At 39.0% G+C, this 81,070-nt stretch carries 71 protein-coding genes; 42 read left to right on the forward strand and 29 right to left on the reverse strand.

Annotated elements, in window-relative coordinates:
• The 4 genes from BVC88_RS21400 to BVC88_RS19305 all read left to right on the forward strand — a co-directional run.
• A partial coding sequence (locus tag BVC88_RS21400; protein ID WP_175574453.1) for a hypothetical protein occupies nt 1–437 on the forward strand: 437 nt, incomplete at its 5' end.
• A 175-nt stretch (nt 438–612) separates the two neighbouring features.
• The gene (locus BVC88_RS19295) at nt 613–1,326 is read left to right on the forward strand and encodes a hypothetical protein (RefSeq protein WP_075352436.1); all 714 of its coding nucleotides are present in this window, start codon (nt 613–615) and stop codon (nt 1,324–1,326) included.
• A 31-nt stretch (nt 1,327–1,357) separates the two neighbouring features.
• Complete coding sequence (locus tag BVC88_RS19300; protein WP_075352374.1) at nt 1,358–1,972, forward strand: uracil-DNA glycosylase family protein; 615 nt, start codon at nt 1,358–1,360, stop codon at nt 1,970–1,972.
• Between the two features lie 137 nt (nt 1,973–2,109).
• Nucleotides 2,110–3,000, forward strand: coding sequence for a M23 family metallopeptidase (locus BVC88_RS19305; RefSeq protein ID WP_139316613.1), 891 nt, complete (start codon nt 2,110–2,112; stop codon nt 2,998–3,000).
• Between the two features lie 490 nt (nt 3,001–3,490).
• Here the strand turns inward: BVC88_RS19305 and BVC88_RS19310 are convergent, their stop codons facing one another.
• Entirely contained in the window at nt 3,491–8,758 is a 5,268-nt protein-coding gene (locus BVC88_RS19310; protein ID WP_175574454.1) for an HYR domain-containing protein, read from the reverse strand.
• Nucleotides 8,759–9,809: 1,051 nt separating this feature from the next.
• Between BVC88_RS19310 and BVC88_RS19315 the strand changes: the two genes are divergently transcribed.
• Entirely contained in the window at nt 9,810–18,509 is an 8,700-nt protein-coding gene (locus BVC88_RS19315; RefSeq protein ID WP_075352377.1) for a GH36-type glycosyl hydrolase domain-containing protein, read from the forward strand.
• 60 nt (nt 18,510–18,569) lie between these two features.
• On the opposite strand, the gene pfkA is transcribed toward BVC88_RS19315, so the two are convergent.
• The 3 genes from pfkA to BVC88_RS19330 form a co-directional block, all read right to left on the reverse strand.
• Nucleotides 18,570–19,541 carry a 6-phosphofructokinase gene (gene pfkA, locus BVC88_RS19320; protein ID WP_217694775.1) on the reverse strand — a complete coding sequence of 324 codons (972 nt, stop codon included), beginning with the start codon at nt 19,539–19,541 and terminating at the stop codon, nt 18,570–18,572.
• A gap of 160 nt (nt 19,542–19,701) precedes the next feature.
• A complete protein-coding gene (locus BVC88_RS19325; RefSeq protein ID WP_075352379.1) occupies nt 19,702–20,142 on the reverse strand; it encodes a hypothetical protein in 441 nt (146 codons plus the stop codon).
• Between the two features lie 413 nt (nt 20,143–20,555).
• Nucleotides 20,556–21,464: a helix-turn-helix domain-containing protein gene (locus BVC88_RS19330; protein WP_075352380.1), complete on the reverse strand. Its 909-nt coding sequence runs from the start codon at nt 21,462–21,464 to the stop codon at nt 20,556–20,558.
• 155 nt (nt 21,465–21,619) lie between these two features.
• Between BVC88_RS19330 and BVC88_RS19335 the strand changes: the two genes are divergently transcribed.
• The 8 genes from BVC88_RS19335 (at nt 21,620) to BVC88_RS19365 (ending at nt 28,333) form a co-directional block, all read left to right on the forward strand.
• Nucleotides 21,620–22,072, forward strand: a complete 453-nt coding sequence (locus tag BVC88_RS19335) for a nuclear transport factor 2 family protein (protein WP_075352381.1) — start codon at nt 21,620–21,622, stop codon at nt 22,070–22,072.
• A complete protein-coding gene (locus BVC88_RS21405) occupies nt 22,056–22,211 on the forward strand; it encodes a hypothetical protein (RefSeq protein ID WP_175574455.1) in 156 nt (51 codons plus the stop codon). The genes BVC88_RS19335 and BVC88_RS21405 overlap by 17 nt, the downstream gene beginning before the upstream one ends.
• Nucleotides 22,212–22,251: 40 nt before the next feature.
• Nucleotides 22,252–22,698: a nuclear transport factor 2 family protein gene (locus tag BVC88_RS19340; RefSeq protein WP_075352382.1), complete on the forward strand. Its 447-nt coding sequence runs from the start codon at nt 22,252–22,254 to the stop codon at nt 22,696–22,698.
• Between the two features lie 72 nt (nt 22,699–22,770).
• Complete coding sequence (locus BVC88_RS19345; protein ID WP_175574456.1) at nt 22,771–23,379, forward strand: flavodoxin family protein; 609 nt, start codon at nt 22,771–22,773, stop codon at nt 23,377–23,379.
• A gap of 63 nt (nt 23,380–23,442) precedes the next feature.
• Nucleotides 23,443–23,817, forward strand: coding sequence for a helix-turn-helix domain-containing protein (locus BVC88_RS19350; protein WP_075352384.1), 375 nt, complete (start codon nt 23,443–23,445; stop codon nt 23,815–23,817).
• Between the two features lie 167 nt (nt 23,818–23,984).
• Entirely contained in the window at nt 23,985–25,091 is a 1,107-nt protein-coding gene (locus BVC88_RS19355) for an aldo/keto reductase (protein WP_083639187.1), read from the forward strand.
• Nucleotides 25,092–25,093: 2 nt separating this feature from the next.
• On the forward strand, nt 25,094–25,984 hold the full coding sequence (locus BVC88_RS19360; RefSeq protein ID WP_075352385.1) for an alpha/beta hydrolase: 891 nt from the start codon (nt 25,094–25,096) through the stop codon (nt 25,982–25,984).
• 108 nt (nt 25,985–26,092) lie between these two features.
• The gene (locus BVC88_RS19365) at nt 26,093–28,333 is read left to right on the forward strand and encodes a xanthine dehydrogenase family protein molybdopterin-binding subunit (protein WP_075352386.1); all 2,241 of its coding nucleotides are present in this window, start codon (nt 26,093–26,095) and stop codon (nt 28,331–28,333) included.
• Nucleotides 28,334–28,411: 78 nt separating this feature from the next.
• Here BVC88_RS19365 and BVC88_RS19370 read toward each other — a convergent pair whose 3' ends face one another.
• On the reverse strand, nt 28,412–30,400 hold the full coding sequence (locus BVC88_RS19370; protein WP_075352387.1) for a M1 family metallopeptidase: 1,989 nt from the start codon (nt 30,398–30,400) through the stop codon (nt 28,412–28,414).
• A gap of 390 nt (nt 30,401–30,790) precedes the next feature.
• Here BVC88_RS19370 and BVC88_RS19375 point away from each other — a divergent pair, with 390 nt between their 5' ends.
• The 5 genes from BVC88_RS19375 (at nt 30,791) to BVC88_RS19395 (ending at nt 36,877) form a co-directional block, all read left to right on the forward strand.
• On the forward strand, nt 30,791–31,450 hold the full coding sequence (locus BVC88_RS19375; RefSeq protein WP_075352388.1) for an ROK family protein: 660 nt from the start codon (nt 30,791–30,793) through the stop codon (nt 31,448–31,450).
• 35 nt (nt 31,451–31,485) lie between these two features.
• Nucleotides 31,486–33,144, forward strand: a complete 1,659-nt coding sequence (locus BVC88_RS19380) for a M1 family metallopeptidase (RefSeq protein ID WP_075352389.1) — start codon at nt 31,486–31,488, stop codon at nt 33,142–33,144.
• A 122-nt stretch (nt 33,145–33,266) separates the two neighbouring features.
• Nucleotides 33,267–34,478, forward strand: coding sequence for a tRNA 2-thiouridine(34) synthase MnmA (gene mnmA / locus BVC88_RS19385; RefSeq protein WP_075352390.1), 1,212 nt, complete (start codon nt 33,267–33,269; stop codon nt 34,476–34,478).
• A 50-nt stretch (nt 34,479–34,528) separates the two neighbouring features.
• A complete protein-coding gene (locus BVC88_RS19390; protein ID WP_075352391.1) occupies nt 34,529–35,215 on the forward strand; it encodes a pseudouridine synthase in 687 nt (228 codons plus the stop codon).
• 189 nt (nt 35,216–35,404) lie between these two features.
• Nucleotides 35,405–36,877: a M28 family peptidase gene (locus BVC88_RS19395; RefSeq protein ID WP_075352392.1), complete on the forward strand. Its 1,473-nt coding sequence runs from the start codon at nt 35,405–35,407 to the stop codon at nt 36,875–36,877.
• A gap of 75 nt (nt 36,878–36,952) precedes the next feature.
• Here the strand turns inward: BVC88_RS19395 and BVC88_RS19400 are convergent, their stop codons facing one another.
• The 4 genes from BVC88_RS19400 to BVC88_RS19415 all read right to left on the reverse strand — a co-directional run bounded on the left by BVC88_RS19400 (nt 36,953) and on the right by BVC88_RS19415 (nt 40,669).
• Nucleotides 36,953–38,239, reverse strand: coding sequence for a NupC/NupG family nucleoside CNT transporter (locus BVC88_RS19400; RefSeq protein ID WP_075352393.1), 1,287 nt, complete (start codon nt 38,237–38,239; stop codon nt 36,953–36,955).
• 85 nt (nt 38,240–38,324) lie between these two features.
• A complete protein-coding gene (locus BVC88_RS19405) occupies nt 38,325–38,921 on the reverse strand; it encodes a bifunctional nuclease family protein (RefSeq protein ID WP_075352394.1) in 597 nt (198 codons plus the stop codon).
• Nucleotides 38,922–38,927: 6 nt separating this feature from the next.
• Nucleotides 38,928–39,896 (reverse strand): electron transfer flavoprotein subunit alpha/FixB family protein, encoded by a 969-nt coding sequence (locus BVC88_RS19410; RefSeq protein WP_075352395.1) that lies wholly within the window; start codon nt 39,894–39,896, stop codon nt 38,928–38,930.
• A 35-nt stretch (nt 39,897–39,931) separates the two neighbouring features.
• Nucleotides 39,932–40,669: an electron transfer flavoprotein subunit beta/FixA family protein gene (locus BVC88_RS19415; RefSeq protein ID WP_075352396.1), complete on the reverse strand. Its 738-nt coding sequence runs from the start codon at nt 40,667–40,669 to the stop codon at nt 39,932–39,934.
• A 74-nt stretch (nt 40,670–40,743) separates the two neighbouring features.
• Here BVC88_RS19415 and BVC88_RS19420 point away from each other — a divergent pair, with 74 nt between their 5' ends.
• Both BVC88_RS19420 and BVC88_RS19425 read left to right on the forward strand, forming a co-directional pair.
• Nucleotides 40,744–41,079 (forward strand): tetratricopeptide repeat protein, encoded by a 336-nt coding sequence (locus BVC88_RS19420; RefSeq protein WP_075352397.1) that lies wholly within the window; start codon nt 40,744–40,746, stop codon nt 41,077–41,079.
• 85 nt (nt 41,080–41,164) lie between these two features.
• Nucleotides 41,165–41,650: a hypothetical protein gene (locus BVC88_RS19425; RefSeq protein WP_075352398.1), complete on the forward strand. Its 486-nt coding sequence runs from the start codon at nt 41,165–41,167 to the stop codon at nt 41,648–41,650.
• On the opposite strand, the gene BVC88_RS19430 is transcribed toward BVC88_RS19425, so the two are convergent.
• From BVC88_RS19430 to BVC88_RS19440, 3 genes are all read right to left on the reverse strand, one after another.
• Nucleotides 41,638–42,645, reverse strand: a complete 1,008-nt coding sequence (locus tag BVC88_RS19430) for a quinone oxidoreductase family protein (RefSeq protein ID WP_075352399.1) — start codon at nt 42,643–42,645, stop codon at nt 41,638–41,640. The genes BVC88_RS19425 and BVC88_RS19430 overlap by 13 nt on opposite strands.
• Nucleotides 42,646–42,651: 6 nt before the next feature.
• Nucleotides 42,652–44,229 (reverse strand): replicative DNA helicase, encoded by a 1,578-nt coding sequence (gene dnaB, locus BVC88_RS19435; RefSeq protein WP_075352400.1) that lies wholly within the window; start codon nt 44,227–44,229, stop codon nt 42,652–42,654.
• A gap of 96 nt (nt 44,230–44,325) precedes the next feature.
• Nucleotides 44,326–45,009, reverse strand: a complete 684-nt coding sequence (locus tag BVC88_RS19440; protein ID WP_075352401.1) for a lycopene cyclase domain-containing protein — start codon at nt 45,007–45,009, stop codon at nt 44,326–44,328.
• Between the two features lie 136 nt (nt 45,010–45,145).
• Between BVC88_RS19440 and BVC88_RS19445 the strand changes: the two genes are divergently transcribed.
• On the forward strand, nt 45,146–46,501 hold the full coding sequence (locus tag BVC88_RS19445; protein WP_075352402.1) for a UDP-N-acetylmuramate--L-alanine ligase: 1,356 nt from the start codon (nt 45,146–45,148) through the stop codon (nt 46,499–46,501).
• A 2-nt stretch (nt 46,502–46,503) separates the two neighbouring features.
• The gene (locus BVC88_RS19450; RefSeq protein ID WP_075352403.1) at nt 46,504–47,307 is read left to right on the forward strand and encodes a 3'-5' exonuclease; all 804 of its coding nucleotides are present in this window, start codon (nt 46,504–46,506) and stop codon (nt 47,305–47,307) included.
• Nucleotides 47,308–47,471: 164 nt separating this feature from the next.
• On the opposite strand, the gene BVC88_RS19455 is transcribed toward BVC88_RS19450, so the two are convergent.
• Nucleotides 47,472–48,266, reverse strand: a complete 795-nt coding sequence (locus BVC88_RS19455) for a M48 family metallopeptidase (protein ID WP_075352404.1) — start codon at nt 48,264–48,266, stop codon at nt 47,472–47,474.
• A gap of 79 nt (nt 48,267–48,345) precedes the next feature.
• Here BVC88_RS19455 and BVC88_RS19460 point away from each other — a divergent pair, with 79 nt between their 5' ends.
• A complete protein-coding gene (locus BVC88_RS19460; protein WP_075352405.1) occupies nt 48,346–48,852 on the forward strand; it encodes a PaaI family thioesterase in 507 nt (168 codons plus the stop codon).
• Here the strand turns inward: BVC88_RS19460 and BVC88_RS19465 are convergent.
• Both BVC88_RS19465 and BVC88_RS19470 read right to left on the reverse strand, forming a co-directional pair.
• Nucleotides 48,849–49,580 carry a carboxypeptidase-like regulatory domain-containing protein gene (locus tag BVC88_RS19465; RefSeq protein WP_075352406.1) on the reverse strand — a complete coding sequence of 244 codons (732 nt, stop codon included), beginning with the start codon at nt 49,578–49,580 and terminating at the stop codon, nt 48,849–48,851. The genes BVC88_RS19460 and BVC88_RS19465 overlap by 4 nt on opposite strands.
• Nucleotides 49,581–49,659: 79 nt before the next feature.
• A complete protein-coding gene (locus BVC88_RS19470) occupies nt 49,660–50,319 on the reverse strand; it encodes a DUF6503 family protein (protein ID WP_075352407.1) in 660 nt (219 codons plus the stop codon).
• Nucleotides 50,320–50,355: 36 nt separating this feature from the next.
• On the opposite strand from BVC88_RS19470, the gene BVC88_RS19475 reads away from it, so the two are divergent.
• Nucleotides 50,356–51,243, forward strand: coding sequence for a glutamate--tRNA ligase family protein (locus tag BVC88_RS19475; RefSeq protein WP_075352408.1), 888 nt, complete (start codon nt 50,356–50,358; stop codon nt 51,241–51,243).
• A gap of 64 nt (nt 51,244–51,307) precedes the next feature.
• On the opposite strand, the gene BVC88_RS19480 is transcribed toward BVC88_RS19475, so the two are convergent.
• The 4 genes from BVC88_RS19480 to BVC88_RS19495 all read right to left on the reverse strand — a co-directional run bounded on the left by BVC88_RS19480 (nt 51,308) and on the right by BVC88_RS19495 (nt 54,900).
• Entirely contained in the window at nt 51,308–52,786 is a 1,479-nt protein-coding gene (locus BVC88_RS19480) for a S10 family peptidase (protein WP_075352409.1), read from the reverse strand.
• A gap of 75 nt (nt 52,787–52,861) precedes the next feature.
• Nucleotides 52,862–53,578, reverse strand: a complete 717-nt coding sequence (locus tag BVC88_RS19485; RefSeq protein ID WP_075352410.1) for a potassium channel family protein — start codon at nt 53,576–53,578, stop codon at nt 52,862–52,864.
• 9 nt (nt 53,579–53,587) lie between these two features.
• Nucleotides 53,588–54,382 (reverse strand): PhzF family phenazine biosynthesis protein, encoded by a 795-nt coding sequence (locus BVC88_RS19490; protein WP_075352411.1) that lies wholly within the window; start codon nt 54,380–54,382, stop codon nt 53,588–53,590.
• Nucleotides 54,383–54,384: 2 nt separating this feature from the next.
• Nucleotides 54,385–54,900, reverse strand: a complete 516-nt coding sequence (locus BVC88_RS19495; RefSeq protein WP_075352412.1) for a DinB family protein — start codon at nt 54,898–54,900, stop codon at nt 54,385–54,387.
• Between the two features lie 68 nt (nt 54,901–54,968).
• On the opposite strand from BVC88_RS19495, the gene BVC88_RS19500 reads away from it, so the two are divergent.
• The 4 genes from BVC88_RS19500 (at nt 54,969) to BVC88_RS19515 (ending at nt 59,421) form a co-directional block, all read left to right on the forward strand.
• A complete protein-coding gene (locus BVC88_RS19500) occupies nt 54,969–56,315 on the forward strand; it encodes a M20/M25/M40 family metallo-hydrolase (protein ID WP_075352413.1) in 1,347 nt (448 codons plus the stop codon).
• Nucleotides 56,316–56,508: 193 nt separating this feature from the next.
• The gene (locus BVC88_RS19505) at nt 56,509–57,048 is read left to right on the forward strand and encodes a ferritin (RefSeq protein WP_075352414.1); all 540 of its coding nucleotides are present in this window, start codon (nt 56,509–56,511) and stop codon (nt 57,046–57,048) included.
• Nucleotides 57,049–57,168: 120 nt separating this feature from the next.
• Nucleotides 57,169–58,260, forward strand: a complete 1,092-nt coding sequence (locus tag BVC88_RS19510) for a formylglycine-generating enzyme family protein (protein ID WP_083639190.1) — start codon at nt 57,169–57,171, stop codon at nt 58,258–58,260.
• Between the two features lie 63 nt (nt 58,261–58,323).
• On the forward strand, nt 58,324–59,421 hold the full coding sequence (locus BVC88_RS19515) for a lipase family protein (protein WP_075352415.1): 1,098 nt from the start codon (nt 58,324–58,326) through the stop codon (nt 59,419–59,421).
• A gap of 17 nt (nt 59,422–59,438) precedes the next feature.
• Here the strand turns inward: BVC88_RS19515 and BVC88_RS19520 are convergent, their stop codons facing one another.
• Nucleotides 59,439–60,341, reverse strand: a complete 903-nt coding sequence (locus BVC88_RS19520; RefSeq protein WP_075352416.1) for a hypothetical protein — start codon at nt 60,339–60,341, stop codon at nt 59,439–59,441.
• A 94-nt stretch (nt 60,342–60,435) separates the two neighbouring features.
• Nucleotides 60,436–61,032 (reverse strand): riboflavin synthase, encoded by a 597-nt coding sequence (locus tag BVC88_RS19525; protein WP_075352417.1) that lies wholly within the window; start codon nt 61,030–61,032, stop codon nt 60,436–60,438.
• A gap of 115 nt (nt 61,033–61,147) precedes the next feature.
• Here BVC88_RS19525 and BVC88_RS19530 point away from each other — a divergent pair, with 115 nt between their 5' ends.
• From BVC88_RS19530 to BVC88_RS19555, 6 genes are all read left to right on the forward strand, one after another.
• A complete protein-coding gene (locus BVC88_RS19530; RefSeq protein WP_075352439.1) occupies nt 61,148–61,804 on the forward strand; it encodes a protein-L-isoaspartate(D-aspartate) O-methyltransferase in 657 nt (218 codons plus the stop codon).
• 144 nt (nt 61,805–61,948) lie between these two features.
• Nucleotides 61,949–62,467 carry an acyl-CoA thioesterase gene (locus tag BVC88_RS19535; RefSeq protein ID WP_075352418.1) on the forward strand — a complete coding sequence of 173 codons (519 nt, stop codon included), beginning with the start codon at nt 61,949–61,951 and terminating at the stop codon, nt 62,465–62,467.
• An 89-nt stretch (nt 62,468–62,556) separates the two neighbouring features.
• Nucleotides 62,557–63,117, forward strand: coding sequence for a hypothetical protein (locus BVC88_RS19540; protein WP_075352419.1), 561 nt, complete (start codon nt 62,557–62,559; stop codon nt 63,115–63,117).
• A complete protein-coding gene (locus BVC88_RS19545; protein ID WP_075352420.1) occupies nt 63,117–63,434 on the forward strand; it encodes a DUF3817 domain-containing protein in 318 nt (105 codons plus the stop codon). Before BVC88_RS19540 ends, BVC88_RS19545 begins: the two co-directional genes overlap by 1 nt.
• A 2-nt stretch (nt 63,435–63,436) precedes the next feature.
• Nucleotides 63,437–64,459: a hypothetical protein gene (locus tag BVC88_RS19550; protein ID WP_075352421.1), complete on the forward strand. Its 1,023-nt coding sequence runs from the start codon at nt 63,437–63,439 to the stop codon at nt 64,457–64,459.
• A gap of 124 nt (nt 64,460–64,583) precedes the next feature.
• Nucleotides 64,584–65,339 (forward strand): hypothetical protein, encoded by a 756-nt coding sequence (locus BVC88_RS19555; protein ID WP_075352422.1) that lies wholly within the window; start codon nt 64,584–64,586, stop codon nt 65,337–65,339.
• Nucleotides 65,340–65,407: 68 nt separating this feature from the next.
• Here BVC88_RS19555 and rfbA read toward each other — a convergent pair whose 3' ends face one another.
• Entirely contained in the window at nt 65,408–66,265 is an 858-nt protein-coding gene (gene rfbA, locus BVC88_RS19560) for a glucose-1-phosphate thymidylyltransferase RfbA (RefSeq protein WP_075352423.1), read from the reverse strand.
• Between the two features lie 139 nt (nt 66,266–66,404).
• On the opposite strand from rfbA, the gene BVC88_RS19565 reads away from it, so the two are divergent.
• The 7 genes from BVC88_RS19565 to BVC88_RS19595 all read left to right on the forward strand — a co-directional run bounded on the left by BVC88_RS19565 (nt 66,405) and on the right by BVC88_RS19595 (nt 72,781).
• Nucleotides 66,405–67,889, forward strand: coding sequence for a glycoside hydrolase family 32 protein (locus BVC88_RS19565; RefSeq protein WP_075352440.1), 1,485 nt, complete (start codon nt 66,405–66,407; stop codon nt 67,887–67,889).
• 64 nt (nt 67,890–67,953) lie between these two features.
• Nucleotides 67,954–68,292 (forward strand): hypothetical protein, encoded by a 339-nt coding sequence (locus BVC88_RS19570; protein ID WP_075352424.1) that lies wholly within the window; start codon nt 67,954–67,956, stop codon nt 68,290–68,292.
• 70 nt (nt 68,293–68,362) lie between these two features.
• Complete coding sequence (locus BVC88_RS19575) at nt 68,363–68,860, forward strand: hypothetical protein (protein ID WP_075352425.1); 498 nt, start codon at nt 68,363–68,365, stop codon at nt 68,858–68,860.
• Nucleotides 68,861–69,006: 146 nt separating this feature from the next.
• Nucleotides 69,007–69,438: a (4Fe-4S)-binding protein gene (locus BVC88_RS19580; RefSeq protein ID WP_075352426.1), complete on the forward strand. Its 432-nt coding sequence runs from the start codon at nt 69,007–69,009 to the stop codon at nt 69,436–69,438.
• A 6-nt stretch (nt 69,439–69,444) separates the two neighbouring features.
• On the forward strand, nt 69,445–70,020 hold the full coding sequence (gene kefF, locus BVC88_RS19585; protein ID WP_075352427.1) for a glutathione-regulated potassium-efflux system oxidoreductase KefF: 576 nt from the start codon (nt 69,445–69,447) through the stop codon (nt 70,018–70,020).
• Nucleotides 70,021–70,022: 2 nt separating this feature from the next.
• Nucleotides 70,023–71,891, forward strand: a complete 1,869-nt coding sequence (locus tag BVC88_RS19590; protein ID WP_089153109.1) for a monovalent cation:proton antiporter-2 (CPA2) family protein — start codon at nt 70,023–70,025, stop codon at nt 71,889–71,891.
• Nucleotides 71,892–72,532: 641 nt separating this feature from the next.
• Nucleotides 72,533–72,781, forward strand: coding sequence for an acyl carrier protein (locus BVC88_RS19595; protein ID WP_075352429.1), 249 nt, complete (start codon nt 72,533–72,535; stop codon nt 72,779–72,781).
• A gap of 486 nt (nt 72,782–73,267) precedes the next feature.
• Here BVC88_RS19595 and BVC88_RS19600 read toward each other — a convergent pair whose 3' ends face one another.
• Nucleotides 73,268–74,656 (reverse strand): PIG-L family deacetylase, encoded by a 1,389-nt coding sequence (locus BVC88_RS19600; protein ID WP_075352430.1) that lies wholly within the window; start codon nt 74,654–74,656, stop codon nt 73,268–73,270.
• Nucleotides 74,657–75,057: 401 nt separating this feature from the next.
• Here BVC88_RS19600 and BVC88_RS19605 point away from each other — a divergent pair, with 401 nt between their 5' ends.
• The gene (locus tag BVC88_RS19605) at nt 75,058–75,267 is read left to right on the forward strand and encodes a YwbE family protein (RefSeq protein ID WP_075352441.1); all 210 of its coding nucleotides are present in this window, start codon (nt 75,058–75,060) and stop codon (nt 75,265–75,267) included.
• On the opposite strand, the gene BVC88_RS19610 is transcribed toward BVC88_RS19605, so the two are convergent.
• The 6 genes from BVC88_RS19610 to BVC88_RS19635 all read right to left on the reverse strand — a co-directional run bounded on the left by BVC88_RS19610 (nt 75,264) and on the right by BVC88_RS19635 (nt 80,836).
• A complete protein-coding gene (locus tag BVC88_RS19610) occupies nt 75,264–75,728 on the reverse strand; it encodes a YehS family protein (protein ID WP_075352431.1) in 465 nt (154 codons plus the stop codon). The genes BVC88_RS19605 and BVC88_RS19610 overlap by 4 nt on opposite strands.
• Nucleotides 75,729–75,836: 108 nt before the next feature.
• Nucleotides 75,837–77,255: a sugar porter family MFS transporter gene (locus tag BVC88_RS19615; protein ID WP_245803688.1), complete on the reverse strand. Its 1,419-nt coding sequence runs from the start codon at nt 77,253–77,255 to the stop codon at nt 75,837–75,839.
• A gap of 110 nt (nt 77,256–77,365) precedes the next feature.
• Nucleotides 77,366–78,745, reverse strand: coding sequence for an MATE family efflux transporter (locus tag BVC88_RS19620; protein ID WP_075352432.1), 1,380 nt, complete (start codon nt 78,743–78,745; stop codon nt 77,366–77,368).
• A 45-nt stretch (nt 78,746–78,790) separates the two neighbouring features.
• Entirely contained in the window at nt 78,791–79,504 is a 714-nt protein-coding gene (locus tag BVC88_RS19625) for a 6-phosphogluconolactonase (RefSeq protein WP_075352433.1), read from the reverse strand.
• A gap of 114 nt (nt 79,505–79,618) precedes the next feature.
• Entirely contained in the window at nt 79,619–80,182 is a 564-nt protein-coding gene (locus BVC88_RS19630) for a fasciclin domain-containing protein (RefSeq protein ID WP_075352434.1), read from the reverse strand.
• Nucleotides 80,183–80,389: 207 nt separating this feature from the next.
• Nucleotides 80,390–80,836 (reverse strand): RrF2 family transcriptional regulator, encoded by a 447-nt coding sequence (locus BVC88_RS19635; RefSeq protein ID WP_075352435.1) that lies wholly within the window; start codon nt 80,834–80,836, stop codon nt 80,390–80,392.
• Nucleotides 80,837–81,070: the final 234 nt, after the last annotated feature.

Raw genomic sequence — 81,070 nt, forward strand, 5'->3', positions numbered from 1 at the left:
CAATATACTTCGGATTATTCCTTCAAAACAAAGAAAATATTACTACCCGAAATAGAGAAATCATTATTAGTTTTATTGATCAAATAGAAGCAAAGGTATTGAATCATAAAGAAGTATCATGTTCAGATAAATTTAATTTAATTTCAATAAATTCAAATAATAAAAACATAAATTATTTGATTGCTAAAATCCCAATCTTATTAGAAAAAACTAAATCAAACAATTCATTAATTGAGATAGAAGAAATTAAAAAGCAATTGAAGGAAATCCATAAGCTTTTAACGTTTTATAAAGAAGAGGATGTCTTAGAAAATAATTATCTAATTGAAAACAATATAGTAATTTTAGGAATTGACAGAAAAAATATGGTAGAATCAATTTTTTCAGATTTGCTATTTAACATTGTATGTATTAAAATTCATTTAAGCAAATTGTAATCTGTTCAATATTCAAACATAATCTGTACTTTTTTGAAAGCCACCGAAATCCAAATAATCAATTTTCTTCAAGCTCCAAAGGTACAGTTTGTAATCCCTATTTATCAGCGGAATTACAATTGGACCATCTCTGAGTGTAGGGAATTAATAGAACCGATACTTTAAAATGACCCGCATGCTCCCAATATCTCTTATCATCCTCGGTGGAATTCTTTTAATAGCTGGAATTGCATTGCTTCTAAAAACTCCAAAACCAGAATCTTTAAATCAGATCATTCAGGCTGTAAAAGCCGACGGGATTTTGACACCTAAGGAAGAAAAATTGATCCGAGAGGTGGCACAGAGCGAAGGGAAAAATGCAGATTCGACTATAGTCCAGATCCGAAAAGAACTAGCGGAATCAGAGGAAGAAAGTGAATCGGAACTGATTGATATCAATCAAAAAGCCGGACTGGATTTTGAAAAATTCGTGGTACAGAAGTTTGAAAAGAAATTCTTTACTATTCGAAATTGGGCTGGGGATAAATATGTAGAAGGCCGATATGCCGATACCACCACCCAACCGGATATTCAGCTCTCACTAAAACTTCGAGGAAACTCCTACCCTTTTGCAGTAGAATGCAAGTGGAGATCTGAACCTAAAGATGATTTTATCCGCTTCGCCAATGATGGGCAATTGGAACGCTACAAGGCTTTCGCAGACAAAGAAAATTACCCGGTTTTTATTGCATTGGGAATTGGGGGTAAACCATCTAATCCTGATGAATTGTATATTCTTCCAATTAAAGAACTTAATAAACCTGTTCTTCATAAATCAGGTCTAGGAAAGTATCGAAAGAAAGTTGATGCCGATTTCTTTTTTGATCAGGCGCTTCAAGAATTGAATTAGTATTATCTCAAAAGCTATTACCCATTTTCATATGAATTCCAAACACCCCTTCCCTCCTTTTATTCCGTCAGCAGCTTCAAAGTTGATTATTGGTACAATACCTCCAGCCAGATTCTGTGCTGAAGGGGAAAAACAATTGTTTGACACAGATGTGGATTTCTACTATGGCAGCAAGGAGAATGCCTTTTGGGACTTGGTTACTGAAGTATTTGGAGAACCCTTAGAAAAGTTAAATACTCAAAAAGCGATTGATCAACGCAAATCATTATTGACAGCCCTTGGAATTGGAATTACTGACATCATTTCAGAATGCACCAGAGAAAATCAGTCTGCTTCCGACGATAAATTGACAGTTATTTCCAGAAAGGACCTAGGTCAACTTCTGATTGATCATCCCTCCATAACTACATTGATTTACACGAGCGAATTTGTCAAGAAAGAAATCAATCAACTTTTCGGAGGATATCATCTAATCGACAAGGAAAATAAGAAAAAACAGTTTATCAAGATCAATAAAAAAATCTATGAGGTACGAATTCTATATTCTCCCTCTCCCAGCGGTTTGAGGAATTTGGGTCCTGATGGGCGTGTCAAAAGATTAAATCAGTACAGGGATTTCCTGAGTACTTCAAGTGATGTAGTTTAATCTGAATTGCCTTTCCAATTTCCATAAAACAACTCTCACTAAATTTTCACAACCTAATTCAACTAAATTTTGGTTTAAATTTCCTTATTCTTAAGATTATAATCTTCAAGACTTTAAACTTATTCACAAATACCGCGATGAAACCCCTTTTCACTTTTATGCTTTTCCTTGTTGGGAATCTTCTCCAGGCTCAAGTCCAAATCGTAGCCGAACAGGATCAGGACAGAAACCTAACGCTTTTGGCTTTCAATAAAAGTAATATCCCTTATACCATACAGATTGAATTTCTAAAGCTGGAAAATTTGGCCTCTCCGGATGGCAGATTGATCTATGCGGTTGCCACGCCCGGAAAAAGCAATTTGGTGAAGCTCTATTCTGAATATGTAAACGTGCAAACTGGCTTCCAATACAACACCAAATTGTATAAGGGCGACTACCTGCAAATCAACCAAGACCGACCTCCGTATTTGATACCAGTTGAAGAAAACACTATTCTCAGCATGCGGCCGCTCACAGTCGAAATACCGCAAAATACTAGCATTCAAGATGGACTACCTTATACTGGAGTGGGATTTTATTTTGAAAAGCCTGCCGTCATTTGCGCTCCCCGGAAAGGGATAGTTTCAGAAATCAAGATGGATATAGAAAAAGCTTCATCTGGGCCTTCGGATTTTAACTCAGAAAATTACCTGGAGATTTACCACCAAGATGGAACCTTCAGCCGCTTGTCGGGACTAAATACAGGATCAGCCAAAGTGGCTGTCGGCGAAATGGTTTTTCCCGGGCAGGCAATTGCAGAATCTTCTGCCCTACCTGAGCAAACCGAGCACCATGTCAAAATGATCCAAAGCCGATGGGAAATGGGTGACAGGGGAATGGCTTGGATAAATTTTTCGGTGAATATTTTTGTGGATCAAAAGGAAGTCCAAAGTGATCAAGCGTTGGAGGAAGTCAAATCTTCTCATCCCAATGATCTCATCTCAAAGGAAATGGACAAAAAAGAACTCAAAAAGTATTTGGGGAAATAAGGAATTCAACTCTAGTTCAATCCAATCCATTTTCAAAATCAATTTCCAAACCATATGACTTTCTCGCCATTGATTTGATAGAGTTTGAGAATTGCGATTTGACTGAAGGGCATTTTTGAATCGTGGATTGGGTTTTAATAATATTTTAATCAATGCGCAATTGCATCAGTAAAAGGTGAAAAGTGACTTAATGTTCGGTAAACACAAGCATTACTGGCACTTCGGTCATCGGTCTTCCAGACTGATAAGCAAAGAAAAATAAGGCACCGGGGAATCATTGCGGTTAATCAAATAATATTTATTTGATTCTAAAAATATTGCAGTAGCTCTAAAATTCCTGATGGTACAAATAGCTCATCTCGCAAACATTTTGAAACCTATTTAAAACAAAAAACTTGGCTAAACCCAACCTACGATTTGTAGATCAGGTTCAACCAAGTTCTTATACCAAATAGAATTTTCAATTAACCGGTAAATACCGGGTCATCTATCATTCAAAAACCAAACGGATCATCTTTGGTGCCAGATAATTATCAGTATCCAGAACCAGGATATACATGCCAGCCTGAGTGACGTTTCCGGAGAAATCTAATCGAATAGTCTTTAATTCCCCAATTTCGGTCTCTCCTTCTCTCAGTTTCATGCCGTTAGCACTGTAAAGGACATATTTAACTGTTCCTCTTTCGAACTTGCTATCTCTGATGCTGACCTTTCCGTCTTTGATTGGATTCGGGAAGGCGATCAAAGTATCTGGACCTTGGTCTTCCATAGTATTAGGAATTTCTTTCTCCATGACCTTATTCTCAGTTGACCCAGTTGCATTGCCAGTTTCGGTGGTCTTTCTGAATGCCTCATTAGTATCAGTTATAGTGAAAGTAATTCTGTTCACTTCTCCGACTACACCTCTTCTACCTCCCAAGGAATATGGAATCGCTGTAAGAGTATAGTTGCCTGCTGGCAATGTTCTTTGGAAATAGTTACCATTCCTATCCCCGAAGAGTGCATATGGCGCAGCACTTTCCGTTCTAGTGGTAGAAACAGGTCCAGATAATGTGAAGTAAACACTTCCTACTATCTCAGGATTGGTATTGGCCCGGACATTCAGCTTTAGACCATTGATTTGGCTTTGGTTTATCACCGAACCATCAAGAAGCTCAAACAGATCCTGGTTAGTACCTGAGTTGACCAAAGTGAATGATTGTATTCCCAGAACAGGAACCGATACCACCTTGATCGTTGCAGAAGCTGTAAATCCGCCATCAACAGAAGTCGCTGTAATAATTGCCTCACCTGCAGCATTTCCTGTTACCAATCCATTTGAATTGACTGAAGCTATAGATGAATTCGAAGTACTCCAGGTCACCGCCTTGTTGCTTGCATTGGATGGCTGTATGGTAGCTGTCAACTGAACAGATTTGTCCAAAATTATTTCTGCAGAGCCGGGATTTACGCTGATACCGCTAACAGGAACCGAAGCCTCTACTATGCTGAAATTGACCGTCAACGGATCCCCTTCAACACCTCTTCGTCCGCTAAGAGAATATGGTACCGCAAACATAACATAGTTGCCTTTTACTAAATCCCCATCAAAATAGTTACCGTTGACGTCCCCGAAGATCGCATAAGGTGCAGCACTTTCTGTTCTTGAAACATTCCGTGCACCCGTCAATCTCAAGAATACACTGCCGACCGAATTTGGATCAGCTTCGGCCCTGATATTTAGTTTAAGTCCTTCTATCAAATCAGCGTCTATCTCCATTCCTTCGATGATTTCAAAAAGGTCCTGATTTGTTCGGGAATTAACCAAAACAAAGCGTGTCACCTTTTGTCCATTACTTGTTTGTGTAACTATCACTATTTGCTGAACCTCCAATGCATCATTTCCTGATGGATCCTCAGCTGACCAAGTGATCGTTGTTTCTCCGACCGGATATGGGGCACTGAGTGGCTTTCCATCACTTCTTACTCCTGTGACAATAGCTGAACAGTTATCAGAAACGGAAGGCTCCGTTATCGAAATGTTGGTTTCAGACTGGGTAGATGGGATGCTTACATTAATATCAAATACTGATCCAAGCACAGGCAATTCCACATCAGCTACAATCACTTCAAAACTACAGGTTGCCTTATTACCCGAACCGTCTGTAGCGGTATAGATTACTAAAGTTTTGCCCACAGGGAAGAAATCACCCGGCTCAAAGTTGCTTTCAAGATCTGCTGAACCGCTGTTGTCTGAAGCCGTTGGAGCAGTCCAAGTTACCGTAGCACCGCAGGTACCTGGAGCGTTGGATATCAAGATATTGTCAGGGCAATTTGCAATCTCAGGATCTTCGGCATCTGCATCTTCGGTGACGATTACGTCAAAGCTGCATTCTGTAAAGTTGCCGCTAGGATCTGTTGCCCGGTAGGTGACGATTGTTTTACCCAATGGGAAGATGGATCCGCTTTCCAAACCTGCTTCTCTTGACAATGATGCGCCGCCACAATTATCGCCAAAGGCAGGAAGGTTGTAGCTGATTACTTTTCCTGTTTCACCAAAAGCAACCGTCTCGTTGATATCCCCTAAGCAGGTGATGGTCGGTGGAATATTATCTTTCACAACGATCCTCTGACTTACAGAGCTTGAGTTCCCATCATTATCAACAAAAGTCCACGTCCTAATCTCCTCAAAATCATTAGGGGAAGCACCAAATATTATTACTCTAACTGGGCTTACTGTAATCGATCCTGAACAGTTGTCAATTGCAGTGAGAGTCTCCGGAGCAGGAACTTCACTCGCGCATTGCAGATTCAAGTCTTCAGGTGCCGCTGGTGGGACCGGAGCAGTATTATCTTTTACTATGATTTTTTGGCTTATGCTGCTTGAATTTCCTGATGCATCGACAAAGGTCCAGGTATAGATTAACTCAAAACCAGTAGAAGAACTAGTCAATAATGTAGAGGTAGGGAATACTTTTATCTCCCCATCACAATTATCTATCGCAGTTAGCTCAATGGCTGCTGGGATTTCACTTACGCATTGCAGTATCAAATCCGCAGGGGCTACAGGCGGTACCGGAGCAAGATTATCAATCACATTAATTATTTGTTCCGCAAAGACTGCATTTCCTGAAGCATCGATAAATGTCCATCTGTATTTAATGGAAACACTTGTTGGGCCTGTTGATTGCTGGGTAACTGTCGGCATTACCGTAATCTCGCCACTACAATTGTCTGTCGCTGTCAACTCATAAGGAGCAGGGACATCACCGATACACTGAAGATTAAGGGTTTCAGGTGAAGCAGGTGGTACAGGCGGGTTGGTGTCATTTACTTTTACTGAAAAACTACAAGTTGATTTATTTCCTGCCAAATCAGTAGCAGTATAGGTTACTAACGTTTCACCAACAGGAAAAACAGTTCCAGGTTCAAAGTCGCTGACCAAAGTCACAGAACCATTAGTGTCAGTAGCAGTAGGAGGAGTCCAAGAAACTACAGCTTCGCAAGTACCTGAACCGTTAGGAACTTCTATATCTGCAGGACAACCCGCAAAGACAGGCACCTCAGTATCGAGACAAAAGTTTTTTGTTTCTCCTCTACCAAAATTACCATCACTGCTGGCTAAAACTTTATCTCTTTGGGTCAGTTTGTATAGTCCATCACCTTGAGCATTAATGCCGTCTCCAAAAGAATCTACAATGACGAAGTCATAACATCCGGCCGGTAAACAAAATTGTTGATTGATTACACTATAAGGAATTGTGTATCCACCTCCAGAAGCAACTATGCCACCGGTGGCATCTTTGATTTGCCAGCTAGTATCTTCGGGATATAGATCTAAAACAAGTTCTAATTCTACGATAATGTTGTTGTCAGGACATTTTGCATTGATTTCCACCGTAGCTTCAGTCGGACGTTTCCCATCACTTACAATTAGAACTGCATCATACCATCCGGGTGTGGTATAGGTATGGCTTGTCGTCAGTCCACTCCCGATATTCCCATCACCGAAATCCCAAGTATAGGTAAGGGCATCATTATCCGCATCACTTGAACCTGAAGCATCAAAGTTCACAACTAAAGGACTATCACCGGAGGTTGGATCGGCAATAATAACCGCCACCGGAGGTGTATTTGTTGGATCAGCCGCTATCACCGACGCAAATGCATTCACCCTACCATGACCAAAAGTATTATCCCGGCCAGGCGTTCCCATATCGATCGCAGTTAAATATAAAATTTTCTTTACCTCTGCATCTGTTAGGTCAGCATTCATAGAAAGTACAAGCGCTGCTACCCCACTCACCACCGGACAAGCTGCCGATGTACCTCCAAAAGTATTAGTATAGTTTCCTGCACTATAGCCAGCAGCTCCCATTCGGTCAGTTGTGCGAACTCCTGCTGCTCCATTTGAAGGTGCTGTAATGTCAAGCGCAGTTCCTTGATTGCTGTAGGATGAAATCAAACCAGTATTTCTGAAGGCACCCACTGCAATAACATTAGGATTATTAGCTGGATAATCAACACAACCTTGAGTACCATTTCCTGAAGCGAATACCACTATTGAACCTTTACCGCCACGTCCTTCTGTGACAGCATATTGTATAGCAGCATCAATTGCATCAACAGAAAATGAACAAGAATTAAAAAATCCCCAAGAATTGTTGATGACATCTGCACCGTTGTCAGCAGCCCATGTAAATGCACTAGCATAATCAGAAAGCGTTTCCTCTCTAGTAAAAATATTTATAGGCAGAATTTTCACAGCAGGTGCTACTCCCATTACCCCAATACCATTATGTAATGCAGCAATAATTCCCGAAACGGCTTGTCCATGTTTATTATCAGGGGAACTATCAACTGGTCTACCATTTTCAAGTGGTCTTGCAGGAGTATATCCTGATAAGACATTTCCCAAATCTTCATGCTCTTCGACTCCATCATCGATTACCGCCACGATGATCTCGGAAGAACCCGTAGCAATATCCCATGCTTCCAATGCATTACAGTCAGCATCATTCAATCCGGGGAATCCATCAATGGTCTGACCTGAATTGTTCATCTGAAACTGATCTGAAAATATTGGGTCCAAAACATCAGGAAAAAGAGGATTATTAGTGACCTTATTATCATCCTTTAATGTATTTGATTTATCCGAATGAATGATTTCAGCATAAAAATCAGGATGCGCCCATTCCACAAAACCACTTTCATAGATGAGATTTGATAATTCTAGCGCATTTTGAATATTTTCAATTTTCAAAATCACCATCTCATGGTCTGTTCTGACATAAGTAGCTTGGTACTGTCTCATGAGAGACTCTAAAGCTTCTATTGAACTTCCTCTTTTAAATTTCAGCAAAACTTGATCGGTAGGCCAAACCAGCATACCTCCATCTAATAGATAAGCAAAAGAAGTGCTTGCTATCTGATCTGTACTGGTAAAGAAGTTACTGTTTAACTGCCTTGAATTTAAATTCTGTTTGCCGTCAAAGGTTAGGATTGCCCTTTTTCTAGTAGGATGCACCTTGACATCTTTCAAAGATTGAGAAGATCTCATACTAGATACTGTTCTTTGAACATTCGTGTTTTCCTTAAACTGTATAATGGAAGATGTTCTGTCCTCCTTTAAAGAGATTTTTTTGGCTCCGCTGTAAAAAAAGAGCTCCTGTGCCTGAATACTCCCAATATTGAGGAAGAAAAGGAAGAATATTCCAACAAAGAGTTGGACATATTTACCTGCCTGAATTTTCGTGAAAAAATAGTTTAAGTGTTCCATAAAGTTTAAAGTTGAGTCATAATTCATGTAGTTTACTCTTGTATTATCCCTAAAAGTAATAAAATAACAATCCCTCAGATTCTTTAAGATCATTTATTTGCATTTAATATGCAATTTTTTGCTTCTTAATACGTTTAATAAGTTTTTAAACAATATAATCTGAAAATCTCCGCCAAGATTACTAATTTCTTCTTTTTAAATTCCTAAATATTTATCAAAAATTTTTTAAGGAGTTTGCTGGATCGTCATTGCCTTCCAAGTTCCTAGGTAAAAAATATTCAGTTATTACTGACTCTCCGTATTCTAAGTTATTAGATTAATGAACTAAAAAAGGTATACGTTTGATCAAGTCCAACTAAATAAATCACTATTGCAAAAAAATTATACCAAGCACCATGTCAAAATGATCCAAAGCCGATGGGAAATGGATGACAGGGAATTGGTTTGATAAATTTTCCGGTGAATATTTTTGTGGATCAAAAGGAAGTCCAAAGTGATCAAATGTTGGAGGAAGTCAAATCTTCTCATCCCAATGATCTCATCTCAAAGGAAATGGACAAAAAAGAACTCAAAAAGTATTTGGGGAAATAAGGGATTCAACTCTAGTTCTATCTAATCCATTTTCAAAATCAATTTCCAAACCATATGACTTTCTCGCCATTGATTTGATAGAGTTTGAGAATTAGGATTTGACTGCAGAGCATTTTTGAATCGTGCAGTGGGCTTATTGATATTTCAAAAATACACACCCAAAAAATCAACCTGACTTACATTTCAGGGACTTTTAACTCTATTTTTAGCCTCCCTTTCTGCTAATCATAGATTGAATATTCGTATATTATTATTCCATAAAATATGCTAGTTAAGTCTTTTTATATCTGTATAGTTTAAATATTTCAATCAAACTATAACATATATCATCTCTGAAAAAGACTTAAATCATTTTGACTTTATCAAAGTCATGATACCATTGTTTACATATTTTATGAAAACAAATTTTTAGTGGTATTAGTAAGCAATCCTGCTTGTCGAAAAGAAATTTATTAATAAAATGAGATTAGTTTCTACAGCGAAGGAATTCATATCAGATATGAAGACTTTTTTCCGACCCAAGACTTCTTCTCCAAATTACCAGGGGGAGATTCAGCTAAATACGGAGCTATATAGCTCTGAACAGATGAAGCAGTTTGGGAAAGCTTTGGCAGAAACTCATCAATTAAGTTTAAACCCCTCAAAGGATCAATTGCTCAAACGGCTAGCGGAAAACGAATCAATTTTGCGCGAAGTCCGAAAACTGCTCACTGACTCCATAAAACATAAACATCAAATATCCCCTGCAGGAGAATGGTTGATAGATAATTTCTACCTGATTGAAGAAAATATTCGTAGTGCTAAGTTCAATTTCCCAAAAAAATACAGCGAAGAACTTCCTCAACTTTCCAATGGATATCCAAAAGGTGTAACCCGAGTCTATGATATCATCCAGCAAGTCATTTCTCATGGTGACGGAAGAATAGATATCGAAACGCTGAGCAATTTTGTAAATGCTTATCAGACAGTCACCAATCTAAAACTTGGTGAGTTATGGGCGATCCCGATCATGCTAAGACTGGCATTAATCGAGAATCTCAGACTAGTGGCATCACATGTCGCGCTAGATAGAGTGAATTCTGATCTGGCCAATCACTGGGCTCGGAAAATGATAAAAACTTCCGAAAAAGATCCAAAAAATCTGATCCTGATTATCGCAGATATGGCCCGATCCAACCCGCCGATGGTAGATGCTTTTGTGGCCGAATTGGTACGTAAACTTAGAGGAAGAGGCCCTGATTTGGCAATGCCGCTAAACTGGATCGAACAGCAATTGGCCGAAATCGGCATGACCAGTCAGGAATTAGTGAACGCAGAAGTTCAAAAGCAGGCCGCGCATCAGGTTTCGATGAGTAATAATATCAATAGCCTTCGATTTCTTGATGCGATCAACTGGAGGGATTTTGTAGAGAAGCACAGTATCGTAGAACGAATACTTCAAGAGGACATTCATGGAATCTACGGAGCAATGGATTTCGCAACAAGAGACCGGTATCGTCATGTGGTGGAGGATATTTCAAGAAAAAGCAAATTAGAAGAGCAAGAAGTAGCCCGAATTGCCATTCAGCTAGCGCATCAAAGTGCTACCGACAGCGACGAGGATCAGCGAACCTCCCATGTTGGATATTACCTTATCGGCTCAGGTTTTAAAGAGCTGGAAAAAGTGACGAAAACTCCCGTTTCACTTTTTCAAAAATTTCGCTATTTCCTACATAAAAACGGAGTCTTCTTTTACCTAGCTTCTATCCTACTCCTCACTTTAGCTATTAGTGGTGGTATTTTTATGGAAGTGAGAACTGAGATTAAAAGCATTTGGCTTTTGATTTTTATTTCAATCCTTACACTGCTATCCGTCAGTCAACTGTCAATATCGTTGGTCAATTACATCTCCACTTTATTGGCTAAGCCCCATTTACTTCCCAGAATGGATTTTTCCCGCAAAATACCGGAGGACTCCAGAACTTTGGTCGTTATCCCCGCTATGCTTTCGAGTTTGAAGGAATTAGAAAGACTGGTCGAATCCCTGGAAATTCGTTTTCTGGCAAACAGAAATGAAAACCTCCACTTTGGATTACTGACAGATTTTACTGATTCAAAGGAAGAAACACTACCCAGAGATAAAAAACTCATAGAATCAGCACTCGCGAAAATCACAGCCCTGAATAAGAAATATAAAAAGGAAAATAATGAATTGTTCTTTCTTTTTCACAGACCTCGCAAATGGAATGGTCGACAGAATACTTGGATGGGCTATGAAAGAAAGCGTGGAAAATTAGCGCAGTTAAACGCATTGCTTCGAGGCAGTTCAAAAGAATGTTTCTCTCATATTGTTGCCGATCAATCTGTTTTTGCAGAAATAAAATATGTGATCACGCTCGATGCAGATACCCAACTCCCTATGGGAACGGCTTGGAAACTAATCGGAACCATGGCACATCCACTCAACCACGCCATTTATGATGAGCAAAAAAAACGTGTCACCAAAGGATATGGCATTTTGCAACCGAGAGTTTCTGTCAGCTTACCGGATATTACAGGCTCAGTCTATGCACGTATGCACGGTAATGAGCCAGGCATAGACCCATATACACGAGCTTCTTCAGATGTGTATCAGGATTTATTTCAGGAAGGATCTTTCATCGGAAAGGGAATTTACGAGGTAGATGTTTTTAGGAATGTTTTGGATGGAAAGTTTGCGGAGAATACCATTCTGAGTCATGACCTTCTAGAGGGTTGCTACCTGCGATCAGGATTAGTAAGTGATGTCCAATTATTTGAAAAATATCCTACCCGATATGATTCCGATATGAAGAGGTACGCTCGCTGGGTTCGAGGTGACTGGCAGATCTTTTCCTGGTTTTTACCATTTGTCCCCGGACCTGATGGGAAATGGCTTAAAAATCCGATTTCTGCCTTATCCCGCTGGAAAATTTTTGATAATATCAGGCGAAGTCTCGTCCCGATTTCACTGATAGCGCTATTGCTTCTAGGCTGGCTACTGTTTCAATCCTCTCTGATTTGGACTGTAGTAGTTACTGGGATTATTATTGTTCCTATTATTTTCACGTCATTATGGAATACGATTCGAAAGCCTAAAGATGTCTTTTTAATCTACCATATCAAGAATTCCATTCAGAGCATTGCAGACAATTCGATTAAAATGCTGTTTGGCATCATATGCCTACCCTATGAAGCCTATGTCAATACAGTCGCTATCAGCAAAACACTTTGGAGAAAACTCATAAGTAAGAGAAATCTCCTTGAATGGGACCCTTCAGCAAACCATTGGACAGATAATCGGACAAGCTTAGCTGCATCATACGCTTCCATGTGGATAGCGATTGTGCTCCCAATTATAGTGCTCTCTTACTTGGCATTTTTCTCTCCTGATAAATTTGCACCTGCAGCTCCTGTTGCCTTTCTCTGGCTTATCGCTCCTTTTATTACTTGGTGGGCAAGTAAACCCCGCGTAAAAAAATCGGTAGTTCTTAAGGAACACCAAAATATATTTCTCCGAAAAATGGCACGAAAAACATGGCGCTTCTTTGAGCACTTTGTAGGGCCGGAGGATAATTGGTTGCCACCTGACAACTATCAAGAACAACCAATAGAAGCCCTAGCACATCGGACCTCCCCGACCAATATCGGGGTTTCCCTCCTTGCTAACTTAACTGCCCGTGACTTTGGCTATATCACAACATCACAGCTGATCGAACGAACATCGAATACCATCGGCACCATGAGGAAAATGGAACGGTATAGAGGCCATTTCTATAATTGGTACAATACAGAAACATTAGAACCACTATTTCCAAAATACATTTCAACAGTGGATAGTGGGAATCTAGCGGGCCACTTACTCGTGCTGCGGCAAGGGATGCTCGCCATTTCAAATCAAAACATAATCAGTTCAAAACTATTTGAAGGTCTTCAGGACACGCTCGGTGTACTTTTGGACAGCTTAGAGGAAAAAGAAAAAAAGATCCTACATCCTTTCGAAGAAGAATTAAAAACGGTTTCTGAACTTGATTTAAGTAATCCTTACGAAGTAAAATTGGGAATTGCCAAATTGACAAAAAGCTTTGCTGCTGTCTATCCCTATTTAAATAATGACCAGGAAAGTGAAACCTACTGGTGGAAGCAGGCTTTAAAAACCCAGTTGCAACAGTTTGAGAAAGCCCTTCAGATTTTCAAACCTTGGGAACTGTTGAAATCTGCACCTTCAAAATTCAAGTATCCTACAACCCTCAATCAAAACCTAACGCTCAACGAATTATTGATCAAAGCACTTAGGCTGCAAGAAGAAATAAATAATCATCAAAATTCTGATTACTCAAACGAAGAAAAGAAATGGCTTGAATTATTTCAAACAGCTTTAACAACTTCGGTTCAATTCACGCAAAGACTAATTGCATCCTCTCAAGTTCTTGCCCAAGAGTGCAAAGAGTTGGCAGATATCTATTGGGGATTCTTATACAACAAGTCAAGTAAACTACTCAGTATAGGATACAATGTAAAAGAGCGACAAGCAGACGCCAGTTATTATGACTTGTTGGCATCGGAGGTTAGGCTAGGTGTTTTCGTTGGTATCGCTCAGGGAAGTCTGCCGGAGGAGAGTTGGTTTGCGTTAGGACGATTGCTTACTAACATCATGGGTGAACCCATTCTGCTTTCGTGGAGCGGTTCCATGTTTGAATACCTGATGCCCCTATTAGTCATGCCTACTTATGAAAACACCTTGCTGGACCAAACTTCAAATGCAGCAGTAATGTGTCAGATAAATTGCCATTCAAAAGATGGAAGAGAAGGGCAGACTTGGGGTGTTTCAGAGTCAGGTTATAATATGATCAGTACCGAATCCCACTACCAATACAGTGCATTTGGTGTTCCTAGTTTAGGATTAAAGCGCGGGCTCGAAGAAGATTTTGTAATCGCTCCTTATGCATCTGCACTTGCTTTGATGGTAGCGCCAGAAAAAGCTTGCAAAAATCTTGAACTGTTGAAAAAACAAGGATTTGAAGGCCGATACGGCTTTTATGAAGCCATTGATTATACGCCATCCCGGCTGCCCAGAGGACAAAATCATGCTATTGTTTATTCGTTTATGGCGCACCACCAAGGGATGAGTTTGCTCTCTTTAGCATACTTTCTTTTGGACAAACCAATGCAACGTTTATTTGAAGCTGAGCCACAGTTTAGGGCAGCACTTTTATTACTTCAGGAGCGAATTCCTAAAGCCACTACCTACTTTGCACATACGACGGATATATTCAGCATTACGCCTGCACCTACTGCTTCAGAAACCAGAATAATCCATACGCCTGATACTCCAATACCTGAAGTTCAGCTATTATCCAATGGTAAATACCATGTAATGGTAACCAATTCCGGGGGAGGCTACAGCAAATGGAAAGATTTTGCAGTGACCCGCTGGCGTGAAGATGCTACGCGCGATAATTGGGGTACATTTTGTTATATCCGTGATTTGGAAAGCAACCTTTTCTGGTCCAACACGAAACAACCAACTTTGCGAAAGGGCAAAAAATACGAAACAGGCTTCGCACATGGTCATGTGGACTTCAGGACATCTTATAATGAGATCGAAACACATACAGAAATAGTGGTATCCCCTGAGGACGATATCGAGATGCGCCGGTTCCGTATTTCAAATCATTCCTCTAAAAGCCGGACATTGGAGGTTACCAGTTATGCCGAAGTAGTGTTAGCACATGCTCCTTCAGATATTATACAACCTGCATTTAGTAATCTTTTTGTACAAACAGAAATCCTCCCTAAGCAACATGCCATAATCTGTACCCGCAGACCAAGGTCTGCAGAAGAGCGTCCGCCATGGATGTGTCACATGATGAGCATGCATGGCAAACTTGCAGAAGAAATATCATATGAAACCGATAGAATGAAATTTATCGGTCGAGGTAATTCTATCGTAAACCCGCAAGCAATGAACGATAGAGGACCACTTTCAGGAAACCAAGGTGCAGTATTAGATCCCATTGTAGCTATACGGTATAAAATCATACTTGAGCCAGCAGAGACAGTCACTCTGGACATGATTACTGGTATGGCCGAATCCCAGGAAATTTGCCAAAGACAGATCAGTAAATACCAGGACAAATATCATAAAGACCGAATTTTTGAATTGGCATGGACTCATAGCCAGGTAGTCCTTCGTCAAATAAATGCATCCGAAGGTGATGCACAGTTGTATGCACGGCTTGCCAATTCGATTCTATTCGCAAACCCAGCATTTCGAGCAGATCCTTCTATCCTAATAAATAATCGCCGTCAACAATCTGGCTTATGGGGCTATGCAATATCAGGTGACCTACCTATTATTTTACTAAAAATTGAAAGGCAGGCCAACATGCAATTGGTGAAACAATTGATAAAAGCGCACGCTTATTGGCGTATGAAAGGCCTGATAGTTGACCTGGTGATCTGGAACGAAAACCATGGCGGCTATCGGCAAATTTTTCAGAATGAAATTATGGCCTTGGTTCCAATGGAATTGCGAGACCGCCCCGGAGGAGTTTTTGTGAGAACAATAGAACAAATATCCAATGAGGATCGAATTTTATTTCAAACCGTCGCAAGGTTAAATATTTCAGATAGTGAAGGACCTTTATCTGATCAGGTGAAGCGCAAAGCACCTACAAAATTGACTATCCCCTATCTGAATTCACCACGGAACTACCGCCCTGTTTATTCAACCGTTTCAAAACCAGAAGGCCTTCATTTCTACAACGGAACAGGTGGATTTTCTCCAGACGGACGCGAATATGTAATTATCATAGACCAAAAAAGTAAAACCCCTGCTCCTTGGGTGAATGTAATTGCAAACCCTAGTTTCGGAACCGTTGTTTCCGAAAGCGGAGGCTCTTACACTTGGACTGAAAATGCCCATGAGTTAAGACTCACCCCATGGAACAATGACCCTGTAAGTGATACTCCAGGAGAAGCCTATTACCTACGTGATGAAGAGAGCGGCCACTTTTGGTCTACTTCTTTGCTACCTGCAGGTGGAGAATCGCCATATATTGTACGCCATGGATTCGGCTACAGCACATTTGAACACGTCGAAGACGGGATCTATTCAGAAATGTTGGTTTATGTCGATTTGGAAGCCGCAGTCAAATTCACGGTTTTAAAAATTCGCAATCAATCAAGAAGAAAACGCAAACTGTCTGCGACTGGCTACATCGAGTGGGTATTAGGTGATAATAGAACAAAAACGGCAATGCATATCCGTACTGAATCGGATGTGGAAAACAGCACCTTATTTGCAAAAAACCCCTATAGCATGGAGTTTTCCAATCGGGTTGCATTTTTCGACGCAAATGGGGTAAGGAAGACTTTTACAGCTGATCGGACAGAATTTATCGGCCGCAACGGAACCTTACAAAAACCCAATGCAATGTATCGAAAGAGACTTTCGGGGAAAACCGGACTGGGTTTAGATCCTTGCGCCGCTATCCAGGTCCCATTTGAATTACAGGTTGATGAAGAAAGGGAAATTATTTTCACCCTTGGCGCTGGAAATACGATCAGCAATGTAAAGGATCTTGTACAGCAATTCCAGGGACATGAAGCAGCATTGGATTCACTTCAAAAAGTAAAAAATTATTGGAAAAATACGCTTGGAAAGCTGCAGGTGGAAACACCAGACGAAGCAATCAATGTGATTTCGAACGGATGGCTTACGTATCAAACACTTTCTTCCAGGCTTTGGGGACGCAGCGGATTTTACCAATCCGGTGGCGCTTTTGGTTTCAGGGATCAGTTACAGGATGTCATGTCCTTACTTCATGTAGCGCCACAATTGGCACGCGAACAAATCTTACTTTGCGCATCCCGTCAGTTCAAAGAAGGAGATGTTCAACATTGGTGGCACCCACCTATAGGACGTGGAGTTCGTACCCGATGCTCGGATGACTTTCTTTGGCTGCCATTTGTCACGGCTCATTATATTTCATTTACTGCTGATTCTACTATTTTAGATCAACCAATTTCTTTTTTGGAAGGAAGAAAATTAAACCAACACGAAGAATCCTATTATGATCTTCCTGTTCAATCCAACGATTCGCTTTCACTCTATGATCATTGTGTCTTGGCAATAAGGAATGGATTCAACTATGGTGAAAAAGGTTTACCCTTAATGGGTGCCGGAGATTGGAACGATGGGTTTGATAGAGTGGGAATTGAAGGAAAAGGGGAAAGTGTTTGGATGGCATTTTTTCTTTATGACATCCTACTCAAATTCGCCGAAATCGCTCGGCCGCATAATGATGCCCAATTTGCAGATGAATGCGAAAAACAAGCCAGGCAACTCAAAGAAAATATTGCGCTACATGCTTGGGATGGAGAATGGTATAAGCGCGCATGGTTTGATGATGGTACCCCACTCGGTTCATCTAAGAATACTGAATGCGTAATAGATTCGATTTCCCAAAGCTGGTCGGTATTGTCAGAAGGTGGTGAAGCCTCCAGGTCAAATGTTGCCATGGAATCAGCCTATAAAAATCTGGTACAAAAGGACCTCGGGATCATCCAGTTGCTGGAACCTCCATTTGATAAATCGGACTTGAATCCTGGTTACATCAAAGGATATGTTCCTGGCATAAGAGAGAATGGTGGGCAATACTCACATGCTTCCATATGGCTGATTATGGCTTTTGCAAAATTGGGTGATAACAAACGGGTCTGGGAATTATTGAATATGATCAACCCAGTAAACCATGGTAAAACTCCGGAGGAAATAGCCATTTATAAAGTAGAGCCCTATGTAATCGCAGCAGATGTATATGCAAATAAATCCCATGCAGGACGTGGAGGATGGACTTGGTATACTGGCTCGGCCGGCTGGATGTATCGGCTGATTGTGGAGTCATTCCTTGGCTTAAAACGGGAAGGAAATCAGCTAAAAATCACTCCTTGTGTCCCAAAAGAATGGAAGTCATTTAAAATCCATTATTCCTATAAATCTGCGAATTACCATATAACTATTATCCAAAAAGATGGTGAATCTGGGATGACTTTGACAGTTGACGGAGCTGCGCAAAAGGATAAGGTGATAATCCTTGCTGATGATGGTGCAGAACACGAAGTAGAGGTTCTTTTCTTTACAAATTCTGAAACCTGATTAAAATAATAGTTTAGTTACTGCATTGAATGAATACTTGATATCAGGCCTACCTTCCCTTTAAATAGATAAAATATCTATTAACTCTGTCATGGCAGGCGTTATTTCCAAATGTCTTTTCACAACATTCTCTAATGGCGTATATAGAATTTCTCCTTTCACTTCTCCTACCATGATATTTTTTTGCCCTGATAAAAGTGCATCAATCGCTGCCACTCCCAACTTGGTAGCCAGAACCCGATCATTACAGGTAGGAGATCCTCCTCGCTGCACATGACCCAATATGCAAACAGCCATGTCAAATTGAGGAAACTTTTCCTTTACTTTTTTCGAAATGGCAAAGGCTCCACCCGCCTCATCACCTTCAGCAACTACCACGATTAATGAGCTTTTCTTCCTACTCCATCCTCTCTCAAAAACGTCGAATAGGTGTTCTAGGTCAGTATTAGTTTCAGGTATGTAGATTGCCTCAGCCCCTACACTGATACCTGTTTTATAAGCGATAGAACCGGAATTACGACCCATTACTTCCACAAAATAGATCCTATTGTGAGATTCAGCTGTATCACGGATATTATCTATGGCTTGCATAGCCGTGTTGGTTGCAGTATCAAAACCGATTGCATAATCAGTTCCTGAAATATCATTGTCTATGGTTTTGGGAATCCCTATCCAGGGAATCGGATAAGTAGCTGCGAAATATTTGGCTCCTGCGAGGGAACCATCCCCTCCTATTACTAATACAGCTTCAATTCCTGCTTTTTTGAGTTGCTGAAAGGCGGTTTCTCTACCTTCCGGAGTTTTAAATCGCTCGCTTCTGGAAGATTTCAAAATGGTCCCCCCTTTTTGGATAATGTTACTCACGGTACCTGCGTCCATTTCAAAAAAATCCCCTTCGATCATTCCATCATAGCCTCGATGAATTCCAATAGTTTTTATTCCATGGAAAATTGCTGTTCTGACTAACGATCTGATACAGGCATTCAGACCTGGGGCATCTCCACCAGAGGTAAGTATGGCTATTTTAGAAATAGATGACATGTGTGTTTTGGCTTTATTTTTTAATTAATAATCCAGAGCTTAAAAGACTTCTCGATTTTGTTCGAATTACATGAATCAAGCCTTTTTTTGACTCTAAAAAAACCAGTATTTCCAACATCCAACTCTTCATTAACAAAGACCTATTGGACCTCTAATAATCCGATAAGCCAAGCGTCCGTAAAGGGAATAAAAAATCAATCAGGGCATTATGATGGGCCAAGGAAATATGGTCTTTAAACGAATTCATACTTTTATGAATGACCGCTATGGTCTCGGGCTCCATCTTAGAAAAAAGATTTTCTATTTTTTCTAACTGAGCGATGATAGCAGCATCCCTTTTGGATTTCTCCTTCGGAAGTGATTTGTCGAGTTTTTGCAAAGTCTCTTCAAAATTCTCATCCACTTCCTTGAAAAAATCAGAAAGCAGCGGGTCACAATTGTAAGATTTAATATGTGCTAATTCAACGGCTGATGATTTTTCACTATCATCCAATTTCCCATCTGCATTGGCAGCAAGTAAGGAAACATAGGCTGGAAATTTGAGAAGTAATTGATACTCTCGTTTACTTAGATTTTGGAAATCAACGGTCATAATAGCAATATTTTGGTCAGTGAAATATTTCCCCTCATTTTATCAGTATTTGGATAGACTGAACCATAATCATGAGTCTATAAATACTTCTTTTCTAATGCTCTTATAATATACCAAATTCATCAGGCTAAGTCAATCTCCTTATACTTTAAACACCCTGAATACCACAAAGAATGATTTTCTGCCTATGCTTTTCGAAACATCCCACAGAATTGCAAGCAACAGAGGAATGATATGGGTCAATTACTCAGTGAACAGTTAGGGGATCAACAGAAAACCCAAAGTGAAAGTAGATCAGAGTGTTTAGGCTTTCACATCCCAACGAACTCATCAAAAAAAATTGGCAAAAGAGAACTCAAAAAGTTCCTTTGAAAGTGATCAGTTTGTTTACAAGCCAAAATCTTTCGACAAGTCTAATTCATAGACTCTCTATACTCTTTTGGAGACAATCCAACTTGCTTTTTAAACAATCGGGTAAAATGTTGCGGATATTTAAAACCTAATCCATAAGCAATCTCACTGAGAGTCAATTGTGGATCATAGATCCGCTCCTTGGCTACCTCAATTAGTTTCAATTGGATAAATTCCTGAGCACTTTTTCCGGTTTCTTTCTTTACAAGATCTCCAAAATAATTCGGGGAAAGATTCTGTTCCTCAGCAAAGTAGGCCACGGAAGGAACTCCATGTTCTTTTGCCTTTTCTGAGCTTAAATACGTTTTTAGAGAAGTTTCCAATTGGGCTACAACTCGCGAATTCACATTGTCTCGAGTAATAAACTGCCGATCATAAAAGCGCTTACAATAATTCAAAAACAGCTCAATATTTGATAAAACAACTGATTTGGTATGCTTATCGATTCGTTCTGAGAGTTCAATTTGAATTTTTTCAAAACAATCCAACACGATTTGACGCTCTTTTTGCGATATATGCAAAGCTTCAAAAAGCTGATAAGAGAAAAAACTATAATCATCCATCTGCTTTCCCAAATTTGAACCGTGAAGAAAATCAGGATGAAACAAGAGCGCATATCCTGAAATTTTTTTTGTATGATCTACATTTGAAATATTCACAACCTGTCCAGGTCCTATAAAAACAAGGGTACCATCTTGGTAATCATAATTTTGGCGTCCATATCTAAGCGTACAGTTCTCTCCCTGTTTCAAGAAAACCCCATAAAAATTATAACGAATCGCCTTAGCCACATTTTCCTTCGGCCATTCCCCTTTGGATAAATCAACCACGCTCACCAGAGGGTGTAAACTCGATAAGTTAAGAGGTGCACAGTAATCATTTACAGTTACTAAATCCTTGATGTCTTCCATATCACTTAGGTTTAATCAAAAATAGAAAGAGTTTCCTTATCTCGTTTTCAGTTTATTATTAATCAGTAAAAATGGTATCAATTCCTGTAATAGAGGTAAGTAATTTATTTTGAATAGATTCTAGCTTTGGATTAGTAAACTTAAACAATAGAAAAATGAAAAAAATACTCTTTGGATTGACCCTCTTTTTTGTAACAGCAACTTGGTCTTTTGCACAATCCTCTGCTAACGAGCAGGAAATCGTCAAACTTTCAATGGACAAATGGCAATGGATGGCCGATAAAGATGTAGCTAAATTAGAGTCACTCTTTCATCCTGATGCGAAGTTTGTTCACATGAGCGGAACATGGACTACTGCCAGAGAACTCGAAATTATCGAAACGGGAAGTATTTGGTATAAAAATGCAGATGTAAAAGATACCGCAGTTGCAATCGTCGGAAATACCGCAATCGTATGGAATCGAATTACCCTCACGGCTGAGGTAAGAGGAAATGATGTAGCAACTGAGTTTACTGTGACAGAAGTCTATCAAAAAGAAAACTCAGATTGGAAAATGCTCGCACTTACATTTAGCAGCGTACGAGATACACATGAGATACAGAAGTAGAATTCTTACGCTATTCTACACTCCTGCCTTATTAGCTACTCCACTGACCGGAATAAAAACTCAAGTGAGTGGAGAAGCTCAGTTGGTTAAGGAAAACGATAAAGCCCCTTTCAGTGAATCCGCTGACATGGGCAAATAAAAATCAACTTTATACAGGTAACATATCAACTCCAAATTCAATGAAAAAGGCAATTTTAGGATTTTCCCTACTCTTATTTGCAATACAATTTTCTTACGCACAAAATGAGAGTGCCAAGCAAGAAATCATCGAGCTATCCAAAACAAAATGGCTCTGGATGGAAAATAAGGAAGCTGATAAACTCGCTGAATTATTTGATGACAAATCTGTATTCGTTCATATGGGTGGTTCTTGGGGCAAAGAGCGGGAAGTCAATATCATCAGAAGCGGAGGTATTTGGTATAAGAAAGCCGATATCCATGAGGTATCAGTAGAAATCATTGATAACACCGCCATTTTATTGAACCGAATTACTTTACTGGCAGAGGTAGGTGGTAATGAAGTAACTAATCCTTTTGAAGTCACCGAAGTTTATATCAAAAAAGCCGATGGCTGGAAACTTGGTTCACTCTCTTTTACCAAATTGATGGGACCAGGTGACCGATAAAATCAACAGCTTTCCTCTTTAATTTCCTACTCCTCTTAGAGTCTTCAATCAAAGGAAGAGATCAACAAGCGAATGAAATATTTCCTCCTTTTTATTTTCCTATTCAGCGCTCTGAGTTGCAGCAGTCAAACTCGGACTGAAAATCAAATAAAATCCAGCGAAAAGGCATCGGACAAAATTCTTATTGTTTACCTATCCCGAACCAAAAACACGAAAGCAATTGCTGAAATGATTCAAGAACAAGTAGGAGGAGATTTAGTGGAACTCGAATTAGTCAATCCTTATCCGGGAAATTACCAAGCCATTGTAGCTCAAGTTGCCAGAGAAAATGACTCGGGTTTTCTTCCCCCTTTAAAAACCAAGGTGGATATCTCCAAATATGATTTGATTTTCCTCGGCTTTCCCACTTGGGGAATGAAATTGCCTCCACCCATGAAAAGCTTTCTTAACGAAAATGATTTAAGCGGAAAAACTGTGATACCCTTCAATACCAATGCAGGTTATGGGGTTGGAAGCAGTTTTGACCAAGTGAAGAAGCTTTGTCCAAACAGTGTCATTCTGAAAGGATTTTCCATAAAAGGAGGTATTGAAAGAGATGGGATTCTATTTGTAATGGAAGGGGAAAAGGAAAAGCAGGCTAAGGAAGAAGTCAGGAAATGGTTGAATGAATTATCGTTCTAGAATTTTGAAATTAAGACAACTCAAATTCTTAACCCACCACTCTTTTAAAGTTTTTAGGCAAAAATGACTGATTCACAGGAACAAAGAAAATCAGGGAATGCTTCCGAAAGAATCAATTTTGATTTTCTAGAATTATTAAATAGCCAATTCCCCATCAATGATGTGCATAGACCCCTTATCTTAAGATCAGCATCTGATTTTGCGCAAACGTTAAATATTCATGTAAATCATCTCAACAGAGTTCTAAAAAAGATTCATAATAAATCAACCTCAATTATTATCAGTGAAAAAATTTTGCAGGAATCTAAACTTCTATTAAAAAGCGGTAATTGGAGTATTTCAGAAATTGCTTTTGCCTTAGGCTTCTCAGAAGTGTCCCATTTCAATAACTTCTTTAAGAAAAAGACCAAAATGAATCCTTCACAATTTCGTAAATAAAAAATTAGCCTTAATTGAATAAGCAGAATTGACTTAATCCATTATCAACAACCCTTTAAATGAAATCGAGCATATCGAAAGCGGCACACATTGGTATGATTACCAGCTTTGCGAAGATTCCTCCCGATAGCCATCAGGATGGCCTATAAAAATCAAATTATAATCACATGAAAAAGCAATCAGAGCTAAACCGAAGAGAGTTTTTTAAAAATGCCAGCCTTGCAGGTGCTGGTCTTATTCTTTCTTCAGGAGCTGCAATCGCCTCTACTACTAAAAAAGAGGAGGCTCTTCCCTCCTTGCCTACCCGAAAACTTGGACCGATAGAAGTGACTGGATTAGGTTTGGGTTGTATGAGCATGGTGGCCGGAACTTATAACCCTACGCCTCCCAAAGATGAAATGATCGCTCACCTTCGAAAAGCTGTTGAAATGGGTGTTACCTTTTTTGATACAGCGGAGGTTTATGGTCCTTATGGCAGTGAAGAGCTGGTTGGAGAAGCTTTGGAACCTTTTAAAGATAAAATAACCATTGCTACCAAATTTGGATTTGAGATTCAAAACGGCCGCCGCATGGGTAGAAATGCTACTCCAGAATCTATCAAGAAGGTAATAGATGGTTCTCTAAAAAGGCTTCGACTTGAAGCAATTGACTTATTCTATTTGCATCGAATGGATCCCAATGTACTAGTTGAAGATGTTGCTGGAGCAGTAAAAGATCTGATTGCCGCCGGCAAAGTAAAGCATTGGGGACTTTCAGAGGTATCGCCTGCTACGCTACGAAAGGCTCACTCGGAGCTCCCTGTTGCAGCGCTGCAATCCGAATACAACATGGCAGAGCGTGTCGTTGAAAATCAAATTTTAGCTACTTGTGAGGAACTTGGAATTGGATTCGTGCCTTGGGGACCAACGCATCGTTCTTTCCTTACTGGAAGATTCAATGAATACAGCAGGTTTGCTAGCGAGGACCGTCGTTCCCAATTACCTTTTTTCTCTGCAGAAGGATTTGAGCAAAACATGGGATTTTTGAGATTAGTTAGAAACTGGTCTCAAAAGAAAGGAATCACTATGGCGCAATTTTGCTTGGCTTGGCTTTTAGCACAAAAACCGTTTATAGTCCCGATTCCAGGAACGACAAGCCCTCAGCATCTCGCGGAAAATCTGGGAGCCTTGTCCGTGAAATTCACGGCTACAGAACTCGCTGAAATCAGAAAAGAAATGAAACAATACCAATTAATGGGTGTCCGTGCTCCAGAAACTGCCTTCATTGATCAATAACTATGAAAAAATTTCTATTGGTTTTCCTCTTCCTTGGATTTAGTGGACTTGGTTTTTCACAAACCAATCGGGTGATGAACCTTTTCCCGGAGGGCACCACCCTCCACGGAAATATACCCTATCAAAACGATACGCTCCAAAAGCATTTACTGGATATTTATCTTCCACCAAATCCACAAAGCAAAGTCCCATTAATCATTTGGGTGCATGGTGGTGGCTGGCTCAGCAATGATAAGTACGCAGATATGGGCTATATGAAAGAGACCATTTCTGCTTTAATGAATGAAGGCTATGCATTGGCTTCCATTGATTACCGATTCAGTACTCAGGCGGTTTTTCCCGCGCAAATGCTGGATTGCAATGCAGCAATCTCTTTTTTGGTTGAAAATGCAGCTAAATACGGATTGGACACAGATCGAATGGCGGTGATGGGTTTCTCTGCTGGCGGCCACTTGGCATCCATGCTTGCATTATCCAAAAATCAAAACATCGATGATTTCTTTCTACCGGAAACGAATCGAGATTTTAGTTTCAAAGCAGTGGTAGATTTCTACGGTCCTGCAGATTTGACCCTTTTCCCCGGTGCCAATGATCCAAAATCCCCGGAAGGATTACTCATCGGAGCTGCTCCTTTAGATAGACCTGATTTGGCTAAAATGGCAAGTCCAGTGAGCTTTGTGGACGAAAGTGATCCTCCTTTCTTGATCATCCATGGTGAAAACGATGATTTAGTTTCTCCTAGACAATCATATTTATTGAATTCATGGCTTCAGGTAAAAGGAATTCCATCAGAGTTGATTATTGTTCCCGGTGCTCCTCATTATGGGTCTATGTTTGATTCTGATGAAATACGGATAAAAGTCCTGAATATCTTAAAAAAGGAACTGAATTAGTACAAAGCCTAATCAGCTTCAATTCCCCATTCAGGTCTTAGATTTTGATAAGTAGCCTCTTAAATTTCTTTAGTATCTTAGAAATTTCCAATAAGAAATAATCAAGCTATGAGCACTCCTTCCTCAAAATTAAGTAGAAGATCATTTTTAAAAGCCTCTACACTAGCCGGGGGTGGATTATTGCTGAGTTTTAGTTGGCTTGCTGGCTGCAAACCCAGTCCTGAGGACTTGATGACCATGCCCAAGGAATGGTTTAAACTGAATGGCTACATCAAAATCGGAGAAAACGGGTTGGTTACCATCATGTCTCCAAATCCTGAGGGCGGCCAAAATATCAAGACCGCGATGCCCATGATCGTCGCAGAGGAGTTGGATGCGGATTGGACGAAAGTACTGGTCGAACAAGCGCCTCTAGATACAGAAAATTTCACCCGACAGTTTATCGGTGGCAGCCAAGCAATCCGAATTGGTTGGACTCCCCTCAGAACTGCAGGAGCCACTGCTCGATATTTATTAATACAAGCTGCTGCGCAAACCTGGAATGTTCCGGCCGCTGAGATCACTACCGAACCTGGTTATTTACTTCATACAGCCAGTGGGAAGAAAGTCCACTTTGGTGAAATGGCCTCATTAGCGGGCTCCATTCCTATTCCAGAAGAGGTGCAGTTGAAAGAAATAGCTGATTTTCGGATTATTGGCCATTCTCAAAAAAATGTAGATACCAAAAATATCATCACTGGAAAACCGCTTTTTGGAATAGACTACAAAAAGCCGGGAATGCTCAAAGCCATGATTATCCATCCTCCTGCCCATGGCTTACGCTTGAAATCTTTTGACGACTCAGAAGCGAAAGGTATACCTGGAATCAAAGCTATTTTCCAAATCAAATCTCATCAAGATGATTATGAACGGACTTTCTTTGACACGACAAGTTTCACGGATTTGGTGGCTATAGTTGGAGACTCTACCTGGGAAGTCATGAATGCTAAAAAAGCCCTCAAAGTTGAATGGGAACCTATTTCCACTTTTGAAGAAAAAAGGGATTGGGGTGGACGAAAGGAGCTTCGAACTATCCCGGAAGGTTTGGAAAGTCACGATTCGCAAGTTCAAAGAATGGTTGAGGCATCCAAAAATGCCCGGATAGTTCGAAAGGATGGAAATCCTGAAGCCGCATTCAGCAAAGCAGCCAAAGTGATCGAACGTACCTTCCATGGTCCTTTTTTGGCTCACAACTGCATGGAACCGATGAACTTTTTTGCACACGTTCAAGCAGATAAAATCGAATGTGCCGGCCCATTGCAAAAACCGGAATTAACCGAACAGGCACTATCTGCTCGTTTGGGAGTTCCCATCGAAAACATATACATCGACATGACCCGGCTGGGTGGTGGCTATGGCCGTCGATCTTATGCGCATTGGTTGATCGAAGCTGCAGTGATTTCCAAGGAAATGAATGCGCCGATCCACCTACAATATTCCCGGGAGGATGATATGACTGGCGGAATCTACCGTCCCATGTATCAGGCTACCTACAAAGCAGCACTTGATGAAAAAAATAACCTCATCGGATTTCATTTGAATGCTGGCGGGCTAGTGGAGCCACCACTTTACGCAGACCGATTTCCAGCAGGTGCAGTCGAAAATTACCTGGCTGAAGACTGGACGGCTTTATCCAATATTACGGTAGGCTCTTTTAGAGCTCCTCGTTCTAATTTTATAGCCGCTGCAGAACAATCCTTTTTGGACGAAGTGGCAGAAGCAGCAGGGAAAGATCCAATTGAGTTTAGATTGGAATTATTAAAAAAAGCAAAGGATAATCCCGTAGGAAAACGGAACGATTATGATCCGGAACGATATGCTGGGGTATTGGAATTGGTGAAGACCAAATCTAATTGGGGTCAAGACATGAAAGGAGTTTCAAGAGGAGTTTCAGCCTATTTCTGCCACAATAGCTATGCAGCTCAAGTAGTGGATTTAAAAATCGAGAATGGACAAGTTCAGATTGAAAAGGTGGTTCAGGCTGTAGATTGCGGCTTGGTTGTCAATCCGGATTCAGCAAGAAACCTTTGCGAAGGTGCTGTGGTTGATGGAATCGGAACAGCCCTTTTTGGTGAATTAAAGTTTGAAAATGGAGTGCCCGATAAAAACAACTTCGATAACTATCGAATGATTCGAATGAAGGAAGTTCCAAAATCCATTGAGACCTATTTTGTAGAAAATGAAATTGATCCAACGGGGCTTGGAGAACCTACGTATCCGCCTGTTTTTGGGGCTTTAGCCAATGCGCTTTATGCTGCAACAGGAGAACGGCTATCCAAACAACCCTTCTTTCCACAGCTCAAAGCCTAGAAATTTATAAAAAAGGGCCGATTGAATCAAATTCAATCGGCCCTTTTTTTTGCTAAAAACTTAATAAGATTTTGTCAGCTACTTCCATTCCCAGACATTATCACTGGTATTTTTATCAGGGAATCTGCCATGTGGATCTAGGGTGATTTTTTTGATTTTGCGATCTCCAAATTCCATTACCGCATCAAAAGTTCGATTTCCGTCAAACCAAACCGAAACAGGCCAGGTAACTTCGACTGTTGTATCATCAATCATTTTGCTATTTGCAATGGATTTGATTGCAGGGCCTTCTGCTTCAAATTCGACTTTCAAAACTACAGGCGAAGGCATCTCCCCTGCTTGCTTTACTGTTACTACAGTTTTTCCTTGATTTGAACTTACATTTTCAATAGAACCTTCAACCGACTCGGTGGTAAATAACCAGTAATACCAAAACCATTCTAGGTTTTGCCCCAATGCATTATTCATAAAAAAGATATAATCCCAAGGCGAAGGATGCTTAAATGCCCAGCTATCGGTATATTTTTTCATGGCATTAATTACCGCTTCATCTCCAACAATCCCTCCAAGCATGGAAAGCATCAATGGGGTTTTCTGATACGTCTGAAATCCATATCCAGGACCAGCATCATTGGCACTCCACATCAGCGGGGCCTCATCTTCAGATCCTGAGATCCGACCGTAACTCTGGCCCAAACCATCCAGATTATAAGCTACTTTTCGGCTAGACGCCGAAGAAAGAATATTCATGTATTGGTTGAACCCTTCGTCCATCCAGCCATAGCGGGTTTCGTTTGTTCCCAGCATCATTGGCCACCATTGATGAGCGGTCTCATGATCTGCAGCTCCTTGATTTGAATTGATCACCATTGGATATTCCATCCCAGCACTTGGTCCATCTTGAAGGGTAAGATGAGGGAAAGGATAGGGTGCCCAAAGCTCTGAATAGAATTCTAAAGCATGTCTAGTACGGGTCAACGCACTTTCAAAAAAGCGAGCTCTCTCGGGAATGAATACCTCATGAATAGGAATAGGACCTTTTCCAGGTATCATGGCTCGAGTTGCTTTCCATATAAATCGGTCTGAAGTGGCCCAAGCAAAATCATTCACTTTATCTGCCACAAAGCGCCAAGTCAATGTTTTCCCATCAAGCGTAGATTTTCCAGGTCCTTTTTCCGCTTCTGACACGATGGTGATTTCCTCATCGGAATTCAAAACCATAGCAAGTCTTTGTCTTGCTGAAGGAGTCAAAACTTCTTCTGGATTTTGCAAAACTCCTGTCCCACTTACAATCCAACCAGCTGGAACAGTAATAGAAACATCGAACTTCCCGAAGTTATTGAAAAACTCAGCTGGCCCTAAGTATAGGCTTGTTTCCCAGCCTCTTAAGTCATCGTATTTGGCTAACCTTGGAAACCATTGCGTTGGCTGAAAAAGCGTACTGTCAAAACGCTGAGTCATTCGATGCCCGCGGCCATTTTCTCCTCCTGGGAGCTTTGTATTCCATTCTATTTCCAATTCAGCGGTACTTCCTGCTTTGATTGGATCCAAAAGTGAAATCGTCGCGATGGTACTTTTCAAACCAGTTGCTTTCAAAGTAGGCGGATCATTTCTTCTCGAAGGCGCAGGATTTAAATCCACTACTTTCCCATCTATTTTAATTGAAGTCACGATCATCCCTTCGGTATTTTCAGCAGGAACAGAAGTTCCTCTTGGCACATCACCCCGAAAAACATTATGATCCAATCGAAGTACGATTTGTCCCAAATCATCTGGACTGGAATTATGAATCAGGATTTTTTCAGAACCTGTAATCGTCTGATTCGAAGGATTCAAGCTCGCCTTAATGGTAAAATCTGTTTCCAATTGCCAGTAATTTGGACCCGGCTTTCCTGAAAAATCCCGGGTACCTGCCTCAAATGCTCTTCGTATGGAGTTGGTCAGCGGAACATCCATTCGAATAGCCCTATTTTGAGTTTCTACAGTTTCCCGCTGGGGTATTGGAGCTTTTTGCTGCGCAAATGTTTGAAAAGAAAGAAAAAGCAAGAGTAAAAAGATGTTTTTCATTTGTGATGGATTTTAGATCTGAGTGAATTCTATACTATTCTAAAGAAAAGAGTTATTTGAAGAGTTACAAATTTGATTTTCGAGCTAAAAGATCAGAAATAAACTTCTATTCTCCACAAAGAGGACATCGTTTGATTTTCATTCAAACCTATTTGAAGTAATAAAGGCAAAAAATTGCTGTTTTAGAAAAATGAAAAATAAATCAGGAATACTTCCAAAAAGTCTAGAAATTAATAAGTTAATCGGATGTTAATAGGAAATCGCAGGTTTGGTTTTTAAAATGAAAGGAAAATCTAGCTAATTTTTCTGCCTTCCAATCGACAAAAATCCTAACTTCAAGTGCCGAAATGAAATCTTATTAATCAAATTATTAACTAAACTCAAACACTCTTGCAGCCATTAGTAATCGACATCGGAGGATCAAATATTAAAATATTGGCAAAAGGCCAACCAGAACGAATCAAAATACCATCAGGAAGTGATTTTTCACCTGAAACAATGATCCCTCTTATTAAAGAAGCTGCTTCAGATTGGACCTACGATCGCATCACCATTGGCTTTCCAGGAGTCGTGAAAAATAATCAGATTCATAGTGAGCCTGTCAATCTTGGAAAAGGTTGGGAAAGCTATGATTTTGCAAAAGAATTTAACTGTCCCGTTAAGATCATAAATGATGCTGCCATGCAGGCTTTGGGAAGTTATGAAGGAAAAAAACTACTTTTTTTGGGTTTCGGTACTGGATTGGGAACGGCCATGGTAATAGGTAAGACGATTCTCCCTATTGAAGGAGGACACTTACCTTATAAAAAATCCACTTTTGAAGGCTATGTTGGAAAGGAATACCTAACCACAAGTGGTTCTAAACGCTGGGAAAAGCATGTTTTAAAAACAATCGAAACTTTTGCAGATGCTTTCCAGCCTGAAGACATTGTCTTGGGGGGAGGCAACTCAAAACTAATCACCACGGTGCCTGAAGGATGCCGATTAGGAACCAACCAAAATGCCTTTATAGGAGGTTTTCGCCTTTGGGAGGACGAATATATTTTCTGATTTCAATCTAATTTTAATTAAACTCTGAGTGTCCAATGAAATTAAAAAACTGGATTATAACCACTTGCATATGGTTTTCTATATTTCAACTTCAAGCACAGAGTTTTCAACCATCCGCAGTATTTTCCAAACAAGATTCGCTCCGCGGTTCCATAGGTCCTGCTAGAGCTTGGTGGGATTTACTTCAATATCACCTTGAGGTAAAAGTCGATCCCGGGTCACAAACCGTCGCTGGGAAAAACACCATGAGTTACAAAGTAATTGCTGATCAAAATCTACTTCAAGTAGATCTGCAAGCACCAATGTCACTTGAAAAAGTAATTCAGGATGGCCAAGAATTGCAGGTGACTAATGAGGGCTCGGCCCACTTTGTACAACTTGCAAAAAATCAGGAGATCGGCAAAATCTATGATATTGAATTTCATTTCTCAGGGAAACCTGTAATCGCTATCCGACCTCCTTGGGACGGGGGATTTACATGGACCAAAGACAGCAATGGATTGCCATTCATAGCTAACTCAAATCAGGGAATTGGATCAAGTATTTGGTGGCCCAACCGAGATCATCCTGCTGATGAACCAGATCAAGGTGTTTTAATCTCCGTAGAAGTTCCGGAAAATCTGATGGATATCTCTAACGGCCGACTAATCAAAACCGAACATAACGAAAAAGATAAAACCAAAACTTATCATTGGGAGGTTAAAAACCCGATCAATAATTACGGCATCAATGTCAATATCGGTGATTACGTACATTTTGGAGAGCAGTATCCCGGTGAAAAGGGGATGCTTGACATGGACTATTATGTCCTTCGAGAGAATTTAGAAAAAGCCAAAGTTCAGTTTAAAGATGCCAAACGAATGATGGAGGCATTTGAGCATTGGTTTGGTCCCTACCCTTTCTATGAAGACGGATATAAACTGGTGGAAGCTCCCTACCTCGGAATGGAGCATCAGAGTTCTGTCACTTATGGTAATGGCTATGCAAACGGCTATCGAGGAACAGACTTAAGCGATACAGGTTGGGGATTAAAATTTGACTTTATCATTATCCATGAATCCGGGCACGAGTGGTTTGCAAATAATATCACGAATAAGGATGTCGCTGATATGTGGGTTCATGAAGGATTTACAGCTTATTCAGAAAACTTATTTTTGGATTATTTCTATGGAACCGAAGCCAGCAATGCCTATGTCTTAGGAACCCGGCAACGAATCAACAACGATAAACCTATAATTGGACCTTATGGAGTCAATGAAAATGGCTCCTCCGATATGTATTATAAGGGAGCTAATCTGTTGCATACGATCCGACAAATCATCAATAATGATGAGAAATGGAGGATGATTCTAAGAGGTTTAAATTCTGAATTTTACCACAAGACTGTCACTTCCTCCGAAATTGAAAATTACATAAGTCAGCAAGCGGAAATTGATCTCAACCCCATTTTTGACCAGTATTTAAGGGATATTCGAATTCCAATTTTGAGTGTGGTAAAGGATGGGAAAACGATCAGTTACCGTTGGGAAAATACTATTCAGAGTTTTAATATGCCAGTTCGGGTTTATTTGGATAAAAAAGAGGTTTGGCTGAACCCTACGACCAAATGGCAGGAAATGGGAATTGACAACGAAATAAAATCTATTGAAGTTGATCAAAACTTTTATGCAGGAATGATGATCGTGAATAAATAGATCGATTTGATATCCTTAGACTTATCGTAATTTTGTCTTAAGTAGAACCATTTCATCAAGAAATACTGTTCTTCTCGCAATTGTAACCTAATGGACCTTGAATCCATTACTTATTACAGCATATGAAATCAAAGAAAAGAGTTGTCGTCGGCCTATCAGGCGGCGTTGACAGTTCGGTAGCCGCTCACCTACTTCTCGAGCAAGGCTATGAAGTCATCGGGATGTTTATGAAAAACTGGCACGATGAATCTGTCACTATTTCCAACGAATGCCCCTGGATGGAAGATTCCACTGATGCCATGCTTGTCGCAGAGAAGCTTGGAATCCCATTTCAAGCCATTGACCTCAGTGAGGAATACAAGGATAGAATCGTAGACTATATGTTTGCTGAATATAAAGCCGGAAGAACTCCTAATCCGGATATTCTTTGTAATCGGGAAATCAAATTTGATATTTTCTTAAAAGCAGCCGAAAAACTCAAAGCAGATTTTGTGGCTACAGGTCATTATTGCCAAAAAGGCGAAATAGAAGTAGACGGCCAGCCGGTCTATCAATTACTCGCTGGTGCTGATCCAAATAAGGATCAAAGCTATTTTCTCTGTCAACTGAACCAAAGTCAATTGGCAAAAGCATTATTTCCAATTGGACATCTTCAGAAGCCTGAAGTTCGGGAAATTGCGAAAAAGTTGGATCTAATTACTGCAGAAAAGAAAGATAGTCAGGGACTTTGCTTCATCGGAAAAGTTCGACTACCGGAATTCCTTCAGCAACAATTGAAACCAAAAAAAGGAAAGATTATCGTCATTCCTGAGGATTTGCCAGAATTTAAAAAAACTCAGATTCCAGCCGGAATTGAGCCTAAAGACTATGATGATTCGCTTTTGGATGCTATGGCTTTACCAATTCACTATACACCCGAGCAGGGAAAGGTTCTAGGTGAGCATAATGGAGCTCATTATTTTACCGTAGGTCAGCGCAAAGGATTACAAGTTGGAGGTACCGGTAAACCACTTTTCGTAATAGCCACAGATACTCAAACAAATATTATCTATACTGGCTTGGGCGAAGATCACCCCGGCTTGCTTCGTCATGCGCTTTTTGTGAAAAATGAGGACGTCCATTGGATTCGGGAGGATTTGAAATTGACTCCGGGAGAAAGTAAGCACTATGAAGCTCGAATTCGATATCGTCAACCCTTGAGCGGAGCGACTTTGATCCAGAAAGAAAATGGGCTTTATGTTTTATTCGAAAAAGCACAAAAAGGAATCGCATCCGGTCAGTTTGTAGCTTGGTATCAGGGCGAAGAATGTATCGGTTCCGGTACTATCTTTTAATCTCTTCTCTCTGCATTCTTCATTTTACATTCTCAATTTTAAATTAAACAGTGCTCGAAATCCTCTACGAAGACGAAAACCTTATCGCAATCAATAAGCCATCAGGCTTGCTGGTACATCGTACTTCCATAGCTGCTGAAGAAACAGTTTTTGCTGTTCAAACACTTCGGGACCAGATTGGGCAACGTGTTTCACCTGTTCATAGATTGGATCGACCGACCAGCGGAGTATTGCTTTTTTCAAAGCGAGATGAAATTCTTCCCTTGCTGAAAGCACAGTTTATGGATCGAACTGTGGAGAAAACCTATTTGGCTATCGTAAGAGGAATACCTGAAGTCAAAGCAGCGATGATCGATTATCCCCTGACAACGGAGCGTTCCAATAAGAAACAGGAAGCTAGAACTTCCTATAAAGTAATTGCGGAGACAGAAATACCCTTCAATACAACCGGTAGATACCCTACTAGTCGCTATGCGCTTTTGGAATTGAAACCGGAAACTGGTAGAACACATCAGATTCGTAGACATCTAGCCCATTTACGCCACTATATTATTGGGGATAAAAAACATGGTGATAATAAACAAAACCAGTTTTTCGAAAAGCAATTTGAAATGGGAAACCTTCTTTTACATGCCAAAAGCCTAAAGCTAAAGCTTCCTTTTGGTGAAGAATCACTAATAATTGAAGCCGATATCCCAAGCCACTTCCAAAAAACTTTAATGGATTTGAACCTTTGAATAGGCCTTTTTAATGAAAATTAGTCCTTAGGATATAAAATAGTGACTTTGGCTTATCGGGATTTTATTTACTTTAGAACCGGAATATCAACATCTTATTAAATCTAGCATGACACATAACGTCTCACTGTGGAATGATTACAAGACATGCGAGATTCCTTGTGGCCATAGAAAAACAAAAATAAACATATGAAAAAAACGATTTTAACCGTAGCACTTGGTTGTGCTTTCGCTGTTGTCTCTTTTGCGCAACAAAAAGACATTGAGAAAAAATTTGATCGAGTATCTGCTGTAAAAGATCTGACTTACCTCACCTCTGACGAATTGATGGGAAGGGATCCTATTCGCCCAGAAATCTCTCTAGCGTATAACTTTATTGCAGATCAACTGAAAGGATTCGGTGCCAAACCAGTACCAGGAGCAGATGGTTACTTTCAAAATATTCCATTTATGATGTCTGCCCCTCCAAAAAAAGGTGAAATAAAATTAGGAGACTCGGTATACGTTCAGGGCAAAAACTTGCTAGTAATTAATGGCGAATCTCTTTCTGGAAAATATGAAATAGTAGAAGTTGGATTTGGATTAGAGTCTGATTTGGCAGGAAAGGATCTGAAAGGAAAAATCTTATTAACCAATGTAGGAGCACCTGATCGAATGAGTCCGGCAGAATTATTTAGCCTAGGCTCTGAGAAAGCCAAACTTGCAGAAGCTGCAGGTGCAATTGGTGTGATTGAACGATTCAATATTCCTTCCATTCCTTGGCCATTGATATCCAATTATTTGAATCGAACTCAGATGGTCATTGACAATGGTGAATCCAGCAAAATGCCTTATATCTGGATAGAAGATGTCAAAAATACGATGAAGGATCAATTAGCTGAGGGAAAAGCGATGGCAGAACTTGCGATCGAAGGAAAAATCAACAAGGCGATTGATGGAAAAAATGTCTTGGCTTGGATCGAAGGAACCGATTCCGAATTAAAAGATGAATTTGTTTTACTATCTGCACACTATGACCATGTAGGCGTAGGCAGAGCAGATGCTGAAGGTGACACTATTTACAATGGTGCCAGAGACAATGCAGTAGGAACAGTAGCTGTGATGAACGCAGCAAAATATTTTGCCAAAAATCGTCCGAAACGATCCATTTTGATTGCACTTTGGACAGCTGAGGAAAAAGGTCTTTTAGGTTCTGCATATTTCGCTGAAAACCCGCTTATTCCTTTGGATAAGATTATATATAATCTAAATATCGATGGCGCAGGGTACAATGATACTTCTGTGATTACGGTTATTGGTTTAGGAAGAACCTCTGCAGATAATTTGGTGAGTGATGCTGTTTCTGCATTTGGACTGAAAGCTATTGCAGACCCTGCTCCGGAGCAAGGTCTCTATGATCGCTCAGATAATGTAAGCTTCGCTAAAAAAGGAATCCCTGCTCCTACCTTCAGTCTTGGCTTTACAGCCTTTGACGATGAAATCAACAAATATTACCATAAAGCTGGAGACCAAGTTGAATCCTTGGACTTAGATTATGTGACCTTATATTGGAAAGCCTATATTCTGGCTGCACAAAATATTTCAAACAATCCTGAAAGACCATTTTGGACTCCAGGTGACAAATATGAAGGTGTAGGAAAAGAGCTTTACGGTATACAATAGACCTTATCTATTTTTACACAAAAAAACCTGTGGCTTCTTAAGTCACAGGTTTTTTTGTGAAATATAAAAATGGAATTACCCAAATAACATCCCTGCAATAGTCGCGGTCATCAAACACGCTAAAGAAGCTGCCAGTAAAGATCGAAGACCCAGCCTACTTAGATTCCCTTGTTGATTGGGGGCGATAATGCTTATTCCTCCTAACTGAATTGCAATCGAACTAAAGTTGGAAAATCCACAAAGTGCATAGGTAGCGATCACAATTGATTTTGGACTAAGCGTTCCCAATTCTTTCATCTCGGATAGGCTTAAGTATGCTACGAATTCATTGATAACTGTTTTTTGTCCCAATAAACTTCCAATCTGAAGAGTATCAACCCACTCTACACCAATCACCCATGCAAAGATTCGAAACACTTGTCCAAATAAATATTCTAAAGAAAAGCCTTTAAACTGACCTCCAGTACTGTTAACAACAAACTCATTTAATCCTGTCACATCTCCTAAGATTCCCATCAAAAGGTAATTGACCGCCGCTATCACAGCAATGAAAGCTAAAAGCATTGCACCTACATTAAGCGCCAATTTCAAACCTTCAGAGGCTCCTATAGACATTGCGTCGATAAGATTTACCCCCATAGCCTCCTCATTAACTTCAAGTTTTTCCTTTACTCTTTCCTTTTCCGTCTCAGGAATAAACATCTTGGACATCACGATTGCTGCAGGAGCATTCATAATACTTGCTCCAAGTAGGTACGCTGCAAATTTGCTTTGCTCCTCCAGACTATCACCACCTAAAAAGGCAACATATCCCGCAAGTACACCTCCTGCGATCGTTGCCATTCCTCCCGTCATCAAGCACATCAATTCAGATTTACTCATGTTGGGAATAAAAGGACGAACTAACAACGGAGCCTCTGTTTGCCCCAAAAATATATTTCCAGCGGCAGAAAGGCTTTCGGGACCTGATAATCGCATTGTTCTGGCCATTACCCAGGCTATTCCAAATACAACTTTTTGAAGAATTCCTAGGTAATATAGGCCCGCAGAAACAGTAGAAAAGAAGATGATTGTTGGTAATACTTGAAAAGCGAAAATAAATCCAAATCCGTCACCAGCAAGATCGCCAAAGATAAAAGCTGCTCCATCTCTACTAAAACTCAAAAACTTCACGAAAGCTTCACTTAGTAAACCAAAACCAGAAGCTACGATTGGAACCTTGGTGATCAAGAACCCGAAAATCAATTGAAGTAAGATTCCGATTCCTACCAATCTCCAATCGATCCGCTTTTTATCACTTGAAAAAATAAAAGCCACCAATACGATGACTGCCAAACCAAAAACACCTCTCAAATAATCCATTAAGTACTTTTTAAAATAGGAAGTCGTAAAAATAAGGAAGTCATGGTCAGAAAAAAAGCCTGAATTTCTTCAGGCTTTTTTTCTACTAGTTTCTTTTATTTATTTCGTCTCTAATGCGTGCCGCACGCTCATAATCTTCATTATTGATTGCTTTTTCCAGCATCTGATTTAGCTTATCTAGACTGAAGTCCTTCAATGAGGGCTCTTTTTTAGTGACAAACTTTTGAGTTGGTTTTTTTGGAGAACTTTTTTCTTCACTAGAATCAAATTCAAAATTATCTACCTCACCCTCAGACATTGCTTTTTCTGTGCAGTAAACAGGAGCTCCAAATCTAATTGCGATTGCAATCGCATCGGATGGTCTGGAATCTATCTCAGCCTCTATCTGATCACTTTTACATTTGATCTTGGCATAATAGACTCCTTCTTTCATATCTGTGATGATAATTCTGTCGATTTCATAGTTAAACCCATTAGCAAAAGACTTGAAAAGATCATGAGTCATCGGCCTATTTGGGATGATTTTTTCTATTTCAAGCGCAATTGCCTGAGCTTCAAACATTCCAATCACTATCGGCAATCTGCGAGAGCCATTTACCTCTCCTAATATCAAAGTAAATGACCCCGATTGCGAATGGTTGGACGAAAGTCCTAAAATCTCCAGTTCTATAAGTTTTTCCACAAAAATTTACAATTCAGCTTTGAGCGCTTCATTTAGTTTTGGTACTACTTCGAAAGCATCTCCAACAATCCCATAATCTGCTGCTTTGAAGAAAGGTGCCTCAGGATCTTTATTGATAACTACGATGCATTTTGAAGAGTTAACCCCGGCAAGATGTTGAATCGCGCCTGAAATTCCTATAGCAATATATAAACTTGGTGCGACTTTCACTCCTGTTTGTCCCACATGTTCATGATGTGGTCTCCATCCTATATCAGAAACAGGCTTAGAACAACCAGTTGCAGCGCCAAGGATTTTAGCCATATCTTCAATCATGCCCCAGTTTTCAGGACCTTTAAGACCTCTTCCTCCTGATACTACGATATCTGCCTCTGGAAGTAGCACTTCGCCGGTAGCTCGCTCAGTTGAAGTAATCTTTGAAGCAAAGTCTGAATCAGAGAGATTAACTGCAAACGATTCTACAGTTGCTTTGGAATCGTCCAATTTCAGGTCGATCGCATTTTTTTTGATTGCTAGAATTTTATGATCAGTAGTCACCTTTGTTTCAGCAAAGGCTTTTCCTGTGTAGATGCTTCTTTTCACAAGATATTCTCCATTCGTCTTAGGCAATTCTACTACATTAGAAACCAAACCAGCATCCAATTTAATTGCCAATCGGGCAGCTACCGCATCTCCAAGTGAAGATTTCGCTAGAACCAAAGTTTTTGATTGCTCCTTTTGAAAGGCTTGAGCTACTGCTGAGGCATGTGCCTGAATAACACCCGCGTCCAATCTGGAATCTTCAGCGTGCAGTACTTTTGTTGCACCTGCTCCTCCGACTGCCGCTAATTCATCATTTGAAACAGTACCAAGTGCCACAGCAACTACATCTCCTTCACCTGTCTGTTGGCTTAATGCTTTGGCAAAAGCAACCGCTTCTAAACTTGTCTTTTTAACTTTTCCTTCGGAATGCTCTATGTATACTAATATTGACATAATCTCTTAATTTATAATGGGTTGAAATAGGTTGATTAAAGTACTTTTGCTTCGTTTTTCAGAAGCCTTACCAGCTCCTCCACGTTATCTTTATCAACCAATTTTACTGATCCTTTCGCAGGTGGCAGTTGGTAGTTTGTGGCTTCAGCTTGAGTTTCATCAGACACCACTTCAACCACGTTCAAGGGCTTGGTTCGGGCTGACATAATCCCTCTCATATTCGGTATTTTCCATTCTGCAATTGGCTCTTGACAACCTGCGATCAATGGCAATGAAGCTTCCAATAGCTCTTTTCCGCCTTCAATTTCTCTTGCCATTTTCACCAAATTACCATCTACTTCCAGCTTCATCACAGGTGAGAATGACGGCATATTTAATAGCTCACCTACCATACCATGAACCATACCTCCATTGAAATCGATGGACTCTCTACCCATCAAGATCAAATCGTATCCACCTTCTTTAGCATAATGCGCAATTTGCTTTGCTACAAAAAAGGAATCTTTTGGATTGGAATTAACACGTATCGCTTCATCGGCACCAATAGCCAGTGCTTTACGTAAAGTTGGTTCTGTTTCGGCTTCTCCGACATTAAGTACAGTAAGCTTTCCACCAGTTTGATCTCTCAATTCCACCGCTCTTGCTAATGCATAGTCATCATATGGACCGATAATAAACTGAACTCCGGTAGTATCAAACTTGGTATTGTCGGCAGTAAACTGAATCTTAGAGGTCGTATCTGGTACGTGGGTGATACAAACAAGAATCTTCATTGGTTTAGGATTATATTATTTTAGATTTATTTCACGTGAAATTAACAGTAAGGACTTAAAGAAAAAAACTATTCATGGGCAATTTGGAACGAATCAAGCTTCTCGAACAATTCTCAGAAGAAGAACCTGAAAATCCTTTTAACTGGTATGCCTTAGCATTGGAATATCAAGATTCTGACCCTGAAAAGACAAGTAAGTTATTTAATAAACTACTTTCATATCATAATAGTTATTTGCCAACCTATTTCCCCGCGGCACATTTTTTTGCTGACCGGGACGAATTGAAAAAGGCCGAAAAAGTTTTTAGGGAAGGAATTAAGTTAGCAAGAAGTCAGGAAAATGAAAAAGCCTACCGTGAACTCCAAAATGCTTTTCAAAATTTCTGTTTCGAAAATGACATAGATGATTGATCAAAATCAGCCTCTTGAATTAGCAGAGTAGTCACTTTGTTCGTAAATTATTATTCTTTCCAATCCCATTTAATGCTCCAAAAGAATGATTACACAACAAAAAATGCTTGATTATTTTCTTCCGGTTTTTAAATCGAAAGGAAAAAACTTTCGCAAGAAAAGTCTAATAAAAGCCAAAAAAGCTACCCCCGGATTGTTAGTAATCACCAAGACAAGTGATGGAGTAGAAACCAGAAATATTGCTGAAGAAGGAGATTGGCTGGTAGAAAACCAGACTAGCTCAGAGGAAAAATACTTGGTTAAACCAGACATTTTTGAATCTAAATATGAAATGGTTGACTCTTTGGGAGATGGTTGGGCATGCTACAAACCAAAGGGAATAATGCGAGGATATGAATTTGAAGCAAGCGATTTGAGGCATTTTGATATAAAAGATCGACTTGAATTTCAAGCACCGTGGAAAGACACCATGTTTGTCAGGATTGGGGATTACTTAATTATCCCTCCTGGAGAACAAGAAATCTACAGAGTGGCTCGGAAGGAGTTTATGGAAACTTATCAGGAAGTCTGAGGAACCAGCACAATCTTTCCTAACTGCTTTCCATCCCGCATTCTGTTAAATGCCTCCACCGCATTATCAAAAGTGAAAACGGAATCTACCAATGGCTTTATTTGATGAGCATTAACCAAATTCAGCATTCCTTCAAAATCATCATCGGAACCCATGGTGGTCCCAATAATTTTAATCTGATTCCAGAAAATTTTTCGAGCTTCCAACTTGGAAGGATTTCCGAGGGTCGCTCCAAAAAAAACAATTTTCCCTCCTGGTTTCACTACTTGAACAAGGTGATTCAAAGTATCGCCAGCTGCACTGTCAATAATTAAATCAAATCCTCCAACTGCTTCCTGAGCCTGAGAAATCCAATTATGATCTCGGTAATTAAAACCTTTTATAGCTCCCAATTCCAAAGCTTTTTCAATTTTTGCAGGATTGCTGCTACTTACATAAAGTTTAGCTCCAAGCGCTAAACCAAATTGCGCTGCAAACTGAGCTACCCCTCCACCAAATCCAGTAACCAGTAAGTTCTCGCCTTCCTGAAGTTGCCCTTGGTAGGAAATAGCCCGATAAGCTGTCAAACCTGCCAAAGGCAAAGCAGCAGCTTCCTCCCAAGAAAGATGGCTTGGCTTTGAATAAACGCGATCTACAGGCACTATTATCGATTCAGCTAAAGTACCGTGATTGGGCATTCCAAGGATCTCAAAACTCGAACCTTGGACTTTTTGATTTTGACCCCAATTCAAAGCCGGGTTGATAATAACTTCTTTTTCCAAAAAATCAGGGTTTACACCCTCTCCGATCTCAGTAATAATTCCTGCACCATCAGAGCCTAAGACAACCCCATCTTTCAAATTAGGATAAAGACCTTGTCGGCACCATTCATCCCGATGATTTAAAGCAGCTGCTTTTATCAAAACCCGAACTTCCCTAGGATTTAATATCCGTGTTTGGATGTCGGTATAATTAATTCTCTCTTCAGCAGATTGGTCTAGCGTGATTGCTTTCATGGATTTTTAGAATGATGTTGGACGATCATTTCGATCTAAAAGGTCATCTGAATCATCATTAGCTCTACTTTGAAGTTTGATTGTGTTGCCACTGTCAAATTCCGATACGCCACTGGACTGACTGGAAAAAGAAGGTCTATATACCTCATTACCAGCAGCTGGATTTTGCATATTGCCGAAGTGATCCAAATCGGTGAATTTAGTGTACTTGCCAATAAATCGAAGTTTTACCGTATCCAAAGAACCATTTCTATGCTTGGCGATGATCACCTCACCCACTCCTTGGGTAGAATTGTGATCCTCATCCTCAGTGATTCCATAATATTCAGGACGGTATAGGAACATTACCATATCAGCATCTTGCTCGATAGCTCCTGATTCTCTCAAATCCGAAAGTTGTGGACGCTTATCTCCTCCTCTTGTTTCCACTGCTCTGGATAATTGGGAAAGAGCAATGACTGGGACTGCTAATTCTTTAGCGATTTTCTTTAATGCTCTGGAAATACTGGCAATTTCTTGCTCTCGATTTCCTCCACCTCCACCCTTGGAGTCTCCAGACATCAGCTGCAAATAATCAATTACGATCATTTGTATATCATGCTGAGCTTTAAGCTTTCGGCATTTTGCTCTCAATTCCAATATTGAAAGAGCGGGAGTATCATCTACGAATAGCGGAGCTTTGGAGAGCTTCGCTGTTTTATGTACCAACTGAGCCCATTCGTGCTCTGCCAATGATCCTTTTTTGATTTTTTCCGAATCTAATTCAGCTTCCGAGCTGATTAATCGATTCACCAACTGAATTGATGACATTTCCAGGGAGAAAATCGCCACTGGTTTATTGTGATCCACAGCGGCATTTCTTAACACCGAAAGAACGAAAGCAGTCTTTCCCATTGCAGGTCTTGCGGCAATGATGACCAAGTCAGATTTTTGCCAACCGGAAGTCACACGATCCAATGCTGTAAATCCTGAAGGAACTCCTGTCAACCCATCTTTTTGAAGTTTTCTGGCTTCTAATTCTATGATTGCTTCGCGCATGATTGACTTCATATCGGAATAGTTCTTTCGAATATTCTTTTCAGAAATCTCAAACAGACTCTGCTCCATTTTATCCAAGAGCTCAAAAACATCAGTAGTTTCCTCGTAAGCATCCCGCTGAATATCAGAAGAGATCCGAATCATCTCACGCTTGATGGACTGCTCTGTGATGATTCGAGCATGGTATTCTATATTGGCAGCTGAAGCTACTTTTGAAGTCAATTCGGTAACATAAAATGCTCCACCAGCCACTTCCAAAGAACCATTTTTCCGAAGCTGAGAAGTGACAGTAAGCAAATCAATTGGCTGACTTTCAGTAAACAAGTCCAAAATCGCTTGAAAAATAACTTGGTGGGAATCCTTGTAAAAGCTTTCCACCTTAAGGATATCAATCACATTGGTGAGAGCATCTTTTTCAAGCATCAAAGCACCAAGAACAGCTTCCTCCAGATCTGTGGCTTGAGGCGGCACTTTACCTAACTGAGAAGGAGGATTAGAAAAATTGGGTTTTCGTGTGATTCTAGGGTTTGGATTCTTTTCGGTCATAAAACAAATGTATTCGCTTTAAATCAAGAGTTTTGAACAACTTTTACAAAAGTTATCAACATCAATCAAAGCAAAAATCAAGCCCATGAGCCTTAACTATTTATAATAAACTCCATTTCTGTAACCCCGAAACATACTGCAAAGCATTGCCCAAGTAAAGTGCCATAGCATTTCAGAAAATGGGATATTGAAAATTTCCAAACCTAAAATGGGTTTTTTTAGCATTCCGTATGTATCCCAAAAATGCGGGAAGAATAAATTAAAATTGATGTAATAAATCAAAAATGAAATCCCTAAAGTGGCAAAAGCCGAAATAATTGATAAACCAATCAAATCTGGTCGCTGAATCCAAATGTAAACGGATAGAAGAAAAAACGTCAGAAAAGTCACATAGCCGGAATGAATACCTAAAAGCATACTAAAGACCGTTAAACTGCCGCAACCAATGAGAAACAAAAAAAAGAAATCTCTGTTTTTGGCTGGCGTTTGCTTGCTGAAATTGATCTCCTTTTTTGTAAAAGAAGAATGGATATAACCTCCTACCCCAAACAAGGCAAAGCCAATAATATAGTCCTCGAACCCAACTACTCCCTCTCCAAAAAGTGTAGGCGGGCGCCAATAATCTCTAAAATACCATACTTCTGCTATTATCCCCATCAATCCACCGACGGCTCCTACTTTGATCATACCACTTTTCCAAGGACTTTTGAAGTAAATAATACCCCAAGGAATCATATAAAGTAAGGCTAGTATTAGGTAGGCGAATTTATCAGGGAGCATGTTGAATAATTAGGACCGCGAAAGTAATCAAATTGAATTCTTCAAAAAATCTTTCGATTTAAAGAGCTTTCGGTTCGAGTAGGCCATCTTTTATTTTTAAGTTTGGAAAATTAATAAAACTATACCAACTAAAAGAATGAACAACTATCATTTCATCGCGATTGGAGGGGCTGTGATGCATAATTTGGCCTTAGCCTTGGTAGAAAAAGGATATCAAGTCACAGGTTCTGACGATGAGATCTATGAGCCATCACGAACTCGACTCGAAAAAGCTGGCATTCTTCCAAAAGAATACGGTTGGTTCCCCAATAAAATCACTCCAGACTTGGATGGCATCATACTGGGAATGCATGCACGATTGGAAAATCCAGAACTTCAAAAAGCACAGGAGTTGGGAATTCCTGTTTACTCCTTTCCTGAATTTATATTCAACCAAAGTCAGAATAAAAAAAGAGTGGTAATAGGAGGTTCACATGGAAAAACCTCCATCACCTCTATAATTCTGCATGTATTGAAAGATCAAAATGTAGATTTTGATTACTTGGTGGGTGCTCAAATCGAAGGCTTTGACCTGATGGTTAGACTTTCAGATGCTCCGATCATCATTATTGAAGGCGATGAATACTTGACTTCACCATTGGACCGAACCTCCAAATTTTTTCATTACAAGCATGATATTGCACTAGTCAGCGGGATCGCCTGGGATCACTTTAATGTTTTCCCGGATTTTGAAGGTTACAAATCACTCTTTAGTCAGTTTATGGAAATGACTCCGGAAAAAGGTGAATTAATTTATTGCGAAGCTGATCCACTGGTAAAAACTGCCGCAGAGAAAGCGGATATTACAGGAAAGAAAACGCCATACAAAGCCCACCCATCTTTGATTGAAGGAGGAAAAACCTTTCTAAAAACAGAAAATGGACTTGTTCCAATTCAAATTTTTGGAGAGCATAACCTACAAAACCTCCAAGGTGCCATGAATATTTGCAAATCAATCGGTATTACACCTGAAGCGTTCTATAAAAGCATTCAATCATTCAAAGGTGCGGCAAAAAGGCAGGAAGTGATTCTAGATACAGGATCCAGTACTATTTATCGAGATTTTGCTCATGCTCCTTCTAAGCTACAAGCTACAGTTCGGGCAGTAAAGACTCAATTCCCAGAACGACAATTGATCGCCGTGCAGGAATTACATACTTACTCTTCTTTGAACAAGGATTTTCTACCGAACTATGCACATACGATGGATCCTGCAGATATTGCAGTAGTTTATCTCAATCCCCATGCAGTAGCTTTGAAAAAACTTGAATTAATGGATGAGGAAACCCTCAGAGCCGGATTCAAGCGACCTGACCTAAAATTATTCACTGATAGCTCAGCATTAAAGGATTTTCTTTTATCGCTTGACTATTCCAATTCCAACCTGCTATTGATGAGTTCGGGAAACTATGACAATATGGACCTTGAAGTCATCAAAGCAAAATTCAACTAATCATGAAATTAAATTTAAGAAACTCCATTGCATTTTTTGATCTTGAGGCTACCGGGACAAATATTTCCACAGATCGGATCGTAGAGATTTCGATCGTGAAACTTCATCCTGACGGTGGGCAAGATATTTATACCCGGCAGATCAATCCTACAATTCCAATTCCTTTGGAAGCCTCCTTGATACATGGGATTTATGATAAAGACATCAAAGACAAGCCCACTTTTAAGGATTTGTCACGAGAGATATACGCTTTTATTGGTCAATCAGATCTTTCTGGTTTCAATGTATTAAAGTATGATATTCCACTTTTGGTAGAGGAATTTTTGAGATCAGGGATCGAATTTGATATCGACAAGCGAAACCTATTGGATTCTCAAAAGATCTTCCACATGATGGAAAAGCGGAATTTGACGGCAGCTTATAAATTTTATTGTGGGAAAGATCTAAAGAATGCACATAGTGCGGAAGCAGATACATTGGCAACTTTGGACGTGTTCAAAGCTCAAGTCGAGCGATACCTCGGAGAGGAAATGGAGGATTTGCAAGGAAACAAACTGGGGGTTTTTGAAAATGATATGAAAAAGCTTCATGAGTTACTCAATGAAAAAATGGTTGATCTTGCCGGACGCTTTGTCTTCAATGACAAAGGCGAAGAAGTTTTCAATTTCGGAAAGCAAAAAGGAAAAACCATTTCTCAAGTACTCAAAGAGGAACCTGGTTATTATGATTGGATGATGCGGGGTGATTTTCCGCTAGACACCAAAAGAAAGCTTACTCAGGTGAAGTTGAGAGGATTTAATCAGTAATTTGAGTTTTTGTCCAATAGAAATTATAGTACGCCTAACCTATAGTCTGAAAGGAAATCTTAAAATAAAAAAATGACCGCAGATTTGCGGTCATTTTTTTATGCTATAATATTCGTCATCATAATTTTTACAATCGGTAAGGACGACTTTTTCTTGCTCAGTATTTACTTCGATTGCTCATAATATTGCATCGCTTTTGGCATTTGCTGATTCAATTTTTCAATTCTGGATTCTGGACCAGGGTGAGTGGAAAGAAATTCAGGGGGCGAACCTCCCCCAACTGCGGACATTCTTTCCCAAAATATAGGTGCTTGTCGAGGGTCGTATCCTGCTACAGCCATAAAAACCAAACCTAATTCATCTGCTTCTAATTCATGTTTTCGTGAAAAACTAAGCATCCCCAATTCACTTCCAATACCTACTGATTGAAGGAATATAGCTTGAGTCAATGTTGGGTTCTGACCTATTGCTGAGGAGAGCATACTCATTCCAAAGTTTGCGGCCAGACCATTAGACATTCGTTCTCTGGAGTGTGATGCTACCGCGTGAGCGATTTCATGTCCCATTACAACTGCAATCCCTGTATCATCCTGCGTAATAGGCATAATACCCGTGTAGAATGCAACTTTCCCACCTGGCATACACCATGCATTGACTTGGTCACTTTGAATCAAGTTGAATTGCCAATCAAATGATGCAGCAACTTCCGGATAGCCTTCCTGAATCAAAAACTTCTCTACTGCAGCGGCCATTCGCTTTCCTACACGGACAACAGCTTGACCTTGAGCAGTATTAGTGACGACTTTTTCTTCTTTTAGCACTTGACTGTATTGTTCATTGACTAAAGGCATAATCTCTGCATCTGAGACAGCATCCAATCTAGATCTTCCAGTAAAAGGAACTTTGGAGCATGCATAAAGCAGAAAACCTAAAACAATAAAAGTAATTATCTTTTTCATGGTGATTATTTTATAAAAGCAAGGTTCAAATTAAGTACCAGAATAATTTTTTATTTACTTTAAGGACAAATTGAATTATATGGAAGCTCAAAAAACGCAAATCTCTTTAAATAGCCAAGCATTGGACTATCAAAAGAAAATGATTAATCCTCTCGTTTTTTGGTTTGCCATGCTTGCCAAACTTCCATCCGCGGTTTTTTGGAGAATCCGAATTAAAAGTATTTCCCCAGAAAAATGTGAAGTAACCATACCCTATTTCTGGCGCTCCCAAAATCCTTTTAAATCTATTTATTTTGCGGCTATGGCAGGGGCAGCGGAACTCAGTACTGGCGCTCTTTGCCAATTGGCATTAGCAGGTAAAGGAAAGTTTTCAATGTTGGTGGTTGATTTTCGTGCTGAATATTTCAAAAAAGCGAATGAGAAGATCACGTTTACCTGTAACCAAGGAATCGAATTGTTCGAACTCATCGATAGCATGGATATCAATGGAACAGAACAATTAATGTTGGTTTCAAGTGGTAAAAACCCGAAAGGAGAAGAAGTTGCCAGATTCTACGTAACCTGGTCTTTCAAGCGAAAAGCTTAATAGATCCAGTCTTTTTCCCTGTCAATAAAGGAATTGAAGTGGGCATAAACCCGATCCTTTGGCCAATCCAAAAATTCATGATGCACATTTCCTTCATTGTATCGAATTACGATTTTATCCCATTGAGCCCGATCTAGCTGATATTTGACCATTAGGTTTCTCCTTATTGAATCTGATTCAATAATTGCATAATACCCTTCCCTCCTCCTATCCCATTCCTTCTTTTTTTCATATTCTCGGGCCTGTTTAGCCTTTTTTGTGAAATAAGAAATCGCTCCATAGACTGCAAAGCCTCCATTTGGGGAACCTGAAGGACCGGCTGTCACTTGTCCTTTGGGAGATTTTTCAATTACTTCATTCGGATCGATTACCGTAAGCTTCCCATCTTTAAATCGAAAAGCATAAGGTTCTGATTTCACCTCAAAAGTGGGGAGAAATCTTGCGCGATCCTGAATTTGAATTTGAAGGTAGCGGTCGTCTTTAAGTAGAATTTTTTGATCCAAAAAGCCCGGAAAGCTCACCAAAAGCGTATCTCCAGGCGTTGCTTTCAAATTAAAATAGCCTCGTTCGTTTGTAGAATCACTCGCTGTAGTACCCAAAACCGTGAGATAGACCCCTTCAAGGTATTTTTTATCATTTGAATCCAATACATTTCCCGAATAGGATAACTGCCCAAAAGCAAGACTAGCATGCAGTAAAAAGAAAAAGCCTAAAACCCATTTTTTCATCTATGCGAAAATTATGGGCTTTAGACTTTTAAAGGAAATAATATCAGTTAAAGAAACTTAATAGTCAGAATTGAGGGCACTATTCTGTGATTTGAATCAACTTGTCAGTACCTAAAAACTCTGGAGTCTCGGTCCTATACCATGTTCGATTAGCTGGAATTTTCAACCCTTTAAATTCTATTAATCCATCTAAATAGATAATCTCTCCCTTTTGGTTAGGCTCATCTTGGTAGAATTTGTAAGCCTCCATTCTGAAACTTTCGGGATTTATGTAGAAATACCAAATGTCTTTTTCATAGGGCACCCGCACTACCAAGTAACTATTACCGTTCAATTCTTCCCTTTTTACTTCCTGATCTATTTGTGTTGCTGGGTCTCTCAATTTCATAGGAAGGCCCCAAAGGTACGTGTAGTAATTACGCATACGGATCGCTTGCTCATTATCTATTTCACCTTGAAAAACCTGGACTGAATCATTCCAAACAATATAATTCAAAGTAGTATTCCTGTAGACCATTTTGGAGAGATTATTCTCAAAACTGACGGAATAAGATCTGGATTCTCTTGGAGCAGGCAAACTATCTATGAATTTAAATGTGGCTTTTAGCTTAGGCCATAATTGATTTGGATCATGAAATTCAATTGATTTTCGAATCAATTCGGGTCCTGACAATTGATCAGTTGGAGTCGAACAACTTAAAATAAAGGAGGTAATAAATAAAAGGTAGACTTTGTTCATGGTTCTTATTTTCCTGAATCTAACTATTTTCGAGAAATGAATTTCAATCTCACTCGCTTTGCTCCGACCCCCAGCGGCTTTCTTCACTTAGGGAATCTGTATTCTTTTTTGGCAACCAAAGTATTAGCAGAAAAGCATGGTGCTAAAATCCTCTTAAGAATTGATGATTTGGATCAGGAGCGCTATCGAGAAGAATATGTCCATGATATTTTTGAAACCTTGGATTTCTTGGAGCTTGAATATGATTTGGGTCCCAGAAATTTAAAAGAATTTGAGGTTAACTGGTCGCAAAAACACCGGATTTCGCTTTATCAAGACGCGCTTGAAGAAATACGAGAGAAAAAACTCGTATTCGCTTGTGATTGCTCCCGGAAAAAAATCCATGAGATGGATTCAAGTGGTTATTACTTGGGACATTGCCAAGACCGTCGAATACCTTTAGATCGAAAAGAAGTTACCTGGAGATACAATGCATTAGAAACAGATTTTGTTTCACTCAAATCCTATCCAAATCAACTTGATAATTCATTGATATTACCTCCTGATATTGCTTTTTTTATTCTTCGAAAGAAAGATCTTCAACCGACCTACCAATTGACTTCTTTGATTGATGATCTTCATTTTGGGGTGAATCTGGTTGTAAGAGGACAAGATCTTTACAGTTCTACCCTTGCACAACTTGCCCTCGCAGAAAAGCTTTCAAAATCTAAGTTTTTAGATACTACTTTTTATCATCATCAGCTGCTGAAAGGTCCAAAAAAGAAAAAACTTTCAAAATCCGAAGGAGCAGCAGCAATCCAAACGCTCAGAAAAGCCGGCAAAAAACCAGCGGACATATATTTACTATTGGGGGAATACGTAGGCGAGCAATCTATTAAGGACTACCCAACCTTCCGGAATTATTTCATGAATAGGATAAAATAAAAAGAGCCAAGGATGTAAATTGTCCCTGGCTCTCAAATATCTAGGTTCTTCTTGCTACTTAATTCTAATACTTTGCAGGCATTCCAGGAGCAACTTTTGAATTCTCTATAAATTGCCGGATATCCTCATTGGAAGTAGCCAAATCCTCAGCTCTTAAGTACATCATATGTCCGCTTCGATAGCCTTTAAAGTAGGTCCGATCTTTCATTTTTCCAGTAGGATCTATGTGCTGAAGGCTATATTTCGCATTGAAAAAATCAGTTCCTCCGTCAAAATATCCCGACTGAACCATCAAATGTAAATATGGATTTTGACGCATAGCAGTTCCCAAGTCGTATCCAGTAGTTTCATTGGATCGATCCCAAGGAGAAACTGGACCAAATAAATTGTAAGTCAAATCTGTATCAAACTTCAAGGTGTTTTTAGCATAAATATTAAAAGCTGGGGCAAAAGCATGATTCCAGGATGTAAGTGCTGGATCAAAATCATATCGATCTCCCGCATCCATTCGATCGATTCCACGATATCTAGAATCAAGTCGACCTACGGTCAATCCATCTTTGCGAAGCAATTCCTTCCAGAAGAAACTGGTAGGAACCATCAAGTTATGTGATAAAATTGCTTCTTTACTTATCCCTGAGTAGCGGGACATTTTTGCAGCGATGGCATCTCGATCAGAATCCGAAAGACTTCCACCCTTTACCATAGCAGGAAGTAATTCATCGACAGCAAAGGCTTCAGCCTCCGGCAAAATCTGATCTAAATCTTTGCTTTGAAGATCAGATGGCAATTGCTTATGATACCAAGCCGTAGCAGTATAATAAGGAAGATAGTTTGCCATTTTCACAGGACCATCACGGTCAATTCCCATATCGGTAGGAGAAACAAGAATTACTCCGTTGAAATACATCCAATGTCCATTCTGAAGTTGGGAAACCAAACCAGCTACCCTGGTGGTACCATAGCTTTCACCAATCAAATACTTTGGGGAAGCCCAGCGGTTTTGGCGAGTCACAAAAGTATTCACCCAATCTGCGAGATATTTGATGTCAGGATTGATTCCAAAAAAAGTCGATCTTGGAACTTCCGGGTCCACGATTCTAGAATAGCCGGTATTTACCGGATCGACATAGACAATATCGGCAACGTCCAAGATGGAATGGGGATTGGATTTGGTACCATAAGGCTGTACTGGATAGCCTTCATCGTCGATTTTCAGGACAACAGGTCCTGTGTAGGCCAAATGCATCCAAATCGAAGCGGATCCAGGTCCACCATTGAACGAAATCACTAAAGGTCGAGTCGTTTTGTCGCTGATATCAGTACGCTCATAAAAGGTATAAAAAAGAGAAGCGATTGGTTTTCCTGCCTCGTTCCACACAGGTTGAGTTCCGGCAGTGGCTTTGTATGGGACTTTTTTACCCTTGATCGTGGTCTCATGGGTAGTTTCTACTTTGGATTCTATCTCGATTTGTCGCTCAGTCTGTGCAAAGGCAATGCTTATGCTCAAAAAGAATAGAAATGCAATATTTAGTTTTTTCATGGTTGTTTGGTTTATTCTTATGTTGAAATCTACGAGCCATTGGGAAAATCTAAACTTAGATTTACACAAATGGAATTAGGGTGTTTTTTGCCCATGTCCACTAGACGCCACAAGTTTAGCGATTACCACTGCAGGATATAAAATGCCAATAGTCGAAAGGAAAACAGAGAGCATTTTGGCCATGATTTGGACAGGATATAAATCCCCGAAGCCAACCGTGGTAAGTGATACTAAACTAAAATAAATGTAATAGGCATAATCTTCATCTAAACCAGCCAAATTTGGTCCTCCGGAAATACTTGAACCAGTCATTAAATGAATGATCTCAAAAACAAAAGCTCCCAGAATAGCCACAAGCAGATAGACATTTATAGCTCCAATTACACGATAAACGTTTACTTCAAAATCCCGAAATAAGAGCCTGATATTCAGAAATATAAAAACAATCATATTTAAAATTCCTACTATCCGTTCTGATAAATAGAATTCAAAATCCCAATCTGAAAATCTTAAAATTCTAAGTGCGAGCTGTGCAAAGAAAAGTGCAGAGGTAATTAAGATAAATGAATTGTTTTTGGAGGACCAAATACCTGTGAAAAACAGGAAAAGGAAAACAGTATTCACGAAAATTGAATGAACGTGACCGTATTCAATTAGAATCGGAAGTACAAAAACTGTGAAAATCAAAAGCAATAAAAGCACTCCAAAGCTGGCGTCGGTCAACCAATAATTGGTAAAGTTGCGGAATGCATATTTAATTTTTCTTCGCTTATTTAAGAGTGGTTCTACCATTTTCTTTTTCTAAAATTCAAGGCTTCCAGAAAGCACTTTTACCGCATTTCCTTTGAGAATTACTCGATCATCATGTTTTTCCAAATGGAGCTCTCCTCCTCTTTTGCTCGCTTGGTAAGCTTTCAATTGAAACTTTCCAGTATGTCGGCTCCAATAGTCCATCAATGCACAATGAGCAAAACCAGTAACAGGATCTTCAGGAACTCCCACATTTGGTCCAAAAAACCTACTGTAAATATCAAAAGAATCTTTTCCTGTTGCTGTGACAATTATCCCTTCCTCACTATTTTTTGCAATCAAATCAAAGTCAGGCTTTAGATTTTCCACCTCATCGGCACTTGCCAACTCGAAAATCCAATTTTTTCGCAATTGAGCCGATCTGAAAATCCTTTTGCCCATAAAGGATTCTTTAAAAAATGGATGAATTTCCTCGAAAGTAGGAATCAAAGGGAAATCCATTTCCAATTGATCACCGGTTTTCTTTACAATCAATTCACCACTGAGCGTCTCAAATCGAATGGAATGATCTGGTTGAGCCCAGCCGGATTCAAACATCCAAAATGCAGAAGCCAAAGTGGCATGACCACAAAGATCAATTTCTAGAGTCGGCGTAAACCATCTTAAACCAAAAACTCCGGGAGTTTCGGTACGTTTCACAAAGGCTGTCTCAGATAAATTCATTTCCATAGCTATGGATTGCATTTCTGACTTTGAAAGAGGATTTTCCAAAAGACAGACAGCAGCTGGGTTTCCGGAAAAAGCTTTAGATGCAAAAGCATCAACGGTAGCAATTTGAATTTTCATGATCAATATCTTTCTTTTAAAATAGAAAAGTGATGCGCAAAGTGCCCGGGAATTATCCAAAACAATGCTCTTGGAGAAACTGAGTTTCCGCTTGCTGTACCCAAATTTGACAATGATTCTTCGGGAAGCGTTTTAATCAATGACAGCAAGGCAAGTCTTTGATTTTTAAAATCTTCCAACAAATCCTGAAAGTGCACTTGATTAAATTCTGCATTTGCCACATACTCGTCCTGCTCAAATCCTGGTAAAGGAGACTTTTCTCCCCTTGCAAAGCAAAGTGCTCTAAAAGTCATAATTCGTTCGGTATCTATAACATGCCCCAATACCTCTTTAGGAGTCCATTTTCCAGTTGCATACGCCTTATTAGCCCAATCCTCACCCTTTGTCTCAAACAGTGAAAAACAGGATTGAATTTGGGTCATCAGCTGTTCTTGATAGGGCTTAGTAGAATTTAATGCCAGATATCCATTGAAATAATTTGCGTATTCACCTTCTTTAGGCTGTTGGATGTTATTCATGTAAAATTTGATTTAGCTTTTGACTATATGCCATAAATTTAAGCCAATCGAATAAATCAGACCCTACGATGTATAAAAAATTACTTACTCTTCTATTAGCGGTAGCATCGCCATCGCTTTTTGCGCAGACGATCACACAAAGAAATCCTGAGATTGCAAAATTAGTTTCTGAAGTATCTTCAGATTCGCTTGAAAACTATGTAAGGACTTTAGCTTCATTCACCTCAAGACATACTTTGAATAGAGATGAAGAAAATGGAATGCCTGCTGCTCAGCGATATGTCCTGAATAAATTCAATGAATTTTCGAAGCAATCCGGCGGAAGAATGACAGCCGAAATCGAGAATTTCACTATTCCCGCTGATGGGCGTAGAATTACAGAAGATTCTCCTGCTGCAAATGTAATTGCTACTTTGAAAGGCACTAATCCAGCTGACGACCGGATCTTTGTAATCTCGGGTCACATGGATTCCAGAAACAAAAATGTGATGGATGCTGATGGCTTCGCCCCCGGAGCAAACGACGATGGAAGTGGCACTGCTGCTGTAATTGAATTAGCTAGAGTTTTAGCCAAAAAGGAATTTTCGGCTACCATCCTTTTTGTTGCTTTTACAGGTGAGGAAGAAGGACTTAAAGGCGCTACCTACTTAGCAGACAAAGCGAAAGAAATGGGTTGGAATATCGCCGGGGTATTGAATAATGACATCATTGGAAATAGTAATTCATCAGAGACTTTGATAAGCGATAATCTCAAGATGCGGGTTTTCTCTGAAACAATCCCGGCTTTTGAAACAGAGCAAATGTCAAGACAAAGAGCTTACACCAACGCAGAAAATGACAGTAAATCACGCCAACTGGCCAGATACATCAAGGAAGTAGGCGAGCGATATGTAGATCAATTCGAAGTAAAATTAATCTATCGAAGCGATCGATTCCTTAGAGGCGGAGATCAAACTGCATTTGCCAGAAACGGCTTTACTGCAGTGAGAATGTCTGAAATGAATGAGAATTTTTACCACCAACACGAAAATGTTCGGGTAGAAAACGGAATTCAGTACGGGGACTTACCAGAATTCATGGATTTTGAATATTTAAGAAAAGTGTCAGCAGTAAACTTGGCTTCTTTAAGTTCTTTGGCAAATTCTGCAGGAATACCTGAGGAAGTTCAGATTGACGTACGAGGATTAACAAACAAGTCTATTTTGCTTTGGAAAGCACCTAAAGTAGGAAAAGTAAAAGGGTACTACGTGCTTATGCGTGAAACCTCTTCTTCGATGTGGGAACGAAAGTTTTTCACTACCGAAACTACTTTGACACTTCCTTATTCAAAAGACAATTATTTCTTTGCTGTACAGTCTGTGGCTGAAGACGGAGAAGAAAGTTTGGCAGTTTTCCCATCACCCCTTTCGAGATAGGGTTTTAATTAAATCAATTCCAAATTGAATTAATTCAACCCAGTATGGAACCATAAGCTCTATATTTAGTTTTATAATATCGAAATATTATGAAATCGAGCATGTCGTAATTGACAAACAGAGGAAAGTACCGATAGTAATCGAGATCACATGCGAGATTCCATATGACCCACAAAAATCAAATTATAAACAGATGAAAGAAATCGTAACGCTACAGCGCTCTTTTTTAGAGGATACAGAAAAATTACTCAACCAACAAGTTGAAATGGAGGGAAAATCCTCCGCCTACTATTTGTCTATGGCTTCTTGGTGCCACATGATGGGTTATGAAAATGCATCCAAATATCTCTACACTCATGCTGATGAGGAGCGGATGCACATGATGAAAATATTTCATTACATCAACGAAGCAGGAGGTCATGCAATTCAGCCGGAGATAACAGGAATCAGACATAATTTTAATTCCCTGAGAGAGATCTTTGAACTTATTCTAGAGCATGAGATCAAAGTGACTAAATCTATCAATAACATTGTGGACCACGCTTTCTCCGCAAAAGACTTTGCTACGTTCAGCTTTATGCAGTGGTATGTGACTGAGCAGCGTGAAGAAGAAACCATGTCCAGAAGGGCACTCGAACTATTCGAGATTATCGGTGAGGAAGGAATTGGTCTTTGGACTATCGATCAGGAACTCGGAAAACTACATGCTGCGGCTGGAGCTGCAGAAGGTTAATTGAAGCGGTCTAGGCCGCTTTTTTTTTGCCAAAAATTCTTTCAATCCTTTTTATATCCAGAATGACAAATTTCAAAATTTGAAAGAATGCTTTACTTTTAGAGAAACAAGTACCAAATCATGACTAAATCAAATTCCACTCTTGCTTTATTATTTCTTGGCGTAGTGATTATTTCCTGTGATTCAAAGCCAAAATCTGAGGTTTTGGACGAAGAAAAAATGATTATTGCTTCTAAGGAAGAACCCGCTGAAAAAGAAGAAGGGATGATCTGGATTCCAGGCGGTGAATTTGTAATGGGAACCAATGAAATGGATGCCTATGCCGCAGAAAAACCTGCCGTGGATCTTACCGTCTCTGGATTTTGGATGGATGTTCACGAAGTGACCAATGCTGAATATGCAAAATTTGTTGAAGAAACAGGTTATGTGACGCTTGCTGAAGTAAAACCCGATTGGGAACTTTTAAAGCAGCAACTTCCGCCAGGAACCCCCAAACCTGATGAATCAGTGCTTATTGCAGGCTCAATGGTCTTCACTCCTCCCCCTTACGCTGTACCAACCCAAGATATTTCTCTGTGGTGGAGCTGGGTGGCTGGTGCTAACTGGAGGCATCCGGAAGGACCTGGAAGCTCGATTGAGGGAAGAGAAAATCATCCTGTCGTGCATATTTCCTATGATGATGCTAAAGCCTATGCAGATTGGGCAGGTAAGCGTCTTCCAACCGAAATTGAATGGGAATTTGCAGCCCGAGGCGGAGCAAATGGAAAGCGATTTGCTTGGGGCGATGAACTGACTCCAAATGGACAATTCCTTGCAAATACATTTCAAGGTAATTTTCCCAATGAAAACTTGGGAATGGATGGTTTCAAAGGTACTTCTCCTGTAAAATCATTTGCTCCAAACAGTTTTGGACTTTATGATATGATTGGGAATGTCTGGGAATTGACAGACGACTGGTATGATGCTTTGAAATATGCAAGACTTGCCGGCCAGGCTCCCAAGCTCGATGCTGGAATGAATCCCTGCTATAATCCAGATAATCCTTATGCAAAAGAGCGTGTCATCAAGGGTGGATCTTACCTTTGTGCTGACAACTATTGCGTGAATTACCGACCTTCTGCCCGCCAAGGACAATCATTTGATAGCGGGACTTCAAATGTTGGATTTCGACTTGTAAAAGATGCTGGGAAAAGAGCAGTAAGCATGAAGTAAAGAATCAAAAAATTAATTCAAGCGACATCTTTCTTAAAATGTCGCTTTTTCTTTTGCCAAAAAATGAAAAAACACGGATTCCTCTTTTTCCTATTATTATTCCTATTCTCAACCACGACAAATGCCCAATTAAAAGCGGGATTTGAACCAATGGAATACGAAGAAATTCTTGGTGTATTTGCGCACAGCATTTCAGATTCCAGTTTTTCAAAAGGAATTCCTAAACCAAAAACTCTAATAAAGGAATCTGAATCTCCAACAGTTGGGTTAGAAAATAAATGGTACCTCTGGGTCAATGAGACTGAAAAAATTGCTGTTTTTTCCATCCGAGGAACTGTACCAAACCAAACCTCCTGGCTTGCAAATTTCTATTCGGCAATGATACCTGCTCAAGGCAAGATGAAATTCCGAACCGATTACACATTCGACTATAGCTTTTCTAAAGATCCAAATGCTTATGTTCATGTGGGTTGGACACTATCTACAGGAGCTTTGGCAGAATCCCTTTTGCCAAAGATGAAGGAGTTGACACAGCGTGGATATCGGGATTTTATCATTACCGGGCATAGCCAAGGAGGAGCGATCACTTATTTAGTGGCATCAATGCTAATGGAAATGAATGATGCCGGAGCTTGGGGCGAAAAAATCAGAATTAAATCCTATGCATCTGCTGCGCCAAAGCCAGGAAATTTATTTTTCGCCTACGATTACGAAAATCGAACAATGGGTGGCTGGGCTTTTAATGTAGTAAATGCAGCAGATTGGGTTCCTGAGGTGCCATTCTCTATCCAAACGGTTAATGATTTTAATGAGACCAATCCTTTTTCAGATGCTTCAGGTTTTATAAAACAACAAAAATTTCCCAAGAACATTGTATTCAAAAGGGTATACAATAAACTGGACAGACCAACCAAAAAATCTCAGAAGAATTTCGAAAAGTATTTTGGAAAAATGGCTGGGAAGCAGGTTTTAAAGACTATCCCAGAATTTGAAGCTCCCCCATTTTTGGAAAGCAACCATTATTCACGAGCAGGAACTTTTATTGTGCTCCAACCAAATGAAGAATACAAAAAACGCTTCCCAGATCTCAAGGAAAAGATCTTTCAGCATCATATGCTTCAGCCTTATTATTTCTTATTTAAGAAGCAGTTTTCCGAATAATAGCATCCATATACCTATTATTTCTCAACCATTATTTCCTTGATTCTAAAAGGATAAATCTTCTCAATTTGAAGTTTCTGCTCTTCGCTTAGTTGTTCATAATTTTTGTTGAAAAGGGTTTTAGCCTCTTCTTGACTAAGTTTCATCAAAATATCTGCGATTTCCTTTCTAATGGAAGTGTAGAGATTATAGCTGGATTTACGATCAAACTCCAGTCGAATAAGATAATTAGGATTTTCTTCAATCTGCTTAGTTAGCTGAGGTTCAAAATCATCTTGTGCAATCATTTCTTTAAACAAAAACAGTTCATCATCACCTGAGATGAAAATAGGAATCGTGAAATAAGCTGATTCGTCAAAATCCCGCTTTTCTTCATTTGGGAAAGGCTTTTCCAGTGACAAATTCAAAACAGTCAATAAGGTCAAAGCCCGATAATATGAATTATCAAAATCTGTTGGCACTAGTACTCCACTGACTGCTTCAGCTACTTTTTCCGGAGTCACCATCTCCCTGTTAATAGAAGAAAGTGCTCTACTCATCTCAAAATATTTCGATCCTTTAAGGTCAGAGGAATTCATCTTTCGTAAATCTTCAAGACATTTATCCGAATAGAATTCTTGCGGAGAAACACTTCTAAGTTCAGAAAACTCAGAATACGGTATGAAAATTAAAACATCATTATCGGATTGAATTTCCAGGAAAATATCAAAAAAAGCCTTCCCACTTGCTTCCTTTAAATCACCCTTTGTAATCAAATAGTTTTCAAACCGATCCAACTCAGCGATTAGATTAACATCCTTTTTTGCAAAGGATTCCTGCATGCAATCAAAAAGGAACTGCTCCACCTGATAGTCATTTTCTTGCGAAAGAGCAGGTTGAATTATTATTAAAGTAATAAGTAGATATAAAAGTCTAAACATTTGAATATCATTTTAATATAAGATTTTTTATTTCAATGAATTATGCTCTAAAAGCAAACAAAAGAGAATAAAAAGGACTTTCGATTTTTGCAATTCAAGGAAGCTCGTAGCCTCTAATAATTCGCTGAATATATTTTCCAAGAATATCAAATTCAAGGTTTACAAGATCCCCTACTTTCAGTTGATGAAAATTAGTATGCTCATAAGTATAAGGAATGATCGCAACTGAAAACCTACCAGGACCTGAATTGAAACAAGTCAAACTGGTTCCATTAATAGTGATCGATCCTTTCTCTACCGTTACATTTCCATATTGATTGTCAAACTCAAAATCAAACAGCCAGGAACCACCTTGATCGGTCACTGCCTTTACAATACCTGTTTGATCCACATGACCTTGCACAATATGGCCATCAAATCTACCATTTGCTGGCATGCAACGCTCCAGATTGACAGATTTCCCAACTTTCCATTCTGAAAGATTGGTTTTGGAGATCGTCTCCTGTATAGCTGTAACCCGATAAGATTCAGGTGAAGTCTTCACGACAGTCAAGCAAACTCCGTCATGTGCAAGCGATTGATCGATTTTTAACTCATTGGCTAGACTTGAGTTAAGGTCAAAATGTACATTTGTCCCTTCTGTAGTGATTTGGGAAATAATCCCAGATGCCTCAATTATTCCTGTAAACATGGTAAATATTTTAACTTTCAAAGTTTCAATGATTAAGCAAAAATGCCTCATTGGAGTTCAAATAAAGCCAAATATTCTTTTATCTTCGACCGCATATTAGAATTAACCCATGCCTCTGCTGAAATTAGAAGACACCTATCTCCACAAAGGAAAACGAAAAGCTTTGATCGCACTTCTTAGGGAAAAAGGAATCAAAAGCGAAAGAGTTTTACAAGCAATCAACACTTTACCTCGACATTTCTTTTTCGATTCGGCATTGATTTCTCATGCTTACGAAGACAAGGCTTTTCCAATCGGTGAAGGACAAACCATCTCCCAGCCCTATACAGTAGCTTTCCAAACGGAACTTTTAGACGTTAAGGAAGGTGATAAAATATTAGAAATAGGAACTGGTTCCGGATACCAAGGAAGCATTCTTCACCTTCTTGGAGCTGATGTATATAGCATTGAATATCAGCACAAACTCTATGAAGGAACAAAGCGATTTCTAAAGCGATTAGGGATTGAATTTCATTTATTTTATGGGGATGGAACAGGGGGAGTTCCCGAGTATGCGCCTTATGATAAGATCATTGTAACGGCTGGTGCGCCTGTGATTCCAGAGGCTTTGATTCAGCAACTGAAAATCGGTGGGATCTTGGTAATTCCTGTAGGAGATAAAAAACGGCAATCAATGGTCAGAATCATTAAAAAATCAGCAAAGGAGGTTGTTCGTGAAGAATTTGATGGATTTGCTTTTGTGCCCCTTTTGGGAAAAGATGGTTGGAATTAAAAAAGGTAATTGATTTAAACAATTTCATTTTTTAAAAGCTTAACAAAGAAAGAATTTGAATCTAAATCCAAATTTTATTCTGAATATTTTTGCATTACTCGCTTCATCAATATAATATTTCTAATTTTGTCCAAAATCTGAATTATGGCTAAGAAGAAATTTGCCCGGGAATCGGCGACAATCATGACCGAAATGGTCCTTCCCAATGATACGAATACGCTAAATAACCTCATGGGAGGTAAATTAATGCATTGGTTGGATGTGGTGGCAGCTATAGCCGCACAAAAACATTCGAACAGAATCGTTGTAACTGCCTCAGCAGATAGCATTTCCTTTAAACAGCCTATTGCCCTGGGAAATGTCGTAACGCTCAAATCACAAGTAACTCGCTCTTTTAATTCTTCCATGGAAGTTTTTATTGAAGTCACTGCAGAAGATATTCCAGCAAATAAAAAAGTGATGACACATAGAGCCTATTTCACATTTGTGGCAGTGGATCAGAATGGTAAACCAATTGAAGTTCCTGAGGTAGTACCAGAAACTGAAGATGAAATCGAACAATTTGAAGGCGCGTTAAGAAGGCGTCAACTCAGACTTGTGCTTGCAAAACGAATGAAACCTGAGGATGCGGTAGAACTGAAGAGTATTTTTAATCTGGATTAATCGAGATTTTCTAATCATAAAAGAAACAAATAGCCGAGAATAACGCTCGGCTTTTTTGTGTTCAGGCGATTTTTGAGCAATTTCCCATCATGGAAGAGATTAACATCCAGCAATTGCAGCATATCCTGACTGAGGAACTTTTTTTGATCCGAGAAGAATTCGATTCAGCTACCGGAAACGCCCTTAATTCTCAAAAAGGAGATAAAAATAAAATTCAAAAATCTGAGTCATTTAAAAGTGAGGAAGATTTTATTCCAGCAAAAGAGCCGATCCATTATGAAGGAAACTTTGAGAATGGGGTACTAATTCTTCATGAGGAAGAAAAGTTAGCACCTGAAGTGATGGACATGCTAGTCAAAATGATCAACGCAGTCAACCATTCCATGAATGAAGTAGGAATGATTTCCTCCAAAAGCCTTGAAGGAAGGAGTTTAGAAGAGTTTATGGACTTAAATGCGCATAGGGTTCTGAAGTTTGGAAGAATCAAACATCCGATTAATGCTTTACCGGCTTTAGACTATACTGTACACACAGAGGATGAAACAGAATACCTATTTGCTGATTCACTAACGGTTATTTCTGAAGATCGTGCGTTGAAATTAAAGCTCTGGGATTCACTAAAAATATTATTTAACATATCAAAAAAATAATGAGCCTTACTCCCCAACAAACCAAATGGGCAAAGCGATTTCGATGGATTAGTCTGATCGAAGGAGTTTCATTTCTGGTATTATTATTTATCGCAATGCCATTGAAATATATGTTTGAAGTACCATTAGCTGTGACCTATGTGGGTTGGGCCCATGGCGTACTTTTTATGATTTATATCTATACCGTTTTTCCAACCGCTCACCAGTTGAATTGGAATTTTAGCAGAACTTTTTTTGCATTGGTAGCCAGCGTGCTTCCTTTTGGGCCATTTATATTTGACAGAAACCTCAAGAAAAGTCAACATGTAGATTTCTAAAAATGGCATTGATCAGTAAGAAAAAAATCATCTATTCAATTAGCCCAGGATTACGAAGATACCTGATCAAATATTCTCGCGAGGTTGATATCCCCATTCACTATCACGAGCTCCTACGCTATACGAATTCCATCGCGCTCTATGATTCCAAAGATCAGGATACGCTTTGGGAGACTGTTTTCTACGATCAATCTGACCGGGAGGAGATTCATTTGTATGTCAAAAAAATCTATGCGCTTCTCAAGGCTGGCGGTGATATGTCCGTCATGGAGCATCTCTATGTTGACCGAATCGATCTCTGCGTATATGGAAATACCCAACCATTTCGGGTGAGAATAGTAAACCGCATCAATGATAATTTTGATTATTTCTATATCAAAAATGCGGATGCCTCCAGAGTATATGGGTTGGAGTTGGAGCACTTGCTTTCACCTAATCGCATCAGCTACCTTGTTCACAAAGACACTTTGATTGAGGAACATATCGCGGGAATACCCGGAGATAAGTTTATGCGAGTGCATATGCAGGATCCTCATCTAAATCCGATCCGATTGGCAAAAGAATTTGTGAAGTTCAACGAACGCTGCTTTGTCAGACTTTTAGGTGATATGCATTCCTCAAATTTTGTAATCGATGTGACTCCGGATTTTGAAGAGACACATTATCGAATAAGGGCGATAGATTTTGACCAACAGTCCTACGAAGGGAAAAAATCTATTTACCTGCCTCAGTATTTCAAAGAAAACAATGTTCTGATTCAATTAGGGATGAAATATATTACCCCAGAATCAATGAAACAGTATCAAAAAGAAGAACGTGCTCTAATTGCTCATCGACTTCGTTCCTCCCAAAAGGGGATTGAGGATATCTTAAGATCAATGGAACATGATAAAATTTCCCTCCCTGCCAATATCCAATCGCTTAAGATCGAACTTGCAAAACACTATGGGAATGATAAATTTTTGGAAGCTGCCAATATGGGTCAGATTCTTCGAATCAGTTTGGAGCAACTGATCAAAAAATAGAAAAAACATTTTTAGGCTAATTTTCGGCCATATTATCTAAAAATCTCACCTTAATACGCCATTTGCCTTATTTCAAGCAGGATTCCTAGCATGTACTTTTGGTTATAATTTAAACCATTTTGTTATGAAATCAACACGATTAAACTTTTGGATCGCAGCACTTTTCGCTTCAGTATTTATTTTTGGATGCGATGGAGGCTCAAATGATCCAGATCCAATTTCCCAATCTTCTAACCCCTTACCAGCTACTCCGGGAGATGCAAATGCAGTGCTAGCAGCTATCAAAGTGAAGGCAAATACCCCTGTTGCTGTTCCGGTACCAGGAATCGATATTCTAATCGATGTGGCCTCAGCAAACTTTTATTCAGGTTCAGGTGGTACAGGAAGTTTAGTAAGTGTAGGGAATGTTTCTCTCAATGATTACAACCTTACTACTGTAGGAGGTAATTCCTATATCAATAATCCTACAGACATCATGTTAAGTTTGAACTCCGGTCAAACAAACAAATGGAATGTCGCCGGCGCAAATGGCTTTGCAGCAATTAATCACACCACTGCCAAAAGAATGCCCGGCGTGGTTTCCTTTACAAATGTTGGAGAAGAAATATCTAAATCAGGCAATGTCACCTTAACTATCCAAGCTATTCCAGCAAATATTGACAATCTACTTTGGGTTATTTCGGATGGAAGTAAAATCGCCACAAAAGAAGCAAGAGCAACGTCAGTAACTTTCTCTTCAGCTGAGCTTAGTGAGTTGAAATCCACTTCAACAGGTATTGTTCAAGTTGCCGCTTACAATACAGAGGGAAAAGATTTTGGAGGCAAAAAGATCTATTTTATAAATGAAACTGTAGATTCTAAGTTTGTAAAAATCAATTAAAACGATCTGAATTTTTAAAAAAAAGGCTGAATTTTTTAAAAATTCAGCCTTTCTTATTTTTAACAGCTTTAGACTAGTTTTCTCAAATAGTCGCCATAGCCACTTTTACCTAGCTTTTCTGCAGACTTGAGTAATTTTTCTTTTCCAATAAATCCATTTCGATAGGCAATCTCTTCAATACATCCAATTTTTAAACCCTGACGCTCCTCGATTACTTCAACAAACTGGGCCGCCTGCAAAAGAGATTGATGTGTTCCTGTATCCAACCAAGCGGTACCACGGTTCAAGATAGCAACCTGAAGTTTGCCTCTTTTTAAATATTCGTTATTTACATCTGTGATTTCAAGTTCGCCTCTAGGGCTTGGTTTGATATTTTTGGCAATCTCTACGACCTCATTGTCATAGAAATACAAGCCTGGAACAGCATAGTTAGATTTTGGATTGCTCGGTTTTTCCTCAATGCTGATCGCAATTTGGTTTTCATCAAATGCAACTACACCATATCGCTCAGGATCATTCACATGATAGGCAAAAACCACTCCCCCATCTGGATTAGTGTTTTCCAAAAGTGTCTTATGTAATCCAGAACCATAGAAGATATTATCTCCGAGGATTAAAGCCACTTTTTCCTTACCAATAAAATCTTCTCCGATAATAAATGCCTGAGCCAAGCCATCGGGACTAGGTTGAACTGCATATTCAAATTGACAGCCTACCTGAGATCCATCACCAAGAAGTTTTTGAAAAGCTTCAGAATCTTCTGGCGTGGTTATAATTAAGACTTCTTTGATTCCTGCCATCATCAAAACCGAAAGCGGATAGTAAATCATCGGCTTGTCATAGACCGGCATCAATTGCTTACTAACAGAAATTGTCAAAGGATAAAGCCTCGTACCGGATCCACCGGCTAAAATAATTCCTTTCATAAAAAAACAGTATTACTAAATTTTGAAGATGCCAAAACTACAATTCCTTTGAGATATAAAAAAGAATTGAATGTTGATTAGGCTGTTTTGTAACTTTTTATTGAAATTCCAAAGAGTATATTGCGCAAAAAAAAGAGTAATGATTCCTTTAAACAGAACTTTCATCCTATTCCTTTCTTTCTTGGCTCTCAGTTGTAAACATGATAGCCCTATTGTTTTTCAAGATTCTCCAGGAGAAAAATATAGACCCGAATATCACTTCACTCCTTCCGAAGGATGGATGAATGATCCCAATGGTTTGGTTTACCTTGATGGGGAATACCACCTTTTTTACCAGTTTTATCCTGATTCCTCTGTTTGGGGTCCCATGCATTGGGGACATGCTGTTTCTAATGATCTCGTTAATTGGGAGAACTTACCTATCGCTTTAGAGCCTGATTCTTTGGGTTATATATTTTCAGGAAGTGCGGTGATCGATATAGACAATAACTCAGGATTTGGGACCGAAGAGAACCCTCCCATGGTTGCTATTTTCACCTATCACGACATGAATGGTGAGCGATCTGGTGCAAAAGATTATCAAAGCCAAGGCATTGCCTATTCAGTAGATAAAGGGAGAACATGGACTAAGTACAAGGAAAATCCAGTCCTTCTTAACCAAGGAATCAAAGATTTTCGAGACCCGAAAGTTTCGAGAATTACAGATTCAGATGGTAATCAGCTATGGATGATGACTTTAGCTGTCATGGATCGAATCCAATTCTATTCGTCTCCTGATTTGATTCATTGGAAGTATGAAAGTGAATTTGGACTGGGAATCGGAGCACATGGAGGTGTTTGGGAATGCCCTGACTTATTACCTTTCAAGACAAAATCAGGTGAAACAAAATGGGTTTTACTGGTAAGCATTAATCCTGGCGGCCCTCAAATGGGTTCTGCAACACAATATTTTATTGGAGATTTCCAAAACGGTGTCTTTACTCCCGATGATCAAATGATTCGATGGTTGGATTATGGACCTGATAATTATGCAGGAGTGACTTGGAGCAATCTTCCTCAAGAACAGGACCGAACCGTTCTAATTGGTTGGATGAGCAATTGGCTCTATGCACAATCAGTTCCAACTGAATCTTGGCGTTCAGCAATGACTATTCCCAGAGAACTAAGTCTATTTGATGTAGAAGGAACACTTTTACTGAAGTCTGCTCCTGCCAAAGAAGTGGATTTGCTACGGAAAGCTTCTTATAAGTTATCCGATAAAATTTCTGCTCTCCCTTCTCAAAGTGTAGAGATCAAAGCTGAAATTGAGAATGATTTTTCAATTCAATTCACAAATGATTTGGGTGAAAAGTTAGCGATTTTCAAAACCGGAGGCCTCGTCACCGTAGATCGTTCTTTGGCTGGTCAGAATACATTCCATCCTGATTTTGGAGCAAGCAATTCTGCACCAATGAGTTGGAATGCTTCCAAAATTCGAATATTCTTGGATGCATCATCGGTAGAAGTATTTATCAATGACGGAGAATTAGTGGTGACTTCTCTTATTTTCCCCACTGAATCCTTCAATACTATTCAGGTTTTGAATGGTGTGGAAAATGTAGAAATATTCGATTTGAAAAAATAGTAAGACGCTCCTATTGCAAATCCCATTTTAAATACCTAAAATTTGTGTAGGTAAATTCTAAACAATGAAAAAACTGCTGTCACTTTATATGATTTTGCTAAGCTGGATCATCAGTGTGACTGCAGTTTTTCTTTTTCCTGATCAATCCAAAGTTCCTACCCAGAAAACATCGATTTATACCCATTTCGATTTTAATGGTCATAGTCAAATTTCTCAGGGAATCGAGCTTATTGAAGTTCCAGATTTTAAAGTTGATCAAAAGCTATTTTGCAATTTCATTGAGGAATTAACCGTTGATTTTTCAAAAGTAGATAAATCGCTTTTTATTACATTTTTATCGATCAAAGGCAGTCCGCTCTTTGATGTCAAAAGGTTATTTATTCACTTTTTTTATCCTTGGTAGACCGAATTGTTTTTTAGGCTGATCATTCAGCAAGGCTTTTATCACAATTCATCTTAATCCTACCTTAAACATGCAATATATAGACATGACAACAGTTGCGTTGTCTTCCATTTTAATCAGTGCCTTTGTAGCACCATTCGCTTATTATTCATTCAAAAATAAAAAAGCAGAAAAATCCCTATCTCATAGTTTCCATGAGTTTGCCAAAGAATATGGTGTCAGTCCAACTGTAGTGGACAAATGGAGGAATCACTACACCATTGGCCTTGATAAAGCTGCAAAAAAACTTGTGTATTTCAGTTATGGGGATTTTCCACAGCAAGTAGTCATCAATCTGGAGGAGGTAAATAAAGTTAGCCTTCAGGAAAAATTCAGAACTGTTACGTTAGGAAATGAAAAACGAAATATTCTCGAGTTTTTAGCCCTTCAATTTCATTTCAAAGACCCGCAGCATTTGGCCAGAACGGTTGAAATCTACGATGGAGATATTTTCACAGACCAAATGGGAGAACGAGTCCTTGCCAAAAAATGGCTGGAAGTTTTAAGCCAGGAAGTAAAAACTTTATAAGACTAAGTAAGCTAATATTTTAGGTTAATTTGGTTAAAAGTGATCATTCTATGGTCACTTTTTTTTATGATTAATTTTTAAAAAGCCAAAGCAAGGTTTTCTGAAAAATGAGCATTTATGACTATACTGTATTAAAATGAAATTTTATGGAAAATAATAGCTCGATTAAAGAATATTCGAATGGGGAAGTAACCATCACTTGGGAAGCATCAAAGTGCACGCATTCAGGAAACTGTGTTAGAGGTTTACCATTTGTTTTTGACACCAAAAAAAGACCATGGATCAATGTACATGGTGCTACAACCGAAGAAATGGTCAAGCAGGTTCAGAAATGTCCAAGTGGAGCGTTGGGATACTATTTTAAAGATGAAATAGCAAAAACTGAAAGTGTAAATACCGAACAGATTGTGGAGACTATCCCAAATGGACCTCTCATGGTTTATGGAAATCTTGAGGTAAAATTACCTTCTGGGGAAATAAAGAAAATGAGCAAAGTTTCTGCCTTTTGTAGATGTGGTGGGAGTCAAAACAAACCATTCTGTGATGGGACTCATAAGAAAATAGACTTTAAAGGATAATCCCAAATGAGGAAAGTATTGGTGCTTTTTGCACATCCTAAATTTGAGCATTCTGAAGCCAATCAAGAATTGATTCGCGCGATTTCTGGATTGGAAAACATTCAAATTCAAGATCTCTATGAACTTTATCCTGATTTTGACATCAATGTCCAAAAAGAACAGGAGCTACTTTTTGAGGCCGAAGTAGTAATCTGGCAACATCCTTTTTATTGGTACTCCTGTCCTCCTTTGCTCAAGCAATGGATTGATCTCGTCTTAGAGTTTGGATGGGCGTATGGGCCAGGAGGAGTTTATTTAAAAAATAAATTTATCCTGAATGCAATTACCTCCGGAGGATCCCAAGAAACTTATAGCCCACAAGGAAGAAATGTCTTTACAATTTCTGAACTTTTGAGACCTTTTGAACAAACTGCAAAACTTTGCGGAATGAACTACCTCCCCTATTTTCAAATCGGAGGAACTCATCGAATCACCTCTGAAGAGCTCAAACAAAAAGCACAGGCCTATCGTCATTTAATCCTATACCTACGAGACAGCGGAATAATTGATCCACAAGAAATTTTAGCCCTTACTAAATCTTAATTATGGAAGGATTTTTACCTCAGGCGATTATTTACATTTTAGCAGCGATTATATGTGTGCCGATCGCAAAAAGATTGGGTATGGGCTCTGTTTTAGGCTATTTGATTGCTGGAATAGTCATTGGACCATATCTGTTGGGATTTTTGGAAGAAGGTGAGGACATCATGCACAAAGCTGAATTTGGGGTAGTGATGATGCTTTTCTTGATCGGGCTAGAACTCGAGCCCAAAAACCTCTGGAAGATGAAAGAACTGATTCTCCGAGTAGGACTAAGTCAAGTTCTTATTACTGCATTGCTAATTTTCTTTATAGGGATAGGATTGGGTTTCAGCTGGCAAATTTCGCTGGCGGTAGGATTGTCCATGGCTTTGTCTTCCACGGCTATCGTCTTGCAATCGTTGAAAGAAAAAAATCAAATGGAAAGTCAAGTTGGCAAACTTTCCTTTGGAGTGCTTTTGATGCAGGATATTGCAGTGATTCCGATTTTGGCAATCTTACCATTATTGGTCGTTGCAGGATCCATGGCTCCCGGTGAAATGGAATCCCATGGGTTGATCGATAGCTTTCCGGGTTGGTTGCAAACCTTATTTATTTTTGGAGCCATCGGCGTAGTCGTCCTATTGGGCAGATATGGATTTGGACCGATTTTAAATTGGGTATCCAAAACCAAACTTCGTGAACTCTTCACAGCTTCTGCTCTTCTGATTGTTGTAGGCATCACATTTTTAATGGAGTTAGTAGGGTTGAGTCCAGCTTTAGGAACATTCTTAGCTGGGGTGATTTTGGCAAACAGTCCTTATAAACACGCTTTAGAATCTGATTTGGACCCCTTCAAAGGACTCTTATTAGGGTTATTCTTTATGGCAGTTGGCGCTACTATCAACTTTAATTTGATAGCTAATAACGCCGCAGTGATTCTTTCTGCCACAATGGGAATACTACTTCTCAAGACCTTGATTCTGTTGATTATTGGTCGAGCGAAAAAATTAAAACTTGGAGAGAATTTGAGCTTTGCTATCGGTCTTTCTCAAGTTGGTGAATTCTCCTTTGTTACTTATGCCTTTGCAAACCAACTCGGAATTATTGATCAACAAAATTCGGATATGTTGATGGCAATTACTGCTCTGAGTATGACTATTACTCCTATTTTAATAGTGATAATGGACAAAGCAATCCTGCCAAAACTATCAACAGTAAAGAAATCAGATCGGAAAATGGATGAGATTGATCAAAAACACAAAGTGATTTTACTGGGATTTTCTCATTTCGGATCCACGTTGGGAAGATTCTTAAGAGCAAATGGAATAGAAGCGACTGTTTTGGATTATGATCCAGATCGCGTCGATTTTCTTCGAAAAATGGGATTCAAAGTATATTATGGAGATGCTACCCGGATAGATTTGCTTCAGGCAGCTGGCGCAGGAGATGCAGATATTTTAATTTCTGCGATCAAAGACCCTGAAACTAATTTTAAGCTTGCCCAACTATGCAAGGAAAATTTTCCTAATCTGGAAGTCATGATACGGGCAAAAAATAGAACTGATGCCTATGAATTAATGGAAATGGGAATAAAGAACATCTATCGTGATCACTTGGATACTTCTATTAGGATGGGGGAAGATGCTTTGAAAAAGTTAGGATTTAGGGCACATACCATTCACCGGCTAGCTAAAAACTTTCGGGAATATGATGAATCAGCTTTAGAGATTTTGGTGAAATACAAAAACGACGAAAAAAAGTATATCTCTGCAGTGAAATTGCAAATAGAACAACAAGAGGCACTTTTATCCGGAGAACTCAGTCGGAAATTCTCCTTAAACGATCATGCATGGGATAGTGAGCCTATGAAAGAATCTGCGAAGGAAAAATAATTTTTTAAATATGCCCTCCTACTACCTGAAGCTAAAAACTGTACCACCATTTAGGTACGCTGAAGGTGAGAATCTATGAAAAAGCCTACTTTTTACTTTGTAATCAATCCTTTATTTTATCATTTGAAAAAGGATATAATAAATAAAACCTTCTGATTTTTTCAAATCTGAAACTGTGATCATTGTTACAGGTTTCCTATTTGTCGCAGTTTTAATTTTGCTTTTCAAAACCTTTAAGACCACAATTATCGTATTATCTGTCGTTCCTCTGGTATTCCCGTTGCTTTGGCCGCACTTTGGATTACAGGGAACTCTTTATCCTTTGTCGCAATTATTCGTCTGATCACTGGCAGAGATTGAGGTAAAGACTTCAATTCTATTGGTGGATTTTACAAATCAGCTTCTATTGGATGGAAAAGTTTATGATGAATCCATCAAGGATACTTGAGATGCTCGGTTTCTACAGATTGTGCTGACAACAGTGACTGCAATCGGTGGACTTATTCCGAACGTAATTTCAACTAATCCACGGATTTATCTACCGGAAATTAAATTGATCAGATGGCTGATCAGATCTACATTATTATTGAGAGTTATCACACAAGTGATGTATAGAATGTTACCAAAAATATTATAAAACTATGAACCAACAATTTACTACCTTAAAAAAAGCGGTTGAAGTTTTTCACACTTATGGAATCACTTTGGCCGGGGCTCGTAAAAACGACCATTTTATTACCAATTTGAATATGGATCCAATTTTTATCAATGGTTTGATATTCGAACTAGAGTATCAACTTCAGGTATTTATTCAGGAGGAAAAAATTTGCAGTGCCAAGACTCCGAAGGAATTGATTGCATTGCTGCTTCAAATTCCTCAGGATAATTAAAAAACCACAATATTGAATTTAGGAAAGGCTATTTCTGGATTAGAATAGCCTTTTCTTTTTAATAATGGTTAGTTACGGTTGCTCTAAGGGAATTAAATCTGAATTTACACTTGCCAAGTGTTCAAAACCTTTTTTCTGTAATCTCAAATTAATAACAAGACATTTAAATTTTATTGGTCATCATCGAACTCTGCAATAATTCCGAAATTTCTGAAAGTAGATAAAAAATTATTATAAAGATTGATATTTAAGAAACAGGTCAACTAATCAAGGTCGACTGCTTCCATTTAAGTTCGAAAGTGATGTATTACCTGAAATTAAATTGAATCAAATAAACAGTCTTTTATTCTAATAATGTTACGTCAATTTTAAATTGTACAGTATATTTATCATTTTTTTTCAGATATGATATAAAAATTAAATCATAAAATCTGTTTTTGCAAAATAACTTATGGTAGACAAATCATTTTAAGTTAGAGAATATTATTATGGGACAATGCTTTTACCCATTAGTAGTTCCGTCAAATGACTTTCATCATATAAGTCATTAATCGGAACCACAAAAAACAATTCATTGCTTCTAATCCCTCTTCTAAAATAACTATTGTCTTGACCTTTTATATAGGCCTTAAAATTCTCATAAGATAATTTCAGCAATTTATCCCAAAACCTCCATTCGGTATCTGGCCTCAAATCATTCATAGCGTCCAAAGCTAATACCTTCTCCATTTGTTCTTCTTGTGTTAGCGGATGGGAATAAACAGAATTGAAGTGATAGCCATCAATAAAATTCGGCGGAAGAGATACAGTACCTCCAGCATTACCGAAAGGGAAAAATTCTGAACCTAAATTATGATTCGCATAGAAGAACAATTCTCCATTTTTATAATTCATTTTTTTCAAAGCCTGAATAACCCCTATGGTGGAAAATTGATGATCAGAATGGTTATCCATATGAGGATGAGGCAAAACAATAATATCTGGTTTATACGATTTAAGAACGAATTCGAGATTTTCAATCATTGAATCCCAATTTGAAGAACCTTTCAACGAATCTTTTAAATTAGAAATATTGAAATTTCTAAAAGTCCCAATGAAATCAGTACCCAAAGTTTGAGAAATAACATTTATCGGATTTTCATCATGCATTTGTTTGATAGTACCATCAAAATATCCAAGATTAATGATATTGTTTTGATTTAATCCAGAATGTAAAGGGACTGATATGCTGTTAATCGTCCTAATCTGGCCCTTTTTCAGAAAATGCCTAAGGGAATCAGAAAATAATTCATCATAGTGCATAGGACCATTTTCTCCTGCTGTTAAGGTTAGAACAAATGAATTAGGAAATTTACTATATAATCCAAAAGCAGAGATTTCCGCATCATCTGGATGTGGAGAAATCACCATGATTTTAGATCCACTATGAATGGAATTGGAAAAATAGATGAGTTCGACACTGGGCTCCAGGATTTCCAGATATTTATTTACCAATTCAATCTCCAATGTCTCTTCTAACAATAATGAACTGATATTCAAATACCGGTTACCTGAACCACCATATTCAAAGAAATCAAGTACACTTTGATTTTTGGATTTAATTTCAATATGTGGATAAAAGAAATTTCCTAAGAAGGTGGATTTTATCTTTACTTTCAAAAAAACCGTTTTATCTCTTCCTAAATTTTTTGGAAGAATTAATTTACCGTTACTTAATTCCAATTTTACTGAATTGGCATTATCGAATGTATAGTGATAATCTTGAGAAGGGTTGTAATCAATGGTTTCACTTCTTTTGATTTTCATCAAAAGAATAAATGAAATTGAAACCAGTAGGACTAAACTAGCTAATCCAAAAACAAGTTTTACTTTCATAGAATATTGATTTCAAGATTTTTATATAGTAAATGAAGAAATTAAAATCTAAAATACGCTTAATAAAGCCATGAAAAATTGATTATTATCATTGTAATCAGTTATTAAATTTTTTATAAAAAAAATTCAAAAAAATTATGATGCATATCTGATTATGTTCTATGGTAATTATTTATGTTCTATGGTAATTATATCAATGAATTAATCACAGATTTATCCCTTAGCAAAATCTTATTTCATTCTTTTTTCAAAAACCTAAGAATCTTCAGATCAAAAACCTCCTAAAAACATTTGGAAGGTCTACTTCTAGATTAGAAAGACTTCTAGCTTCCTAAGAAGAAAAGTGTTTTTTTTGAAAAACTCAAATCTCAATTAGGTTGCTATCTGTAATCAAAGTAAGAATGGAACAAAAAAACCTCCCAGGCAGTATTCATGCAAATATTCAAATTGGCTCCGAAGTGACTATTGTTCAAAAACATCACCAACGCTCCGGAGAATTAACTGAAGGAACCGTAAAGAGGATACTTACTAGCTCTCCAAACCATCATCATGGAATCAAAGTGATGCTCGAAACCGGAGAAGTCGGGAGAGTCAAAGAAGTAATTCTTTAATCTTCGGTTCGATAGCGCTTTTGAAGTCCTCGCAGAAAATTTCGAAGAATCTGATCTTTACATGGTCGGTATTGGGCTTGCGTAGGATTCCGAAAAAATGCACTCAACTCATGTGGACTTATATGCATTCCTACAGAAGATAAAATTTCCAGCACATCATCTTCTTTTAAATTAAGAGCGATACGCAGTTTTCGGAAAATAATATTGTTAGTCAATGTTTTCTCAGGCTTAGGCTCCTCCCCTTCTTTTTTACCTCTCTTTTCGATTATAAAACCATTCAAAAAAATCGCAAGATCTTTATCAATAATAGCCTCAAAAAATGGTTCATCTTCTCTTTTCAGCCAATTCGCAACTTGCTCTCTTTTCACTTCCAAACCACCTGCTTTAAACATTTCGACCATTTTTGGGTCTTTGAAATTAAAAATATAGCGTATGGTTCGTATAATATCTGAGTTATTCATAATTGCCTAATGCAAGTTTTTTTCAAAGGTAAGGATCAAAAAGGAATTGTCAGGCAAGATAAAGCCTACTGGAAGAATTCTACTTACAATATGACTCGAGAGACTAAATCAACTCAGCTCTTTTTCCAACTGCTCCAAGGATTTGCCTTTTGTTTCGGGCAAAATAAAATAAATGATCACAAACCCGGCAAAACAAATTAGCCCATAAAGCCAAAAATTATTTGCCCAGCCCAAATTCGCTTTGATAGCCGGAAAGGAATAAGTCAAAGTAAAATTACCTATCCAATGAGCTAAAGCACCAATTGATATGGCAGCACCTCGAATTCGCGTGGGAAAAATCTCTGATAAAACTACCCATAGTAAGGGCGCCAAGGTGAAGGAATAGAACATAACATTGGTCAAAACTAACAACACAATGACCCAACCTCCCTGATCTACTAGAAATGAATATCCAATCAAAGCATACAAAATGGTCATAGCTCCGGTGCCAATCAGTAACAGCTTCTTTCTTCCAAAGCGATCTACTGTGAATAAGGTAATAAATACCGAAAGAACCATTACCCCGCCAATCACGACGATATTGAGCATCATCTGCTTGAGGTTATACCCTGCTGCCTGAAAGATATCAGCAGCATAATAGATCACCACATTCAAACCGGACCATTGCTGCAAAAAAGCTAGAAAAATTCCAATTCCGATCAGTTTGGGAACAGGCCTTCGAAGCAAATCCCGGAAATTGACTTTTCCCAAATCACCTGAGACAAGGGTAGAATGTATCTCATTTATGGATTCATTGGCATAGTGTTTTCCCCCAATCCGTTCTAATACGGCTCTTGCCTTTTCTTCCTCTTTATTTTTCACCAGCCATCTGGCACTCTCAGGAACCAAAAACATCAAAATAAAAAATAGTAGTGCTGGAACAATCTCAGCTCCAAACATCCAGCGCCAACCATATTGTCCAGACCAACTTTGGGCTATCATTTCAAAACTAGCAGTATCGGCTAATTCAGTATCCAAAAGGGAAATTTGCCAATTGGTAATCTGCGCCAAAAGAACTCCAATCATTACCAAGAGCTGATTGATTGTGACAAACATCCCACGTTTTTCAGGAGGAGAAATCTCTGCAATATAAAGCGGCGAAAGATTCAATGCTATTCCCATTGCAACTCCTCCGACTATCCGATATAGGTTAAAAACCCAAAAACTTTCTGCTAAAGCGGTCCCTAATGCTGAAAGAGAAAATAGAAAACCGGAAAAAATCAGGAGCCGCTTTCTACCCAACTTATCGCTCAGCACAATACATAGTATCGCACCTACCATGCATCCTACCAAAGCTGAACTCGTTCCCCAGCCTTGATCTGCTGCAGAAGTAATTCCAAAATATGGCTCATAAAAAGGCTTTGCTCCGCCGATCACTACCCAATCAAACCCAAAAAGAAAGCCTCCCAAAGCGGCAGTTAAACTGATCAGCCAGATGTAAGTTTGGTTGTATTGGGTCTTAATTTGGGTGTTGTTCTGCTTTTCCAAACGTTAATTTAAAGGATCTGGGAAAAATAACATAGTCCTAAAATCAACTCATTAAAACCCTCAACTATCCTTTACTATCGGCAAGATTTGGGATTAAATCTATTTGGAAACTAAACCTTCATTGTTTTCCATTTACCCTTACGGAAAAAATATAGCGTCACCAAAGAGTGGAATGAATGGCTAAATGCAATAGCTATAAAAATCCCCAAATACTCCAGTCCAAAAGGAAATGCTAAAATATAAGCAAGTGGAATTTCCATAAACCAAAGCACTCCGATATTAATCCAAGCTGGGGTTTTGGTATCACCTGCACCATTAAAAGCCTGAGTCAAAACCATCCCAATCGCAAAAAAAACATAACCCAAAGCAATTACCCAAAGACCCTGTGCAGCAATATCTCGAATCTCGGGTATATCAGTGAAAAATCCAGCTAACTGCTTTGAGAAAATCAGGTAAATACCAGTTACAGAAGCCATAAAAATCACAGTATAACGGGTGGTGAGCCAAACAGCGGTATTTGCTCGTTCCGGTTGATTCGCCCCAAGATTCTGGCCTACTAAAGTTGCTGCGGCACCGGATAAACCCCAAGCTGGTAAAATGGTAAATATCAATATCCTAAAAGCAATGGTATAACCTGCCAAAGCGGTGGATCCAAATTCTGCATTCATTCGAGTCAATGCAATCCAGGAAACAGAATCTATGAGGAATTGTCCCATACCGCCTATAGATATATTCAAAATTTTCAGGATGATTTGCCAACTGATTTCTATGTTTTGGCGAAGGATCTTGAGTCTATGTTTACCGTTGAAAAGGTGATACAATTGATATAAAACGCCAATACTTCTACCAAGGGTCGTAGCAACAGCAGCACCTTCCAACCCCAATCCTGCCCAATTCCCCATTCCAAAAATCAGTAATGGATCCAGAATTATATTCAGACCGTTTGCAATCCAAAGTGATCGCATGGCATGATGAGCCTGACCCGCTCCTCTGAATGCCCCATTGATCAGAAATAGTAACATGATGGCAGTATTACCTGCAAAAATAATTCGGGAATAAACCACTCCCGAAGCAACAACCGCTGGTTCCGCCCCCATCAATCCCAAAATATCAGCCGCGAAGATCCAACCTAAAACCCCTAGAATAACGGAAATAGTCCCTCCTACCATCAGTAATTGAAAAGCAACAGAGCCAGCCTCCCCGTATTCCTTCTCTCCAAATCTTCGCGAAATCAATGCAGTAGCAGCCATGCTGATCCCAAATCCTACCGCATACACCAATACCACCACAGACTCTGTGAGACCCACTGTGGCAATGGCATCCGAACCAAGTTTTGCTACAAAGAAAATATCCACTACCGCAAAAAGAGACTCCATCATCATCTCCAAAATCATCGGGATGGCAAGAATTACAATAGCAGTTTTTAGGGAAAGTTTAGTGAAATCCTGCTCCTTGCCAAGAATAGCATCTTTTATAAGTTGAAAAGTCATGGATAGGGATTTGTAAGCTAATATTGAGTTGGCTTTTCTAAATTTTTATTTCATTGATGCTTCATCAATAATCACGTGGGTATTCGGATGAAGCCAAAGCATCGAAACCGGAAGCTGACTGGTAATTTCTTTGGTGACAAATTTTTCCAATGCTGGTTTTTTCCCTTTTCCCGTAAAAAAAACTATGATTTTCTTTGATTCAAAGATATTCCCCATGCCCATGGTCATTCCTTCAGAAAGTGGAACTCCAACTTTTTCTATCATTCCGCTGCTAAGAGTAGTCTCGCTAAGTTTGGCAACATGACAGTACGTTTGAAGATGGTCTGCGGGCTCATTCAAAGCCAAATGGCCATTGATTCCAACACCCAAAATGCAAATATCAATCGGGCCTAAATCCTCCAATTCATCCTGAATTCGATCACATTCCTTTTGGGGGTCATTCGTATGAGCATCAAAAGCGATATATCGATCAGCACCAATTCCCAACTTTTTCACTAATTTTTCCTGTACATCATGTTCCGAAGTGAAAGGAGAATCTACTGGCAGCCCTACCCATTCATCCAATTTGATGACTCGCATCCAATCAAAAAACCCATGTGATTCTTCATGCTTTTGAACCATTCGCTGATACAGACCCGAAGGAGAATTCCCACTTGCAGCACAAAAAAGTAAATCAGGATTATTCTCAACTTCGCCAAGAACCAACTCAGCTCCGAGTTGGCTCATCTCTTCATAATTTTTACAATAGTGTAGGTTCATAGTAATCCAGTTAATTCAAGTAATGTAGGAGATATTAAATAAAAATTATATAAACGTAAAAAAACCGGAAAAATATTCCGGTTTTTTAATAACTAAGAAACCATTTGCAATTTATTATTCAGGAATTAATACGGCATCTATAACGTGAATTATTCCATTTGAGGCCTTTACGGATCCGAGGATTTTAGCTCCATTTACAGTAATAGTACCGTCTGCAGATTTCGCCATTTTTATGTTTCTCCCATCAGCAGTTCCTATGGATTGACCATCCATGAAGCTGTCGGCATTATAGACACCAAGTAATACATGGTATTCAAGGATATCACGGAGTGCTCGTTGATTCTCAGCCTTTACTAGATTTTCTACTGTGCCTGCTGGAAGTTTGTCAAAAGCAGCGTTTGTAGGAGCAAAAACTGTGAAGGGACCAACATTGGTCAAAGCATCCACATACTCAGCGGCTTGAAGAGCAGCAACCAATGTGCCATGATCAGGAGAACCAACTGCCACTTGGACAACATTGGGATTGGAGGTGTTATCTACCACGCCAGATTGCCCTGCCCCTAGATTTTTAGCAGTACTGACGCTAGTGGATTCATTTGAAGATTCACCTGAGCCACAGGCAAAATTTGTGCAGATAATAAGGCTTACAAGGAAGCCCAGGATTTTAAACCGTTTCATAGTGATGGGGTTAATGATTTCCTCAAAAATAATAAAGGAGTTATTTATCCTTTATGATTAAAGTCATTTATCCGACTGATAAAAAAATGATTTAATTGTCTAAAGTGGGGTTATCCTCAGACAAAAGAAAAAACCAAATTTTAAATTAAATTTTAAAGATTAGTGCTTCTACTTTCCTCTCTTTTTTAAAAAAATAAGCTATTTAAATTAAAATTTAAGCTCTCTTTGCAGAATTGTTTCGCCTTCTTCCACTTCTTTTCCAAACTCTTTAATTGTTTTAGATTCAAGCATATTGATCGTCTCTTCTCTTACTAATTTAATTTGATTGTGCAAAGGACAAGGGTTTAAATCAGAACAAGTAGGAAGACCAAGAGCACATCCTTTAATTATAGAGGGCCCATCAATTGCTACCAAAATATTTTTAAGGGTCTTATTGGAGTGGTAGTCATCCAAGAAAAACCCCCCTCCCGGCCCTTTATTTGAGCCAATAATATGCTCTTTTACAAGTGTTTGTAATATTTTTGCAATAAATGCTTTAGGAGCGTCAATCCCTTGACATATTTCTACAGCTCCAGGCTTTTCCCCCAAATTAGATTTTGTTTGAATAAAAATCACTGCCTTTATAGCGTATTGAAGAGACTTTGAGAATAACATATGCTTTAAATAGGACTCAAAAAATGCAATAAAAGGACTAAAAATCCCAATAGTATTTGATCAAAGGAAAAACTTGTTTTTAAATATATGGAAATAGGAAAAAAAAATTTTGAAGATTTAATCAATGAGTATTTTTGAAAATTTTATTTTTTTTTATTCGAGGTAGTTTGCCACTTCCTCTTCAATATTATCCCCACTCCTGATTCTAATATTGAGAAATTTTGCTTTGAATCA

The organism is Algoriphagus marinus (assembly GCF_001936475.1).
In the GTDB taxonomy this organism is placed as follows: Bacteria; Bacteroidota; Bacteroidia; order Cytophagales; family Cyclobacteriaceae; genus Algoriphagus; species Algoriphagus marinus.

Excerpts from the sequence above, each read along its gene's own strand:
- BVC88_RS19295 (WP_075352436.1), top strand. The coding sequence starts at position 613 with ATGCTCCCAATATCTCTTATCATCCTCGGTGGAATTCTTTTAATAGCT.
- BVC88_RS19300 (WP_075352374.1), top strand. The coding sequence starts at position 1,358 with ATGAATTCCAAACACCCCTTCCCTCCTTTTATTCCGTCAGCAGCTTCA.
- BVC88_RS19305 (WP_139316613.1), top strand. The coding sequence starts at position 2,110 with ATGAAACCCCTTTTCACTTTTATGCTTTTCCTTGTTGGGAATCTTCTC.
- BVC88_RS19310 (WP_175574454.1), bottom strand. The coding sequence starts at position 8,758 with ATGGAACACTTAAACTATTTTTTCACGAAAATTCAGGCAGGTAAATAT.
- BVC88_RS19315 (WP_075352377.1), top strand. The coding sequence starts at position 9,810 with ATGAGATTAGTTTCTACAGCGAAGGAATTCATATCAGATATGAAGACT.
- BVC88_RS19325 (WP_075352379.1), bottom strand. The coding sequence starts at position 20,142 with ATGACCGTTGATTTCCAAAATCTAAGTAAACGAGAGTATCAATTACTT.
- BVC88_RS19330 (WP_075352380.1), bottom strand. The coding sequence starts at position 21,464 with ATGGAAGACATCAAGGATTTAGTAACTGTAAATGATTACTGTGCACCT.
- BVC88_RS19335 (WP_075352381.1), top strand. The coding sequence starts at position 21,620 with ATGAAAAAAATACTCTTTGGATTGACCCTCTTTTTTGTAACAGCAACT.
- BVC88_RS21405 (WP_175574455.1), top strand. The coding sequence starts at position 22,056 with ATGAGATACAGAAGTAGAATTCTTACGCTATTCTACACTCCTGCCTTA.
- BVC88_RS19340 (WP_075352382.1), top strand. The coding sequence starts at position 22,252 with ATGAAAAAGGCAATTTTAGGATTTTCCCTACTCTTATTTGCAATACAA.
- BVC88_RS19345 (WP_175574456.1), top strand. The coding sequence starts at position 22,771 with ATGAAATATTTCCTCCTTTTTATTTTCCTATTCAGCGCTCTGAGTTGC.
- BVC88_RS19350 (WP_075352384.1), top strand. The coding sequence starts at position 23,443 with ATGACTGATTCACAGGAACAAAGAAAATCAGGGAATGCTTCCGAAAGA.
- BVC88_RS19355 (WP_083639187.1), top strand. The coding sequence starts at position 23,985 with ATGAAAAAGCAATCAGAGCTAAACCGAAGAGAGTTTTTTAAAAATGCC.
- BVC88_RS19360 (WP_075352385.1), top strand. The coding sequence starts at position 25,094 with ATGAAAAAATTTCTATTGGTTTTCCTCTTCCTTGGATTTAGTGGACTT.
- BVC88_RS19365 (WP_075352386.1), top strand. The coding sequence starts at position 26,093 with ATGAGCACTCCTTCCTCAAAATTAAGTAGAAGATCATTTTTAAAAGCC.
- BVC88_RS19370 (WP_075352387.1), bottom strand. The coding sequence starts at position 30,400 with ATGAAAAACATCTTTTTACTCTTGCTTTTTCTTTCTTTTCAAACATTT.
- BVC88_RS19380 (WP_075352389.1), top strand. The coding sequence starts at position 31,486 with ATGAAATTAAAAAACTGGATTATAACCACTTGCATATGGTTTTCTATA.
- mnmA (WP_075352390.1), top strand. The coding sequence starts at position 33,267 with ATGAAATCAAAGAAAAGAGTTGTCGTCGGCCTATCAGGCGGCGTTGAC.
- BVC88_RS19395 (WP_075352392.1), top strand. The coding sequence starts at position 35,405 with ATGAAAAAAACGATTTTAACCGTAGCACTTGGTTGTGCTTTCGCTGTT.
- BVC88_RS19400 (WP_075352393.1), bottom strand. The coding sequence starts at position 38,239 with ATGGATTATTTGAGAGGTGTTTTTGGTTTGGCAGTCATCGTATTGGTG.
- BVC88_RS19410 (WP_075352395.1), bottom strand. The coding sequence starts at position 39,896 with ATGTCAATATTAGTATACATAGAGCATTCCGAAGGAAAAGTTAAAAAG.
- BVC88_RS19415 (WP_075352396.1), bottom strand. The coding sequence starts at position 40,669 with ATGAAGATTCTTGTTTGTATCACCCACGTACCAGATACGACCTCTAAG.
- BVC88_RS19420 (WP_075352397.1), top strand. The coding sequence starts at position 40,744 with ATGGGCAATTTGGAACGAATCAAGCTTCTCGAACAATTCTCAGAAGAA.
- BVC88_RS19425 (WP_075352398.1), top strand. The coding sequence starts at position 41,165 with ATGATTACACAACAAAAAATGCTTGATTATTTTCTTCCGGTTTTTAAA.
- BVC88_RS19430 (WP_075352399.1), bottom strand. The coding sequence starts at position 42,645 with ATGAAAGCAATCACGCTAGACCAATCTGCTGAAGAGAGAATTAATTAT.
- dnaB (WP_075352400.1), bottom strand. The coding sequence starts at position 44,229 with ATGACCGAAAAGAATCCAAACCCTAGAATCACACGAAAACCCAATTTT.
- BVC88_RS19440 (WP_075352401.1), bottom strand. The coding sequence starts at position 45,009 with ATGCTCCCTGATAAATTCGCCTACCTAATACTAGCCTTACTTTATATG.
- BVC88_RS19445 (WP_075352402.1), top strand. The coding sequence starts at position 45,146 with ATGAACAACTATCATTTCATCGCGATTGGAGGGGCTGTGATGCATAAT.
- BVC88_RS19450 (WP_075352403.1), top strand. The coding sequence starts at position 46,504 with ATGAAATTAAATTTAAGAAACTCCATTGCATTTTTTGATCTTGAGGCT.
- BVC88_RS19455 (WP_075352404.1), bottom strand. The coding sequence starts at position 48,266 with ATGAAAAAGATAATTACTTTTATTGTTTTAGGTTTTCTGCTTTATGCA.
- BVC88_RS19460 (WP_075352405.1), top strand. The coding sequence starts at position 48,346 with ATGGAAGCTCAAAAAACGCAAATCTCTTTAAATAGCCAAGCATTGGAC.
- BVC88_RS19465 (WP_075352406.1), bottom strand. The coding sequence starts at position 49,580 with ATGAAAAAATGGGTTTTAGGCTTTTTCTTTTTACTGCATGCTAGTCTT.
- BVC88_RS19470 (WP_075352407.1), bottom strand. The coding sequence starts at position 50,319 with ATGAACAAAGTCTACCTTTTATTTATTACCTCCTTTATTTTAAGTTGT.
- BVC88_RS19475 (WP_075352408.1), top strand. The coding sequence starts at position 50,356 with ATGAATTTCAATCTCACTCGCTTTGCTCCGACCCCCAGCGGCTTTCTT.
- BVC88_RS19480 (WP_075352409.1), bottom strand. The coding sequence starts at position 52,786 with ATGAAAAAACTAAATATTGCATTTCTATTCTTTTTGAGCATAAGCATT.
- BVC88_RS19485 (WP_075352410.1), bottom strand. The coding sequence starts at position 53,578 with ATGGTAGAACCACTCTTAAATAAGCGAAGAAAAATTAAATATGCATTC.
- BVC88_RS19490 (WP_075352411.1), bottom strand. The coding sequence starts at position 54,382 with ATGAAAATTCAAATTGCTACCGTTGATGCTTTTGCATCTAAAGCTTTT.
- BVC88_RS19495 (WP_075352412.1), bottom strand. The coding sequence starts at position 54,900 with ATGAATAACATCCAACAGCCTAAAGAAGGTGAATACGCAAATTATTTC.
- BVC88_RS19500 (WP_075352413.1), top strand. The coding sequence starts at position 54,969 with ATGTATAAAAAATTACTTACTCTTCTATTAGCGGTAGCATCGCCATCG.
- BVC88_RS19505 (WP_075352414.1), top strand. The coding sequence starts at position 56,509 with ATGAAAGAAATCGTAACGCTACAGCGCTCTTTTTTAGAGGATACAGAA.
- BVC88_RS19510 (WP_083639190.1), top strand. The coding sequence starts at position 57,169 with ATGACTAAATCAAATTCCACTCTTGCTTTATTATTTCTTGGCGTAGTG.
- BVC88_RS19515 (WP_075352415.1), top strand. The coding sequence starts at position 58,324 with ATGAAAAAACACGGATTCCTCTTTTTCCTATTATTATTCCTATTCTCA.
- BVC88_RS19520 (WP_075352416.1), bottom strand. The coding sequence starts at position 60,341 with ATGTTTAGACTTTTATATCTACTTATTACTTTAATAATAATTCAACCT.
- BVC88_RS19525 (WP_075352417.1), bottom strand. The coding sequence starts at position 61,032 with ATGTTTACAGGAATAATTGAGGCATCTGGGATTATTTCCCAAATCACT.
- BVC88_RS19535 (WP_075352418.1), top strand. The coding sequence starts at position 61,949 with ATGGCTAAGAAGAAATTTGCCCGGGAATCGGCGACAATCATGACCGAA.
- BVC88_RS19540 (WP_075352419.1), top strand. The coding sequence starts at position 62,557 with ATGGAAGAGATTAACATCCAGCAATTGCAGCATATCCTGACTGAGGAA.
- BVC88_RS19545 (WP_075352420.1), top strand. The coding sequence starts at position 63,117 with ATGAGCCTTACTCCCCAACAAACCAAATGGGCAAAGCGATTTCGATGG.
- BVC88_RS19550 (WP_075352421.1), top strand. The coding sequence starts at position 63,437 with ATGGCATTGATCAGTAAGAAAAAAATCATCTATTCAATTAGCCCAGGA.
- BVC88_RS19555 (WP_075352422.1), top strand. The coding sequence starts at position 64,584 with ATGAAATCAACACGATTAAACTTTTGGATCGCAGCACTTTTCGCTTCA.
- rfbA (WP_075352423.1), bottom strand. The coding sequence starts at position 66,265 with ATGAAAGGAATTATTTTAGCCGGTGGATCCGGTACGAGGCTTTATCCT.
- BVC88_RS19565 (WP_075352440.1), top strand. The coding sequence starts at position 66,405 with ATGATTCCTTTAAACAGAACTTTCATCCTATTCCTTTCTTTCTTGGCT.
- BVC88_RS19570 (WP_075352424.1), top strand. The coding sequence starts at position 67,954 with ATGAAAAAACTGCTGTCACTTTATATGATTTTGCTAAGCTGGATCATC.
- BVC88_RS19575 (WP_075352425.1), top strand. The coding sequence starts at position 68,363 with ATGCAATATATAGACATGACAACAGTTGCGTTGTCTTCCATTTTAATC.
- BVC88_RS19580 (WP_075352426.1), top strand. The coding sequence starts at position 69,007 with ATGGAAAATAATAGCTCGATTAAAGAATATTCGAATGGGGAAGTAACC.
- kefF (WP_075352427.1), top strand. The coding sequence starts at position 69,445 with ATGAGGAAAGTATTGGTGCTTTTTGCACATCCTAAATTTGAGCATTCT.
- BVC88_RS19590 (WP_089153109.1), top strand. The coding sequence starts at position 70,023 with ATGGAAGGATTTTTACCTCAGGCGATTATTTACATTTTAGCAGCGATT.
- BVC88_RS19595 (WP_075352429.1), top strand. The coding sequence starts at position 72,533 with ATGAACCAACAATTTACTACCTTAAAAAAAGCGGTTGAAGTTTTTCAC.
- BVC88_RS19600 (WP_075352430.1), bottom strand. The coding sequence starts at position 74,656 with ATGAAAGTAAAACTTGTTTTTGGATTAGCTAGTTTAGTCCTACTGGTT.
- BVC88_RS19605 (WP_075352441.1), top strand. The coding sequence starts at position 75,058 with ATGGAACAAAAAAACCTCCCAGGCAGTATTCATGCAAATATTCAAATT.
- BVC88_RS19610 (WP_075352431.1), bottom strand. The coding sequence starts at position 75,728 with ATGAATAACTCAGATATTATACGAACCATACGCTATATTTTTAATTTC.
- BVC88_RS19620 (WP_075352432.1), bottom strand. The coding sequence starts at position 78,745 with ATGACTTTTCAACTTATAAAAGATGCTATTCTTGGCAAGGAGCAGGAT.
- BVC88_RS19625 (WP_075352433.1), bottom strand. The coding sequence starts at position 79,504 with ATGAACCTACACTATTGTAAAAATTATGAAGAGATGAGCCAACTCGGA.
- BVC88_RS19630 (WP_075352434.1), bottom strand. The coding sequence starts at position 80,182 with ATGAAACGGTTTAAAATCCTGGGCTTCCTTGTAAGCCTTATTATCTGC.
- BVC88_RS19635 (WP_075352435.1), bottom strand. The coding sequence starts at position 80,836 with ATGTTATTCTCAAAGTCTCTTCAATACGCTATAAAGGCAGTGATTTTT.